Below are 115,343 nucleotides of genomic sequence, written 5' to 3'. Positions count from 1 at the left end.
TGGTGCGCTCGCGCGGCGTGGGCGTCACCATGCGTCCGCGCGAAATTGACGGGCCGTTGCGCAACGCCGGAAACATCACCGGCATGAAGTTGCGCGAACTGGCCGGGTGGGTCAAGTCGTGGAACTGGAACGAGGCAGCGATGGGCCTGGCTGCCATCAACTCCGCGCTGAATGCGCCGGAGACGGCGCGCGCCAACTGCGGCAACCGCCTGCACATGGACGAGAAGCAGGACGTCTTCAGCACGCTGATGGAGAAGTTCCGTGGCAAAAAAGTCGCCGTCGTCGGTCACTTCCTGAACATGGAGCGCTTGAAGGGCGTCTGCGATCTCACGATTCTCGAACGCATGCCGCAGGAGGGCGATACGCCTGATCCCGCGTGTGAATACATTCTCGGCGAGCAGGATGTGGTGGTGATGACCGCGACCACGCTGATCAACAAAACCATGCCGCGTCTGCTGCAACTCTCGCATAACGCCGAGGTCGTGGTGGCCGGGCCGAGCACGCCGCTGCATCCGCTGATGTTCGCGCACGGTGTCTCCGTGCTGGGCGGGCTGATTGTGGAGGATGTGGCCGGCGTGTGGCGCGCGGTTGGCGAGGGTGGACGCGGCGAGCTGTTTACGCGCGGCGGACGCATGGTCAAGGTTTATCGCGAAGACTCGCTCTTCAAGCAGGACTGACGCCATGGCTGTGGAAGTTTCGACAGTTCGGGCGGGCAGGGTGCAGCGGCGCGGCGCGCGCAACGCATGGTTGCTGGGGGGCATCACGTTGGCGCTCGCGCTCGTGGTAGTGGCCTCGCTTGTGCTGGGCCGCTACCCGCTGCCGCTGACCGCGTGGTGGCAGGTGCTGGTGTCTCCGGAGCAGAACGAGGCGGCCAGCATTGTACTGCTTCAGGTAAGGCTGCCGAGGGTGATTGCCGCCGTGCTGATCGGCGGGGCGCTGTCGGTCTCCGGAGCCTCGTTTCAAGGGCTGTTCCGTAATCCCATGGCTTCGCCGGACATGCTCGGTGCCTATGCAGGCGCGGGCTTTGCCGCGTCGTTGGCCATCCTGCACGGCTGGGGCATTGTCGGCATACAGGCCGCGGGGTTCGTCGGTGGCGTGGCTGCCGTGATGCTGGCGTGGTCGGTTTCGAGCGGGTTGGCGCGCTTTGGCGCCGACGCCGGGCTAACGCTGATTCTTGTCGGCATTATCGTGCGCGAGGGCGGCATGGCGCTCATACGCCTCATCGAGTACGTGGCCGACCCGCGCGGCAAGCTGGCAGCCATCACCTTCTGGCTCGTTGGAGGGCTGGCGGCCATCAACCCGCGCGACGTGCAATACGCTGGCGGGCCGCTGCTGGTGGGCACGGCCGTGCTGCTGCTGTTGCGCTGGCGTCTCAACGTGCTCAGCTTCGGCGACGAGGAAGCGCGCGCCATGGGCGTGAATCCACATTGCACGCGCGCCGCTGTCATCATCGCTGCCTCCATGGTCAGCGCTTCAGTGGTGGCCATCGCGGGCATGGTGATGTGGGTGGGGCTGGTGATTCCGCATCTGGCGCGCATGGTGGTGGGTGCCGACCACAAGTGGCTGCTGCCTGCCTCGTTCGTCATCGGCGCGCTCTACCTGTTGCTGGTGGACGACTGCGCGCGAGGCCTGTTCGCCGTCGAGGTGCCGCTCGGCATCCTGACCTCGGTCATCGGCGTGCCGTTCTTTCTCTACCTGCTCATCCAGACGAAGATGGGGCGTGCTGCATGAAGCTTGCGCTTGAGCACGTCTCCTCCGGATACCGCGACAAGCGCATTGTTGAGGACGTTTCGCTGACCGTTGAAGCCGGTGAGTTGCTCTGTCTGCTCGGCGCGAACGGCTCCGGCAAAACCACGCTGTTCAAGACGATTCTCGGTTTCCTGCCGCCGATGTCGGGACAGATCCTGCTCGATGGCGTTGACCTGCGGCGATGGTCGCGGCGCGAATTGGCACGCGCGATTGGCTACGTGCCGCAGGCACACAACCCGCCGTTTGCCTTTCGTGTGCGCGACGTGGTGCTGATGGCGCGCACCGCACACGTCGGGCGTTTTGCCTCACCCGGTCGCCGAGACATGGCCATCGCCGAGGCCGCGCTCGACCGGCTGAACATCCTCCGCATGGCCGATGAGTTGTATACGGAGATCAGCGGCGGAGAGCGCCAGCTTGTGCTGATTGCGCGCGCGCTGGCGCAGGAGGCCAAGCTGCTCGTGCTCGACGAGCCGACCTCCAACCTCGACTTCGGCAACCAGGTGCGCGTGCTGCGATACATCAAGGAACTGGCCGATTCAGGACTCGGCCTGCTGATGACCACGCATTTTCCGGACAACGCCTTTCTCTATGCTTCGCGCGTGGCTCTGATGAAGAAGGGGCGCATCGTGGCTCTTGATCGTCCCGAACTGGCGCTGACCGAGCAGCATCTTTGTGATGCCTATTCAACGCCGCTGCGCATTGTGGAACCCGAACCCGACCTGCGGCTGGTGGTGCCGTGCATCCATTGAGGACCCTTATGAAACGCACTTCTACGAAATACATCTGCTGGTTCACTCTGCTGCTCTGCCTGTTGAGTCTGGCGGGCTGCAATCGCCACAACGCGGGCAAGCTGCGCGACGATCAGCGCGAGTTTGTCGATATGGCCGGACGCCGCGTGGTGGTGCCGAAGAAGATCACGCGCGTGCTCGGCATGAGTCCCGTTGGCACCATCGTTGTCTACACGCTGGCGCCGGAAAAACTTGCGGGCTGGAATTACAAGGCTGATCCCGGTGAGTGGTCGCTGGTGCCGGAGCCATACCGCAGCCTGCCGGTGCTCGGTGGGTGGTATGGCAAGAACAACTCCGGCAACCTGGAGGAGATTGCCAAGGCCAAGCCGGACATACTGCTCTCAATGGGCGACCCGATGGGCACCTCGATGGCCGACCGTGTCTCGCAGCAGACGCATATTCCCGTGGTGGTGCTGAACAGCGATCTGAAGTCGCTGGCCGAGTCCTACCTCAAGGCCGGGGAACTGCTCGGCGAGCCGGAGCGCGCCAAGCTGTTGGCCGAGGAGTGCCGAAAGGCCACCAGTGAGGTCGAGGAGAAGATCAAGAGCATTCCTCAGGAGAAGCGCCGCCGGGTCTACTACGCCGAAGGTCCCACGGGGCTTGAGACTGAGCCGGGCGACTCCATGCACGCCGAGGCGCTCATCTTTGCCGGGGCATACAACGTGGCTGCCGTGCCCAACAAGCAGGGCTACGGGCACACGCCGGTCTCGTTTGAGCAGGTGATGCGCTGGAATCCGGAGTTCATCATTACCGGCTACGACCACACCTCATCACCCGGTGAGTTCTACAAGGGCGTGTGGAAGGATCGCGGCTGGCAGCAGATCAAGGCTGTTAAGGCGCACAACGTCTATGAGGTGCCGCAGTATCCGTTCTGCTGGATCGACCGTCCGCCCTCGGTCAACCGCATCATCGGCATCAAGTGGCTGGCCAACCTCTTCTATCCGGAGCTGTTCCACTACAACATTCGCGAGGAGGCGCGGCACTTCTACGCCACCTTCTATCACGTGCAGCTTACCGACCAGCAATTGGACCAGTTACTGGCCGCGTCCGTTCCCAGCACCAAGGCCGCAAAGTAGTCTGGCATCCGCCCGAGGAGATTTTGAATGAAGAAGCAGCTTTGCATCGTGTTGTTCATACTGCTGGCCGCCGTCACGCTGTTCGCGCAGGCTCCGGCCTTCACCGTAACCGGCATCGACGGCAAGTCGGCGACCTTCACCGCAGCTGACCTGAAGCAGTTGCCGCGCCAAACCTTTACGGCGGTCGATCACAAAACGAAGGCGGAGCAGCATTACGAGGGCGTGCTCCTGACCGATCTGCTGGCCAAGGTGAGGGTTCCGGCCGACAAGGCTCCGCACGGCGCCGAATACCGGCAATACCTGGAGGTGAGCGCTCCTGATGGTTACCGCGTCATCCTTTCGATGGGCGAAATGCTGTCATCGCCGCACCGGAAACCGGTGCTGATTGTCGACACTGTCGACAGCAAGCCGCTCGATGCCAAGAACGGGCCGCTGAAGCTGGTGATTCCCGATGATGGCGGCCAAGGGCGCTGGGTGCGCGGTGCCGTCAAGGCGAGGATTGTCCCCATTCCTTACTAAAAGGAACAAATCGTATTCGCTTAAACGAGAAAAATGACACTTTCAAGTGTCGTCACTTTTGCCTTGTTTGAGTATAATCCGTCTTGTTTGATTAACGGCTTTTGCGGAAGGTGTGCGGAGGCAGCCGCGTGCCTTCAATCCTTGCTTTCCTTCGTTGGGTGGGAGGGTACCACATGGAAGTTCGCAACAATCTTTCCGAGTTGCGCACCAAGCGCGGCATTTCGGCGGCGCAGCTGGCGAACATGATCGGGGTCAGCCGGCAGACGGTCTATGCCATTGAGGCGGGAAGCTATATCCCGAATACCACGGTCAGCCTGAAGATGGCTCGGGTCCTCGATGTGACGGTGGAAGATATTTTCTCGATGGTGGAAGAACCGCAGGTGGCCGAGACGGTGGTGGAAGCCACACTGATTCATGCCGGTGAAAAGCCGCAGCCCGGCCAACCTCTGCGGCTTTGCCAGGTAGGTACGCGCACTTCGGCGTTTCTACCGGAGGCCGGTGTGCTGGGCATCTCGGTCTCCGATGGCGAATTGGTTTCGGTCAGCAATGGCAAAGGCAAGGCATTCGATGAGTGCCGTGTCCGTGTCGCCGATGAGAACTGGAAGAACCCGAACCGGCTGCTGGTGGCCGGGTGCGACCCCAGTGTTTCGGTCATTGCCCATGACCTGCGCCGCTTGGATTTCGACCTGCTTGTGACCTACCAGAACAGCTCGGCTGCGCTGGAATTACTGCGGGAAGGGTTGGTTCACATGGCCGGCACGCACCTTGTCGACAGGAAGACCGGCGAATTCAACCTGTCGCGTATTCGCGAGATGTTCGGGCGCAACGCTGTGTCCGTCATCTGTTATGCCACCTGGGAAGAGGGCATTACGATCGCCAAGGGCAACCCGAAGGGCATCAAGAGCGTTGCCGACCTGGCCAAGCCTGGCGTCACCATTGCCAACCGCGAGGTTGGCGCCGCCTGCCGCAACCTGCTGGAGTCTCTGCTGCATCAGGAGAACATTGAGACCAGCCAGGTCAACGGATATGAAACCGTCGTCTTCGGTCACCTGCCGGCGGCGCGCATGGTCTTCAACAAGCAGGTGGATGCCTGCATCACCACCCGCGCGGCGGCCCGCGTGCTCGGCCTGGATTTTGTGCCACTGGCCAAGCGGCCTTACCACCTGGTCATCCGCCGCAAGCATCTGACGCTTCCCGCCGTGGAGGCGCTCATCGACCTGCTCGGGCGCTCCTCGTTCCGTCGCGAAGTGGAAGCCACCACCGGCTACGACATGCGCTCGGCGGGTGAGGTGCTTTCCTAGCCACGGAGTGCTCCGCTCCGTGTAAAGTGCAGTTTCCGGCCGCGTTCCCCCTCGGGTGACGCGGCCGTTCCCTTCCTCGTTCCTCCGCCCTCGTCTCCTCAACTCTTCGGCGGAGAGTATCTGGCGGAACTGACGAATTCGACTTCGACATTTGACGCCAGACTGTCACCCTGTCGACAGCTCTGACATATTTGGTGCAGTCCGCGTCGCTCCTTCCCGTGTAAACCATTGAAATTTCGTAGAAATCTACATGCCTTTGGAATGGCCTCTCCCGTGCAATACATAAGCGCGAGTCGCAAAGTGCCAGAGATTGATGCTCTGTGGCTCGATCAGTAAGCGGTCAATCCATGGTGGTTTTGTGGGTTCCGTCTCTGACCGGTGTCTCCTAACGGCGCGTATCGCTCAGGGAAACACCGGCGGTGATCGACTCCTGAATCAGGAGAGCGGTCCCAGGGTCGCGCGGGAAACTGCGCTTCCTCCCGAACTTGGAAAGGAGACAAGATGAGTTCTTCCGGTGTTTTCTCGCAAAGCAAGCTGGTGCCATTCCCGGTTGTCCCGGTGTTGACCTCCCCGCGGGCGACCAAGATCCGCTCCCTGCGGGTTTCGGTCACGGACCGCTGCAACTTCCGCTGCCGTTACTGCATGCCTGCGTGCGGCGTCAAATGGATGTCGCACGCCGAACAGTTGCCGCTGGAGCAGCTGTTTGAGCAGGTGCAGTGGGTGGCCGAGCGCACCGCCATCGAGCGGGTGCGGTTGACCGGTGGCGAGCCGCTGGTCCGCAAGGGAATCCACCACCTGATTACCCGGCTCTCCTCGCTGCCTCACCTGCGTGAGATTTCGCTGACTACCAATGGCGCGCTGCTTGCCGATGAAGCCTGGGCGTTGAAAGCTGCCGGGTTGACGCGTGTCAACATCTCGCTTGATTCACTAAACCCGCAGCGTTTTGCCGAGTTGACGCGTGGCGGACGTCTGAATCGCACGCTGGCCGGCATTACGGCGGCGCTGCATGCCGGGCTGAAGCCCGTGAAGCTCAACGCTGTGTTGCAGCGCTCCACCTGGCAGGAGGACGTGCCGCAGTTGCTCGACTTCGCCGCCGACCTCGGCGTGGAGCTTCGTTTTATTGAGTTGATGCGCACCGGCACCGAGCGGGAATGGTGTGCGTCCGAGGTGGTGACGGTTGACACCGTGCAGGCCTGGCTGAGTGAGCGTGCGGGAATCCACGCGGCGACCACGCGCACAGGCTCCCCGGCGGTGAGCACCACCGTGCAGTGGGGCGGCCGCAACGTCACCGTGGGCTGGATCTCGCCGCGCTCGCATCCGTTCTGCGCGAGCTGCGAGCGCCTGCGCATGGATGCCCGCGGACGCCTGCACCGTTGCCTGATGGATGATGCCACGCTGGACCTCCCGGCTCTGCAAGCCGCCGGCGACCAGCACGCAACCGAAGCATTTCTTGAGTACCTGGCTGGAAAGCATGCTCCCAATGGGATGGAGATGGAGTATGCAATGAGCCAGATCGGAGGGTAGGATGTCATGCTTGCACGGGGCATGGACCATCCTCTCCTGCAGGACCGGGGGTGCCAGATGACGCATGACTTTGGCACTCCCGTCCTTGCGCTTTGCGGTTTTTCGGGATCCGGCAAAACGACGGTGCTGGAAGCGGCCGTTGCGCAACTGGTCGCCCGGGGACTCTCCGTGGCGGTCGTCAAGCATGACGCGCACGGCTTTGTTGTCGATCAGGAAGGCAAGGACTCCGACCGTTTCTTCCGCGCCGGGGCCACAGTGGCGTTGCGCGGGCCGGGCGAGCAGTTCATGCGCCGCCATGCCGGAACGCAACTCTCCCTGCAGGTAACGATTTCTCAGTTGGCTGCCGACCACGATCTCATTCTGGTGGAGGGCCACAAACACACCCCGCTGCCGAAGCTCTGGATGCAGAGCGCTGAGCACAAACCGGTCCCGGAGGGGGTGACAGGTGTGCTCGCCTCTCTGCCTTGGGACAGCGACCGGCTCTCGGCGCTGCTGAGCTACCTGGAGAACTGGCTGCCGTTGCAGTGGCGTAAGCGCACGCTGCATCGCGGTTTGCTGATCGGCGGCGCCAGCTCGCGCATGGGCTTCCCCAAGCAGATGCTGCGGCTGAACGGCCACACGCTGGGAGAATCTGTGGCGGACGCGCTGCGCACCGGGACTGGTGAGGCGTGTGTGGCACTGCTGGGGCGCGGCGAAGTGCCCGATTCACTGAAATCTCTGCCGATGTTTGCCGATGTACCGGGCTTCAGCGGTCCGCTGGCCGGGCTGATGGCGGCACATCGCTGGGCGCCGGAGGCAGCCTGGATCGTCTCCGCCTGCGATCATCCATACCTGAGCACCCGCGAGATCAACTGGCTGGAGCGTCAGCGCAAGCCGGGACGTTGGGCCATCATTCCGCGTCAGCGCGACGGCCATCCCTGCCCGACCTTGGCGCTGTATGAGCCGCAGGCGCTGCACTTCCTCTCGCGCATGGCGTTGACCTACGACTGGGAGGAGGTGCGGCTATCGAGCCTGCTCGACCACCCGCGCACCGCCGTTGTCACCCCGCCGGAGAGCATGAAAGGCTGGACCAGCGTGGACACGCCGGAGCAACTCTATGCCGCCAGTTGCCAGCAGTTGGAGGCGGCCGTGGGGGGGCAGGCGGCGCTGCCGGTGGATTTGAACCGGCACGCTCCGTGTTCCATCTCTGGTTCCGTTCTGGTTCCACGTGCAAACGATTGCTTCGAGAATCGCGAAACTGGCAGTAAGCTGATTGAGATTGGATTGAGGCGGCAAAGATGATCGAAATCTTTGAGCCATCGGCGCAGACCATCTGCTTCCGGGTGACGGGAGAGATGAAGGGGCAGCAGGTTCAGGACCTGTACGCTGCATGGGTCAAGGCGTCCTCAGAACGACTGGGAAAGACCTGCATCGTCGACCTCTCCTCTGTCACCTTCTTCGACCATGACACCTGCATTTCCGTGATGCGGCGTCTGATCCGCGACGGGACACGATTGAAGGTTCCCAATGAAGCGGTGCCGTGCCTGATCTCCGTGATGTGCGAGGAGCAGGAACGCGCGGCGAAGCTGGGAGTCGGCAACTTCTGTTCCTCCATCTTCACGGGCGACATCCGCCGCTGCGGCAGCTTCTAACTGCCTGCGGCGAAGTTCTGGCTGCAGTCCGGCAGCCCCACGTTGTACCCCCGCAACGCTGCCGGAAAGCCTCGTCCCTGTCTCCTGCCCCTGTGCTCTGTCCATAACCGGCGAATTGTGAGCGGAAGATCCCTGCCTCATTCGCGTGAGCTGCCCTGCAAAAGAGCAGGGCGGGTGTTTGGCACCCGCCCGAATCAGCATTGCCAGCTCCGCAGGCGGAGGCTACTGCCTGTGGAGTGAGAAGATCTTGTCTTCAAAGGTGTAGGTGACCTCCCCGCGGAAGAAGAAGCTCGAATCCTGATGCGCGTAGAACTTGCCGGGGTCGAAACGTTCGTAGAGAATGTGACCCCGCCAGTTCTTGTTGACCACAACATCCATGCGCGTCTGGAAGTTTTCACCACGATGAGTGCCGGAGCCGAAGACCTTCGGGTTGAAAGCGGCAATGGAGTGGAAGGCTTCCATGTCATAGAAGGTGGCGCGCAGGGTGACGGGCTTCACGGGGCTCCAACCGGCTTCCACCTGGAAGATGCGGTTGTTGGTCATGTAGGCCACGCCCTTTTCGTTCACCTGGCTGTAGACGTACAGCTCGCTGTACTTGGGCCAGCGGCTGAACAGCGGATCAAAGCCCGCGCCGGCCGTCAGCGAGTCCGAGCCTGAGAGCAGGTAGAGGCCGCCCATCACGTAGGGCTTGCCCTTGGTCTGCGTGAACTGCTTCTTCAAGTAGCCGTAGCCACCGGCAGCGGTGAAGGTGGTTGCCGCCCGCGACTGTGCGGGGTTGGCGTGCTGTGCACCCCACTGGATGGCGGCCTCGCCCACTGCGGTATAGCCCTGGCCAAAGCGCTGCGCCACGCGTCCGCCAACGGTGTTGATGTGGCGGTCGGGCTGGAACTGCGCGTTGGTGGCGGCACGGTAGTCTTTCACTTCCTTCTTTAAAAAGTAGTAGGCGTCCACGTCTCGGTTCTTGTTGTTGTGGTCGGTGTAATACACACCCAGTGCCTGCTCATCCCATTCATTCAGATACTGTGGCTGGGTGTGGATCAAGGGCAGGAAGCGGTCCGTGCGCGGGTCGAGAATGCCGACCAGCTCAAGCTTGGACTTCTTGTATTTGTAGGCCACGTCGAGCATGTTGTAGTAGGTCAGGCGCGAACCGTCGCCGCTGCTGCCGTCCATGAACAGGAACCCTTCGCCACGCATGAATTCCTGGCGGCCAAAGCTCACGGTAAGCCCGGGGATGAAGGTCTTGTTCAGCTCAAGGTAAAGGTTGTCGATGGCGACCTCGTGCATGTTGAGGCGCACGTTGGGATAAATGCGTTTATTGAATTCGTTGGTGAGGCGGATGTAGAGGCGGGCCTCATTGCCCGGCGTGGCCAGCCCGGCCCACATTCGGGTGCGCACGCGGAGCTGCTTGCGCTGGTCGTCGGTCAGGTTGCTGTAGTCGAAATTGTTGTTCCAGTTTTCGCTGCGCACACGCTCGTCAAAGCCGTAGGTGAACAGGGGAGACTCCGCCTTGGCCGTTGGGGCGGCGGCTTGTGTGGAGACCGTCGCCGGTGCAGCAGGAGAAGCGGCCGTCTGCGCCGCAAGGGAAGCGGTCAGCAGGGCCATCAATGGTAGAGATAGAAAAGCACGTCGCTTGAACATCGAACCTCCGCTTACAGAAGTCGAAACAGTGGAATAAGTAGCCAATCAAGTGAGACAAGTTGCGTCCGCGAGCCTGCCGTTGACTGCCAGGCGGATTCCTCCGCCGGCATCACGCCATGCTTCCGGCCCCAAGCTAGCCGGTTTGATCACAGACGCCACGGGCCAGAAGGCACGCGTGCTGCCAACTGTCGACAGAGATGTACCTTTGGGAAGTGCTTGAAAAGTCGAACGGAAGGAAAGAGACTGCTGCCGCAGGTTACGGAATGCCGACGCGCTGACGACTGGCCGACAGCCGTGTCGGGATTTGAGATAGATTGATCATTGAGAATGGAGGACCGTGAGTGTGGGATGAAAAATAGTCGGTTTGTGCGAATGCAGACAGGGCGACAGTTTCTGACATTCGGCCGTCACACACTGTCGTGCTTGGTTGTCGAACGGCAGACGACGTGCTAAATAAGGGAATGGAATGACGACTGTCACTATTAGCTCGGAAGCCGTCCCCTCGGGTCAGCTTGAAACCCTCCTGAAAGTCTCCCGCGCCATTGCCGGGCATCAGGAGTTTGGCTCGCTGATCGACGTACTCTCCGGGGTGTTGCACGAAGTCGTCAAATTCGATTATCTCGTTCTGCTGCTGTACGATGCGGATATCGATGAGGGCATCGTCTATTATCCGGGGAGTTGCGAAGAACCCTTCTCGCGCACCGGGGAGTTCACCTTCCGCGACGGGCCGGGCTTCTGGGCCTGGACGCACCAGCAGCCGATTCTGCAGAGCGTGGCGGAGATTGAGAAGAACTTCCCGAAGGTTGCACCCAAGCGTCATCGCCAGCGCGTGCAGACCTCCATCTCCCTGCCGCTGACGACGGCTCGACGCCGCGTGGGCGCGCTCGAGTTCCTGAGCAGCGAACCGAACGCCTATACGCCGCATGACCTTCGCTTTATTCAACTGGTGGCCGGACAGGTCGCCACCGCCATCGACAACTCGCTGGTCTACGCCCGGGTGCGCAACTCCGAGGAGAACCTGGCGCGCGAGCGCGATCACCTGCGCACGCTGCTGGAGGTCACCAACTCAGCCGTCTCCAGCCTGGAGACCGACGCGCTGATCGATCAGGTTTCCGCGCAGATTGAGCGCGTGCTGGGCGCGGAGTTCTGCGGTCTGGTGCTCTATGACGTGGCCGATGAGCAACTGCGCTGGGAGGTCGTCCATTTTCCGCGCGGCAAGGGGCTTATCAAGCCGGGGCGCATCGCGTCGCTGGCAGGGCCGATCATTGCCGAAACGCTCAAGACGCGCCGCTCCGCCGTGCTTTCGCAGAAGGACATGCAGAAGCTGGAGGCGGAGTCCGAGCTGCAATGCCTGCTGTTGAAGGAGGGCATCCACGCCTTCTGCGCGCTGCCGCTCGTGGTGCGCAACACCACCATTGGCGTGCTTGCCGTGGGCAGCCTGCTGGAGGACGCGTTCCTCGATGAAGAAGTAAGACTGCTGGAGCAGATTGCCGGGCAGGTCTCCATGTCGGTGGGCAACACCGTGGCCTTCCGTCAGATCAAGCAGCTCAAAGACAAGCTGGTCTCCGAGAAGACCTACCTCGAAGAAGAGATCAAGTCGCATTACAACTTTGAGGAGATTGTGGGCCAGAGCCCGAAGCTGCGCGAGGTGCTGGAGCAGATCTCTCTGGTGGCGGACAGCGATTCGTCCGTGCTCATTCTTGGCGAGACCGGCACGGGCAAGGAGTTGATTGCGCGCGCCATCCACAACATGAGCTCGCGCCACAGCCGCTCGCTCGTCAAGGTGAACTGCGCCGCCATTCCCACGGGCCTGCTGGAGAGCGATTTGTTCGGCCACGAGAAGGGCGCGTTCACCGGCGCCATCTCGCAGAAGATCGGCCGCTTTGAACTGGCGCACCAGGGCACGCTGTTCCTCGACGAAATTGGAGACATTCCGCTCGACCTGCAATCGAAGTTGCTGCGCGCCTTGCAGGAGCACGAGTTCGAGCGGTTGGGCGGCACGCGCGTCATCCACGTGGACGCACGCCTGATTGCGGCCACCAACCGCAACCTGGAGCAGATGATTGCCGAGAGGCAGTTCCGCAGCGACCTCTACTACCGCCTGAACGTCTTCCCCATCTTTGTTCCGCCACTGCGCGAGCGCCGCGAAGACATTCCGATGCTGGTGCACCACTTTGTGCAGAAGTACGCGAAGAAGATGAAGCGCGAGATACAGAGCGTGCCCGAAGAGGCCATGCAGTCGCTGATGCAGATGCCGTGGCCGGGCAACATTCGAGAGCTTGAAAACGTGGTGGAGCGCGCCGTCATCATCAGCCGCGGCAGCGTGCTGCAGCTACCATCGGACATTCCGCGGCGCACGACCGAAGCTGTGCCGGTCGTGGCGAGCGTTGTGGCGGCTCCCAAGCCTGCCGTGCCGGAAGCCCCGGTGGATGCAACCGAGTTGCAGTCCTCCAACCTGGAGGAGATGGAGCGCCACCACATTCTGCGCATCCTGCGCGAAACCGGCGGCGTGGTTGCCGGGCCGAAGGGCGCGGCGGCGCGGTTGGGCGTCAAGCGCACCACGCTGCTCTCAAAAATGCAGCGGCTCGGCATCGACCGAAAATCCATCAAGCAGTAAACGGCCTGCCCTCGCGGCAGGCTTTTTGTTTTCTCCTTTCTTCTCTCAATTTCTTTCTGCCGTGCATGTGCTTCCTCGGCGCGCGCGTGTGCCGCTGTCCGCAGAGCGTCAGCCGCGTGCGCGCCACAACGTCGACAGCTCGGAGGCGCCTGTCGCCATTTCGGCACTGACCGCCGGCCGACGTACCGCACGTGCCCACACCGCAAGCGTCATCCGTGGAAAAGCGGTGAAAGCCCGCAGAAACAGCGGCCTTTTCGTATTGCATGCCATCGTGCGCGAACTGGCATCTCACCTGCAATAGCTTGGAACGGAGATGAAAGAGCGAGAGCTCCGGGGACGGTTCGTCAGCCCCGGCTCACCGCAGGAGACGTATATGGACGACGTGACGATGGATCCACAGATGCACATGCCGCAGGTTGCCGAGCAGGACGAGTACATTCCTGCGCTGGTTCCTGCGCCGGGAGAAGCGGCGGAAGCCGCTCCGGCTGAAGCCGAGCCGGAACTGACGAACGAAGAAAAAGCCGTCAAGATCGTGGACCTCATGAACAACTCATCCGGCCAGCGGCTGGCGCTGCATCGCGTGCTTGCGTTCTGCGTCACCCAGCGCTCTGCCGAAGAGGCCGATGCCGACCTGAACAAGTTCCTTGAAGGCGGCGTCTCGGTGTACTCGCCGGTGACGATGCGTTTGTGGCTGGAGCGCGCGGGAGGTCTGGAGCACGTCAGGATTGGGGAGGGCGAGCAGGCCGTGGACGGCTGGCACACCACCCCGGCCGGCGAATTGGCGCTGGCTGAAGTCGATCTTTCCAAAGAGCTGTTGCAGTTGCTCGATGAATCACCCGAACACCGTCAGACGTACCTCAAGATCCTGAATTTCTGTACCACTCCGAAGGACAGAAAGGTGATTGAGGAGATGCTGGAGGGCGATCCGTCGATCGATCCACCGAAAACCTATCCGTTGACCTTCCTGGGAGCTCTGGAAAGTGCGGGAGCACTGCGCTGGGTGGGTCAGTGGTCAACCACTGAATTAGGCAAAACGGTTCTGTAGTCATACGTAAAAACGGCGGAAGCTTGGCCGCCAGAGTTTGAACTCTAGGAGCGAACTCATATGAACATCAACTTAACGCGGCGCAGCTTCCTGACGGCCACGGCCGTTGCCGGAGCTACCGCAGCGCTATGCTCGAAGTCCGAGGCCCTGAATCCGGCCCTGGTTCCGAGCCCCGTCCCGCAGAATGCCGGCAAGGTCGAGCGCATCCGCTCGTCGTGCCGCGGCTGCGGCAAGATGGAGTGCGGCGTCTGGGTCACGGTGAAGGACGGGCGCGCCATCAAGATTGAAGGCGACGAGAGCTGCCACACCAGCGAAGGCAACTGCTGCACCAAGAGCATGGCCTCGCTCCAAGCCTGCTACCACCCCGAGCGCCTGAAGTACCCGATGAAGCGCACCCGCGCCAAGGGCGATTTCCCCGGCTGGGTCCGTATCTCGTGGGACGAAGCTCTGCACACGGCCTGCACCAAGTTCAACGAATTCAAGCACAAGTACGGTGGTGAGTCGATCTTCACCATCGGCGGCACCAGCCGCATCTGGTCCATGGCGCCCTACGGCTGCGCCCGCAACCTGTTCGATTCTCCGAACACCCACATGGCGTGGCAGATCTGCAAAGGCCCGCGCCGTTTCGCCACGGCCTTCACAGCCTTCCACAGCGCCAACTGGGTTGCCCTGGTCGACGGTCCCAAGGTCTACGTGCAGTGGGGCTCGGCCACGGAAATCTCCAACTATGACGACAGCGGCCGCGTGACCGTGGACCGCTGCTTCAAGGCCAAGAAGCACATCGTGGTTTCTCCGCGCATGCAGAACCTCGACGTCAACGAGGCCCTGTGGCTGCCCTTGCGCTGCGGCACGGACGCGGCCATGGCCCTGGCCTGGATGGACGTCATCGTGAAGAACAAGTTGTATGACGATGAGTTCTGCCGCGAGTGGACCAACGGCCCGTTCCTCTATTGCCAGGACATTCAGCCGACCGGCTGGGAGTGGCACGCACCGAAGGCCAAGATCATGTCCGGTGAAGTCTCCACCGGCGGCGGCGAAGTCGAACTGCGCACGCGCCTGCTGAAGGAAAGCGACATCAAGCGCGGCGGCGACGTGAAGAAGTTCATGGTCTTCGACGAGAAGTCCAAGTCCCTGAAGTGGTTCAACGCGGAAACGACCAAGTGGGAGCACAACCCGCCGGCGATCAAGCCCGCGCTGTTTGGCGTCTTCCCGGTCACGCTGGCCAACGGCAAGAAGGTCATGGTCAAGACCGTCTTCCAGATGATGGCCGAGCGCGCCGCAGCGTTCGCGCCGGAGAAGTCCGAGAAGATTACGGGCGTTCCTGCGGCGAGGGTCACCGAAGCGGCGAAGATCTACGCGTCGAAGCCCGGCAATGGCGGCATCCCGTTCATGCTCGGTATCGAACAGTCGGCGAACTCGACCTCGAACGTCCGCGCGCTGATCCTGCTGGCTTCCATCACCGGCAACCTCGACCGGCCGGGCGGACACCGTGGCCCGACCGTGGTGCCGATCCGCACCGTCTACACCGCGCACGGCGCACCGCCACTCAGCCGCGCGCAGCAGAAGAAGATCATCGGCGTACAGAAGTTCCCGCTGCTGGCCTGGTGGAACGGCTGGTCCGACGCCACCGCGCTGTGGGATGCCGTGTTGAGCGGCAAGCCGTATCCGCTAAAGGGCTGCTTCATCCAGTCCGGACAGCTCACTAACCAGACCAACACCAACAAGGGCCGCGATGCCATGCGCCACGTCGAGTTCACGCTCGACCTGAACCTGTGGTTCACGCCCACCAATCAGTACGCCGACATCGTGGTGCCGGTGAAGCATTGGCTGGAAGTGGAGTGCCCGCGCATGTCGCAGGGCGCGCACTACGGCATGGGAGCGCACACCGCCCCGGTCAAGGCCGGCTTCGAGCGTCGCGATGACCAGGAAATCGTCCTCGAGATGTTCAAGCGCATGGGAGTTCCCTTCGGTGAGCCGGACAACCCGTGGCCGACCTACCAGCAGCAGCTGGATTGGACGGTCGCCCCGACCGGCATGAGCTGGAAGCAGTTCAAGGAGAAGTTCGAGAAGGACGGCTGGTACAACGTCAAGAACCTGATGCCGTACGAGCGCTACAAGCTCGGCAAGCTGCGTCTGGACGGACAGCAGGGCTTCCCGACTCCGACCGGCAAGGTCGAAATCTGGTCGACGGTCATCGAGTCGGTGCATCCGGGCCACGGCTGGGAACTGCCGACGTTTACCGAGCCGGGCAACAGTCCGGTGGCCAATCCGAAGCTCTACAAAGACTATCCGCTCATCATGACTTCGGGCCGCCGTATTCCGGTCTACTTCCACTCCGAGCACCGTCAACTGCCGTGGTGCCGCGAACTGTGGCCGGTTCCGAAGTGCGAAATTCACCCTGACATCGCCAAGATGTACGGCCTCAAGCAGGGTGACTGGATCTGGATTCAATCTCCGTGGGGCCGCGTGCGGCAGACGGTCGACATCTATGCCGGCATTCGCCCCGATCACATCAACTGCGAGCACCAGTGGTGGTATCCGGAACTTGGCAACGAGCACGAGAAGCAGTTCACCGACAAGGGCTCGCTGCTGGGCGACCTGAACCAGCTCATTGATCCCTACTGCCAGGACCCGATGAACGGATCGACTTGTCTGCGCGGCACCCCCGTGAAGATCTACAAGGCGGTCGAAGGCGCGCCGGAGGGAATCATCAAGTCCCACGACGACAAGCGGCTGAAGCAGTGGTTGCCAGTTCATGAAGGAAGGGGATAACAATGCAGCTAGGAATTGTCACGGATCTGAACCGCTGCGTCGGTTGTCTGGCGTGCACGGTGGCCTGCAAGATGGAAAACAACGTGGCCATCGGCTCGTACTACCTCAAGGTGCTTCGTATTGGGCCGAACCCGAAGTATGCCGGCGCGAAGCCACCCGACGTTGAAATGTACTTCATGCCACTTGGCTGCCAGCACTGCAAGAACCCGTCGTGCGTGAAGGTCTGCCCGACCGGCGCCTCGCAGAAGAAGGCCGACGGCACCGTGCAGATCGACAAGTCGAAGTGCATCGGCTGCAAGCTGTGCATCAAGGCCTGTCCGTACAGCGTCCGTTACCTGAACCCCGACACCCATGTGGTGGAGAAGTGCACGCTGTGCGAGCAGTTGACGCAGCAGGGCAAGCAGCCCATGTGCGTCTCCGGTTGCACCGGCCGCGCCCGCTTCTTCGGCGACCTGGATGATCCCAACAGCCTGCCGAACAAGAAGCTGCGTGAGGCTGGCGTTGCCACCAACCATCAGTTGCCGGACTCGGGTACCCACCCGTCGTTCAAGTACATCCTGCGGAAGGCTGCCTGGCGCGGTGGCGTCAAGGCTGACTTCCAGGTGAAGGGATAGCGAAGAGGCCTCCATGGAACTCTCGTGGGCGACATTCTTCGCTTTGTTGACCTGCCTCGCCGCGGTGCAGTTGGCCGCGGCGGGAGCGGTGTGTGCCATCGGGAAGTGGTCCAAGCTGCACTTCCCGGTGGCTGCCGCCGCCTTCGTTTCCATGGTGCTGGGGTTGCTCTCCGGCGCCATCTATCTCGGACACCCGGAGCGCATCTTCGGAGCCTTTGCCAATCCGAACTCCGTGCTGTCGCGCGAACTGATTGTCGTTTTCGTCAGCACCGTCTTCATGGGTATTTATGCATACAGGCTGCACCGTCAGGCAGAGGCTTTGCGGGTACTCTCCGTGGTGGCGATTGTGATTGCGGTCGTGCTCATGGTCTACACCTGGCAACTGATTCGCATGTGGACCTCCGACGACGCCAGCTTGCTTTACCAGGTCCCGCAGCAGCTCGCAATTGGGCTGCAGGCGGGGCCTTTCTGATTCTTTCTTAACCGCGTGAGGGCGCCAGCCCTCTCCGCGTCCCACTTGCTGGGAGAGGAGTTGCCGTGAATACCACCGAGGCTTCGCTGGACCTTTCTGAACTGATGCTCAGCCGTATTGGCACTTATAGTCTGCTCTCCCGGCTCTTCCGCCTGGAAGTCGATCCGTCGCTGCTCGATGACCTGAAGACCACCGAGTTCACCGCCGAGATCGACGACGCGGATGTGGCCGAGGGCTACGCGCTCTGGCAGAAGTTCCAGCAAAATATTTCCGACACCACCCTCGTCGATCTTGCCGTCGACTACGTGCGCGCCTTCATTGGAACCGGACAGACTTCCAGCGGCGCGGCGTATCCGTACGAGTCCGTCTACACCAGCCCGCAGCGCCTGCTGATGCAGGAGGCGCGCGACCAGGTGCTCGCCTTCTATCGTTCGGAGGGCATTGGCAAGGCTCCTGACTTTACCGACCCTGAAGATCATCTCGCGCTCGAACTTTCCTTCATGGTCATCCTCAACCGCAAAGCACTCGAGCACTTCGAGGCTGGTCGCGCCAAGGAGGGGATTGAGTACCTGCGGAAGCAGCAGAAGTTTCTGCACGAGCACCTCATCAATTGGGTGCCCACGTTCTGCAATGACATTCCCCGCTTCGCCAAGGAAGACCTCTACCTCGGTCTCGCCAAAGTGACGCGCGGCTTTCTCAATATTGACCAGCACGTGGTGGCCGAGTTGATTGAGGACCTGGAGCAGCAAGCCGCGTAATCACTGCACAATGCAAAGCGAACGAGACTGACGGGCCGGGCCGCTATGGGCACCGGCCCTGTTCTTTGAAGCGAAGGCGTTGTCGAGAGGCACGCAGGCACAGCGTGTACGACGGACGCGCCAGATGCGTCAGGCTGTTGTTCCAGCCGCTACCACCTCTATTTCCCCGCGGCTCTTGCGCGGCATGATTCATGCGCTTCTGGTGCGCCGGTGGGGCGGCCTGCAAGATCAAGAAGAGGTTCTCAGTTCCGCGGCGGAAACAAAAACGCCCGGCTCGCGACGGGAGCGAACCGGGCAAGGTTGAGCCGTCTTACCATTACGACTCAGTCGTTTCCGCCTCAACCTGCGGCTCGGCGTGGGGCTTGTGCTCCCACTTGATGAGTTTCAGGTCGAGCACGAAGATCGAATAGAGCACGGGCACCAGAATCAGCGTGACGAACGTGGCGATGGTAAGTCCGCCGATCTGCGCATAGCAGAGCGGCTCCCACAGCGGCCCGCCGTGCGCCGCCAGCGGCACCAGGCCGAAGACGGTGGCGCAGACGGTAATCATCACCGGGCGCAGACGGATGATTCCGGCGTCGAGCAGCGCCTCGCGCAATGGTTCGCCGCGCTCGTGCGCCTCCTCAATGAAATCGAACAAGACGATGACGTGGCTGACAATGACGCCGATGAGGCTGGCAATGCCAAGGAAGGCCATGAAGCCGAACGGCTGGTTCATGAGAGAGAGCGCCGCGAAGGCTCCGGTCATGCCATAAGGAATGGCCCCGAATACAAGAAGCGGCTTGACCGCGCTGTTGAACTGGATGCAGAGCGCGAAATAGATCAGCACCACAGAAATGCACATCACCACGGCGAGGTTCTTGAAGCCCTTGACCTGCTCTTCGTACTCGCCGCCGTACTCCATGGTGTAGCCCGGCGGAAGCTGTTTGGCAAAGGTATCGATACGCTCCTTCACCGGCGTCAGTACTTCGGAGGGCAGCACGCCCGGCTCGGGGAAGGCCGAGACGGTGATGGTGCGGAATTGGTTGCGCCGCCAGATGCGCGGTGTGGCCATCGCGGGTTCCACGTGCGCCACCTGCCGTAGCGGCACGCGCTGGTCGCTGGTCAGCGAGTAGACGTACATATTCTCCAGATCGTCGAGCCGCGCGCGGTCTTCCATGCGTGCCCGCAGCGTGATCGGAATCTGCTTGTCGGCCTCGCGCAGCGTGGAGACCTGTATGCCGCTCATGCCCGTGGTGGAAGACAGCGCCACGTCCAGGTTGGTGACGCCCGCGATGTTGGCGCGGTCGGCGTCGACCGTGAGGCGTGCGCTCAGTGCAGGTTCGCCCCAGTCATCGCGTACGCGAGTGGCATTCGGCGCCGAGCGCAGAATCGACTGCATCTGCGCGGAAAGCTGGCGAAGTACATCCACATCCGGCCCGGAGAGGCGCACGGAAACCGGGATGCCGACGGGCTTGCCGGTTTCAAGCTGGCGAACGTCAACGCGCGCGCCCGGCACCTCGCGGCTCAACGCCGTCTGCCACGCGCCAACCAGTTGGTTGGTGTAATGCTTGTTCGTGACTTCCACCACGATCTGCGCGTAGTTGAGCTGTTGCAGCTCCGGCTCCACACTGAACCAGAAGCGCGGTCCGCCGCCGCCGACAAACGTCGTCAGGCTCTTGAGCATCTTCGGCTCGTGATGCTCGGCGGCGTAGCGTTCGGTCTCCTTGCGGATGGCCTGCTCGGCCTGCATGGCGGCCTTTTCCGTGGCGCCCAGCGGCGCCTCCGGCGGCAGCCACACCTCCACGTAGGAGAGGTACGACAGATCCTTGGGGAAGAACTGCGGCTTCAGCGTGCGCAGCAGTGCGCCGCCCGCCACCAGTACGAGAAGTGACAGAGCAAAAACGCGCCAGCGATGATGCAGCGCGAAGTCTCCCACGCGATAGTAGAGTCCGGTGAAGCCGTGGTTGCGCCGCTCGGCAATCGGCACCTCGAGTGTCTTCGGCGCCTTGATCAGGTAGAAGGCGATCAGCGGAATAAATGTAAACGAGACGATTAGCGCCGCCACCAGTGTCGCGGTCATCACAATCGGCAGCGTGTAAAGGAAGCGCCCGGTGTCGCCCTCAAGCGCGAGGAACGGCAGGTAGGCAACCACGTTGGTGATGGTGGCGAAGATGATGGCTTTGGCCAGCCGCGTGGGGCCGAGCCAGGAGGCAGTCTCGCGCGGAGAGCCAGCGCTCATCTCGCGCTTGATGGCGTCGCCGGCGACCACTGGCATATCCACCAGCAGGCCGAGCGAGATGATCAATGTCGCCAGAGAGACCTGCTGAATGTCCACGCCGATGACGTGCGCCGCGCCGAAGGCCATGGCGAGCGAGAGCGGAATCGAAGCCGCCATCAGTGCCGCCGCGCGCCAGTCCCAGAAGCCGATGAGCGAGACGACTACGACGAGCACCACGGCCTCGTACAGGCTCTGCATCAGTAGCGAAACCAGCTCATTCACCTGTCGCGGCTGGTCGGAGGTGCGTGCCAGAATCAGGTCTGCCGGAAGCTGACGTTTTGTCTGCTCAATGGCGGCGTCCACAGCCTTGCTGAAGTGGCCGATCTGTTCGCCCGAACGCATCTGTATGGCGAGCGTGATGGCGCGGTTGCGGTGCCAGTTGCCCTGTGCGTCCTCGGAGGTGAGGAAGTTTACGTAACGCGCCGGGCTCTGGTAGCCGCGCTCCACCTGCGCCACATCGCGCAGGTAGACCGGCGTGCCGCTGGTCGAGCTGCCGATGAGCACGTTGCCGATTTCGCGCTCGCTCTTGAACTCCGTGCCCGCGTCGATCAGCACGTTGCGCTGCTTGGTCTCCAGCACGCCGCCTGGCATGGTGACGTTGCGCGCGCCCAGCACGCTGGCCACTTGCGTGGGTTGCATGTGGAAGGCCGCGAGGCGGTCCGCCGAATATTCGAGGAAGACGTTCTCCGGCAGCACGCCGGAGCGCTGCACCTTGGCAACTTCCGGCACGCGTTGCAGCGTGCGCTGCAGCAGGTCGGTAAAGTCGTCGAGCTGGCGATAGGTGTAGCGGTCGCCGGCCAGCGCGCTCAGCTTCGCCAGCGTCTGCTGCGGGTCGCGCACGATGATCGGGCCCCACGCGTCGGGGTGGATCTCATAGCTGCGCAGGTTTTCTTCCAGAAACTTTTCACCGTAAGCGCGCAATTGCTCGTCGGTCGCGCCGGTCGCAAAGTCCACGCCGGAGCAACTGGCCACGCTGAACGGCCTCGGGTCCACGCCGAGCTTGTCGCTTACCATCTGGCGTGCGAGCATCGCAAACGGACGCTCCACGTTCACCGCCGGCAACGTGGAGGGATAGCAGTAAAAGACCGATACGCGGTTGTCCGTTGTGCTGCCGCGAACAGTTGCGATCTGTTGCTGCACGCCGCGCGCGCGCAGCGCCAGCTCTGTCTGCGGAACCTCAGGGCTGGCCACCGTCAGCATCAACGTTGCGGTGTCGCCAAAGTCGCTGATCCACTGAATTGGCCCGGCTCCTTGCGGCAGGTCGTGAATCTGGTCGAGCCGCTGGCCAATGTCCTGGAACTGCTCCTTGGTGTTGTTGATCGAGTCCTGCAGGTGCACCTTGACGATGGAGACGCTGTCGATGGAGTTCGACTCGATCTTCTCCACCGTGGAGTTGCCCGCCACCGCCTGCTCAACTTTGCGGGTGACGAGTTGCTCCACCTTGTCTGCCGGAATTCCCGGCCAGGTGCAGACGGCGATGGCTGTGCGCACCGGAATCTCCGGGTCCTTGCGCTTCGGCATCTGCAGATAGCCGAAGACGCCCCAGGCCATCACGGCGATCAGCGCCACCCACGCCAGTTGGCGGTTGTGAGTGAAGTAGCGTGCGGGATTGCGTCCGGTGTAGACCATGGCTACCGCAGTACCTCCACGGCCTGGCCATCCTTCAACAGGTTCGCGCCGGAACTGATCACGGTTTCGCCCGCCGAGACTCCTTTGACGATCTCAATCTTTCCGCCCTGCACCGCGCCGACTTCCACCAGCGTCAGCCGGGCGACTGTACCGTTCGTGCCCGCCACCGGCTTGAAGACCGCATAGCCTCCGTTGGCCTGCGTAATCGCAGCCAGCGGCACCAGCGGAAGCGCCGCCGTCGGTTTTTGCGAGCCGAGTTGCACGAGGGCAATCATGCCTACGCGGAGCTGATGGCCGCGGTTCGGAATCGTCACTTCCACGTCGAAGTTGCGCGTCTTCTGGTCGGCTGCAGCGGCGATGCGGCTGATCTTGCCCTGGAAGCTACGGCCCGGCATGGCCTCGCTCGTCAGCGTGACCGGCATGCCCAGCTTCAGCGTCGCAACCGTGATGTCCGGCACGCCGAAAGTGAGCTTCACCACGTCGGTGGAGGCCACCACGTACACCGGCACGCCCGGTCCGACGAATGAACCGGTCTCGGCCATCTTCTTGATGACGAAGCCGGAGAGCGGTGCGCGCAGCGTGGTGTCATGCAGGGCGATTGCAGCTTCGCTCTTCTTGGCTTTGGCTCCGCGCAACTGCGCCTGCGTGGCGTCATACTGCGCGTGCGCGGCGTCGTAGTCGGGCTTGGTCAGGCTGTTTTTCTCCCACAGGCGGTTGGCGCGGTCCACATCGAGCCGGGCCTTTTCGGCGGCGGCCGAGGCGGTGTCCTCCTGCGAAGCCGCCTGCTTCACCTTGTCTTCGTACTCGCTGCTGCGCAGGCGCGCCAGCACGGTTCCCTTGGAGACGAAATCGCCTTCATCGAACTCCGCGCCGCTGGCCGAGCGGCCCAGCGCGCTGATGTAGCCCGGAATGTTGAACGCCGTCACCACTTGCGTATCCGGCATCACCACGGAGGAGAAGCGCAGCGCGTCGTCGTTGTGTTGCGCCAATTCCGCCTTCTCCGTCTGCACACCCTGCGGAGGCTGCACCATCGGCTTGCTGGTGTGGCACGCGCTCAACCCAAGCGCCATCGTTACGCACAAAATCGTCTTTCGCATCGTCTTACTCGTCTCCCATGGCTTTGCGCAGCTCGGCCAGTGCGCTCCAGTAACCGGAGAGCGCCTGCTGGTACTGGTACTGGGCGTCGGCGTTCTGCGCCTCGGCCTGCAGCACGTCCTTCAACAGCGCCGCATGTTCCTGAAATTGATTGGAGGTGACGCGCAGTTTTTCCGCAGCCGCTTCACGCTCGCCGCGCGCTGCCTTCAGTAGCAGGCTCGCCTCCTGCCATTTGCGGAAGCGCATGCCGACCTCGACGGCAATCAGCGACTCGGTCTCGCCGAGACCGTTGCGCGCCTGTTCCACGGTTTTTGCCTTTTCGCTTACCTTGTCATGGCGGCGTCCCCAGTCGAACGGCTCCCACGTCAGCAGGAAGCCGGCGGCTGCGATATTGGTCGGTACCACTTCCACGTTGTTGATGCCGAGGTAATGCAGGGAAACGCTGAGGTCGGGAATGTACTCGGCCTTGGCAATTTTGCGGTCGGTCTCCGCCAGTTGTACCTTCAACTTCGCCTCGCGAACCTCCGGACGGGCGTCGAGCGCGCGCTGCCGTGCGGCCTCCAGCGTCAGGTCGCTCTCATCCAGTTCCGGCATGGCATCCACGCGGAAGCCCGTGGTGATCTCGCGCCCCAGGAGCTGGTTCAGGTGCTCGTGCTGCGTGGCCAAGCCATTCTCAGCCACCTTTTCCTGATATTGCTGACGGGCCAGGCGGGCTTCCACCTGCAACACGTCACCGTGCAACACAGTGTGCTGCGCCTCATTCTCATGGGCGAAACGAGTCGCTTCTTCCAGGGTCTTCACCGCGTCGCGCGCGGCTTCCAGCGCCGACTGCGTGGCCACCGTCTCGTAATACGCGGTGCGCACCTGCGCCGCTACCTTCTGCTTCTGCTCGCGCACCTGCTCCTGCGTCAACTGCTTGTTCAACTGCTCGGCGCGGATGCCAAGATGAATTTTGTATTGCTGAGAGAGCGGCTGGTCGATACCGGCCAGCGCGTAGGTGGACCACTGCTGCGGCGTGTGCACCTTGGCGGTGGTACTCGGAATGGGGCCAAGGCCGGGATAGGTGCCGAAGACGCCGGCAGGGAAGGTGAAGTCGAAGGAGTGCAGCAACTCGCCGCTCATGGCGCCCACCTGAAACTGAGGCAGACGGCGGCTGCGCATGGTGTCCAGCCGGAAGCCGGCCTTGTCCACTTCGAGCAGAGAGTTCTTGACCAGGCGGTTGTGCACCAGCGCTTCGTGTACCGCGTCATCCACGGTCAGCAGCGGTGCTGCTTCCGCCGTGGCCGAAGCCTGGGATGCATTTTGCGCCACGGCCAGTACCGAGCAGGCTGCCAGCACTCCGGCAACCGTGGCGCGCAGAAAATTTCCAACGAATCTGTTCATTCCGTACGTGCTTCCTGACAAAGCTTTTAAGTCAGCGAAATTGTAGTCGCCGAAACGGGGTTGCGCGAGCCTCTTGGCGCACGCCGCGGCGCGCATTTGCTTCATCGGAACCCCCTGCCCGGGCCGGACCTCGAATATTGATACTTTACTTCTGGGCCAGAGCGGCTTCTGCGTCCACCTGCTGCACCCACCGTACCACCCGGCAATACGCGTTGGAGACGCGGTCGCGCGGAACGTCGAGCAGGCGCGCACAGGCCGCCGTCGGGTTCTGGTGGATGCCGCGCAGCACCAGAACGGCGCGCGCCATGGCATCCAGCTCCGCATGAACCACGGCCAGCGGCACCTGGCGCAGCATCTCAATCTGCTGCGGGGTCAGCGGATCATGGTAGCTGTGCTGGCAGGGTTCAGAAACGTAGTGGGTGGAGGAACTGGTAATGGTGTCGTGGGCTTCCTGAATGGCAGCGCGGGCGGTTGCCTCACGCGCCCAGCGTACAAGCCAGTCGCGGAAGACGGAATTAGCCTCGTCCGCCAGCTCACTGGCGTTGACCACCGCCCGTTGAGCCGATTCGTCGGAGGCGGTGATGAGCAGCGCAATCCAGTGCAACTGGTTGTACCACTGTTGAAAGACGGCGTGCTTGTCGTCACTGGAAGCCACGGCCGGCCGGTGGGTAGTCTGTTCCTGTTCGCTCGTCCTGTGGAGCCACCGCATCGAATGTTGGTCCGATCCTGAACTTGCCTTACACTCCGCAAACGCCGCGCCGGCCGGGGGATTGCATTTGTTTTCAGCTACGGTCGCGACGTTTACGGAGCTGAGGAGCGCGAATTCGCAAGCCAACGCACCCGGCTCCTCAAACCTCATTGCTTCCTGGGCAGGCGCGGCATTCACTGCTTGCCGGTGAATACCGCGCCCAGGGGGGAAAGTGCGTTCGGCGTCTGAAGGGCAGGTTCATCGCCAAAAAGGGCGGCGCGCACTCTCCATTGACCTCCCAGCTTGCCGCCCAACCTTGTTCAATCCGTGCAGCGCAATCCAGGGAGTTCAACCCGTACAACTCAACTCATGATCGATCCGGTGGCTTGGGGCGTCGCCAAGCACTGCGGCAGCTTCAGCCGCGAGCACAGCGCCAGGGCGTAAAACCCGTTGGCGCGGAAGCGCGCGCCGCGATCACTCAACCACATCAGCGTCGCTTCTCCTGCCGAATCCACATACGTCAGCTCCGACAGGTCCACCTCAAGGCTCCAGCCTTCGCGCAACATTCGCAGACAGCTCCGGGCATCCTCCACGTACTCTGATACCAGCCTTCCGTGAACCCTCATCTGCAGCGTTGTGCCTTTTTGCGAACATTCAATCCGCAGCATGGCGGCTCAGCCTCTCGATCTAACGCATGAGAGAAGAGCACGCCGCGTGCCAAATAAAAATCTATGCAACTTGTTGATTCTATGCAGTGCCCAATTTTGGGCATCAGTCATATGCCCATAAATGGGCATATTTAAAACGCAGGAACGCTTATTTGGCGCCCTAATATGGGCAGGAAGGCGGAGCCGCAAAAGCTACTGAAGCATCTCGCGGGTGATGCCCAACTTACGCATTTTGTTTTGCAGGGTGGTGCGTTTGAGCGCCAAGCGCTCGGCGGCGCCTCCGGGGCCGGCAACGCGGCCACCGGCAGCGCGGAGTGCCTCCACAATTGCCTGCCGTTCGGCCTCGGCGAAGGTGGAGCCGGATGCAGTGGCAGGTGCCGCAGCAGTTGGAGAGTTTAGTGGCGTAGATGGACGTGGCGGCGGCTGCGGTTGCGCCGCACGCGAGCAGAATACGGGGCCAGGCTCAGCCACCATGACGGGGCGGCGTCTTTGCTCTGTCCTGGACGGTTCGGGAGTGGAAGCTGCCACCATGACGCCGAGTTTGAGTTCCTGCAACGGCACGTGCAGCTCGGAGCCCTGCGTCAGGATCACGCAGCGCTCAATAAAGTTTTCGAGTTCGCGCACGTTGCCTGGCCAGGGGGCCTCGATCAGGGCCTGCATGTCGTCCCGGGCAATGGTCTGCACGTTCTTCTGCATGCGCCGCGCCAGCCGCGAGACAAAATACTGCACCAGCATCGGAATGTCCTCGCGGCGCTCGCGCAGCGGAGGAATCTCGATGGGGAAGACGTTGAGGCGGTAGAACAGGTCCTCGCGGAACTGGTTGGCCTGGATCATCGCCGACAAGTCACGGTGCGTGGCCGCAATCAGCCGCACATCGACGTGGATGGTGTTGGAGCTGCCGAGCCGCTCAAACTCCTGTTCCTGTAGCGCGCGCAACAGCTTCGGTTGCAATTCGAGTGAGATATCGCCGATTTCGTCGAGGAACAGCGTGCCGCGGTCGGCGATTTCAAAGCGTCCGCGCTTCTGCATGAGCGCGCCGGTGAAAGCGCCTTTTTCGTGTCCAAACAGTTCGCTTTCCACCAGGCCGGAAGGAATGGCGGCGCAGTTCAGGCGGACGAAGGTGCGGTCCTTGCGCGGGCTCAGGTTGTGGATGGCGCGCGCGATCAACTCTTTGCCGGTGCCGGTTTCGCCGTGCAGCAAGACAGTGGAGCTGGTTGGCGCAACGATGGCGACGCGCTCCAGCACCTGTCGCAGTGCCGCGCTTTTGCCCACAATGTCGCCGAAGTTGTATTCCGACTGGATTTCCGACTCGAGGTAAAGCCGTTCCTGCTCCACGCGCTCGTGCGAGGCGCTGAGTTGTCCGTAGGCGAGCGCGTTGTCAATGGCGAGTGAAACCTGCGTGGCCACCTGTGAGAGCAGGTCGAGGTCGTTCGGAGAAAAGTAGTTTGCACGGCGGCTGCCCAGCGAGAAGATGCCGAGCGGGCCGTTGGAGGTTGACAGCGGCACCACGGCCAGCGTTTCAATGCCTTCCTGCGCAAGCCTCCACTGCACCGCTGGGGGAAGTTCCTTCATGTCCTCCCGCGAGAGCACTTCCATGCGCCGCGCGCGGAGGTCCTCAATGTCCGTCGAGGTCAACTCCGATGAGGGGATGTTGAGCAGGTCGCCCTTGCTGTCAGGAAAGTCCATGGCCGCGCATTCCATGATGCGGCGTTCTTTGTTGAGCAGCCAAAGGCCCACGAAGTCATTGGCAAAGTATCGGCGCAGGCTGACGCTGGCAGCGCTGAACAGATCGTTGATCTGGAGGTGCTGCACCAGGTGGTTGTTGATCTCCAGAAGCAGGCGAAGGCGGTCGCGTTCTTCCGCAAGCTGCTGCTGATAGTGGCTGAGGGCATCGCTCGCCAGCGCTCCCTCCAGCGCGACAGCCACGTGCGAGGACACGGAGACCATCAACTCCATATCTTCAGGGGAGAGCTTGAAGACCTTGGAACTGCCGCCGGTGAGCGCACCGAGCTGACCGCGTGGCGTGAACAGCGGAAAAATGTATCCGCTGCGCAGCCCGCTTTTGACAATGCGCGAGGAGAGCACAGGGTAGCGGTCGCACTCGGCATCGATATCGGGGATATACACCGGGCGCTGCTCGGCAATGGCCCGTCCCACGGAGGTGCCTTCGATGGGAGATTCGATGCCAAGCGGCAGCGCGGGGACTTTGTCTTCCCGTTCCAGCGCAGCCACGCGCACGTTCTTGCCGTCTTCGGTGAGCAGCAGCAGGCTGAGTGCTTCGAACGGAAGCACGTCAAAGAGAAAGGTACGCAAGCTCTCCAGCAGCGTTTGCAGGCCGGTCTGGCTGGCAATGGCGTTGGCCACGCCAAGCAGCGCGCGATATCGGCCGATTTGCTGTTTGCGATCCGGTTCCGGGCCCGCCATGACCACTAAGCTAGCACTCCGGGCAGCGGCCTGTCAGGCAAAAGGGGAGAGAGGACCTAGTTTCAAGTTTCAGGCTTCAAGTTTCGGGCAGGAGTTTGAGGCCCACGCGCGGGCAGAAAAACGCCCGCCTTCGCTGGGGGGCAAAGACGGGCATAGTGGTTGCTAAGGGAACTCTAGCGGCCAGCCATGGCCAGGGTTCGGGGGAACAGAATGTTGTTCTCAAGGTGGATGTGCCGGTGCAGGTCGGCTTCAAAGGCCGCCAGTCCTTCGAACAGGGCGCGCGTGCTCATGCAGGCGTCAGCCGGAACGGCGTAGCCGCCGGTGAGCGCGTGCAGCTGGCGCAGGGCCTCTCCGGCGCTGTCGTGCTCATGCACCATCATGTTGATGGGGTTGGCCACTGACGGGAAGCAAGCCGAAGGCGGTGCCGCCTCGTGCTGCAGGGAGGACTCCTCCAACCGTTCAATGTAGGGGAACAGCACCTGCTCTTCCTTCAACAGGTGGATGTGCAACTCCTCGGCCAACTGGCGGAAGATGTCCAGCACGTCGCCGTATTCCGCATGGCGCTCTCCGTGCTTGGCGGCAACCTTTTCCGCCAGCGCCAGCAGGCGCGGAGACTCGCTGCGCACGAAGATGTGATGGGTGTGCATGATGTGTGCCACCAGGTCGGTGAGCGGTGCGGTCTGCCAGTCCGTACTGAGTGCGGTGCGCGCCGTCTGCAAGGCGGACGCATGGCGAATGCGCTCCAGCACCTGTTCGGGCGCAAGGCCTCGACGGCGGCAGGCCTCGTCAAACGGCAACTGCCCGCCGCAGCAGTAGTCAATGCCCAGCGCTTCCAGCACGGCGGGCGCTGCGGTGGTCTTCAATGCCACCTCCCGAACGGTTCTCTCTGCCTGTGTGTTCATGTCGCCTCCTCACTATGCTGCGATTGTGCGGCAGCCTTGCGAGGCGGGCGATGACCAAAGTCACGCGGAGTAGTTGAAAGAATCCTTTTTCTTGGCCGTGCGGGAGGGAGGCACATTCCCCGCCTCTACCGTGCAGGCGGAGGCGGGGAACGCATGTAAAAGAGTTACTTCACCAGCACTTGCAGCGAGACCGTCACAGCCGCTCCGCTGGAGGGTGTGGCCGTCACGTTGGCATAGAAGGTGCCGGTCTTGGTCGTCGTGACAGGCGTGGAGGTGGTGGAGCCGGAACCGCCGCCGCAGGAGGCGCAGGCCAGCATTAGCAGCGCAAGCACGGAAAAGATCATTACGCGGCGTCTGCGGCACGGCGCAAGCAGTAGTGCGCCAAAGGCAAGCCCTGCGAGTGAGGCAAGGCCGAAGCGTGCGTGCCGTGCGGAGGCGCAGGTGGTTCCGTTGGCTGAAGCTGGTGGGCGTAGCGCCGAGGTAGTCCTGGTGCTGGTGACGGTGACGGTCGCGCTCTGCGTGGCGCTGTCCGTAAAGGTGAGGCTGGTGGGCGCGACGGCGCAGGAGACGCCACTGACCAAGTTGCCCGAGCCATCCACCACCGTGCAGCCGAAGCTGACCGTCGGCGTGCCGCTCACGGGCGTGACCGCGAGCGCTACCGTGCCGCTCGCGCCGGCGCTAACGGTCAGGCCGGTGGCGGCCGGTGTGAGACTGACGGCAGGCGTTGTTGTGGGCGTCCACACCAGCGTCATCAGCGCCCCAGCCTTGATGGTGGTGGTGGCGAACTGGTTGTCGAACTTCACATTGAAGCTGAGATCCGCCGACGCGCTGTTGGCGACGTAGACGACGATGGAACCGTCGGGGTTGCGGAAGGCCACATCGTAAAGACCGGCGCTGGTGTTCTGCGTGGAGTCAATGCGGTAGGCGCCCGGCTGCACGAACTTGCTGGCGTGCCCGAGCACGTAGTAGTCGAGTTCGGGCGTGACCGTGGATGCGCCGCCGGAGCCGGTCTTGTCCCAGGTGACCTTGACCACGCCGCGGCAGTTGGAGCAGCCGTGCTGGCCGTCACTGGTGGTGGCATAGGGGCCGCGGTCCTGGTCCTGCGCCATGCTCCACAGCACGTAGGCTCGCGCCCAGTTGCGCATGGACTGAATCAGCTCGGTGCCTTCGGTGATGAGGACGTTGCCGCTCTGCCAGTCACCGCCGCTGGCTTCGGTCACCCAGGCGGAGAGCTGCGGCGCCTTGTCATGAATGGTGGTCATCGCCGAAGGGTCTCCGGCGTAGTGGTGCCAGGCCACGCCGGCGGAGTTGGCCAGCGTCGAAGCGTCGGCAATCTCCGCGGCGGAGTAGCTGGTGTTGTCCCAGTTGTGGTCCCACAGCATGACCTTGGTGGAGAGTCCGGCGTTCTTGAAGGCCGGAGCAACGTAGCCGTTCAGCAGGCTCATCTGCTCGCTTGGCTGCATCATCAGGCCGGTGTATCCGCTGGGGCAGTAGAGCGGCTCATTCTGCAGGCTGACGTAGTCGACGGGCACGCCATCGTCGGAGTACGCCTGCACGAACTTGACGAAGTAATTCGCCAGCGGCTGGTAGGCGGAGGAATTCAGCGTGGAGTTTGAGCCGTTGACCGAGCAGACGAGCGAGCCGGTGGACTTCATCCAGCCCGGCGGGCTCCACGGCGTGGCCATGATCTTCAGCTTGGGATTGATGCTCAGCGCCTGCTGCAGGACGGGCAGAATGTAGGCCTCATCGTGCGCAATGGAGAAGTTCGCCAGCGACGCGTCGGTCTGGCCGGTGGGCATGTCGTCGTAGGAATAGAAATTCAGCGAGAGGTCGCTGGCACCCATGGGCTGACGGAGGAAGCCGAGCGCGATGCCGTTGCTGCGGTCAAACAACTGCTGCATGAGCTGGGCGCGCTGCGCTGTGGTCAGCTTGTTGTAGACCAGCCAGGCCGCTGAATCAGTAAACGACGCGCCAAAGCCCTCCACCTGCTGGTAGGTCTTTGCCTCGGTAAGCGTGATGGTTTGCGAGCCGGTGCCCGTGCTGGCGAATGAGACCGAAGATTGCGGCGTGAGCGCCTGCGAGAGGCTCGAAGTCGTCTGGTAAACGGAGACGGTCTGCGCCGAAGCCGGGGCGGCCCAAGCGCACAGAATGAGAGATAAGAAGATTGAGAATGCCGAGGGGGTGCGCATAGCGGCACCTTTGTACACCATCTAAACCGTTTTAGATAAGGAAAAATACGACGGCCGGGCAGGATGGCTGCGGACGCGCGAGGCAATTTCTCTCTGGCGCGTAAGCACAACAAAATGCGATATTTGTCATGATTACCCGTTATGACACCGGACACTCTGGCTTGTGATGGAAATCACCGCCAAAGCAAGGGCTATGGCTCTTAATAGATAAAGCATTATCGATTATTTTCTGTGGAATTCTTGCGGGATGCAGTGGGGCAGTCCGCAGTTGGGAACCGATCCGGGGCCGAACGTATTGGGGTATTGAGATTCAAGAAGAAGAGAGGCGGATGAACTGATGACCACGCTGATTCCAGAACCGACATTGCGGCGGCTGCCGAAGTATTACCACTTTCTGGTGGAGCTGCGCGAGCAGGGCGTAGGTTCGGTTTCCTGCACGCGAATCGGGGAGTCGCTGGGATTGCTGCCGGTGCAGGTTCGCAAGGACCTGCAATACACCGGCATTGTCGGACGTCCAAAGGTCGGTTACGAGTTGCAGGAGCTGCTGGAGACCATTGAGCACTTCCTTGGCTGGGACAACGTGAACGAGGCGTTCCTGGTGGGGGCGGGGCACCTTGGCTCGGCGCTGCTTGGCTACCAGAAGTTCGAGCAGTTTGGCATGACCATCGTGGCGGCATTCGACGCGGATCCATCGAAGGTCGGCACGCAGATTCATGAGAAGCATGTTTTACCGCTAGAGAAGCTTCCCTCGCTGGCCCAGCGGATGGGCATCCATATCGGCATTATTACCACCCCGGCCGAGTACGCGCAGTCGGTGGCCGAAATGCTGGTTGCAGGCGGCGTGCGCGCCATCTGGAACTTTGCACCGGTCACGCTGAAGGTGCCGGCGGGAATCATTGTGCAGAACGAAGACCTGTATAACTCGCTGGCGGCACTGAGCTGCAAGCTGAGAACCCAGCAATTATCAAGGCGGATTCATGGGAACCATAGCGACGAGCGCCCAGAAGTTCGAGAGAGTGTGTGCGATCCTGGCGGAGAACCAGAGGAAGCCTGCACGGTTGGTCCCGATCCTGCAGGCCATACAAGATGAGTACCGGTATCTGCCAGAAGAAGTTCTAACCTTTGTAGCGACCTCGTTGGGCGTCCCCCCGGCGCGGGTCTTTGGCGTGGCCACGTTCTACGCGCACTTTGCGCTGGAGCCGAAAGGCAAGTACGTGGTGCGCCTGTGCGATGGCACGGCCTGCCACGTCAAGCAATCCCAACCCATTCTGGAAGCCGTGCGCACCCGCCTCGGCGTGACCGAACAACGCAAAACAACCATGGACCAGATGTTCACGGTGGAGACCGTGGCGTGCCTTGGCGCGTGCGGACTGGCACCGGTGGTGGTCATCAACGAGGATGTGCACGGGCAGATGACGCCGGAGGCGGCGGTGGCGCTGATCGATGAGATCACGCAGAAGGAGGCGCAATGACCGTACAATTTGCGCCCCAGGCCAGCAAGCAGCGGCGCGTGATCATCTGCGCCGGAACCGGCTGCATGGCCAACGGCTCGCTGAAGGTCTACCACGAGTTTGACGAGCGCATGAAGGCCGCCGGGCTGAACGTGACGCTCGAGCTACGCACCGAGGAGCACGACGACGAAATCCGCGTGAGCAAGAGCGGGTGCCAGGGCTTCTGCCAGATGGGGCCGCTGGTGACCGTGATGCCCGAGGACATCCTCTACTGCAAGGTGAAGCCCGCCGATGTGGAGGAGATTGTTACGCGTACCCTGATCGGCGGCGAGGCCGTCGACCGCCTGCTCTATATCGACCCGGCGACGAAAAAGCACTGCATCGGGCCGCAGAACAATCCGTTCTACCTGCAACAGCAGCGCTTTGTGCTGCGCGAGTGCGGCTTTATCGATCCGGAAGACATCCACGAGTACATGCTGCACGGGGGCTACCAGGCGGCGCGCAAGGCGTGCGTGGCGATGTTGCCGGAGGAAGTCTGCAAGACGGTGTTGGACAGCGGCCTGCGCGGCCGCGGCGGCGGCGGCTTTCCCACGGGACGCAAGTGGGAGGCGGCGCGCGTGCAGCCCGGGCCGAAGAAGTACGTCATCTGCAACGGCGATGAGGGCGACCCTGGGGCGTTTATGAACCGCAGCGTGATGGAAGGCAATCCGCACTCGGTTGTCGAGGGGCTGATGATTGCCGCGCGCGCCATCGGAGCCGATGAGATGTACGTCTACGTGCGTGCCGAGTATCCGCTGGCGGTGAAGCGCATGCGCAAGGCGGTGGCCGACGCCGAGCACGAAGGCATTCTCGGCGACAACGTCTTTGGCAGCGGCTTGAAGATGCGCTGCGAGGTGATGGAAGGCGCAGGCGCATTCGTCTGCGGCGAAGAGACTTCGATGATCGCCTCCATCGAGGGCAAGCGGGGCATGCCCATGCCGAAGCCTCCGTTCCCGGCGCAGAAGGGGCTGTGGGGCAAGCCGACGGTGATCAACAACGTTGAGACGCTGGCGCACGTGGTGCGCATCCTCAACGAAGGGCCGGAGGTCTTCCGCTCCATCGGCACCAAGACTTCGCCGGGCACCAAGACCTTTGCGTTGACTGGGCACGTGGCCAACACCGGGCTGGTGGAGGTGCCGTTCGGCACCACGCTCGCCGAGGTCGTGCTCAAAGTCGGCGGCGGCGTTACGAACGACAAGGGCAAGATCGACAAGGCTGGCTTCAAGGCCGTGCAGATCGGCGGGCCTTCGGGCGGATGCCTGACGCAGCAGCATCTGGACCTGCCGCTCGATTACGACTCGCTGAAGTCGGTGGGCGCCATGGTCGGCTCGGGTGGGCTGGTGGTGATGAACCAGCGCACCTGCATGGTCAGCGTGGCGCGCTTCTTCATGGAATTCACGCAGCGCGAAAGCTGCGGCAAGTGCGTGCTGTGCCGCGAGGGCACGCGGCAGTTGCTGGCACTGCTCGACGATGTGATTGAAGGCCGCGCCGACGAGAACACGCTGGTGCTGCTGGAATCGCTGGGCAAGGCCGTGCAGACCGGCTCGCTGTGCGGGCTGGGAAAGACGGCGCCGAATCCGGTGCTCTCGACGATGCGCTACTTCCGCGAGGAGTACGAGGACCACGTCCTGCGCAAAGTGTGCAAGACGGGGCGCTGCAAGGCGCTGCTTCGCCCGGAGATCAACCAGGAAAAGTGCAAGGGCTGCGGGCTGTGCATCAAGGACTGCCCGGTCGGAGCCATTACGGGGGAGAAGAAGCAGGCGCACCACATCAACCCCGAGTTGTGCATCAAGTGCGGTACATGCGCGCAGGTGTGCAACCTGGCGGCCGTGGAGGGGGTGTAAATGAAACCGAACGTGCAACCCCTGCTGACGATTGATGGGCGCGACGTCGCAATCGAGGGCGAGCGCAACCTGCTGGAGCTGATTCGCAAGGCCGACATCGACCTGCCGACCTTCTGCTATCACTCCGAATTGAGCATCTACGGCGCGTGCCGGCTGTGCCTGGTGGACGTGGAAGGCCGCGGCATCATGGCCGCCTGCTCCACGCCGCCGGAAGCGGGCATGAAGCTGCGCACGCAGACTGAGCAGATTCGCGAGATCCGCAAGATCAGCGTGGAACTGCTGCTGGCGAACCACGACCAGAGCTGTCCGACGTGCGCGCGTAGCGCCAACTGCCAGTTGCAGAATCTGGCGCGGCAGTTGGGCATCGAGAAGGTGCGCTTCAAGCCGGTGCAGAAGCGGAAGCCGATCGACGTCAGCTCGCCGTCGCTGGTGCGTGACCCGAACAAGTGCGTGCTTTGTGGTGACTGTGTGCGCATGTGCTCGGAGATACAGGGCATCGGCGCCATTGACTTTGCCTACCGCGGACACGAGGTGGCAGTACTGCCCGCGATGGGCAAGGACCTCGCCGACGTTTCCTGCGTGAATTGCGGGCAGTGCGCCACGGTGTGCCCGACGGGCGCGTTGACCGTCAAGAGCGAGATGGAACTGGTATGGAAGGCCATTGCCGATAAGGACAAGACGGTGGTGGCGCAGATCGCTCCGGCGGTGCGCGTGGGACTGGGCGAAGCCATGGGGCTGAAGCCGGGTGAGATCGTGACCGGGCAGCTTGTGGCGGCGCTGCGGCGGCTCGGCTTCGACCAGGTCTATGACACGTCGTTTGCCGCCGACCTGACGGTGACGGAAGAGGCGACGGAGTTCCTGCAGCGCAAGGCCGCGGGCCAACACCTGCCGCAGTTCACCTCGTGCTGCCCGGGCTGGGTCAAATACGCCGAGCAGTTCTTCCCGGAGATTCTGCCGAACCTTTCGACCTGCAAAAGCCCGCAGCAGATGTTCGGCGCGTTGCTGAAGGAAGTTCTGCCGGAGCAGTTGAAGACCACGCGCGAGAACGTCGTGGTGGTTTCCATCATGCCGTGCACGGCCAAGAAGTTTGAGGCGCGGCGCGAGGAATTCCGGCAGGACGGCGTGCAGGAAGTGGACTACGTGCTGACGACGCAGGAGCTGGCGCGCATGATTCAATCGCGCGGTGTGCGCTTCGACCGTCTGGAGCCGGAGTCGTTCGACATGCCGTTCGGTTTCTACACGGGCGCGGGCGTCATTTTTGGAGCCAGCGGCGGCGTCACCGAAGCGGTGCTGCGCTTTGCCGCTGAAAAAGTCACGGGCGAAAAACTGCGCAACGTGGACTTCCACGCTGTGCGTGGCGAGAGTGGCTTGCGCGAGGCGACGGTGCCGGTGGGCGGTGCGGAGTTGAAGCTGGCCGTGGTGCATGGGCTGCGCAATGCGCGCGTGGTGGCCGAGCAGGTTCGCGACGGCAAGTCGAACTATGACCTGATTGAGGTGATGGCCTGCCCGGGCGGTTGTGTGGGCGGCGCGGGGCAGCCGGTGAGCACGAGCCGCGAGGTTCGCGCGCGCCGCAGCCAGGGCCTGTACAAGGCCGACCGCGAGGCTCCGCTGCACAAATCGCAGGAGAACCCCTACATTGCGGAGACCTATGCGCGGTGCCTGGGCGAGGTGGGCGGCGAGAAGGCGCACCATCTGCTGCACACGCACTACGTCAACCGGCGACGCATGGACGAGGAGCCGTTCCCGATTCTGCAGGCGCCGGAAGGCAAGCTGAAGGTGGGCGTCTGCGTGGGGACAAACTGTTACGTGAAAGGCTCGCAACAGATTCTGCAACGTCTGTTGCAGCATGTGGAAGAGCACTCGCTCTCGCATCTGGTGGATATCCGCGCGATGTTCTGCACGGAGAATTGTGAGCACGGCCCGACGGTGACGATTGGCGAGACGCGCATGACGCACTGCACCGCCGAGCAGGCGTTGGCGGCGGTGGAAGAGCAGTTGCAGCCGGCGACGGCCGACTGAGGAGCACGACGTTGAAGCAGTGGACGGAAAAGGCCGATTGGTTGAATGAGCAGGCGATCTGGAGCTGTCTGGAGCGCAAGGACGCCGTGGAACCGGCGCGCGTTCGAGCAATTCTCGAGAAGGCAAAGGCGCTCGCCGGGCTTACGTTCGAGGACGTGGCGGAACTGATCGCCGTCACGGACCCGGAACTGCGCGAGGAGATGTTTGCCACGGCTCGTGCGGTGAAGGAGGAGATCTACGGCTCGCGGCTGGTGATGTTCGCGCCGCTGTATATCACCAACCGCTGCGTGAACGAGTGCGAATACTGCGCCTTCCGCGCGGCGAACAAGGAAGTAACGCGCCGCACGCTCACGCAGCAGGAGATTGCCGCCGAGATCAAGGTGCTGGTGGAGCAGGGGCACAAGCGCGTGCTGCTGGTGGCGGGCGAGTGCTACCCGGATGGCAAGGGGCTCGACTACGTTGAAGACGCGATTGGCACCATTTACGCCACGCGTAGCGGCAACGGAGAAGTGCGCCGCGTGAACATCAACATTGCGCCGCTTTCCATTGACGACTTCCGCCGCATGAAGGCCGCCGGGATCGGTACGTATCAGTGCTTCCAGGAGACGTACCACCGCGACACCTACGCCCGTGTCCACAAGAAAGGGCCGAAGCGTGACTTTGACTGGCGCGCCACAGTGATGGACCGCGCCATGATGGCCGGCATCGACGACGTGGGCGTGGGGCCGTTGTTCGGATTGTTCGACTGGCGCTTTGAACTGCTGGCGCTGTTGCAGCACATACACCACCTGGAGCAGCGCTTTGGCGTAGGTCCGCACACCATCAGCATGCCGAGGCTGGAGCCTGCGGTGGGCTCGGAGTTCGCGGGGCATCCGCCGTATGCGGTGAGCGACGAGGACTTCCTGAAGCTGGTGGCGATTTTGCGGCTGACGGTGCCGTACACGGGCATGATCATGTCCACGCGCGAGTCTCCGGCGATGCGGCACAAGTGCTTCCAGATCGGCATTTCGCAGACCTCGGCGGGCAGCCGCACCGACCCCGGCGGCTACGAGCAGTCTCAGGGGGATTTTCAGACGGCGCAGTTCGCGGTGGGCGATACCCGCACGCTCGACGCGGTGGTGCGCGAGATTGCGGAGATGGGCTTTACGCCCTCGTTCTGCACGGCGTGCTATCGCAAGGGGCGCACGGGCGCCGACTTCATGGACCTGGCCAAGCCGGGCGCCATCAAGTACCACTGCGAGCCGAACGCGCTTTCAACCTTTACGGAGTATTTGCAGGATTATGCCTGCCCGCAGACAAAGCGGGAGGGCGAGCAGCACATCGTGCGTCAGATTGAGGCCATGGACGCGCGGCAGAAACGGATCGCCACACCCATGATCGAGCGGGTGCGGGCGGGAGAAAGGGACGTTTTCCTATGAGCGAGCAGACACGCGGAGCGAGCAAGGGATTTCGTGTTCACATCGGCATCTTCGGGCGCAGGAACGTGGGCAAGTCGAGTTTGCTGAACGCCATCACGCGGCAGCAGGTCTCGATTGTGAGCGACGTGGCCGGCACCACCACGGACCCGGTGGAGAAGCCGATGGAGTTGCAGCCGATCGGGCCGGTGCTGTTTGTGGATACGGCAGGCATTGACGACCTGGGTGCGCTCGGCGGACTGCGCGTGAAGAAGACGCAGCAGATTCTCTCGCGCACGGATATCGGCGTCATCGTCAGCGACGGAAAGTGGACGCAGTTTGAAGACAGCCTTGTTGAGGAGCTGCGCGCGCGCGGCATTCCGCCGGTGGTGGTCTTCAATAAGCGCGACGTGGCGCAGGCCGACGAGTGCGCCATGCTCGAGCTGGTGGAGAACGGCGTCTCCGTGGTGACCACGATAGCCACGGCGGGCGAAGGCATCACCGAGCTGCGGCAGGCGCTGGTGGCGGTGGCTCCGCGCGAGGCCGTGGAAGACCCTGTGATTTTGCGCGACCTGGTGGGCGCGGGCGAGACCTGCCTGCTGGTGATGCCGATCGACCGCGAGGCGCCGAAGGGCCGCATCAAGATGCTGCAGGTGCAGTGCCTGCGCGACCTTCTGGACGGCGACGCCATTGGCGTGGCGGTGAAAGAGACGCAGCTGAAGCAGGCGATTGAGAGCCAGCGCACGGCTCCAAAGCTGGTGGTGACCGACGCGGCAGTGTGGAAGCAGGTGGAAGCGACAACGCCGCCGGAGATTCCGCTGACGAGCTTCTCGGTGCTGTTCTCGCGGCTGCGGGGCGACCTGTGCGAGCAGGCGGCGGGCGCGGCGGCGCTGCGCGGTCTCAAGCCGGGCGACGAAGTGCTGATCGCCGAAAGCTGCACGCACCATCCGGTGGAGGACGATATCGGGCGGGTGAAGATTCCGCGCTGGTTGAACGAGTTTGTGGGCGGCCCGGTGCGAATCACCACCGTGCAGGGACCGGATTTCCCCGAAGACGTGAGCCGCTACAAGCTGGTGGTGCACTGCGGCGGCTGCATGATGAATCGCCGCCAGATGCTGAGCCGCATTGCGCGCTGCAAGGCGCAGGGCGTGCCCATCACCAATTACGGCGTGCTGATTGCGGCCGTGAACGGCAGCCTGCGCCGCGCGCTGGAGCCGTTCCCCCAGGCGCGCGAGGCGTACGAGAAGAAGTTGGAGCAGTTGCATGAAGCCGTTCACGCATGACGAACTGGTGACGTGGCTGCGGGAGCGCGATGAAGCGCGCCTGCAGCCGCTGTTCGCCCGCGCCGACGCGGTGCGCAAGGCGCACGTAGGCGAGGGCGTGCACCTGCGCGGACTCATCGAAATCAGCAGCCATTGCGGCCGGCTGTGCGGCTACTGCGGCCTGCGCGCGCTGCGGCACATTGCTCGCTACCGCATGACGCGTGATGAAATTCTGTACTGCGCGCACAAGGCGATGAAGCTCGGCTTCGGAACCGTGGTGCTGCAGTCGGGCGAAGACTTTGAACTGAAGGCCGAGTGGATAGCCGAATTGGTGCAGACCATCAAGCGCGAGACCCGGCTGGCCGTCACGCTGAGCCTGGGCGAGCGATTGAATGACGAACTGCAACTGTGGCGAGAGGCTGGAGCCGACCGCTATCTGCTGCGCTTTGAAACCAGCGATCCGGAGCTCTACAAGCGCATACATCCCTCGCTGCCGCGCCGCGTGAGTGACCGCGTGGCGCAGTTGCGAGCCATGCGCGCGATGGGCTACGAGATCGGCAGCGGCGTGATGGTGGGCATTCCAGGGCAGACCTACGACATCCTTGCGCGCGACATGGAACTGTTCCGCGAGCTGGATCTCGATATGGTCGGCATTGGGCCGTTTCTCGCGCATCCGGAGACGCCACTGGGCGCGCCAGACGTGCCAAACGCCGGGGACGAGCAGACCGAGAGCAGCGAGCAGATGGTGCTGAAGATGGTGGCGCTGACGCGGCTGATGTGTCCGGAGGCGAACCTGCCGAGCACAACAGCGTTGGCGACGGTGAACCCGTTACAGGGTCGCGAACACGGCCTGCAAAGCGGGGCCAACGTCATCATGCCGAACCTGACGCCGCAGCCCTATCGGCAGATGTACGAGATTTATCCGGGCAAGGCGTGCGTGGATGAGGATGTGGAGCAGTGCGCGCGGTGCGTGCGCGCGCGCATACAAAGCGTGGGCCGCGAGGTTGCGGACGGCCCGGGCGGACGGCAGCGAGGTGTGTTGACCGCATGAAAGGGCAGCAATGAGCAGCGCGATGCAGATTACGATTTGCCTTGGCAGCAGTTGTTTTGCGCGCGGCAACGGCGACAACCTGCGCGCCATCCAGGAGTATGTTAGGAAGAACGGCCTGAACGCGGAGGTGCGGATGAGCGGCGTGCTGTGCCGCGAAAAATGCACCGTGGGGCCGAGCATTGTGATTGACGGCGTGGAGCACACACAGGTGCAGCCGGGCGCCGCCGTCGCGCTGCTGGAAGTTGCGTTGAAGGAGAAACAGCCGGCATGACGAAGTCAGTCGCGCCCATTTACACGGAGAAGAGCGAGTGCCAGGACTGCTACAAGTGCCTGCGCGAGTGTCCCGTGAAGGCCATCAAGGTGCAGGGCGGCTGCGCTATGGTGATGCCGGAGTATTGCATCTACTGCGGCCATTGCGTGCAGGTGTGCCCCAGCGGCGCCAAGCGCGTGCGCAATGACGTGGCAGCCGCGCGCCAGTTGCTGGCGGAAAAGAAGAAGGTGCTGTGCTCGCTGGCTCCGTCGTTCGTCAGCGAGTTTCCCGATATCAAACCGCAGCAGATGATTGCCGCGCTGCGGCGGCTGGGCTTCTGGGGCGTGAGTGAAACCGCGCTCGGAGCACAGCAGGTTTCATTGCACGTGCGGCTGGAGATGGAGAAGGAGCACAAGCAGGTGTTCTTCTCCTCGGCCTGCCCCACGGTCGTCGACTTCGTGCACAAGTATTACCCGGAGCAGACGGAGAAGGTCATCGCACTGTTTTCGCCGGTGCTGGCGCATTGCAAAATGCTGCGCAAGGAGTACGGCGACGAGATCGGCATCCTCTTCGTGGGGCCGTGCATCGCCAAGAAGGGCGAGTCAGACCGGCATCCGGAACTGCTGGACGTGGTGCTGACCTTTGAAGAACTGGGCCAGTGGCTGCAGGAAGAGCAGATCAATCCGGCGGAGCTGATGCCGGACGTGCATGCCCACTTTGTTCCGGAAGAAGCCCGCGAAGGCGCGCTGTATCCGATTGAGGGCGGCATGTCGGCGGCGGTGCAGGCCAACTCGCCGACCGATGCGCGCTTCATGTCCTTCAGCGGATTGACGAGCATCCGGCGTGCGCTCAGCGAAGTCAGTGAGTGGAGTCCGGAGCAGGGCATCTTTGTCGAGATGCTGGCGTGCCACGGCGGCTGCATCAACGGGCCCAAGGCGCACCGCAACAGCGGCACCGTGCGCAAGCGCTACGAGATCATCCGCTACGCCAAGCCGCCGGTCTTCGGCGAGGACAGCCAGGTGGTTTCCATCGGGAACGACCAGGGGCGGGCGACACCGGTGCGTCCGCAATTCAGCGAAGCTGAGATCCGCGAAGCCCTGCGGCTGGTGGGCAAGCGCACGCTGGCCGACGAGAAAAACTGCGGCGGATGCGGCTACGACCGCTGCCGCGAGTTTGCGCGCGCGCTGCTGGAGCACAAGGCCGAGCGCACCATGTGCGCCACCTACATGCGCCAACTGGCGCAGAAGAAGGCCAACGCGCTGATGATGAAAATGCCGTCGGCGGCCGTGATGGTGAACGAGCAGATGCGCATTCTGGAGTGCAACCAGAAGTTCCGCGCGATGTTCGCCACCGAACTGGACCAGGCGCGCGCCAGCGAAATTGCTGAGGACGTACTGCTGGCTGACATTGTTCCGTTCTACGGCCTGTTCCAGCGCGTGCTGGAAACGGGCGAGGACCTGATCGACCGCGACGTGCGCTTCCGCGACACTATTCTGCACTTCAGCATCTTTGTGATTGAGCCGAACGCGGTGGTGGGCGCCATTCTGCAGGACATCACGCAGTCGACGATGCAGAAGGAGCAGATCATCGCGCGTGCCGAGCAGGTCATTCAGAAGAATCTGAAGACAGTGCAGCAGATCGCGTTTCTGCTGGGCGAAAACGCGGCCGAATCGGAGACGACGCTGAACTCGATCGTCGAGTCATTCTCATTGCAGGAGCCGGAGGACGATGTCCGGAAGTGAGAGGGGCTTTATCGAGGTTGGCACCTGCATGGTGGCCAAGCACGGTCAGAACATTGCGGGCGACATCTTCCTGACGCAGAAATTGACGCATGAAGACCGCACGCTCTGCGTGCTCAGCGACGGGCTGGGCTCGGGCGTGAAGGCCAACGTGCTGGCCACGCTGACGGCCACGATGGCGCTGCGCTACACCTCGTCCGGCTGCATGGACCTGATGCGCGCGGCCGAGACCATCATGGACACGCTGCCGATCTGCTCAGTGCGCAAGATCAGCTATTCAACATTCACAATCGTCGATATTGATACGCGCGGGAAAACCAGCATCATCGAACACGGCAACCCGGCGTTCGTGATGCTGCGCCCGAAGGGCGAGGTGCAGATCGAGTGTTCCACGCACCGTCCGCAGCGCTGGCAGGACCGCGTGGTGACACATTCGGTATTCCGCGCCGCGCTGGGCGACCGCATCGTGTTTTTCAGTGATGGCGTGAGCCAGGCCGGCACCGGCGAGGCGGCCACGCCGCTCGGCTGGGGGCGCGACAGCGTGGAGGAGTTCGCGCAGGAGTGCGTGAAGCGCCGTCCCAAGGCCAGTGCCAGCGATCTGGCGAAGGAGATTGTGGACCACGCGCTGCAGATGGATCGCGGCTGGGCCAAGGACGACATCAGTTGCGTGGTCATCTACTTCCGCACGCCGCGCAAGATGCTGGTGGTGACCGGGCCGCCATTCGCGCGTGAAAGCGACATGGAGCTGGCACAGATGGTGATGCGCTTTGACGGGCGCAAGGCCATCTGCGGCGGAACAACGGCGAGCATCGTGGGCCGGCTGCTGGACGTGGATGTGGAGATGGAACTGAACCAGCCCATCGACCCGCAAATTCCTCCGGCGGCGAAGATGAGCGGCGTGGACCTGGTGACGGAAGGCACGCTCACGCTCGGGGAAGTCGCGCGCATTCTGGAGTCGGAGACACCACTGGACAAGGTGCGCCCCAACGCCGCGCGGCGGCTGGTCTACATGCTGATGGACAGCGACGTGGTCGAGTTTCTGGTGGGCACGCGCATCAATCAGGCGCATCAGGACCCGAATATTCCGGTGGAATTGGAACTGCGGCGCAACATCGTCAAGCGCATTGCCGACCAGCTGGAGCGGCGCTACTTCAAGCAGACGCACATCCGTTACCTGTAAGTTTCAAGTGCAAAGTTTCGAGTTCCCAGCGGTGAGAGCTGCGTCGAAATCTGGTGCAGTCGCACGCGTCTGCGATTTCCGTTTGGCCGTCGAGCGGGCGGCGTGCGAGACTGAGGAGCGAAGGAGAGGCAATGAGACGATGGTTGCCGCTGGCGCTGCTGGCGCTGAGTGCGATGGCGATGGCGCAGGTCCCGAAGGATTCCCTGCAGATGATTGTGGTGACGAGCGCGAACTGGGACGCGCAGAACGGCAGTGCGCAGCGCTATGAACGCCAGAAGCCGGGCGGCAAGTGGAAGCCCATGGGCGTGAGTTTTTCGGTTTCGCTGGGCAAGAGCGGCTTGGGCTGGGGACGCGGCCTGCATGACGCCACGGGGCTGGCTGGGCCGGAGAAGAAGGAAGGCGACGGCAAGGCCCCGGCGGGAGTTTTCTACCTGACCACCACCTTCGGCTACGCCGCGCAGCAGCAGACAAGCATGCCGTACGTGCAGGCCACAACGCAGCTCGAGTGCGTGGACGACCCGAAGAGCATGCACTACAACCAGCTTGTGTGGGCTCCGGAGACGCAGAAGGACTGGACGAGTTCGGAGATCATGCGCCGCGATGACGACCTCTACCGCAACGGCGTATTTGTGGCGCACAACACTTCGCCGGTGCAGCCGGGCGCGGGGTCGTGCATCTTCCTGCATCTCTGGAAGAAGATGGGCGAGCCGACGATTGGCTGCACGGCAATGGATGCGCTCGATCTCGACGTGATCATCAGCTGGCTGAACCCGGACAAGCGGCCCGTGCTGGTGCAGATGCCGTCGAGCACCTACTACCTTCAGGCGAAGAAGTGGGAGCTGCCGAAGAAGTAGGCGTCGGAAGATTGCAGTAAGCTTCTCGGTCCCTCAACTTGGGCTGCGACGCGCGCAACTAACGCGCGCGGAAAGACTCTCGCAGCCCGCGTCGAGGGACGTTCCTTTTTTGCGGGAGAATTCTGTTCGCCGGGCTGAAGCCCGGTGCTACCCGGTTCGGCTCGAGGTACGAGCTGAACTGCACGAATGCCTGGAAGCGGTTGCATAAATTTCGACCTGACTTTCGCGAAGCTTTCCCCAGGGGCTAAAGCCGTGCCCTTTCAAGTCTGATTTATGAAACCGTCCCTAAAGTTCTGCTGGGAGGATTGCGCTTTGCGTTAGTGCGAGGACTTCGGCGCGAAAGGCCATTCGCGCCGGATGGCGGAGCGCACAAGGTAGAGCGCGATGCCCGCGAGCGCGAACAGCAGCCCGCGTTCCAGCAGCGCGGCCTTGTCGAACAGCACCAGCACAAAGCCCGCCACGGTAATGATGACCGGCAGCGGGTAGAGCCACATGCGGAACGGGCGCGGCTGCTCCGGGTGCAGTTGCCGCCACACCACGGCGCCGATGGCTTGCACAAGAAAGAGCATGAGAATGCGCAGGACAACCAGGGCCTTCACCAGGTCGCCGATCTGGAAGATGCAGCAGAGGCACGCCACACCGCCAAGGAACAGCACCGAGTAGCGCGGGAAGCCGCCTGTTGGGTGCACGCGCTCGAAAATGGAGAAGAAGTTGCCGTCGCGCGCGGCGGCAAACGGAATGCGCGAGTACCCGGCCAGCAGGGCGAAGACCGAGGCAAAGGCCGTCCACATGATGAGCGCCGCAATGAGCTTGCCGGCCCACGGGCCGTAGACGAGTGCGGCGGCGTCCGGGAAGATGTGGTTGGCCTGCGTGTGCTGCGCGGCGGCGTGGAACGCCTCGTGCGGGATGAGGCCTACCATGCTGACGTTCATGGCGATATAAAGCGTGCCCACGGCGGTGATGGAGATGAGCAGCGTGCGCGGAATGGTGCGCGCCGGATCGACCACCTCTTCGCCGAGGAAGCAGATGTTGTAGTAGCCCCAGTAGTCGTAAAGCGCGATGAGCAGTCCGGCCGAAAGTCCGGAGACGAAGCCGTGCGCGGGCCGCGCCCATCCTGCGGGGAAGGCCTGTGCGGCGTTGAAGTGCGTGGCGCCCATCCAGATGGCGAACAGCAGCGTGCCAATGGCGCCGACCCACATGGTTTTGGAGATGCGCGCGATGCCGGAGATGCGCCGGTAGATGAGGAACGTGGCCAGCGCCGCAATGGCCATGGCCATCAGCGTGGCGCCGGAGATCTCAATACGCAGCGCGCTCTGCCCGAGCAGGTTGAAGCTGAGGTCGTGCGAGTAGAAAACGTGGTTCAGCCCCGGCCACAGGAAGACCGCGTTTCCGGCGAAGCCGACGCAGCCGGTGGCGGCCGAGATAGGCGCGCTGAAGATCAGCTGGAAGACAAAGAGAAACGAGAGCAGGCGTCCCCAGCGCTCCGGGCCGTAGATGGTTTTGACGTACTCGTAGGTGCCGCCGGCGCGCGGCATGGCCGCCCCGAGTTCGGCCCAGATGAGGCCGTCGGCGAAGGCCATGAAGGCCCCTGCCAGCCAACCGAAGACGGCCTGCGAGCCGCCCATGGCGGCCACCATGTTGGGCAGCGTGGTGAATGGTCCGGTGCCCACCATGTCCACCATGGTGATGGCGACGGCGGGGAACAGCGTGAGTCCGCGGACCAGTTGCGGATGCGCGGAGGCCGGCTTCTCGACAACTTGGCCCATGGGCTGAGGGTAGAGAGGAACGCGCGCGAGGTCAAGGCGGGTATGATGGGGAAGTTTCGAGTTTCCGGTTTCAAGTTTCGAGCAATGGCGCGTCCGAGGTGAGGATCATGCAGAAATTGTGGCGTGGAATGCTGGTGGTGATGTGCTTGACCCTGCTGTGCGCGGGCGCGTGGGCGCAGAGCGCGTCGCAGGAGGCAAAAGCTCCGGAGGCGAAGCCCCGTGTGCTGATCGTGGTGGCGCATCCGGACGATGAGAGCTGCTTTGCCGCCACCGTCTACCAGATCACGCACAACCTCGGCGGCACGGTGGAGCAGATGGTCATCACCAACGGAGAGGGCGGCTACCGCTACTCGCTGCTGGCGGAGCCGTATTACGGCGTCAAGCTGACGGACGAAGCCACCGGTCGCGCCGCGCTGCCGGAGATCCGCAAGCGCGAGTTGCTGGCCGCGGGAAAGATCATGGGAGTCTCGCAGCACTACTTCCTCGACGAGCCGGACAAGCGCTACACGCAGGATGTGGATGAGGTGCTCAAAGACCACTGGCACCCGGGCGTGGCGCTGGCGGCCGTGGAGCGTCGGCTGGCCGAGGGGCACTATGACTTTGTCTTCGGGCTGTTTCCAACACCGGACACGCACGGTGCGCACAAGGCGGCAACGCTGACCGCGCTGGATGCGGTTGGCCGGATGCAGGGTGCGCACCCGGTCGTGCTTGGTTGCCAGGACAGCGCGAGCAAGGACACCAAGCCGCTCGACTGGACCGGCTACAAGAGCGCGGCGCACCCGTTCACGGTCGGTACCGCGCACTACACGGTGGACCGCACGCAGAAGTTCGGCTTCCGGCAGGGGCTCGACTACACCATCATCGTCAACTGGGTGGTGGCCGAGCACAAATCGCAGGGAGCCTTCCAGATGGGCGTGGGCCACTACGACCGCGAGGACTTTACCGTGCTGAACCCGGCAGCGGACGGCGAGGCGCGTGCTGGCGGGCTGTTCAAGGCACTGGCGGAGAAGACGCTCAAGTAGTTTTCAGCAAGCCGCGCAAAGATTCCAAGGGGCACTCGGACAGGAGTGCCCCTTTCGTGTTATGTCCCGTTTTTCGCTGAAACAGTTCGTTCACATTCCCGAAACATCCTGCTATGCTTTACACAACTTTAGGAAACCCCTCTTCCCGAAATTAAGACACAGACACCGAAGGAGCTCGGCCATGAGAAGCCGCTCGTTGGGATTTTTGTTTTTCCTTCTGTTCACCGTTTGCTGTTGTCTTTCGGCGCAGACGTTCCGAGGCAGCATCCAAGGCACAGTGACCGATCCGACCGGGGCGGCCGTCAGCGGCGCGCAGGTCAAGGTCTTCAGCCCGGCCACGGGCTTGTCGCGTACGGTCACCACCAATGATCAGGGCGACTACGTGGCCAGCGAACTGCCGCTGGGCAATTACAGCGTCAGCGTCACCAAGCCGGGTTTCCGTACCACCACACTGACCAACATTCCGGTGAGCGTAGGCTCGCCGCAGCGCGCCGACGCCAAACTTTCCACCGGCCAGGTGCAGGAAAAGGTTGAGGTCAGCGCAGAGATTCCGCTGGTGGAGACCACCAGCAACACCATGGGCGGCACCATTGAAGCCGCCGAAGCCGCGCAACTGCCGGTCAACGGCCGCGACTTCACCAAGCTGCTGGAACTGGTTCCCGGCTCGTGCAGCGACCCGAACGGCTCGACCGAGTCGGCTGGCAGCTATGGCCTGTTCAGCGTGAACGGCAACCGCGGCCGCTCGAACAACTACCTGCTGGACGGCACTGATATGAACGACGGCTACCGCAACCTGCCGTCGATCAACCAGGCTGGCGTCTGGGGCTGCCCTTCGACGATTTTGCCGATTGACGCGCTGGCCGAGTTGCCGGTGACGGCGAGCCCGGAGGCCGAGTTCGGCCGCAGCTCGGGCGCCACGGTCAACCTGGTCACCAAGTCGGGCACCAACCAGATCCACGGCAGCTTCTTCGAGTACTTCCGCAATGATGCGCTGGGTGCGCGCAACGCGTTCAACAGTTCCAGCCAGTCCAAAAATTCGTTCCACAACCATCAGTTCGGCGGCTCCGCCGGCGGCCCGTTCGTCAAGGACAAGTCGTTCTGGTTCGTGGCCTATGAAGGCCAGCGCGAAGATGGCGGCCTGCCGCAGCTGGGCAAGGCGCCCACGCAGGCGGACATCAACGCCTACGAAGGCACCATCAACCCGGTCGTCCAGAAGCTGCTGGCCATGAAGCCGTGGGGCTCGCTGCCAACCGATGGACTGGGCAACGTGACCTACACCACGCCGTTCAGCAACCGCATTGACAGCCTGATCTTCAAGATGGATCAGCACCTGCACCTGTTCAGCGACAGCGACCTGCTGACCGGACGCTATTATTTCGGCAACAGCGACCAGAGCTTCCCGCTGGGCATGCTCTACACGGGCGGTAGCGCGCCGGGCTATAACACTTCCACGCCGACGCACGTCAACATTGTTTCGCTCTCCTACACCACGGTTCCCAAGTCGAACTGGGTGGTGGAGATCCGTGGCGGCTACAACCGCTTTCTGCAGGACTTCTACCCGCAGGACATCAAGTTCAACCCGACCTCGATTGGCCTGAACACACTGCCGCCGGAGTACATGGCGACGCGCGATTACGGTCTGCCGACGATCACCATCTCGGGCGGCTACAGCCCGATTGGCGCCACCGGCAGCGACTCGCGTGGCCGTGTGGACACCAATTACCAGCTGTTCGGCAACGTCAGCTACACCTCGGGCAAGCACAACATCAAGTTCGGCTATGAATTCCGCCGCACGGCCATCAACAGCTTTATCGACTCCGGCCACCGCGGCGCGTTGCACTTTGCGTCGCTCGACGACTTCCTGGCAGGTAACATCGCCAGCGGCTCGTCGGCCTCCGGCTACGGCACGCGCTATACCTATCAGAACTCCGATGGCATGTACCTGCAGGATTCCTACCGCCTGAGTTCGCGCACGACGTTGAACTTCGGTCTGCGCTGGGATTACTTCGGCGTGGTGGGTGAGCGCAACCATGGGTTCAGCCTGTTCAACACCGCAAACGGCGACGTGCTGACGAACGTGCACAAGCTGTATCCGCGCGACTTCCGCGATGTGGCTCCGCGTTTCAGCATCGTCAATGACGTGATGGGCAACGGCAAGCTGGTGCTGCGCGCCGGCGCCGGCGTCTTCTACGATGGCCCGTCGCAGGACTTCTTCGTGGGCAACCAGCCCTGGAACACGCTTCCGGCGCAGGCCGGCCCAGCCTTCAACAACATCGCCTACGGCAGCCTGCTGCCCACCGGCTATGACTCCAAGGAGAATCCGTATTACATCCTGGGATCCTCGCAGCAGGTCTTTGACCCGAACAGCTACGCGGTGACCAGCCTGTTTACGGTCTCACAGAAGCTGAAAACGCCGCGCTACGTCTCCTACAACTTCAACATTGAGTCGCAGTTGACCAAGACGATGGCGGCGCAGATCGGCTACGTCGGTTCGCAGGGCCGCCACCTGTTCCGCTTCCGCGACCTGAACCAGGCGGACACGAACGGCAACTTCCCGTATCCAGACTGGTATTACATCAACCAGATCGAGACGCAGGCTTCGTCGAGCTACAACTCGCTGCAGGCCTCGTTGAAGATGCGCAACTGGCACGGCTTCAGCTCCACGCTGAACTACACCTGGGCGCACTCGATTGACGACGCCAGCGACGGCTTGGACTTTGTGCCGAACGCCGCGCAGCCGGACGACAGCTACAACGCCTGGAAGGAGCGCGCCAGTTCGAACTTCGACGTGCGCCACCGCATCCAGTGGTACTTCAACTACTCGCTGCCGAAGTTTGAGACGGCGAAGTGGCTGACCAACGGATGGGCCTTCAACGGCATGTTCAACTTCGCTACCGGCCAGCCTTACACGGTGCATTATCTGTATGAGGCCGATTACAACGGCAGCGGCGAGTGGTTTGGCCGTCCGGACATCAACTTCGCGACCGTCAAACAGGGCACCAGTGGAACCAACCTGCTGAACCTGGCGTCAATCACCGCGCCGTGCACGTGGGACACCACGCTGAACGATGGCAACGGTGGATGCGTGGCGGGCACGCAGCACTTCGGCAATGAGCCGCGCAACGCCTTCCGCTCCACCAACTACACGAACATGGACTTCTCGGTGAGCAAGACCCAGCACCTGACCGAACGGGTGACGATGGAGTTGCGCGCCGACATCTTCAACATCTTCAATCACTCGAACTTCACCAATCCGCTTCTGCCGGGCTTCGGCATCGACGTGTTCTCCACCAACCACTTTGTGGCGAATGCGGGCTCGACAACTCAGGGCAAGATCTACGCGGGCGATCCGTCGCAGTCGGTCAACTACCTGCAGACGACGGCCACGCCGGACGTGGGCAGCGGCAACCCGTTCCTGGGTGGCGGCGGTCCGCGCGGCGCCCAGTTGGCGGTGCGGTTCTCGTTCTAAACAGCAAGCCCTGCATCCGTGGCCATCGCGGCCGTGGATGCGGGGCAACTCTTCAGCATGCGAAAGGCCGCCGAAATGGCGGCCTTTCTGTTTTGGTTGAATGCGTGTGCTGCTACTCGGGCTTCTCCATCGCCTCGCGCTTTTCCCACGGTTTGGGGCGGCGGTTCTCCTGCAGAATCTTCTTGCGCAGGCGCAGCGACTTCGGCGTGATCTCCACCAGTTCGTCGTCGGAGATGAACTCGATGCACTGCTCGAGCGTCAGCTCGCGGCAGGGCGTCAGGCGGATGGCCTCGTCGGCGGTGGAGGAGCGCATGTTGGTCAGCTTCTTTTCGCGCACGGCGTTCACGTCAATGTCGTTGTCGCGGTTGTGCTCGCCAATGATCATGCCTTCGTAAAGCTCGGTGCCGGCGTTGACGAATAACTGTCCGCGGTCCTGCAGACCGTTGAGAGCATAGGTCGTGGTGGTGCCCGCGCGGTCGGCGATGATGGCGCCGGTGAGGCGGTGGGCAATGGCACCCTGCCACGGAATGTAGCCGTCGAACAGCGAGTTCATGACGATGGTGCCGCGGGTTTCGGTCAGCAGTTCGCTGCGCAGGCCGATGAGGCCGCGGCTGGGCACGCGGAACTCCATGCGCACGCGGCCATAGCCGTGGTTGTGCATCTTCTGCATTTCAGCCTTGCGCGTGCCGAGCTTCTCCATCACCACGCCAACAAACTCTTCGGGGATGTCGACGGAGAGCACTTCGACCGGCTCCATGAGCACGCCGTCCACTTCCTTGGTAACGATCTCCGGCATGCCGACGGCAAGCTCAAAGCCTTCGCGGCGCATCATCTCCAGCAGGATCGAAAGCTGCAGTTCGCCACGTCCGGAGACGCGGAACGAATCCGTGCTGTCGGTCTCCTCCACCTTGATGGAGACGTTGGTCAGCAGTTCCTTGTCGAGGCGGTCGCGCAGGTTGCGCGAGGTCACAAACTGGCCTTCACGTCCGGAGAACGGCGAGTTGTTGACCGTGAACTGCATGGCAATGGTCGGCTCGTCGATGCTGATGCGCGGCAGCGGCGCGGGCGCTTCGTAGCTGGTGATGGTGTCGCCGATGGTGATGCCCTCGACGCCTGCGACGGCAATGATGTCGCCCATCTCGGTCTGCTCAATGTCGGTGCGGTTCAGGCCGCTGAAGCTGAACAGCTTGGTGATGCGCACCTTGTCGATGTTGCCGTGGGCCTTGGCGATGCCAACCTCTTCGCCGGTGCGCAGCGTGCCGTTGAAGACGCGCGCAATGGCCAGGCGGCCGAGGTAGTCGCTGTAATCAAGGTTGGCCACCAGCACCTGCAGCGGCGCGTCGGCGTCACCGGAGGGCGCGGGGATGGTCTTGATGATGGCGTCGAACAGCGGCTGAAGGTTCTCGCCCGGCGTGGCCAGATCGGTTGTGGCGGTTCCGGAGCGGGCGTTGGTGTAGAGCACGGGGAAGTCGAGCTGCTCTTCGCTGGCGTCGAGGTCGATGAACAGGTCGTAAACCTCGTTCAGCACTTCCTGACAGCGGGCGTCGGCACGGTCAATCTTGTTGATGACGACGATGGGCGGCAGTTTCGCTTCCAGCGCCTTGCTGAGCACGTAGCGCGTCTGCGGCAGAGGGCCTTCGCTGGAGTCGACCAGAAGCATGACGCCGTCGACCATCTTGAGCGCGCGCTCCACTTCTCCGCCGAAGTCGCTGTGGCCCGGCGTATCCACGATGTTGATCTTCGTGTCGTGATAGAAGACGGCGGTGTTCTTGGCCAGGATGGTGATGCCTCGCTCACGCTCCAGATCGTTGGAATCCATGACGCGCTCGACCAGTTCCTGGTTGGCGCGGAAGACTCCGCTCTGACGAAGCATGGCGTCAACCAGCGTGGTCTTACCGTGGTCGACGTGCGCGATGATGGCGATATTGCGAAGCTCTTTGCTCAAAACTCTCTCATCCTTGCTATTTTGCGAATTGGCCTACGTGAGGGCGTACTACTAGTTTGACACAAACTGCGCGAAAAAAGTGGCCGCCCCGGCCATCGGCCACCTTCCTGCGCGGCAAAATCCGCGAGTATCCAAGCGAAAAGCGCGCTAAATGGCGCTCAGCAGGCGTCATTTGGGCACATCGCGCAGGTCTTAAGACCCGGCAATTGAGCGGCGCGCATCGCATCCGCAGGCTGGCGGATGCAGTCGCGCACTTGCGCTACAGACTTCTGGAGGCTCCCCGGGCGCATGGAAGCCAGCGGGAGAGACGAGCCAGCGAAGATCGTCCCCACTGATTTGCCTTAACCCGATAAAATTCAATGTTGTGCCCGGAGAGCGGGCGGAAGCACAGCTTAACGAAAGTTGATGCTCGCCCCTGTCTGCTTGGGCTGGCAGGGTTTAAGATAAATTGCACCTTTCGCGGCGTCCCGGGGAAGCCTCCGTGCGCCGTGCCGTGCAGATTGAATGAGTGACAGAGTGATCATGGGAAAAACAGGCGCATCTTTCTCGAACCTGCTTTGGCGGCGTGCAGCCCTAATTCTGCTGGTTGGCGCGCTGCTGGCGATGGCAGGTTGCGGCAGCAGCACCAGCCACACTAACTCCGGCACGCTTTCGCTCTCGGTTTCCTCGATGAGCTTCAGCTTCACCAAGGGACTGACGAACATCACGACAGTGGACCCGCAGACGGTGACGGTGACCGATTCAACCGGCAACACCGACGTCTCGGTCACTTCGGATTCGAGCTGGCTGAGCGTGCTGCCGAGCAATGGCGTCACTCCGGTCACTCTGACGGTCACGGCGCTGCCCAACGGGCTTGCCGCCAAGACCTATACCGGCTGGATTACGGTGCAGTCGAGCAAGAGTGTGGCCTACCTCAAGGTCACGCTGGTAGTGAACAAGACGCCGGACGAGCCGGTGATGCAGCTTCAGCCCACCAGCCTGAGCTTTACGGCGACCGCCGGCGGCAGCAGCCCGGAGAGCCAGGTGGTCACGGTCAAGAACCTCAATTCCACTTCGACGCCCTCGGAGATGACGTACAGCGTCACCAGTGATTCTTCCTGGCTGACGACCTCGCCCACCTCCGGCACCGCCACGCAGGCGGTCTTCGTGCAGCCGGCAACCGGGTCGCTCTCGGCCGGAACCTACACCGGCACGCTCACCTTCACGGCCCCGGACGCTACTTCGGGTTCGAAGACACAGACCGTTGCGGTGACCGTCACGGTGAAGGGCGCCATGCCCACCGTGGAGTCCCATGCCGATCTGCGGCGCAACATCATTTATCAGCTGGTGACGGATCGCTTCTATGACGGCGACGCCACCAATAACAATCCGTCCATCAGCCCCAATATGTATGACGCCAGTCAGTCGAACTGGCAGTACTACTGGGGAGGCGACCTGGCGGGTATTCAGGCCAAGCTTACCTACCTGAAAACGCTGGGCGTCGGCGCCATCTGGGTCTCGCCGCCGGTGGACAACGTGGATCTGGTGACCACCTACAGCAGCGTTCCCTATGCGCCGTACCACGGCTACTGGGCGCGTGACTTCAAGCTGATTGACGATCACTTTGGCGACAGTGCCAAGAGTTGGACGGCTTTTGATGGGTTGATCTCGGCGGCGCATGCGGCCAACATCAAGGTCATTGTTGACTTCGCCGCCAACCACAGCAATCCGCGCGACGCCGGTGAGTATGGCGCGCTTTATGACGCGGGCACCAAGCTGACCGACTACAACAGCGACAGCGGCACCTACTATCACCACACGTCGAACATCACCGACTACTCCGACCGCTATCAGCTTCAGTACTACACGCTGAGCAGCCTGGCGGACTTCAACCAGGAGAGCGCGCCGGTCGACACCTACCTGAAGGATTCGGTGAAGCTGTTCATGCAGCACGGCGTCGACGGCTTCCGCTTTGATGCCGTGAAGCACGCCAACTGGGGCTGGCAGTACACGCTGGCCAACACTGCCAGCACGGCCGCCACCAGCACGCCGCCGTTCCTGTTCGGCGAGTGGGTGGAGGGCATCGGCGATTCGCTGTACAGCGATTCGGTGAAGTTTGCCAATAATTCCGGCATTGCCCTGCTCGACTACCCGCTCTACTACGACACTGCGACGGCCTTCGCCTCCAGCGGAAGCTTCAACACGGTCGACAGCGACATTACCACCGAGTATTCGAGCTTCAGCTACCCGAACGACTTGGTGACGTTCGTTGGCAACCATGACAACGCGCGTCTGCTTTCCAAGGGTGCGACGGCGGCGCAGTTGAACGAGGCTCTGGCTTTTGTGCTGACCGCCCGCGGCATCCCGGTCGTCTACTATGGCGACGAGCAGGCGCTGCACAATGACACCAGCGGCGGCGGCGATCCGTACACGCGCGTGCTGATGTCGAGCTTTGACACCACCACCACGGGCGCGAAGATTGTGCGCTACCTGGCGGCGCTGCGCAGCACCAACCTGGCGCTGCCTTACGGCACCATGCAGCAGCGCTGGAAGAACAGCGACGTGTACATCTACGAGCGCGCCTTCAATGGCAGCGTGGTTTTGGTGGCCATCAACAAGAGCACCACAACCGCGCAGGCACTGAGCGGCCCGTGGTCGACTTCGCTTCCGGCCGGCACCTACACGGACTTCCTCGGCGGACTGATGAGCGGCGTCTCGTTGACCGTCAACAGCGACAACACGGTGAGCAACAACGCCGTGACGCTGCCGGCAAACAGCGTGAGCGTCTGGAGCTACTCGGCCAGCGTGAGCGGCGCGCAGGCTGGCGCACTCACTCCGAACCAGGGACAACCGGGCATTATCGCCGCCGTCTACGGCAAGGGTTTTGGCACCACGACCGGCACGGTCACGGTGGGCGGCAGCTCGGCGACCATCGTCTCCTGGGCTGACGACGCGGTGGTCTTCAACGTGCCGGGTGTCTCGGCAGGTGCGCAGCCGGTGGTGGTCACGCCGTCGGGCGGCACGGCTGTCACGGCGCCCAACAGCTTCCGCGTGCTGAACGCGGCGCAGATTCCGGTGACCTTCACCGTAACCGGCGCCAACCCGGCCAGCGGCGAATCCATCTACATGACCGGCGATGTGGTCGAACTGGGCTCGAATTCGACTTCGACCTCCACAGCCATTGGCCCGCTGCTCGTTCCGCCGAGCGGGACTGACTACTTCATCACCACGCCGGTCCCGGCAGGCAAGACGATCACCTACCACTTCTTCAAGGTGGCCAGCGGCACGGTGACCTCCACGGAGAGCACGACGCACAGCTACACCGTGCCTAGCTCCAGCGTGGGAGCCACCAGCGTGGCTTGGGCCAACTAGGTAGCGAACAAGCAGGACAACGAGGCCGCCCCGCGTGGGCGGCCTTCTTATTTGCAGCAGACCGGCCGCAGGCGTGAGCACTCGCGAGTCGCACGACCCGATTCCTAGGGGCGGCGCGCGCTGCGATTACGCAACCCTCCACGCAGTAGCGGCGAGAATGTCGATTCGCGGTCGCAACTGGTTATGGGCTTTGGAAGCGAAAAGGGAAGCGGTGTTATTCGGCGGATTCGGCGCGGCGTTCGGTGAACGAGCGCGCGGCCATGGCCACCAGCGGCCGCAGCAGAGCATAGGCGGCGAAGAAAGCCGGCACGGCGAAGATGCACCATCCGGCGACGGCGTGCAGCGCGGCGGCCCACAGCGTGTGTGCGGCGTTCGCGTAGCCGGAGTGCACCACGGCGGTGATCTGCGCCACCGAAAGCGGCTGCGGCGCGGCGCCGGTCAATTTCTCTCCGATTCGCACAAACGGCAGCAGCAGGGCAAGCTGCACCGGGTAGACTGCGTAATTCGCCAACTGCATGGCTGGAAGGTTGAGGCGCAGGGCAATGGCCAGAATGGTGCAGATGGTGGTCGTCGTCCCCAGCAGAGGAAACGTGCCCATGACGGCGCCGAGCGCGAGGCTCAGCGCGATCTGACCGGGCGTGACGCCCTGCGTCAGCAGGTCAAGCACGGGTTGGAAGAGCTTGCGGAGACGTTGCTTCATGCTCGATGCCGGACTGCGCCGTGGCGCAGGGGCTGTCTTCATTGAACGGGCGGAACGGCGTGCGAGTCAAGCGGCGTGACTTCTGTTGAAGTTAAAACTCTGTGTATCAGGCAGATCCAGTGATGTTGCACCGGCAGCCTGGAAACGAACATCCAAGATTTGTATAGATGCGCGTAATGCGCCTTGGAGGAATGGGATGCGAAGAACAATGTGGTTGGTTATGAGCCTGTGCGCCATGCTGGCGGTGGCGATGTGGGCTGCCTCCCGCCCCGAGGTGGGGCAGGCGGCGCCGGAGTTTACGCTGAACTCGCAGGACGGCTCGCCTGTGAGCCTGAAGGATTACCGCGGCAAGTGGGTGGTGCTGTACTTCTACCCCAAGGACATGACGAGCGGCTGCACGCTGGAGGCTCACAACTTTGAGCGCGACCTGGCAAAGTATCAGCAGCGCAACGCCGTCATCCTCGGCGTCAGCGTGGACAGCGTGGAGTCTCACAAGCAGTTCTGCGTCAAGGAGAGTCTCAGCTTCAAGCTGCTCTCCGACGGCGACAAGAGCGTGACGAAGCTCTATGGCACGCTGCGTAACCTGGGAGTGATGCAGTTCGCCTCGCGCGAAACCTACCTGATCGACCCGCAGGGCAGGATTGCAAAGGTATTTACCGACGTGAAGCCGTCGGCGCACAGCGACGAGGTGCTTGCCGCCATCGACGCGGCGAAGAAGTAAGTAGCAAGAGCAGTTTCAGGTTTCAAGTTTCGAGTAGTAACAACGAAGGCCCCGCGCAGGATGAACACTGTGCGGGGCCTTTGCGCTTGGGCCGAGTGTTATAGGCTCTGCGTGTTCTCGCCGGAAGCGGGCGAGGAGTAGTGATACAGCTCGCTGCTCCGGTTCAATTCGTCCGAGGCGCGTCGGAGGAGTGAAGATGGGTCGTCTTCCGGCAGCACCATGCTGACCGCGGCGCGGAGCGTGGCGCTCAACTCGCGTCCCTCGTGCTCAATCCTGGCGTGGCCTGCGTGCTGCAGCAGACGCTGGCAGGCTGAGCGCGCCTGTGGCAGGTTGCAGTGCGGCAGCAGCACAAGAAACTGATCGTCCATCCAGCGGCCGAGAAAGTCGGAGTTACGCGCGCCGGCCAGCAGGCCCTTGCTGAGAGCGAGAAAGAGACGGTGGCGCGCAGCGTCGCCACCCTGTCCGGCGGCAGCCTCCAGCCCGTCAGGCTCCAGCAGAATGATGGAGAAATACTCCGCGTGCAGGGCCCAGCGCTCAAAGCTCTCGCGAATCTGCGCAGCGGAGGCCATGACGGAAGGCAGCAGCGTGTGTTCGTCCACCCATTCGCGCGGCTGCGGAGTCCGAGCCCGCGGATCGGTGGCGGCGACGGGGCGGGGCGTCATGTCGCAAAACTGGTATAGCGTGGCGACGGCGACTCCTTCAATCACAATGGGCACCAGCTTGATGCGAACAGGAACGGCGCGGCCGTCGCGGTGGCGTATGCAGGTGACCATCTCGCGGTGATGCACCTCTCCTGCTCGCGGTGGCGTGGATTCCTCCGGCCGTGGGGGGCGGAGCGGTGCGGATTGCACGGCGGATAGCACGCCCTCGGGGCAGGGCTGGTCGAGCACGCTTGCCTGCGCGTATCCGGTAATTTGCCCGGCGGCACGGTTCCAATAGCGCACCTGCTGCTCGCGGTCGAGCACGCAGACAGCGTCGGGCAGCGACTCGAGGATGGTGGCAGGTTCGAATCCGAGCAGAGCGTTGGAATCATTCATCGAAGGTCTCCCGCGCCGGCGGGCGCGCACACAGTGTCCGGCTGGCGGCGGCGCAGGCCGGCTTTGGCCGTGAGAACGCGGCCTACATCAGAAGAAATCGGCAATTGGAGCGTGCGGCTTAAGTGAATTTGTCAGCAAGCCTGACGAAGCGGGTGTGTCCAACCGGACGCCGGGGATTCGGCCAGTGGAATGAATGCCCGCCGGAGAGCGAGGCAACAGGCGTAGCCCCAACGTGTTTCAGAGTGTGGTCAAATTCTGAGAGATTTCTAAGATTGAGCGGACGTCGCGAGTGCCGAGGGCCGTACAATGCAAAGCGGAGAGCCTCCGTATGAGTTCCGAAACGAAAGTCCGCGTTGCCTACCAGGGCGCACCCGGTGCGTTCAGCGAAGCCGCCGTGCACAAGCTGCTTGGTTCCGAGGCGGTGGCGGTGCCATGTGCCACCTTTGAAGCCATGTTCGCCGCCATCGACGAAGGCGCGGCGGAGTTCATCCTCTCCCCGCTGGAGAACACGCTGGCCGGTCCCGTGCTGCGCTGCTATGACCTGCTGCACGAAAGCTCTCTGCACATGAACGCCGAGGTGGCAATGCGTATATCGCACTGCCTGATTGCCTGCCCGGCGGCGCGACTGCAGGACATTCGCCGTGTGGAGTCGCACCCGGTGGCGCTGGCGCAGTGCGAAAAGTTCTTTGCCGAGCGTCCGGAGATTGAGCGCGTTGTGGCCAGCGATACCGCCGACAGCGTGCGTCGCGTGCTTGAAAGCGGCGACACCAGCCGCGCGGCCATTGCCGGAGCACAGGCCGCCACCCGCTATGGCGGACAGATTCTGCTCAGCGAGATTGAGGACGATCCGGGCAACTTTACCCGCTTCGGCCTGCTCTCGCGCCAGGCGGAGCCTCCCACGGACGCCGACATGACCATGCTGGCCATCACCATTCCCAATCAGGCCGGCTCGCTCTTTCACGCGCTGGAGCCATTTGCCAGGCACGGCGTCGATCTGGCCTCGCTGGTCAGCCGCCCGCTGAAGGGCACACCGTGGAATTACCGCTTCTTCCTCGACCTGTGGGCGCCGATGGGCGATCCGCGTCTTTCTCAGGCGCTGGAAGACCTGAAGCCGCGCACGGTTGACATACGCATCTTCGGCTCCTACCGCTCGGACAAGGACGCAGCCACCAAGGCGGAGCGCTAGGATGTTCGAGCGCATCACCATTATTGGCACCGGGCTGATCGGCGGCTCGCTTGGGCTGGCGCTGCACGCAGCAGGGTTCCGGGGCCGCATCACCGGCTGCGACACCCCAAAGGTGCTGGAGCAGGCCAAGGCCCGCGGTGCCATCGACGCAGCGGCCCCTGCGCTGCCTACCGCCGTCGGCGAGGCGCAGCTGATTGTGCTGGCCGTGCCGGTGGAGGTTGCAGTGCGTCTGCTGCCGGAAGTGGCGTCCGTCGCTCCCAAGGATTCGCTCATCACCGACGTGGGCAGCACCAAGCGCAAGCTGGTGGCAGCCGCACGAGAAGTTTTTGATTCCAACGCCGCACAGCGCGTTCTGCCGGGCCACCCCATGACCGGCCGCGAACGTGGCGGCATCGAGAATGCCGAGGCCACGCTCTTTCAGGCCGAGAGCTGGCTGCTGACGCCGCTGCCCGGAGCAGGCCCGGAGCGTTTCGCCGCGCTCTCCGCGCTGATTGAGAGCCTCGGCGCCGTGGTCAGTGAGATTCCGGCCGACGTGCATGACCGCGCGCTGGCCTACACCTCTCACCTGCCGCAGCTTGTCTCCTACGCTCTGGTGGAGGCCGCTCGCGAAGCGCTGCCGCCGGAGGTAGATCCGGTCAAGGTCAGCGGGCCGGGCTGGCGCGATATGACGCGGCTGGCGCACAGTCCGGAAGACCTCTGGCGCGGCATTCTCGCCAGCAACTCTGAGAACGTGGACGACGCCATGCGTGCCTTGGAAATTGCACTGGAGCGCGTGCGCGAGCGTTTGCGCCAGAAGTAGCCGGCGTCCTATTCAGGACGCACCGTGTCGGATATACTCCTGCCGATATGACTACAGCCTGTTTTTGCACGCAGTGCGGCCGCCCCATCGACTCCAACTCCCGTTTCTGCCAGCTGTGCGGCGCACCACAGGCAAGCACGCAGGCGGCAGAAACGTCTTCCGCGCCATATGCATCTCCCGCCACATTTCCGCCGCCATACTCTGCGGCCGGCACCGGCGAGCGGCGCAGCCGGCTCGCGTACATTCTGCTAGGCATCTTTTTGGGCGCTCTGGGCATCCATAACTTCTATGCGGGCTACACCGGCAAGGCCGTGACGCAGTTGCTTATCACGGTGCTGTCGATCGGAATTTTGAGCATTGTTTCCTTTATCTGGGCAATCGTGGACATTGTGACGGTCCGGGCCGACGCGCATGGGGTTCCGTTCGCGGACTGAGCCGGGCCGGAAAGTAACGGTACGGCACGACTTGTAAATATTTCTTGAAAATTAAGTAAGTGTTTACTGACAAACCTGCGTCAACCACGGTAGAATGGGTTTACATCGCGGCGGGGCCTCCCCGCACGCGCTATTGAGGCGGCTCCGACCGCCCGGAGTGGTAAGGGTGTTCAAACACAATTTCTGCAAAATTTCTCAATCGACGCCGCTGCGCCTGACGGCGCTGCTCGCTCTGGCGCTGGTCCCGATGACCATGGCGCAGTCGGGCGGTATGTCGGTGCAGGACCTGTCGGCGGCGCAGAACCCGCTGCTGGGTTCGGTGCCGCAGGGCGCGGTCACGACCGAACCTGTCCGGCTGACCATGATGGACGCGCTCGACCGCGGGCTGAAGTACAACCTTGGCGGCATTCTGGCGGAGCAAAGCATGAGCGGCGCGGCTGCGCAGCGCGTGCGCGCGCTCAGTGCTTTGCTGCCGCAAGTCAATGGCTCGCTCTCCGACGTGAGCCAGCAGCTCAGCGTGGTAGCTTTTGGCTTCCCGATCACGCCGGGTGAAAAGTACATCTACGGCCCGTTCAACGTAACGGACATGCGTGCCACCGTGCAGTCGAACCTGCTGAATATGAGCGCGCTGAACAACTACCGCGCCGCCAAGAGCAGCGAGCAGGCCGTCAAGTTCAGCTATCGCAACACGCGCGACCTCGTTGTGCTGGCCGTTGGCTACCAGTATCTGCTGGCGCTCTCGGACGCTTCGCGCGTGGAGTCGGCGCAGGCGCAGGTGGCAACCTCGCAGGCGCTCTATGACCAGGCCGTGGACCTGCACAAGGCAGGCATGGTGCCGAACATTGACGTGCTGCGCGCCCAGGTGGAGCTGCAAACCGAGCAGCAGCGCCTGCTGGTGGTGCAGAACGACTACGACAAGCAGTTGCTTTCTCTCACCCGCGTGCTGGGCATTCCGGCGGCTCAGAAGATCGAGCTGACGGACAAGATGCCAGCGCCTTCGCCGGTCACCGGCGGCGTGGATGAGAACGTGAAGCAGGCGCTCACAAGCCGCAACGATTACAAGCAGGTGCAAGCCTCGGTAACCGCGGCGGAAGACCTGCTGCGTGCCGCGCGCGCCGAACGTCTGCCGACCATCGGCTTCCAGGGTGACTTCGGCAGCATCGGTCAGCGTCTGTGGCAGAACCACATGACCTACAGCGCGGGCGTGGCGGTGAAGGTGCCGATCTTCGAGGGCGGGCGGATCAGCGGTGACGTGGCTGCGGCCGATACCGACGTGAAGAAGGCCCGGGCGCAGGCCGACGATCTGCGCGGGCGCATCGAATATGAAGTTCGCACGGCCTCGCTCGACGTGGAGGCCGCCACCAAGCAGTTGACCGTCGCCACCAGCAACCTGGATCTGGCTCGGCAGCAGGTGGAGCAGTCACGCGACCGCTTTGCGGCCGGCGTGACCAACAACGTGGAAGTGGTTCAGGCGCAGGAAGCCCGGGCCGCAGCGGAGGAGAGCTACATCAACAGCCTCTTCCTGCACAACTTTTCCAAGCTATCGCTGGCGCGCGCCATCGGGATTGCCGAAGATGCGACGCGGAAATTCCTAGGAGGTAAGTAAGTGGCGGAACCAACCAACAACGAGCAGGCGCCCGAGAAGAAGTCGTCCTCTCTCAGCGGACGCCCCGGGCTGCGCGTCGCTCTGGTTATTTTTCTGATTGTGGCTGCGGCCGCCGGCCTGTTCATCTGGCGCTATTTCAGCGTGCGCGAGTCGACCGACGACGCGCAGGTGGACGGACACATCACGCCGATCAGCTCGCGCGTGAGCGGCACCGTGGTGAAGTTGAATTTTGAAGACAACCAGTACGTTCAGGCCGGCCAGGTGCTGGTGCAGCTTGATCCGAAGGATTACGAAATTGCGGTGCAGCGCGCGCAGGCCGAGTTGAGCGATGCAATGGCCGCTGCCGCTGCCGCCGAAACCAACGTGCCCATTACGCACATCAGCACCGCGGGCCAGTTGGAGACGGCACAGGCCAACCTGAAGGCCGCGCAGAAGGACGTGGATGCCGCGCATGCGCGGCAGCGTGAGGCCGAGGCCAACTACGTGAAGGTCTCCAAGGACCTGGAGCGGTTGAAGACGCTGGTGGCGCGCGATGAAGTGTCGCGCCAGCAGTATGACGCCGCCATTGCGGCCGACGCCGCTGCCAAGGCCGCCGTGGATACCATGCACGCGCAGGTCGCTTCCAGCGAAAGCCGCGTGGCGCAGGCACACGCCGCCGTCACCGTGGCGCAGACCGCGCCGCAGCAGGTGGCCGTGACCAAGCAGCGCTACAGCTCGGCGCAGGCCCTGGTGCAGATGCGCCAGGCCGCGCTCCAGCAGGCGGAGCTGAACCTGCAGTACACCACGGTTCGCGCCGCTGTCAGCGGCATCGTCAGCAAGCGCTCGGCGGAAGTGGGACAGGTGGTCGCCGCCGGCCAGCCGCTGGCCGCGCTCGTCGACCTCGACAATATCTACATCACGGCCAACTTCAAGGAGACGCAGTTGAAGAACATGAAGCCGGGCCAGAGCGTGACCGTGAAGGTGGATGCCTACGGCCGCGAGCTGAACGGCCATGTTGACAGCTTTGGCGGCGCCACCGGCGCGCGCTTCAGCCTGCTGCCTCCGGAGAACGCCACCGGCAACTACGTAAAGGTTGTGCAGCGCGTCCCAGTGAAGATCGCTCTGGAAAAGGGCGAAGACAGCGAGCACAAGCTGCGCCCCGGCATGAGCGTGGTTCCCACCGTCATTACCAAGTAACCTGAGTGCGGTCCGGGTGGGGCCGGACCGCGCTGTTGAGATTTCATGGCCAGTATCGCAGTCACACCAGAGTCAGTTCGCAGTCACGAAACGGTCAATCCGTGGATCGTGGCCATCGCCGTCATGCTGGGCACCTTTATGGAGGTGCTGGACACGACGGTGGTCAACGTTGCGCTGCCGCACATTGCAGGCAGCCTCAGCTCCACGGAAGACGAGGCCACGTGGGTGCTAACCAGCTATCTGGTCTCCAACGCCATCATCCTGCCCATGACGGGCTGGCTGGCGAATTATTTCGGACGCAAGCGCATCCTGCTGATGTCGGTTGCGGGCTTTACGCTGTCGTCACTGGCATGCGGCCTGGCGCCGTCGCTGCCGGTGCTTATCTTCTTCCGCATTGTGCAGGGAGCCACTGGCGGCGGTCTTCAGCCGCTCTCCCAGGCCATCATGATGGAGGCCTTCCCGCCGGAGAAGCGCGGCAAGGCTATGGCATTCTGGGCGCTTGGCATCGTTGTGGCGCCGATGCTCGGACCGGTGCTCGGTGGCTGGCTCACCGATTCATATTCGTGGCGCTGGGTCTTCTACATCAACCTGCCCATTGGCATCATGGCCGTCATTCTGGCGCAGATGTTCGTCTTTGATCCGCCCTACATCAAGCGTGTGGCGAGCAAGGTGGACTACATCGGGATGAGCTTCCTCGTGCTCGGCATGGGCGCCCTGCAGGTGTTCCTCGACAAGGGCCAGCAGGACGACTGGTTCGCCAGCGATTTCATCCGTCTGATGTGCACGTTTGCCGTGCTCGGCCTGATTGCCTTTGTGGTGCGGGAATTAATGACCGAGCATCCCATCGTGGATCTGCGCGCACTCAAGGACCGCAGCTACGCCACCGGCGTCTTCATGATGACCGTGATCGGCTTTGCGCTCTACGGCAGCACGATGCTGCTGCCGCTGTGGCTGCAGACGCTGATGGGCTATCCGGCGTTGCAGTCGGGAATGGCGCTGCTGCCGCGCGGCATGGGATCGTTCCTGTTCATGCCGATGGTCGGCATCATGGTCGGCCGCTTCGATCCGCGCAAGCTGCTGGCCAGCGGCCTCATCATCGTCGGATCCAGCTTCTTCATGTTCGGAGTGCTGAACCTGCAGGCTGGCTACTGGGACATCTTCTGGGCGCAGATTCTGCAGGGCGCCGCCATGGGACTGCTGTTTGTGCCGCTCTCCACGGTGACCATGAACAACATCGCCAAGGAGAAGATGGGCAACGCCAGCAGCATCTTCAACCTGATGAGGAACGTGGGCGGCAGCATCGGCATCGCCACGGTTTCCACCATTTATGCGCGCACCACGCAGGCAAACACCAACGTGCTTGGCGCGCATGTGAATCCGTACAACACGTTCTCCATTAGTACGGTGCAGGGGATCTATTCGGCGATGCAGGCGGCTGGGAGCGACGCGGTTTCGGCCCTGCAGAAGAGCTATGGCGTGGTCTTCATGATGGTGCAGCAGCAGGCTGCCATGCTGGCTTTCATCAAGACGTTTCGCTTCCTCGGCATTCTGTTTCTGGCCATGTTGCCGCTTCTGCTGATCATGAAGAAGCCCGCGCACATGGACGGCGACAAGGATGACAACACGCCCGCCATGCACTAGGGTGTCGCCAGTGGGCCTTGTTTGGAGGCCGCCCGACGGCTGGATCAGAAGTCTGGCTTCTACCATGATTGGTATGGGCTAATACGAAACCTCCGGAAAGTTGTAGATATTTCCGGAGGTTATTTTGTAAGTAATTGAAAACATGATGTTATTTTTCTTCGCAGAGTGGTATGCGGCGTGCTCTTAGAAGGGTACCGTTTACCCTGCGTCTCTGTTATGGAGTACGTCTTCAGGAGGCAGAGAAACGCGCGATGCTTGCTTGGACAAGCACAGACGCGTTTCCTGCCTTTTTTGTATTTCTGGAGCAAGTCCAGATCTGAGGCAGCGGCTCGTCCAATTCCCGCCAAATTCCTGCGCCCTGACTATGCAGAACACCCTGCTTCAGGTGTGTCTTCCTGCCTGCCAATCTCACCTGTAAATGACAAAGCCCCGCTTCGAGTGACCGAAGCAGGGCACGAACTGAACCTTCTGGTTGGTTGCCACCAGCCACAGGTGGCGTAGACGCATCACGACGGCAATGCGTGCGGGATAAAGAAGCGATCTTCAGGGCCTAGGAATTCTTCTTGCTTCCAGTTGACTTGCGCGCGGCCGCCCAACGCTTCTTGGCCGCCTCGGAAATACGGCGACGGCCCTCCGCGGACAGAACCCGTTTGGTTGTTGTCTGCGCGTTGGTCTTTTTGGCGAGTGCTTCCATCGCGCTGATGGCCTGGTCGATGCGTGAGCGCTCGGCGCGCAGGTCAGAAAGAATCTTCGAAATATCCATGTCAGCTCCGTCGACAGCAAGGGGGAATTTACAACTGGTTACTGCCGCATTGCCCGGAGACAGTGTAAAACATCGGTTTCTGGTTTGTCTCGCCGGAAGTATCTTTCTGCTGCGGGTATCTCCCTGGTTATGATTCCACTCAAGAATCACGTTCCGATTCCGGACTGAGTGCCGGGGAGAAGATTCAGGGGCAGTTATTCGTAGCGTAGCGCTTCGGCTGGCAGCACGCGCGCGGCGGAAACCGATGGATAGATTGTGGCGATGAAGGAGATTGCCAGTGACACCACGCTAACCAGCAAGCCGTCGATAAGGCGCGGCGCGAACGGCACATAGTCGATCGCATAGACTTCGGCCGAGAGCGTAATCCAGTGGTAGTGACCGGCGGCGATGGAGATGGCATAGCCCAGCACCAAGCCGATGGCGGTTCCTATGACTCCGATCAACAGACCCTGGAAGATGAAGATGCGGCGCACCTGCGCGCGGCGAGCACCCATGGAGACCAGCACGGCGATGTCCTTGGTCTTTTCCATCACCATCATGATGAGCGAGATGAGGATGTTGAGTGCTGCAACGAAGACAATGAGTCCGATGGTGATGAACGTAACAACGCGCTCCAGCCGCAGGGCGCGGAACAGGGCGCGGTTCTGCTCCATCCAGTTGGTGGTCTGGTAGCCGTGTCCGGCGCGCTGCTCAATGGCGTTGCCAATGGAGGCCGCTTTGTATATGTCATCCACCTTGAACTCAAGCACGCTGGCCACGTCGCCAAGGGCGAAGAGCCGCTGTGAGTCGGCCAGTGAGATGATCGCCCAGGATGAGTCGTAGTCGTAGAAGCCCGACTGAAAGATTCCGGCGACCTTGAAGCGGACATACTTCGGAACCAGTCCAAAGGGAGTCAGCTCGCCCTGTGGGCTGGTAACGAGCACTACGGTTCCGACCGTGGCACCGAGGTCGGTGGCCATGTCCTTGCCAAGAATGATGGGCGGCAGGGTGGTCAGGTTCCGTTGTGCATCCGCGAACTCTGACTTATCATCGGCGGTCTTCGTTGTCTCGCTTGAGGCCGAGTTGAGCAGGCTGGAGCACTCGGCAGAGGTCGTGCCATTGCCGGAGACAGCCGCTGCTTCGCAGGCGTGACGCTGCTCGCTAAGCTTCTGCGCATCCCGCAATGTCTGCGTGGCCGAAGCCGGAGCAACCGAGTTCAGCATGTCGCTGACCCGCAATTCGTGTTCGGGTACCACGCCCTTGAGCACCGCACCCTTGGCACGCGCGCCGCGCGAGATAAGCACCTGCTCGTAGATGGCTGGGGCTGAGGCGATAACGTGCGGCGTCTGATCCAGTTGCTTTTGAAGCTGCGGCCAGTTCTCAATGCCGTCGTTCTCCACCCTCATCAGGTTTACGTGCGAGGTGGAGCCGAGCAGCCGCTGCTGCAGGTCCTGGCGGAAGCCGTTGTTGATGGCCAAGGCGATGATGAGCGAGGCCACACCGGCGGCCACTCCGATGATGGAGATGATCGTAATGATGCCGATGAAAGCCTGGCGGCGCTTGGCGCGCAGATAGCGTGCGGCTACAAACAGCTCGAACTTCATCGGCGGGCCTCGCGGCGGTAGCTCATGTTTCAATTATAGAAGCAGGCTGTGTGACAGGGCCAAATGGCGGCACAGAGAGCACGGATTGCATCTCTAGAATCTCGGAAAGATTGCCGGGACGCGGCGGGCGTAGTCATCCCAGGCGGTGCCGAAGCGGGCACGCAGTTCGCGCTCTTCCAGCGGCACCATCACGGCGCCGGTCGCCACGGCGAACGCGAGCAGGGCAAGGCAGGCGAGGCTGCCGGAGCCGAGCGTCCAGCCGAGCATGGTGCACAGGTGCCCAAGGTAGACCGGGTGCCGCAGGTGCGCGTGGATGCCGGTGGTGATGAGTGCGTCGGGCCGCGGCTGGCGGTCAAGCTCCTGTGCGCCGGTGATGCGCTTGAGACTGAGCGAGCGCGCGCCGCTCGAGTACATGAAGAGCGAAACGCACCAGAAGGGCAGCGCCAGCAGCCACGTCCACGGATGGTCGTAGAGAAGAACATTCCGCAGCGGGGCGCTCAGCCACCAGGCCGCGCACCACAGGGCAAGCCACACGGGGCCGATGACGGCGATGGCGCGCAGTTGCCCGTGGCGCCGCCACCAGGCGGCAAGCGGATGCACGAGCATCCAGAAGGCCGGGATGGTGGCATAGATGCCGCACACCATCCCGGCGAAGAGGCGGAACAACTCCGACGCGCGCATGCTCATTTCGCGGGCCGCAGTACCAGCCGCGCGGTCACCAGGTTGTCATAGCGGTCCCAGGCGCGGACCACGATCACATGTTCCTCGCCGAGCCTAGCTGCGGTTGGCGTGTCCGTCATCGACTTTGAGTCGGGGGCAGACGGCGCGGCAGTGCGCTGCGGCAGCGTAGCAATCAAGTCGTAACTCTCGGTGCGCGAGTCGCTGAGCCCGCCAACGGGCGCGGCGAACCGCCACTCTCCTCCGTCGATGCTGAATTCCGCGCGCCGGATGGTGCTGAAGGCGTCGGTGGCGCGGAAGCGTATGTGGAGCGCATTACCCTCAAGGCTGGCGGCCAGCCCGTCAATGACGGGCGGAGTGTTATCGATCTCGAAGCGGGCGCTCTCACGCGAACCGGTCAGGGCTTCGGCGGGCGTGTGCGCGGGCGCATCGGAGGCAACGACCAGAATCGTGTAGCCGCCGTCGGGCAGCAGTGCGCTCTCAAAGCTGTAGTAGCGGTCGGCGAGGCCGCTCTTCAACGGCTGCCAGCGTGTTTCGCCATCAGCGCGGTAGTAGACCGAGTAGGTCAGCGGCTCCTCGTTCTCGTCATGGGCGTTCCAGCGCACGGTCACATAGTCGCGGTCGCGTTGCGCGTTGGGCGCCATGGCCTCCGTGCGCGCGGAGGCCTGCGAAGAGAGATCTGTGGTGAGGCGTGGCGCGGGCTGCACACGTATGCCCACCTGCACGGACACCTCGTCCACCTCCGGCGCAATGTTGCGCGGCAGGTAGCTGATGGCCACACGCTCCACTTCCGGCGCGACGCTGCCGGAGCGCAGCACTACGCGCCATTGCAGAAACCGGGCGGCGGGAGCATCGACCGGCTGGTCTTTCGCCAACTCAACCTTGCGCCACGGACTCCAGTTGCGGTCGGGGTTGTCAACGTTGCCGCTGCGCACAAGCAACTCCACGTTGCCGCGCGAGCGAAGCTCGGCGCGCCCGAATCGCGAGAAGATGTGCGCGTCGAAGACGTCGGAATCGAAGGTGCCTTCGCGCTGTCCGGCATCCTCAATGGTGAGCAGCTTGCCGAGGTTGCTGGTGGCGGCGTAGAGCGCGCCGTTCGGTGCCTTGGCAAAACCGATCAACTGGTTGGCCGTGGCCCTGGCCAGCGAGGTATAGCGGTTGTCCGTGCCAATGATGAATATCTTGCCCTTGTTGCCGGTGCCGGCCAGCAGGCGTCCGGCGCGATCAAAGGCCAATGTGTAAACCAGGTCTTCGCGCGAGGTCCACAGCCGACGCGGAGAGCCATCAGCGTCAATGCGGTAGACCTCCGAACCCATGGCGCCGAGGCCCGGTATGGGAACGACCATGGTGGGTGTTGCAGCCGGAGTGGCAGCGGGCTGGCCCGTCGCAGAGCCGCCTGCCGCGGGCGTTGGCATGGCGACCGTCATTGTCACGGGAGCGGCGACGCGTTCGCGTTTGTCTCCGGCGGCCGCGGCGTAAATGTTGTTAGCCTCGTCGATGGCGAGCGCGGTGATCTCCTTCTTGGCCGCGCTGTAGAGGACGAAGCCTTCGCCCTTGGGCGAGATGCGGTAGATCAGGCCGCTGCCGTCAGAGCCCGCAATGAGGTTGCCAAGGCGATCGAAGGCAATGGCGCGGATGTGCGCCTCGTCGCTGGTGAAGAACAACTCGCCGTGGCCATCGGGCGCGACGCGGAAGATCTGCCCACGGTCTCCGGTGGCGACGTAAAGTTGCCCACGCGAATCGAGCGCCAGCGCCCAGATGTATTTTGTCTTTGGCTCAAAGAAGACGCTGGCCGCGTAGTTCGAATCCAGTTCCACGCGCGGAGCACCAGAGAGCGAAGCATCCGCGGCCTTCGCGTCAGTCGCTGCCGGGGCAGGCTTGGCGCTCGCTCCACCTTCCTTGCGGCGGATGACGTAGACCTTGCCATCGGGCGAGGTCGCCACGTAGAGGGTGCCGTCCGGCGCAACGGCCAGCGCCTGCACCTGCAATTCCGCCGGCGCCAGCAGCGTGCTCACTTTGCCTGCGGGCGTCACGCGGTAGACGCGCGAGGGAGCGCCTCCGGCGGCGTACAGGTTGCCAGCGGCATCACTGCCCACGGCCCACAGATAGGTGGAGGGCAGGGTGGCCAGCGGCTTGAATTCGGGTGCCAGTTCAATGGCGCCGTCGCTGCGCAGGGCCACGCCCTTGGCGGTGCCTTTCTCAAATTCTTCGAAGCGCGACTGCTCCCAGGTGCGCGTGGTCTGGGCGAAGGCGGATGCGGCAAGTAGCAGGACTACGGCCAGTCGTTTCATCGTTGAAGAAGGGTAGCAGAAAAGCGGGCGGATGAAGCGAATTGGTGATGGTTCGCGCGCACCGATCTCAGAGCGGGAAGAAGAGGCCGTTCGGCAAACAGTGAGGGCGCGCCGCAACGCGCCCCGCCGAACACTTCATCCCTCGAAACTTGAAACCCGGAAACTCGAAACTGTGCTCTTACTCCACCTGCCGCTTGGCGGTGTAGCCCTCGCGAGCGACCACGTGGTACTTCAGCTCTTTGTTCTTCTGGTCCTTGATGATGAGCGGCTTGTCGGTGCCGGGCGCCACCACTTCCACCTTCAGCTTGCGGAAGGTGCCGTCGAGCTTGGAGTTGGTGGGATGGTAGCTGAGCGTGTACTGGTTGCGCACGGAGTCGCTGATTTCGCGGAAGTCGCTCGGTAACTCGCCCTGGAAGCGCGGTTGGAAGAAGCGTCCGCCGGTCATGCGGGCGTAGGTCTGCATCTGGTTGTCGGCCTGCAGAAAGTCCATGTTCGCCAGCGTGGCGCCAAAGCTCTGGTTCATGCCGAGGTAGTTGCGGTAGAGGAAGCCGGTGCTGATGGGGAAGATGGTGACGTTGGGCGTGTCCTTGATCTTCTTCAGCACCTTGTCATAGGTGATGCGGCTGAAGGTGTCGATGCCGCTGGCAACGAGGATGATCTCCTTGCGGCCCTCGATGCGGTCGAGCCGGTCCAGCGTGTCATAGAGCGCGTCGAAGACGTTGGCCTCGCGGAAGCCAGGCACGCGGAGCATGTTCAGCGCGCCGTAGATCGCCTTCTTGTCGTTGGTGAAGTCAACCAGGATGGTGGACTTCATGTCGAACTCGACCACCGCCACGTAATCGTTGGGGCGGAGCTGGTCGGCGAAGGCATAGGCCGCGTTCAACGCGTCCTGCATGAAGCGGTAGTTTGACGCTCCAAACTCAATGAGCAGCACGGCGGTGAACGGCGCCTGCGTGACGCTGAAGTTCGTGACCTTCTGCTCCACGCCGTCTTCCAGCACGCGGAAGTGTTCCTTCTTCAAGCCGGGGATCGGCATGCCGTCGCGGGTGAGCACCATGGTGTCCACGTTCACCAGCGGCACGTTCACGCTGATGGTGTAATCCGGCATGCCTTCGATCTTGGGCGGAGCCGGGGGCGGCAGCGGCGCCTTGGTCTCCTCATCCTTCTTCTTGGGGATGGCGTAAGGGCCGAGGTCGCCGGTGGGGCCGCTGTCGGCTTCCGGCGTGGGCTGCTTGGCCGGCTGCTGCTGCGTGGTCTCCTGCGCGAACGCGGCTGTGCCAAGCACAAGCGCAAGGAGCGCCAGGGCGAAAGGACCACGAAGAAAACGACAGAACCGAAGACGGAAGTCGAAGCAATCATTCGCAGGCATAAGCACCCCCCGAGGCCGAAGTCTTTGCTAGTATAGATGTACCGACCGGCCCCCAATCAGCAAATCCTGTTCCGGAAGCGTGCCGCCCTCGAAAACCAGCGACGGCCCCGGCTTACCGCATCCGGAAACGAACGTCCTATTTACTACAGACGTCCAAGAAAGAAAGACGCAACCATCAGCCTTGGAGCATCCAAAAGGCACGCTATGAACAAAGTGTTTTCATCGGGAATCCTGCACACCCTTACTGTTTTTGTCCTGCTGGCCGGCGCGGCCTCGGCACAGAACTCGACGCCGCCTGCCGCGCAGCAGGCCCGGCCCGCCCTGAGCGTGCCGATCATGCCGCTTGCGGAAGTGAAGGCCGGCATGAAGGGCGAGGCGCTGACGGTCTTCAGTGGCGTTGCGCCGGAAAAGATGGGCGTGGAGGTGCTGGGAGTGCTCCACAACATGTCCGGCCCTAAGGGTGACGTCATCCTGGTGCGTCTGCACGGCGAGAAGCCGGAGTACACGGGCGTGGTGGCCGGAATGAGCGGCAGCCCCGTCTACATTGACGGACGGCTGGTGGGCGCGCTGGCCTACCGCATTGGAGAGTTTTCGCGCGAACCCATTGGCGGCGTCACGCCGATTGAGTCCATGCTGGAGATCAACGAGCTGGATAAGTCGATTGAGGCAGAGGCGGCCGCGGCCACGCGTGCACCCTCCACCCCGGCGCGCACCAGCGGCGCGGGCATGCCCGCCGACGCCAACTCCCAGCTTGCCACCTACCTGAAGCCGATTGAGACGCCGATGGTCTTCGCCGGATTCAGCGAAGAGACGGTTCGCCGCTTCGCCCCGCAGATGGCCACGGCCGGCATTGTGCCCGTCATGGGTGCCGGGTCAAGTTCCAACGAGAAGCAGCCGGAGCCGATTGTGCCCGGCTCCAGTGTGGGGCTGGTGCTGGTGCGCGGAGACATGGACATTTCCGCCACCTGCACGGTCACCTACACTGATGCCGACCACCTGCTGGCCTGCGGGCACCCGGTGCTGAACTTCGGCGCCGTCGAGGTGCCGATGACGAAGTCGCGCGTGCTGGCCACGCTGCCTTCCCCGGCCAACGCATTCAAGATCGCCGCTACCACCGAGCCGATCGGGGCCTTTGTGCAGGACCGCCACACCGGCATTCTCGGGCACTTCGGCACGCAGCCGGAGATGATTCCGGTGACGCTGAACTTCAGCGGGCTGGAGAAGCCCAAGAGCATCCACTTTGAGGTGCTGAACAACCCGCGCATGACGCCGGTGATGATGATGGCCTCGATCTATAACTCGATCCAGGGCATGAACGAGTATGGCGAGGACACGTCGTTCCGCGTCTCGGGCGACATCGCCGTGCGCGGCTTTTCACCGCTGGCGATGAACAACATGTACGCCCCGGCCGACGGCAACACGCCCACGGCGGCGGCCATTGCCATGGCCATTGGCGAGCGATTTTCGCGCATCTATGACAATCCTTACGAACGTCCGCGCATTGACGGCGTGGTGCTGAACATCGACCTGGTGCGCGAGCGCCGGTCGGCCCGTCTGGAGACCGCGCGAACCGACCTGACCGAGGTTCGCCCGGGAGATGAGATCACCGTGGAGGCCGTGCTGCGGCCCTATCGCGGCGAGCGCATGGTGCGGCAGGTGGCGGTGCGGATACCGCCCTCCACGCCGCGCGGTACGCTGCGCATCCTGGTCAGTGATGGCGAAACTCTGGACCGCGTGCGCCGCGTGGGACCGTTGGCGGCCCGCAAGTTCGACTTGAACTCGACCATCTCTCTGCTGAACAAGGAGCACTCCAACCACCGGCTTTACGTGAGCCTGCTGGAGAGCAATCCGCAGGCCATGGTGGAGGACAAGGTGATGCCCGCCTTGCCGCTGAGCGTGATGAACGTGATGGACAACATGCGCGGCACGCAGGAGATGGTGGTCAGCGCCGAGAGCGCCGTGAGCGAAGCCTCGACGCCGCTGGACTGCGTGGTGAGCGGCTCGCAGATCATCACCGTTACCGTGAAGTAGGCGGCGTTCGCCGCAGAATAGGGAAGGTCGTGCCAATGGGCGCGGCCTTTTTCTTTGTACGCGGAACCGGCGGGCAGCGCAGAAAACTTGACGCTCGGCTCCCGTGGACATTAGCTTTCTTGAAACGACTCTCACCGTTTCTCCGAGGTGAACTTTGCAGCAGAGACTCCAACGGCTGGCGCAGCTGGCCGTCGTCGCATTTCTATTCCTGTCGGTGGCCGTGGCGCAGAGCGCGCCGGAGCCGCCGAAGAGCGAGATTGCCGAGCACTACAACAAGGCGGAGTACCGCATTCCCATGCGCGACGGCGTCAAGCTCTACACCGCTGTTTACACGCCCAAGCAGCAGGCGGGGCCGCTGCCATTCCTGATGAACCGCACGCCGTATAGCTCGGGGCCCTACGGGGCGGAGAAGTTTCCGCAGCACCTGGCAACGCGCGAACTCGAACAGGCTGGCTATATCTTCGTGGTGCAGGACGTGCGCGGACGCTTCCAGTCCGAAGGCAAGTTCATTGAGGAGACGCCCTACAAGGCCAGCAAGCAGCCGGGCGACATTGACGAGACCACCGACATGCATGACACGGTCGAGTGGCTGCTGAAGAACGTGCCGAACAATAACGGGCGCGTCGGCATCTGGGGCATCAGTTACCCGGGCTTCTACACCGCGGCGAGCATCATCGATTCGCATCCGGCCATCAAGGCGGCTTCGCCGCAGGCGCCGATGGCGAACCTCTACATGAGCGATGACGCCTATCACGGCGGTGCCTTCATGCTCTCGGGCAACTTCGGCTTCTACGCCTTCTTTCGCCCGCAGAAGAACCCGACGGACAAGTGGATTCCTGGGGATTTCAATTTCGATACGCACAACGGCTATGACTTCTATCTGCGGAATGAGCCGCTGTCGCGCCTTTCGCGCGTGAAGAATCCGCTGTGGGATGACAACATCATCCACTGGACCTACGACGACTACTGGAAGTCGCGCGACCTGGTGCCGCGCATGAAGAACGTGCACTGCGCGGTGCTGAACGTCGGCGGCCTGTTTGATGCCGAGGACCTGCAAGGCCCCTTGGCCATCTACCGCGCCGTGGAAACCCTGAACCCCGGCACAGTGAACACCCTTGTGGAAGGCCCGTGGGTGCACGGCGGCTGGGCGCATTACGACGGACACAAGCTTGGCAACGTCGACTTTGGCTCCAATACCGGCGAGTACTTCCGCAAGAACATCCTGTTCCCATTCTTTGAGCACTACCTGAAGGACGCGCCCGACGCGAAACTGCCGGAGGCGTACATGTTCGAGACCGGCAGCAACGAATGGCGCAAGTACGACGCCTGGCCTCCGAAGCAGGCGGAGAAGAAGACGCTCTACCTGCGGGAAGACAACGGCGTGACCTTCGCCGCGCCAGCCAAGGACGCGGGTTTCAGCGAGTATGTAAGCGATCCGGCACACCCGGTGCCGTACGTCGGCTACACGGTTGGTGTGGACGTTCCGCAGGAATACATGGCGAGCGACCAGCGCTTTGCCACCACGCGCGGAGATGTGCTGGTCTTCCAATCCGAGGTGCTGAAGGAGGACGTGACGCTGGCCGGGCCGGTGACGCCGCGGCTGTTCGTCTCCAGCACGGGCACCGACAGCGACTTTGTGGTGAAGCTCATCGACGTCTATCCGGACGAGGAACAGGAGCGGCAGCGCCGCCGCCGTGGCGCCAATGACGTTGCCGTGCCGGAGACGATGATGGAGGGCTTTCAGCAGCTTGTGCGCGGCGAGCCGTTCCGCGCCAAGTTCCGCCACAGTTTTGAGAAGCCGGAGCCGCTTACGCCGGGCAAGGTGGAGGAAGTGAAGTTCACCATGCCGGACGTGAACCACACGTTCAAAAAGGGCCACCGCATCATGGTGCAGGTGCAGAGTTCGTGGTTCCCGCTGGTGGACCTGAACCCGCAGACCTTCACGGACATTCCGAAGGCACAGCCCTCGGACTTTGTGAAAGCCACCGAGCGTATCTATCACGACGCCGGGCATCCTTCGGGCGTCGAGGTGCTGGTGTTGCCGAAGCCGTAGCAACGATATTGCGCGCAAACGCTCCGCTGCGGCGGAGCGTTTGTTGTTGCGGGGGCGTCTGGCGGGGCGCAAGCGGGCAGCAAAGTGCGTGCCGGTGAAAGTGCGCTTGGCGCGAGTGGCGCGCGCGAATATAGTGTTCGCAATAAGCGGAGGGAATTTTCGTACCCATGAAGACAGGACTGAAGGTGTCACTGGCGGCGGTGGGCGTGCTGCTGGCGGCGACCGTGGCAGGAATCTATCTGACTTCAAGCAACGCGCCGGTGGTGCACTGGACGCGCAAGGGCGCCAAGCCACAGGTCAAGCGCAGAATTGTGCCGCAAGCCGAGTGGCGAACGGCCAAGACGCTGGCCGCTTCCACGCTGACGCGGCAGGAAGACGAGATTGCGCAGGAGGCCGTGCGGCTGGCCGATCACCAGGTGGACGTGGCCTTTACCTGCGCGCTGCTGCAGGAGGATGTGCAGCCCGCGGCCGTAGGCCCGGAGGTGAAGGCCGCCGAAAAGCGGATCAAGGACCTGGAAGCCCTGGTGAAGCAGGACGAGGCCGACTCCGCGAGCAAGCAGGCTCTGGCAGACAAGAAGCCCGACGACGAGGACCTGCAGAGTGACGCCGAGATGGCGGACGCGATGCTCTCGCTGCATCAGGATGAGCTGGCCAGCGCGCATCAGGACCTGCTCGACGCCGGCGGCGACATCGCCACGCGCATCAAGAACGAGCGCGCCTGGCACGAGAAGACCGACAAGGCGCTCGATACAACCACACCGCGCATGATGCCCCTGGCCTTCCAGACGGAGCACCACCTGGGCAAGCAGGCGCAGCAGTGGTGGAGCCTGTTGCAGCGTCAACGCCAGGTGCAGGCGGCCAAGGAAAAGGCCTACGACACGGCGAAGACGCTGAAGGCTCCGCAGTTCGACCCGAACGCCAACGGGCAGGACGCGAACGATAAGTGGGCGCGTGCGGAGAAGGTTCGCAAGGAAGCCGCCTATCGCCGGATCGAGACCGCCTACGAGCAGCGCCGTCAGGATGAGGTGCAACTGGCGCAGACTTACGAGCAGTGGGAGCAGTCGCTGGCCACCTCGCGCAAGAGCGTGCTGCATGCGGGCTTGATGAATGTGGTGGTCATTCTGCTGCTTGCGGTTGCGGTGTTGGCCACGGAAGTCGTTCTCTCGCGCCTGACGCACCACAACACCAAGCTCGACCGCCGACGCCTGGGCAGCCTGCGCATGGCCGCGCGCGTGGCCGTGCAGGGCGTGGCGCTGCTGCTCATTCTGCTCATTCTCTTCGGCCCGCCGCAGCAAATCTCCACCATCATTGCGCTGGCCACCGCCGGCCTAACGGTTGTGATGAAGGACTTCATCCTCGCCTTCTTCGGCTGGTTCGTGCTGATGGGGCGCAACGGCATTCGCGTGGGCGACTGGGTGGAGATCAACGGCATTGGCGGCGAAGTGGTCGAAATTGGCATACTGCGCACCATGCTGCTGGAGACCGGCAACTGGAGCGACTCAAGCCACCCCACCGGGCGCAAAGTTGCGTTCGTCAACAGCTTCGCCATCGAAGGACATTACTTCAACTTCACTACCAGCGGCCAGTGGCTGTGGGATGAGTTGCAGGTGGTGTTGCCGGTGGGCATTGACACTCTGCCGCTGGTGGACGAGGTGCGCCAGTTGGTGACCGAGGAAACGAAGACCGAGGCCGCACAGGCCGAAGCCGAGTGGAACCGCGTGACGCACCACCTGGGCGTGCAACCGCTTTCGGCAGCTCCGGCGCTGGACGTGCGGCCCGGCGGTGGCGGTGTGCAGGTTTCGGTGCGCTACATTGTCAACGCGGCTTCGCGCTTTGACGTGCGCTCACGGCTTTACCACCAGATTGTGGAACGGCTGCACCAGAATGCGAAGTAAACTCGCGCGGGTTTCAATCGCGCGAATTTCAATCAATGCAGGGAGGCATGGCCCCGCGCGCAGCGGGGCTATTGCTTTCTGAGGCTGATGCCCAGCCCCTGGCACTTCTTGTAGAGATGGCTGCGCTCCAGCCCGAGCGCGCGCGCGGTGTTGGTGATGTGGTGGTTCTGACGTGAAAGCTCGGCAAGGATGGTGGTGCGCTCAAATTCGGCAACGCGTTCGGCGAGCGGGCCGGAGAGGCTCATCTCTTCCTGCTTGAGCGCCAACGCTGGGTTTTCAATCTGAGGCGCAGAAGCTTCAGCAGTCTGCATGCGCGCTTCGGCCAGTGATGGCAGCGCGAGGCGCACATCGGCCTCCGTGACCTGGTTGTTCACTGCCAGCAGCAGAAGCCGCTCCACTACGTTGCGCAGTTCGCGCACGTTGCCCGGCCAGGGGTATTGCCGCAGCAGCGCAATGCTCTCCGCCGAGAACGAGGCGGGCTTCCAGTTGTTCTGCGCGCACACCTGCGCAGCAAAGTGCTCCACCAGCAGCGGAATGTCCTCGGTGCGCTCGCGCAGCGGCGGCAGCAGCAGAGGAAAGACGTAGACGCGGTGGAAGAGGTCCTGCCGGAAGCTGCCTTCGCGCACCTGTTCCTCCAGGTTGCGGTGCGTGGCCACAACCACGCGCACGTCCACCGTGATGGGCCGGTCGCCGCCGATGCGCTCGACCTCGCCCTCTTCCAGCACACGCAGGAGCTTGGCCTGCATCGCCAGCGGCATGTCGCCAATTTCATCGAGAAACAGCGTGCCCCGGTGCGCCTGCTCGAACTTGCCAATGTGGCGCGCGGCGGCGCCGGTGAATGAGCCTTTCTCGTGCCCGAATAGTTCGCTTTCAATCAGCTCGGCGGGCACGGCGGCGCAGTTGAGCGTGATGAACGGCCCGGCGTGCCGCGGACTCTTTTCGTGCAGTGTGCGCGCGGCCAGCTCCTTGCCCGTGCCGGTCTCGCCCTGTATGCAGACGCGCACTTCGCTGGCGGCCACGCGCTCAATCTGCGCCATTACCTGCGCCATGCGCGCGCCGCCAAAGACGATCTGATACTTGCCGACTTTCTGCCGCAGCTCGCGGTTTTCGGTCTCCAATTGCTTGAGCGTGAGCGCGTGCTCCACGGTCAGCAGCAGGCGGTCGGTGGAGATTGGTTTTTCAAGAAAATCGAGGGCGCCAAGCCGGGTGGCGCGCACCGCCATTTCAACGTGCGCCTGCCCGCTCATCATCACCACAGGCGCGGCCACGCCGGCGTTCTTCAGGTCTTCAAGCAGCAGCAACCCGTCACGGCCCGGCATCACCACGTCGCTCAGGATGAGGTCGAATGGCTTCGAACGCGCAAGCTCCAGGGCGCGTGCTGAGTTGTCGCTCACGGTGGCCTCGTGCCCGGCGAGCCGGAAGGCGCGCGCCAGCGAGGCGAGGGTGTTGGGTTCGTCGTCGACGATAAGGATTTCGGCCTTGGCGCGTGTGCTCAAGCGTTGGCTCCGCCGCGCGTTTCAGCCTGCTGGCGCGGCAACCGAATGATAAACGTTGTGCCCTTTCCGGGCGTGCTTTCCACGCTGATGGTGCCGTGGTGGTCACTGACGACCGATTGTGCAATGGCCAGCCCCAACCCGGTGCCGTGCTGTTTGCTGGTGTAGTAGGGCGTGAACAGCCTCGCCTTCTCTTCGGGCGTCAGGCCCGTACCGGTGTCGCTGACGCGGATTTCTACTACATCCTGGTCCACGCGCGTGGAGAGCGTGAGGCGGCCGCCTTCGGGCATGGCGTCCAAGGCGTTTAACGTCAGGTTGGAGAGTACGCGGTGCAGCAACTCGGGGTCGGCCATCAGCTCCGGCCGCGAGGGATCGGATTCCACTGTAATGGTGACCGGGTTGGCCAGCTCCGAGGCCTGCGGGCGGTGCAGTTGCGCGCAACGCTCCACCAGTTGGTTGATGTTGGTGCGCTGCAGTTGCGGCTGCGGCATCTTGGAGAAGTCACTGAAGCGGCCAATGATGGCCTTCAGGTGCATGATCTCGTCGAGCAGCGTGCGCGCGCATTCCTCAAAGACTTCATTGAACTGCTCGGGCGGAAGGTCGCGGGCGCGGAGCAGATTTTCGACCGTGATCTGCAGCGGGAACAGCGGGTTCTTTAGCTCGTGCGCGAGCCGCCGGGCGAGTTCACGCCAAGCCGCTACGCGCTCGGCCTGCAACAGGCGCTCGCGTTGCTCCAGCAACTCGCGGGTCATCTGGTTGAAGGATTCGGCCAATTGCCCAAGTTCGTCATGCGAATCCGGTATCAGCTTCACGTCAAGATTGCCGGTGGCCACTTCGCGCGAGGCCGCCGCAAGCTGCTCGATCGGCCGGCTGAAAATGCCCGCCACCCACAGGCTGGCAAGGATGGCCAACACAATGCCAACGCCGGTGACGATATAGGCGATGGCGCGGATGTGCTGGAGCAGTTCCAGCATCGGCCTCCGCGAGGCACCCACCATCAGCACGGCGCTGGTTGCGTTGGCTTGGTCCTTCAGCGGCACGGCCACAACGTCGGCATGGTCATTGCGCTCGCTTGAGATGCGCACCATGCCGTGCACCTCATTGCCTCCGGCGAGCGCCGCCGGCAGCACCGCGCGGAAGTTGGCAATCGGCACCGGCGTCGAACTGATCAGGTTGTGCGGGTCAAGCGTGTATTGTCCGGAGGCATAGAACCAGACGTACATGCCGTCGGGCAGTGCCAGCGCGTGCAGGAAGTCGGCATCCAGCTTGCGTCCGCCCACCATGTAGAGCGGCGCGTCACCAGCCAGAATGGGGCGCTGGCAGATGAGGCCGAGCTGCGAGCCGCCGGAGGTCTCCACGTTCTCCAAGAAGGGGCCATTCAGCGCGGAGAGCCGACGGTGATAGCCGAAGCGCGCGGGCATCTGCGCCGATGAAAGGATGGTGCCGTCGGCGGTGACGACCTCCAAGAAGTCGAGCTGGTATTCCTGCGCGAGCGCGGCTGCGTCGGAAGCGTAGAGCGTGTTGTCACCACCGTGCGACACCTCGTAGGCGATGCGCTGCATGTGGTCACTGTGTCCGAGCCGTTCCAGCGTGGCGGAAACCGCGTTGCCCTGCCGCTGAAACTCCAGCCGCACCTGAGATTCAAGTGCCGAAGAGCGCGCCTGCTCAATCTCTTCCAGCGCCTGGCGCGTGCGCAGGGAGATGACCCAGGTCACGGCGGCCATCATGACCACCAGCAGCACGGCAAGGGTCAACAGCAGTTTCTGGCGGAGATTCATCGGCGGTCCTCGATCCAGGCGTCGGCCAGTTCGGGCTCGCCAAGGGCATTCAGTTTCAGGTCATGCAGCCGCTCGGAGACGGCGAAGGCGCGTGGCGTCTGCAGCAGTGGCACCAACGCAGCGGAACCCAGTAAATCGCGCTCAGCGTGGTAAAGCTGCTCGGAGTTCTCCACCGTAGCCACGCGTTGCTGCGCAGCGAGCGAGGCCAGTTCCGCCAGCGCGACCGGGGCATTCGTGGAAGGCAACGCGATGCGCGCCAGTACCATGTCGGCGTTGGCGCCGGACACAAACTGCGCGTTCAAACCCTGCTCGCGCGCGTTGAGCGCAATGCGTTCGGCCGCCAACTGCAACGTAGAGTCCGGCGTGCCGCAACCGATAGTCAGGCGCGGCCGGTTCGGAAGCTGCGCGGCCAGCTCATGCGCCCGGGCGGCGTTCGGTGCCGTGGGGAACAGCGTGGCGTATCCCGTCAGCCAGTTCGGCAACGCGGCGGCGGTTACTTCGCCCTGCTTCTGAAAGACGAAACTCAGGATGGTTGCGCGGTCAACCGTCGCGGCCAGGGCCAATCTCAGGCGCGCGTCCGAGGCGTGTGCGGAGTTGGCCACCAGCGCGATCAACTCACTGTTCGGCCCGCTCATAATGTGCAGCCGCTCCTGCTGTGCCCGGCGCAGTTGCTCAGCGGGAACCTCGACAAGTTCGGCGCGCCCTGCCGCGGCGTCAAGCCACTGGTCGCGCACCGGACGGGCGAGAGCAATCTCCACGGCGTCAAGAAATGGCCGGCCCTGCCATGCATTGGCAAAGGCCTCCAGACGCACGCTGCTCGCATTCTGGCTGGCAACACGGAACGGCCCGGTGCCGAGAGCCACTCCGCCGCCACCGTCGCGGAAAAGGGCATAGCGGGGCAGCGCCAGTTCGGCGGGCAGGTTCGGCATCGGCTGGGCGGCTTCGATGATGACCTGACCATTGGCCGCGCGCACGGTTCGCTGCTCGCAGCCGGGGCAGCGCACGGAGCCGAGCAGGCGCGCGGCATCCTCGGCGGTCAGCGTTGCACCGTCATGCCAGCGCACGCCCGCACGCAGGGTGAACACCCATCGCCGCGCGTTGTTCTGGGCTTCCCATCGCGTGGCCAGCATTGGCCGTGCGTCGCCGCGTGCATCAACGGTGGTCAGCGTCTCAAACACAAGCGGGCGAAGATAGGCTGCCTCGCGCCAATCGGCGGCGCGCAGTTCCACCCTCACGGTGCCGCCATAGTGGGGGCGGGTGCGGGCCGTGGCCGTCACGGGGAGCAGCAGAATGAGGCTAGCGGCAAGCCAGCGAAATGCTGAACGCATCGTAGCCTCCTGTTGGTCTCTGCACCACGACCGTTGCGCCCGCCGCCGATGGCCACAGCGCCGTAACCGTGCCTTCAAACTTCAAGGGGCGGCTGCTGGCAACGGCCTCGCGGCCCTTGATGTGGAATGCCTGCAACGTGTCTTCCCCGGAATCGGCTCCACTGAGCGCTGCCACCAGTTCGGGTGTGCCGTTGCAGCTTCCAGCCATCGCCACATCAGAGCCCCAGGTGTGCGCGGCGCCGGTGAGCGCGTGAACGCCCGTCGAATCCGCCAGAATGGTGCGCCCATCTGTGAGTGTGAAAATTGCGGCGGAATTGGTCAATTCGGCAAAGGTGTAGAAGCTGGCGAGCGGATGTCCCACGCCGGGCGTGAGCACACCGGTAAAGAAATTTGCCGAGGAGTTGAAGAACGCGTGCTGCGTGCCGATAGGCCAGGGATCGTCACTGGGTTCGCAGGTAACCGCGCCACCCGCCAGAGGAATTGTGCAGTGCAGTCCGGGCAGGAACGCGCTGATCTGCGCGGCGTCGACGGCGAGCCGTCCGCGTGGGTCGCGGGGCATCGGCAGCATGCTGGTGATGGATTGCGTCTGGGCCATTTGCCACTGTGTGTCCTGCTGGCGGTAGATAAGCAGAGCGTGCGGCGTCAGCGCCACAAGCGTCTGCGGCCCGGCCGCCTGCAAATCAAGCAGCGGCTCCGCGCTGCTGATCAGCGGCGTGCTGCGCAGTGCGGGCAGTTGCACATCGGAGGACGCGGGCTGAGCTTCCAGCGGAACATCAACCAGCACGAGCTGCGGCTCGGCCGAGGACGTGGCGTGGTTGATGACTTCGCCGACCCACAGCCATCCGCGTGCATTCTGGTTGATGGTGAGACGCAGCGTGAAGGCCGCGTCATGCGCGCGCACGGTCAGGCCTGTGGCACGCAGTTGCGCTTCCACGGCGTTGCGTACCGGGCGGAACTCGGAGGAAGGGAAGGCCGCTCCGTGCAGTTCCAGCGCAACCGATGCCGGGCCAGTCACGGCGGCAACCTTGCGTGCCACCTCCGTCGCCGGGCCATCCCAGGGCGCGGCCATGCACTGCGTCAGCAGGAGCGCGAGCAGCGCGACGATGGGGCCGATGCGTTTCATCCCTTGGCGCAAAATTATAGAGACTGCAAAGCTCCCCGCGACTGAACTTTTCGAGAATTTCGCGCACGTTGGTACCCGGCACCACCATGAGGAGACTTCCGTGATGCGGAAGCGACGAACGCTGCGGGCGCCGGCTTTTGACAACCTCGCCCCCCGGCGTCGACAATGTTGCTTTGCCGCCAGTGCCGGGGCACATTCGGGAGGACCCATGGTTACCAGTGGTGAATTGATCCGCATGATGAACTACGCTGACGACATCGCTGCCACGCTTCGCCGTATCGTGGCTGGCTCGGCCCGCATCTCTCCGGAAGAACGCAAGCGCCTGGCCGAATACATGCGCAACTGCGATCCCAGCTACACCAAATTCGTCGAGCAACTGGAACGGGAAGCGTAATGGCCCTGGTTCAGTCCGTGGCGGTCATCAGCGCCGGGCTCATGGGCCGGAGCATCGCACATGCGTGCGCGCTGGCCGGGTTCCGCACCACGTTGCGTGACATTCTGCCTTCCACGCTGCGCCGCGCCGAGGGTGAAATCCGCTCGCAACTGGATCACGCCGTGGCTACGGGCGAGCTGAGCTCGGTGGACGCACATGAGGCCATCTCGCGCATCTCCTACGCCACTTCGCTGGAGAACGCCGCGCGCGAAGCCAACGTGGTGATCGAGGCGGTGCCCGAGGAGTTCGACAGCAAAGAAGAAATCTTTCGCCTGCTCGACCGCATCTGCCGCCCCAGCGTCTATCTGGTTACCAACAGTATGGAAAGCACGGTGACAGACATCAGCCGCGTTACCAGCCGCGCGCCGTACATTGTCGGCATGCGGTTCCGCATGCCTGTGGTGGCCATGAAGCAGATCGAGGTGGTCCGCGGCCACCAGACTGGCGATGACGCCTTTGCCGTCGCCCTGGAACTGGCCGCAGGAATGAAGATACCCGCCACGGTCATCCACGAGACCGCCCCCGCCAGCTTCTAGCTGCTCAAAATCGCTGTTGCCAAGACTGTCCCACGGGTAAAACGCGCCAGAAGATTGGCGCGTTCTGCTATTTGCAAGGCGCGCCAATCCGAGTACAACCAAGAAAGAACGCGGCCGGGCCTCCGGCGTTGGGTGCGCCTTTCTGTCCGCCGCAAGCATCGAATCTTTCTAGCGCAAGATTCCTGAAGGAGAACTCCGTGATCAAGACAAAAGGTTATGCCACACAGGCGGCCACTTCGCCGCTGGCGCCGTATTCGTTCGAGCGCCGCGACCCCGGTCCGACCGACGTGCAGATCGACATTCTCTACTGCGGCGTTTGCCACTCGGACATTCACACGGCCCGCAGCGAGTGGGGTCCGACCATGTATCCGTGCGTCCCCGGCCATGAGATTGTCGGCCGCGTCGCCAAGGTCGGTTCCAAGGTCAGCAAGTTCAAGGAAGGCGACCTGGCCGGCGTCGGCTGCATGGTGGATAGCTGCCGCGTCTGCGATAGCTGCAAGGCCGGATTTGAGCAGTACTGCGACCACCACGACATCACTTTCACCTACAACTCCAAGGACAAGCACCTGGGCGGACCGACCTTCGGCGGTTATTCCGACCACGTCGTCGTCGACCAGGACTTCGTGCTGAAGGTTCCGGGCAACCTGGACCTGAAGGGCGTGGCTCCGCTGCTGTGCGCCGGCATCACCACCTACTCGCCGCTGCGCCACTGGAAGGTCGGCCCCGGCAAGAAGGTCGGCATTGTCGGACTGGGCGGCCTCGGCCACATGGGCGTGAAGCTGGCGCATGCCATGGGCGCGCATGTGGCCCTGCTGACTACCACGGCCAGCAAGGCTGCTGACGGCAAGCGCCTCGGCGCCGATGAGGTCATCCTCTCCAAGGACGCGGACCAGATGACCAAGGCCGCCGAGAGCTTCGACTTCCTGCTCGACTGCGTGAGCGCGCCGCACGACATCAACGCCTACTTCAATTTGCTGAAGCGTGAAGGAACGCTGGTGCAGGTTGGCGTTCCGCCGCAGCCGCTGCCGGTCGGCGTCTTCAACCTGGTGGCCAAGCGCCGCAACTTCGCCGGTTCGCTCATCGGCGGCATTCCGGAGACACAGGAGATGCTCGATTTCTGCGGCCAGCACAACATCACCGCCGACATTGAACTGATTCCGGCCAGCAAGATCAACGAAGCTTACGAGCGCATGATCAAGAGCGATGTGAAGTACCGCTTCGTGATTGACATCGCCACGCTCTAGATTCTGGAGCAGGTGGCTGTCACAGGTGTGACAGTGTGGTTTTTCAGCCTCGGGCGTGGCGCCCGGGGCTGATGTTTTTCGCAACAAATCCTGCTGAATGAATGAACGGAAAAGGCTTTCACGCATTCCGCCGGAGAAGCGATTTCCACGGATGTGCAAAAGTTTATCGAATGCCTTCCCGAGATCGTTCAGGATGCGCACAGGCTTTCCGCCGAACGGCTGATTTCCTTCGCCAAGCCGGGGAAAAAGAGTCTATCGTTATATCAGGAAAGCTGTATCGTGACGGCGTGGAGCGGGTGGCTCCGGCCGCGCCGCGCGGATTGGGGAAAACTGCACCGGAGGAGAACAGCGCAGCATCCAATGAACAAAGAAATCGTCATCCGGGCCGATAATCTCAGTAAGGTTTTTCGCTCCGGAAATTCAGACTTAGTGCTCTTTGAAAACCTGTCCTTCCAAGTTCACAAGGGAGAGATGCTGGCGATTGTTGGCCAGTCAGGTGCAGGCAAGAGTACGCTGCTGCATCTGCTGGGCACGCTGGACCGGCCGACACATGGCACGGTGCAGTTTGGCGATCGCAACGTCTCAGCCCTGGGCGAGGATGCCGCGGCGGAGTTCCGCAATCGCGAGCTGGGGTTTGTCTGGCAGTTTCATTACCTGCTGCCGGAGTTTACGGCCCGCGAGAATGTGGCCATGCCGCTGCTGGTTCGCGGCGTGGGCCGCAAGCAGGCGGAGGAGAAAGCCTCCCACTGGCTGGCTGAAGTCGGGCTGGCCGAGCGCGGGCATCATCGCGCGGGCGAGCTTTCCGGCGGCGAGCAGCAGAGGGTGTCACTGGCGCGGGCGCTGGTCACGGACCCAAAGGTCCTGATGGCCGACGAACCGACCGGCGACCTGGATGCGCGAACCTCCGAGGCAGTCTTCGAGTTGATTGCGAAGCTGCACGCCGGTTACGGGCTGACCTCGCTGATTGTGACGCACAACCTGGGCTTTGCCCGCCGCTGCCAGCGTGTGCTGGCCCTCAAGGGCGGACGCGCTCAGGATGTTTCGCCGGAGACACTGCCGGCGGGCGAGGAAGCGCCGCCAGGGTTCTACGACTAGCGGCCGGCCAAAGTTTTTGGGCCACACGCACGACACAAAGCCGCGCGCCGGGTTGGAAGGAGAAAGGGTTTGAGGGTTTTGCGGATGCTGCTTTCTGCACGGCATCCGTTGCGCGGTCCGGCGCTCTTTGGCCGGGCCGGGAAGTGAAGCAGGCAGGAAACAGCTTCTGCTGCCGGCTGGGAAGAACGGCGGCCCCGAAGCGGGAGAAACACAGAATGTTTGAACGGTACACCGAGAAAGCCAGACGCGTGATTTTCTTTGCGCGCTATGAAGCCAGTCAGTTCGGCTCGCCTTACATCGAGACCGAGCACTTGCTACTGGGCCTGCTGCGTGAGGACAAAGCGCTGACCAATCGCTTCCTTCGCCAGCACTCGTCGGTGGACTCCATTCGCAAGCAGATCGAGGCTCACACCGCGGTCCGCGAGAAAGTCTCCACCAGCGTGGACCTGCCGTTGAGCAACGAGAGCAAGCGTGTGCTGGCCTATGCCGCCGAGGAGGCCGAGCGCCTCTCGCACAAGCACATTGGCACCGAGCATCTGCTGCTCGGGCTGCTGCGTGAAGAGAAGTGTTTCGCTGCCGAAATTCTGCAGGAGCGCGGGCTGCGGTTGGCCAATGTCCGCGAGGAACTGGCGCGCACCGCGCAGGAAAAGACCCAGGCACAGCCGCAGCGGCAGAGCCGCGGCGAGTCTTCCATGCTCGCGGAGTTCTCCCGCGACCTGACCCAGGCCGCGATGGAGCACCAGCTTGATCCGCTGGTGGGCCGCGATGCAGAGGTCGACCGCACCATTCAGATCCTGTGCCGCCGCACCAAGAACAATCCGGTGCTCATCGGCGAGCCCGGCGTCGGCAAGACGGCGATTGTCGAGGGCCTGGCGCAGCGCATCTCCGACGGCGAAGTTCCGCCGTTCCTGGCGGACAAGCGCGTGCTTGCCCTGGACTTGTCGCTGATCGTGGCCGGCACCAAGTATCGCGGACAGTTTGAAGAGCGCCTGAAGACCATCATGAAGGAGCTGATGGAGTCGCAGAATTCCATCATCTTCATCGACGAGCTGCATACGCTGGTTGGCGCCGGCTCGGCGGAAGGCTCGCTCGACGCGGCCAACATTCTGAAGCCTGCGCTCTCGCGCGGTGAGATTCAGTGCATCGGCGCAACCACGCCGGGTGAATACCGCAAGTCGATCGAGAAGGACCGCTCGCTGGAGCGCCGCTTCCAGGCCGTCAAGGTTCCGCCGCCGAATGAGGCCGACGCAACCAAGATCCTGATGGGTATCAAGGAGCGTTACGAGAAATTCCATGCGGTCAGCTACACGGATGACTCCATCGAGTTTGCCGTGTCGCATTCGAACCGCTACATTCCGGACCGCTACCTGCCTGACAAGGCCATCGACCTCATCGACGAAGCGGGCGCGCGCGTGAAGCTGCGCCAGACCGCCCAGCCGGAAGAGATCATGGAAGTGCAGAAGCGCATCAAGTTCATCGTGAACCGCATGGAGAACTCCATCGCCAATCACGAGTTCGAGAAGGCGCGCTTCTACAGCGACGAGGAGCGCAAGGAGCGCGAGAACCTGCGGCTGCTGCGCGAGAAGTACCAGATTGACGATACGGCCACCGGCATCGTCAAGCGCGAGGACATTGAAGAAGTGGTTTCGCGCTGGACGGGCATTCCGGTTGCCAGCATCAAGGAAGAAGAGTCGCAGAAGCTGCTGCGCATTGAAGAAGAACTGCACAAGCGCGTCATCTCGCAGGAGAAGGCGATCAGCGCGCTGGCCCGCGCCATCCGCCGCTCGCGCGCCGGGTTGAAGAGCCCGAACCGGCCCATCGGCTCGTTCCTGTTCCTCGGCCCGACCGGTGTCGGAAAAACGGAGGTGGCCCGCACGCTGGCGCAGTTCATGTTCGGCAGCGACAAGTCGCTGGTCCGCTTCGACATGTCGGAGTACATGGAAAAGCATTCGGTCAGCAAGCTGATCGGCTCGCCTCCGGGATATGTGGGTTACGAAGAGGGCGGCCAGTTGACCGAGCGCGTGAAGCGCGCGCCATATTCGGTGGTGCTGCTCGACGAAGTCGAGAAGGCGCATCCGGACGTCTTCAACCTGCTGTTGCAGGTGTTTGAAGACGGCCAGCTCACCGACGGGTTGGGCAATACGGTCGACTTCAAGAACACGATCATCATCATGACTTCCAACATCGGCGCGCGTCACCTGATGAAGCGCACCGGGCTGGGCTTCCAGTCGGAGAAGGAAGAAGTGGTGAGCGAGAAGGTCGAGGATCTGGTGAAGCAGGAGGTCAAGAAGACCTTCAATCCCGAGTTCCTCAACCGTCTCGACGAGGTTGTGCTCTTCCAGGCGCTGACGGAGCAGGATCTGATCCAGATCGTGGAGTTGATGGTGACGCAGCTGAACCAGAACCTGGCGCAGCGCGCGCTGACCATCACGGTCACCGAGGATGCACGCAAGTGGATTCTCGAGAAGACGGTGACCGACCGCTCCTACGGTGCGCGTCCTTTGCGCCGCGCCCTGCAGAAGTACGTGGAAGACCCGCTGTCGGAGGCGCTCATTCAGGGTGCCATCAAGAGCCGGCCTGCGTTCATCGAGGTCTACCTCGAGAACAACCAGCTCTACTACCGCGAGGTAGGCGAAGAGAGCAAGGACAGCGCGGCGCTGCTGATCAACTAACCAGCACGCAGCACAGAACACACGAAGCCCGGCCGCAATGCCGGGCTTCTTCTTTTGCGCGAACACCTGCGCGCAATACCTCGCAACCGGAAATCTGCATCAAACACTGCATTTTTCCTGCACCGTTTGCACGTGTGCCACATCCATATATGTGTATGGAACTAACGGTATACAGCGCACCCTGGTGTGGAGATTGTCGCGAGGCAAAGCGGTTCCTCGAGAAGCACGGCATCCCCTACACGGAAGTGAATATCGAGACGACACCCGGCGCGGCCGACGAAGTGGTTCGCAACACGGGCAAGCGTGCAATTCCGCAGTTCGTCGTCGATGGCAAGTGGGTGCAGCCATACCGACCCGGCAAGGGATTCCTCTATGACGAGATGAGCGAGCTGCTGGGCGTGAAGAGCGGTTCCTAAAAGGTTTCGGCGCCTGTACAGAGCATGAGCTGTGCGAGCCGGGTACGCGGCAAGATGCCGCTCCGGCTGCGGCGCAAAAGGTTTCGGCGCTAACCCGCGCCCTTTGAGCGGCCCCGGCATGTGAAGAACCTGTCCGGCCGCGGTCGACTCAAAGTCAAGTTTCGTAACAAACGCTAAGAGAAGTTCAAGAACGACCTCCTGATTCAGGCCAGCCCGACGCTGGCCTTCTTTTTTTGTAGGAGCATGCGTGCGGACGGACCCCGGAGACAGACGTTTCGCAATACGGCCCCGGCACGCTAACATGGAAGCATGCACTTGAACTGGTTAGAGGTCATGGGTGTTCTGACTGGCGCGGCCTGCGTCTACCTGGGCGCGCGTCAGAACATCTGGAACTGGCCGATTGGAATCGCCAACAACATCCTGTTCCTCATCGTGTTCTGGCACTCCAAGCTCTATGCGGACGCCGGCCTGCAGATTTTCTATCTCTCCGTTTCGGCCTATGGCTGGTGGGCATGGCTCTATGCCGGCAAGAACCACACGAGCCTGGTGGTGACCAACGCCAGCACGCAGGTGAAGGCCGTGCTCGTTCCCGTAACGCTGACCTCTGCGGCTGTCCTGTATTTTGTGCTGCATCGCTTCACCGACAGCAATGTGCCGCTGGGCGATGCCGTGACCACCGCGCTCAGCCTGACTGCCCAGTTCATGATGAGCCGCAAGATGCTGGAGAACTGGCTGGTATGGATCTTTGTCGACGTGCTCTACATCGGCCTTTACTGCTACAAGCACCTTTATCCGACGGCGATTCTTTACGCCGTGTTCATTGTGATGTGCGCCGCGGGTTACCGCGTGTGGCAGCGCTCCATGAAGGAAAAGGAAGAAGACTCGCTCGCTGAGACGGCCACCGCATGATCCAGGACATCAAGCGCATCTGCCTTGTCGGCGCCGAATCCACCGGCAAGACCACGCTCGCACAGCAGCTCGCCGAGCACTACCACACACTGTGGGTGCCCGAGTATGGCCGTGATTACACCAAGGATAAAGTCGCCGAGGTCGGAGATATGGCGGCCATTGAGTGGACCACGCAGGACTTCATCACCATCTGCGAACAGCAGATTGTGATGGAGGATTCCGCCGCGCTGGAGGCCAACCGCCTCCTCATCTGCGATACCGACCCGCTGGCCACCAGCATCTGGCACGAACGCTACATGAACTTCCAGTCGGAGGAAGTGTGGGCCTTTGCGCGCGACCGCCAGTACGATCTCTACCTGCTGACCGAGACCGATATTCCGTTTACGCAGGACGGCCAGCGCGACGGCGAACACGTGCGCGAGTGGATGAACAAGCGCTTCCGCCAGGTGCTGAACGAGCGCGGCCTGCCGTGGACGACTGTTCGCGGTCTTGGCGAACTGCGGCTGAAAAACGCCATCGCCGCCATTGACGCAAACTTCGCCGAGGTGCTCCAGAAGGAAGCCTGCGGCTAGTCTGAGGCTGACGAGAAAAGAACAGCGCGGGACGGTGCGAACGGCATCGTCCCGCGCTTTGTTTGTGCGGGCCTATTGACCGGTGGTGAGCTGCTTGCGCGCCTTGATCTCGCCCAATAGCTTCTCGATCTTGTCCTCGCGCTCAAGGGCGGCAAAGCGGCGGTCAACATCCTCGCCAGCCAGTTCTGCCTTGGCCTCGCCGATGGCGGCCTGCCTCTGCACCTCGTGCTGCAGGCGGTCAAAGGCCGACTGCGGATCGCTGCCCGTGGTGTTCAGCCGCGCGTCGGCGGCACGTTCCACGGCCTTCGAGCGTCGGTGCTGCGTCACCAGCATGTCGCTCTTGGCGCGGGCCTCGGCAATTTTCTTCTCCAGGTCGCGCAGGGCGCCCTTCAGCAATTCCACCTGCGTCTTCTGGTCTTCGAGCTGTTCCACAAAGTTCTTCTGCATCTGTTCATAGCTCATGGCGCGGTCCAGCGCCGTGCGTGCCAGATCGTCCTGGCTTTTCTCCACGGCCAGCTCGGCCATGTGGAGCCATTCGGCGTGCTTGGCTTCGTTCTCGACCCGCTTTTTCTCCAGCAGGTGCAGGTCCGCAATGGCGATGGCCACCTGCGTCTTCACCTGCATGAACTGGTTCTGCATGTCGAGCAGCACCTGCTTCACCATCTTTTCCGGGTTCTCGGACTTGTCGATCAGGTCGTTCAGGTTCGCCCGGATCAGCGTTGCGACTCGTTCCAACAGTGCCATTGCCTTGCTCCTTTTCTTGCGCGAATTCGAAGTTGGAGTACCCGGTGCGTAACCGCCCTCTGGGTACACCCTCTGCGAACTCGGGCTACCGTGCCCGGCGGCGCAGGCTGTCCAGCAGCACGCCGAGCGAGACGCCGCAGGTCACCAGCAGCATCAGGGAGAGCAGCAGCCCGCCGTGCGCGCTGCTTGCGTTCAGGGCCGCTCCCACCGCACTGACGGCGGCGGTCATGGCTGCGTAACTGCTCTTCGTGTTCATGGTTCTCGTTTCTCTCTTCGGGTGTTGCCTGCCGCCGGCCGGAGAGGCCTCTTGCGGGCCTCTTCCGGCGGTGGCTCAATCCCGTGCGCTTCAAGCCCGCACGGGGCCTCGCATAACTTCAGCGCCTGAGCTGGCGGCCCGCAACCGCGCTGCAGGTTTGCAACGCAGTTGCGGGGAAGTGTGTGTTACTTGGCGTCGCCATCCTTGGGCGAAGGCTTGGCCGCCTTGTCGCCAATCTGGCGAACGTGGCCGAGCAACTCGTCCATCTTCATGCCGCTCAGGGTCTCGAACAGCGCGGGCACCTGCGCGGCAATCTGCGTGATGTCGCCGGTGATCTTGTTCAGACCAGCCGCACGGCCGTCGCCGGTGGAGACGATGGTGATCTTGTCCACCTTCTCCAGCGGGCTGCTGAGGGCGCGCACAACCTCCGGCAGACCGGTGATCAGCTTGTCGACCACTGCGGCCTGGTTGTACTCCTGGTAAGCCTCGGCCTTCACATTCATCGCCTTTGCCTCGGCCTCACCCTTCTTAAAGATGATCTCCGCCTCGGCTTCACCCTGCTGGCGAATGCTGGAGGCGCGGCCTTCGGCTTCGGCAATCTGGCGCTGCTTTTCAGCGGCCGCCAGAGTCTCAATGCGCTGACGCTCGATCTCGGCCTCTTTGAGCACGGTGGCGATCAACTCCTTCTCGCGGCGCAGAATTTCAGCTTCCTGCACCTTCACCTGCTGCTCCTTCTCGGCCTGCTGCACCTTCACGGCCTCCACCACCACCTGCTGCTGCATCACGTTGGTCTGGATCTCGTAAGCCTTGTCCGCCTGCGCCTGCTGTTTCTTGATCAGCTCGGCGTACTCGGCCTTCTTGACCTCGAGGTCTCGCTGCGCTTCAGCCTGCTTGGCCTGCGAGGCGGTTTCCGCCGCCACGCGCTCCTGGTCGGCCTGTGCCTTGGCCACGGCGGCTTCCCGCTGCGCCACAGCGCGCTTCATGGCCGTATCGCGTTCGGCTTCGGCGGTGGCCACGTCGGCGTCACGCTTGATGCGCGCGATGTCCGGCCGGCCCATGTTGCTGATGTACTCGTTCTGGTCGCGAACTTCCTTGATGGTGAACGAGATCACTTCCAGGCCCATCTTGCTCATGTCGTCGGCGCAGGTGGAGCGCATGCGGTCACCCACCATCTCCGGCTGCTTCACAATCTCCTCAACCGTCAACTGGCCGATGATGCCGCGCAGGTGGCCTTCCATCACCAGCCGGATCAATCCTTCGCGCTGTGGCGGAGTCTTGGTCAGGAACTGCTCGCTCGCAGTCAGGATGCTTTCGCGGTCGCTCTTGACCTTGATCTGCGCCACGGCCTCCACGGTCACGGCCACACCCTGCTTGGTGTAGAGGTCCTGCTGCGGCGCCACGTCGAACGACATCAGTTCGAGCGAGAGTTCGCGCGCCTGCTCAATCACAGGAACCACCAGCGTGCCTCCGCCGGTGATGACCTTGATGCCGCGCATGCCGTAGACCACCAGCGCCTCGTTCGGCGCAACCTTGCGGTACAAGCCCACGACCGCAGCGCCGATAAAGAAAATGACAAGGACAATCAGTCCGCCAACCACAAACGGTGTCGAAACAAGTTCCGACATCTCTTCCTCTCCCGGAGGCGCGGAATGTCCGCCGCCTCACTGTGCCCACCCGTTACTCAGGAGCTTCGCCGCCTTTCGTATGGCTGGCGTCTCCCCGGGCCCCGGCTTGCTGTTACTGCGTTGTTGCCACGCCGCGTAAGTTCCGCGGCAGGGAATTCAAACTGCGAAACTCACTTGATGAAGTAGCCCGCCACGCGGAACCGCCCATCGGCGTCACGCGTGAGCACCACGGTTTCCATCGCGTGCGATTTGGCGGCGAACGTGGTCTCAAAGGCCACGATCACGTATTCGCCATCGGGCGCTCCGGGCAGCTCCGTCTTGTACTCGGCAGCCTTCTGCGTCCGCGCATTCGCCGCGCCGAGCGGCGTGCGAACCTGCGTCAGCATCTGCTGCCATTGCGCCTTGGTCACCTTCGCCTGAAACTGCGCGGGCGAAGTCTGCTCCCAGCTCTGGCCGTAATCACCGGCATCAACCGCTTTCAACCAACTCGCGGCCTCGGCTTCCGCCTTTGCCTTGGCTTCGGCAGGCGTGGCCTGCTGTGCCGACACGGCCAATACCATCGTCATCAACATCACCATCGAAATCGCAAAATTGCGCATCATCGTCTTTCTCTCTCTCTCCCGCCTTTGTAAAAGGCAGGCTGCTGCTAATTTGCTCTACAGATGTTCCCTGTCTGCCAGGCCATCGCTGCCTTCCAGCTCGTCCCAGGTGCGGACATAGGCCAGACCCTTCTCGTAACGTGTCACAACAACTTCCGTCCCCTTATGGATGGCGCTGCCCGTGTCACTGCGTGCGCCACACACCCGCCGCGTGCCTGCCTGCGAGTAAATCAGCTCTCCGGTGCCGCCCTCGCGGATGCCGTTGGAGACCCTGCCCAGCACGCCCACCATCTCGAACTCCTCGTCGGTCAGCGGATGCTCGTTGGCGACCATCACCTTGTTCACCAACCCGAAGATGAGCGCCGCGCCCGCCATGCCCGCGCCAATTGCCAGTAGCAGCGAGAGCACGGCCACCACGTGCGAATAGCGCGTGAGCAGGAAGCCCGAGCCACCGAACCAGGCGAGAAACGCTGCGATCGTAAACAGATTGATCATCGGCATCCCCACCGGCGCCGGCCCCATGCCAATGCCCTCGGCATCCGCCGCCGGCACATGCGCTCCGTGCGGAACATGGATGTGCGCGTGCGGCACGTGCGGATGCGGAACATGGACGTGCGGCACATGCACGTGTCCGGGGAAGTGCAGGTGAAACGGCAAATGCAGATTGAAGCCGCCCATCAGCACGCTCAACGCGCTCAGCAGAAAGCCCACTACAAAGCACGTCAAATAAAGATCAGAGACCGTCATTGTCTTTCTCCACCGCCTCCGGCATCTGCTCCGGACGCAGCACCTCCATCAACCGTTCGGCCAGCTTCGGCGTCTCAAGAATCGAAGCCAGCAGCATCAGACAGCCGCGCGAATCGTCATGCTTGGCCAGGGTCAGCAGCGCGTGGCGCAACTGCGGATCGCGCCGGTAGCGCTCGGCGCCGCTCACCAGCCACAGATCCAGCGAATCCTCCTGCGCGCGCAGGTCGCTGACCAGCTCCGTGTGGTAGCCCTCCGGGTCGTCCACCAAATAGCCCGGATGCACCTTGAAGAAGCGTGCCAGCAGCAGGCGGGAGGAGTTGGTCAGGTGCGGACGCGCGCCACTCTCAATTTGCGACAGGTAGCTCTGACTCAGGCTCTGGCCCATCTCGGACTTCAGCGCCCGCGTCATCTCCTGTTGCGTCATCTCGCGCCCCAGCCCGCGCAGCGTGCCTTCCATCACGCGCAGGTAGCGCAGTTTCTCTCCCAGCGTCATTCGGGTCCGTTCCTCTCAGTTTCTGCGTAAGACTTGCGGCCGCGCCAAGGGGGTTGGTTTGAGCGACGGGCCGATTTGCGGGAGCGGGTGGTTGCCTGTCTCATCGCAAATTGCAATAACAATATCGCAATTTGTAATGGCGTCAAGCGAAATCGAATGGCACTGAGGTGGAGTATTCACGTTTGTGTCGCTCGAGAACGTCTCTCTCCGAACACAGCGTGTCAGCCATGACACGTTGCTGCCGCGCACGCCGAAAGCTAACACCTTTGTTATCAATGCGACGCCATTTGGCTGCCGCCCTGCACTCTCTCTGTGTGCAGCAGGAAACGAACCGGGAGGCAGAGCGATGACGCAGGCTGAAGCAGTCCGCAGGATGGAAGCAAAGGTGAAGGCTGTGGTGGGAGTGTTGGCGCTGTATGTGGCGCAGGCAAGTGCGCAGCAGGAGCTGGCGGCACACGTCGCGGCGCCTATTGAGGCTTCTCCCGTGTCGACCGTGGTGCGCCAGGTGATCGTCTCCATTCCGGACCGCAAGCTGGCGGTGCTCGAAAACGGCGTGGTGAAGAAGGTCTACCCGGTAGCGGTGGGCAAGCCTTCAACGCCGAGTCCGGTGGGCGCGTTCAAGGTGGTTACGCGCGTCACCAACCCGACCTACTACCACCCCGGCAAAGTTGTTCCGACGGGTGCGGCGAATCCGCTGGGCACGCGCTGGATCGGCCTCAGCGAGCGAGGCTTCGGCATCCACGGCACCAATGTTCCGCGCTCCATCGGCAAGGCGGCTTCGCACGGTTGCGTGCGCATGGCCAAGGCCGACGTGGAAGAGCTGTTTGAAATCGTGCGGCCCGGTGACGAGGTGCTCATCGTGGCCGAGCGTGATGAACGCACGTCGCGGCTGTTTGGCGCCGCTGCCGCCGGAACGCTGATGGCCTCGGCAACACCAACTGCGAATTCCGGCGGACAGCAGTAAGCGCGCGATGAGCGCGCCCCACGCGAGTCTGGAAGTCAACGAAGAATGCCACCGTTGCCAGCCGGCGAAGGAAGCAGGGAAGGAAAACACCATGAACGCCACACTGATTGCACTGACGCTGACCGCAGGATTGATTCTCTCGTTTTCCGTCGCGGTACTGATGGAAGAGTTGATCTTCGGCGGAATCACCCGTCTGTTCTTTGTGCCGAAAGCCGTTGCCAGCAACGCTGCAGACCGCAAGTAACGCAATTTACGCAGGCACTCCAAGGGGACTGGCCATGCTCTCGTTCGATCATCTGCTCTGTTTTTCTTCTGGCTCGCTGTTTCTGCTTTCGGCCTGCGTGGCAACCGAAGACATTACGCGCAGCCTGCGGGCCAGTCGCACGGAAGGCCACACGGTTCCGTTGCGTCTGCGCACCAGCGTGGCGCTGGCCCTAGTGGCGTGGCTGCCGCTGTTGCTGGCCTGCGGGCTGGTGATGCGGTAGCCCTGCATTTTGCGCGGGAAGGCCTCGCCTGGGTCGCGAGTGATTCCGCTTTGCTCAAGCCGATGGAGGCCGCACGCGGCGCGGTCGCCATGCTAGTCTGGAAGGTACCGTTGCAGTCACCCAAGCTGTGGAAGGAACCCCAGGCCGCATGCTGAATGAACGCCGCACCGGAATCCTGCTGCATCCCACCTCGCTGCCCTCGCCGGGCGGCATTGGAGACCTCGGTCCCGCCGCACACGAATTCATAGACTTTCTGGCAGACGCCAAGCAGGGCCTGTGGCAGATTCTTCCGCTGGCTCCGGCCGGCATCGGCAACTCGCCCTATTCGTCCACTTCGGCGTTTGCAGGCAACGTGCTGATGGTGAGCCTGGAGCGGCTGGCCGCGCACGGCATGATCTCCAAGGAGAAGGTCGCGGCGCTGCCGAACCCGGCAGGGCGTGTGGACTTTGAGGCTGTGGCGGCGGCCAAGATGCCGCTGCTCGAGGAGGCCGCGCGTTCGTTCCTCGATAATGCCTGGGGTGAGCATCGCGATCGTTTCGACCGCTTTTGCGCAGAAAATTCCTGGTGGCTGGAAGATTTTGTGCTCTTCGACGCGCTGCGCCGCCGCTACAACGGGCAGAGCTGGAATCAGTGGCCAAAGGCGTTGGCGCATCGTGAGCCGGAGGCGCTGGCAGCCGCGCGCCGCGAATTTGCGGTGGAGCTGGCCGTCGGGCGCTTCCTGCAATTTGCCTTCTTTGAGCAGTGGCGCGCCGTGCACGAGCACTGCCGCCGCAAGGGCGTGCGCATCATCGGCGATGTGGCCATCTTTGTCAGCTATGACTCCGCCGATGTATGGACGCATCCCGACCTCTTCTATCTCGACGCCGAGCGCGAGCCGGTGGCCGTGGCCGGGGTGCCGCCGGACGCCTTCAGCGAGACCGGCCAGCGCTGGGGAAACCCGCTCTACCGCTGGGACACCCTGCGCGACCACGGCTACGATTGGTGGATTCGCCGCGTGCGCTGGGCGCTGACCACCTGCGACATTCTGCGGCTCGACCACTTCCGCGGCTTCCAGCAGTACTGGGAGATTCCCGCCAGTGAACCCACGGCTGTGCGCGGACGCTGGGTGGATGGGCCGAAGGACGATCTCTTCCACGTGCTGCGCAGCACGCTTGGCGAGCTGCCATTCATTGCCGAGGACCTCGGCGTCATCACGCCGGATGTTTCCGCGCTGCGCGAGCGGCTGGCGGTGCCCGGAATGCGCGTACTGCAATTTGCCTTTGGCGATCCGGGCGCGCACATCTATTTGCCGCACCGCTACGAGCCCAACACCGTGGTCTACACCGGCACGCATGACAATGACACGACCGTGGGCTGGTGGAGCACCTGCACGGGCTATGAGCGCCAAGCGGTGCTCAGCTATTTTGGCGAGCCCAACGAGGGCATCCACTGGGCAATGATCCGCGCAGCGGTGAACTCCGTGGCGAATCTGGCGGTCATCCCCGCGCAGGATGTGCTGGGACTCGACAGCGAGGGACGCATGAACACTCCGAGCCTTCCGGGCGGGAATTGGGGCTGGCGTCTGGAGCCGGGAGCGCTGAACGCGGCGTTGGCGCAGAAGCTGGCGGCACTGGCCGAGGTCAGTGACCGGGTGCCGCAGGGCGTTGATCCGCAACCATATCGCGAATCGCCGGACGAGTTCGCCGCCTGACCGCGCGCGAAGCGCAACAGGCCGCGCCTGATATCCTGAGCGCATGCAAAGCGTGGACGAAAAGCCGCTGCGGGTGATGATTTCGGCGGGCGAGGCCTCGGGCGAGATGTACGGGGCCGAGCTGGCGCACCAGTTGCGCGCCCTCTCGCCGCGCCCGGTTGAGCTGTTCGGCATGGGCGGCGAAATGATGCGCAGCGTCGGCTGCGAGCTGCTGATTGATGCGCAGGAGGTCGCCCACGTCGGCCTGTTCGAGGTCGTGCGCCACCTGCCGGGGCTTTACCGGCGCTTCCATCAACTGGTGGCCGAGCTGGAGCGGCGCAAGCCCGACGTCGCCGTGCTCATCGATTTTCCTGAGTGGAACCTGAAGCTGGCCAAGGAGCTCTACCGAATCGGCGTGCCGGTCGTCTATTACGTTAGTCCGCAGATGTGGGCGTGGCGGCGTGGCCGGGTGAAGCTGGTGGAGCGTTACGTCCGCAAGATGCTGGTCATATTTCCGTTTGAGCGCGAGTTTTACGCCGGGCACGGGGTGGACGCCGAATTTGTCGGGCATCCTCTGGGGCGTTTGCAACCTCCGCCGGGCACGCGCGAGGAGTTTGCCGCGCGCTACGGACTGGATGCATCCAAAACCTGGCTGACCTTGATGCCGGGCAGCCGTCGCGGAGAGATTGAGCGCCACCTGGAGACCATGCTGGAGGCGGCGGCTCTGATGAACCGCGAAGGCGCGTATGAGTTTTTGCTGCCGGTGGCCTCCACGCTGCTGAACACCGAACTGGGGCTGCTGCTGGGCGGCCCGGGATGGCTCCAGCGGCGGGGGCTGCGGGTGCGGATGGTGCACGACGCGCGCGCGGCGTTGAAGCATTCGCGAGCGGCGGTGGTCGCCAGCGGCACGGCCACGGTGGAGACTGCGGTGGCGGGTGTGCCATTTGTGATGGTCTACCGGCTGAGCGGGCTGACCTACAGTCTGGGGCGGCACCTGGTGAAGCTGCCGTTCTACGGCATGGTGAACCTGATTGCCGGGCGGCAGGTGGTTCCGGAGTTGATTCAGCAGGGCTTTACGGCGGAGAATGTGGCGCATGAGTTGCGGCCGCTGATCGCCGAAGGCGAAGCCCGGGAAAAGATGCTGAGCGGGCTGCAAGAGGTTCGCAACAAGCTGCGCGGAACCGGCGAGGAGTTGCCTTCTGCGCGGGCGGCGCGCGCGGTGCTTGAGGTGGCTGCGCAAGGGTGAAGCGCAAGGTTTCTTTCTGTTTCCACATCCGGCAGGTTTGCGGTAGGGTTCGGCGGGCGCCACGCAGGCGCCGCTTTTGCAGGGAGTGGCAGGAGCAAGGTCCCAATGCATTTTGAAGATTGCAGGCGTATGGCTTTGAAGCTGACACGTTGGACGGCGTTTGCCGTTGCCATGCTGGCGATGTTCGCCACGGCGGTGCAGGCGGCCGAGCGGCCGCGCATCCGTGTGACCGACTACGTGATTGACGCGCAGGTGGTGCCGCTGACGCACAAACTGGTGGCGCGTGCCCGCGTCAAGTTCACCGCGCTCGACGACATCAGCATCGCCACCTTTGAGCTGCACAACGCGCTGCGCCCCACGCGCGTCGCCACCGTGGACGGCAAGCCGCTGACGGTTGACCGCGTGCCGCAGGACGGCACCATACGCATTCCGCTGCCGCAGGGGCTGAGCAAGGGCCAGGAGATGACGCTCGACATCAGCTATGAAGGCTCGCTGCAGAGCGTTGACGACTCGCCTGTGCCGGGGTTGAAGCTGGCCTACATCGGCGACCCGGCGGGCTACCTGCTCTACGCGGGGCGCTGGTTCCCGCTGAATAATTACGGTATCGACCGCTTCACCGCCGAGATTCATCTCACCGTGCCGCAGGGCTATGTCGCCATCGGCAGCGGCTATGAGAAGCCGGGCGCGGGCGGCATGTTGGGCAGCGCCGCGCTGACCCCAGCGGTCTCCGAAGCGCAAGCGGAAAAGGAAGGCGCGCCAAGGCTGAAGCATCGCGCTGCTCCGGCGAAGAAGGCAGCTAAGCCTGTTGCCACCTCCGAGAAGGAGCTGGCGCCGATGGGCGGGCCGGGCACCTATACCTACAACTTCAAGTGGACGATGCCGAGTTTCCCCGGCAGCATCTTTGTGGGTAAGTACACGGACACGAAGGTGAGCGAGGGCGGCCTGACGGTGCACGTCTACACGCTGCCCGACCGCGAGGGCTGGGCGCAGGATCTGGCCGATACGGCGGTCAAGGAGTTCAGCTACTTCACCACCATCTATGGTCCCACGCTGTCATCGCGGGTCAACGTGGTGCAGCTTCCGGAGGACACCGTTCCCTCGGCATGGGCTCCGGAGATTGCCGCACTGGCTGGCCGTGCCATTGCCAACAAGCAGAATTACCGGCTGCTGGCGAACACCTTGGCACACCAGTGGTTCGGCGTGAACGTCAGCCCGACCTCGCGCAACAGCTGGTGGATTCAGGATGGCGGCGCGCGTTACAGTGAGGCCCGCTACATTGAGTTTGCCTCCGGCCGCGCCGGGCTGGAAGAGGCAGTGAAGGACATGTCGGTGGGCGCGCTCGCCTATGAGAGCGTGCCGATGTCGCAGGCCGGCTCGCTCGACCTGTTCGACCCGGTCTTCCAGTCGCTGGTGACCGACAAGGGCGGCATCGTGATGCACATGCTGCGCTGGTCGCTGGGCGACATGAAGTATGACCAGATGTGGCGCGAGTTCTTCAAGCAGTTTCACGGACGCGCCGCAGGCATGAGCGACCTGCAGAAGACGGCCGAGGCCGCGCAGGGCGAGTCCATGACCTGGTTCTTCTCGCAGTGGCTGGATTCGACCGGCGCGCCGGAGTTCAAGAACAAGTACACGGTCTTCCGCACCGCCAAAGGTTTCCGCATCGTTGGACACATCCAGCAGGACCTCGACCTGTTCCGCATGCCGGTGCAGTTGAAGATCGACACCGACGGCAAGAGCGAATTGAAGACCATCGATGTGGCCGGCACCGATTCGCCTTACCAGATTGAGACCTTCGGCAAGCCGCGCAAGATCAGCATCGACCCGAACAACTGGGTGCTGAAGAACTCCGGCGAGCTGCGGCTGCGCACGGCCATCATGCGCGGACAGCAACTGGTGCAGCAGGGAAGCCTGTCGGAGGCCCTGCGCGAGTTCCAGAAGGCGCTCGACTCGAACAAGAACAGTTCGCTGGCGCACTACCGCATTGCGGAGGTCTTCTACCAGCAGCGCAACTACCAGGCGGCGGCCAACTCCTACCGCGATTCGCTCAACGGCGACGGAGAGCCGCGCTGGACCGAGGTCTGGAGCCACATACAGCTTGGCAAGATCTTTGATGTGACCGGCCAGCGCGAGCGCGCGTTGAACGAATACCGCATGGCGCTGCAGACAAACGACAACACGCAGGGTGCGCTCGACGAGGCGCGGCGCTATCTGCAGGCGCCGTTCCAGCGGCCCACGGCAGCGAACAACGACTGAGCAAGAGCAGACACAAGGTAGACAGCAGGCCGGAGGCGACTCCGGCCTGTCGCATTCTGCGCCGAGGCTCCAGAGGGCGGCAGTCAGGAGGATTTCCCGGTTGCGGCGCTGGAATTTAATCGTCGGCTTTCCACTGGAAAGTGTTTCCCTTGCGTTGACAATGGAGCCGCTGGTTAGGCAGAATGAAGGAGTCGGTTTTGGGCGCTTAACTCAGCGGTAGAGTGCCATCTTCACACGGTGGAAGTCATAGGTTCGAATCCTATAGCGCCCACCATTCCATCCCCTGCGAATGGTCAAACCGAAACTGGCTGCGACAGATTGAAGACCCTTGGTGTGGAATTTGGCTCAAGCTGTCGGCCGGGAAACTGTGCGCGGAAGCCGGCGGAGCGGGAAATCCTCCGCACCGTGGTGCCGCGCGGAAGCATCCTAATGAGCGGGCACAGCAGCTGTGCCGCGGAGATTCGTTCAGCAATAACGTTCGCTTGCCTCCCATCGGCTGGCAGTATTGGGGAACTTCAGGGCCACGCACGTGGCCGTCGGGCTTGCAAGCGGGGCAAACAAGGCTAAATCAACAACGCGCAAGGGATTGACTTGGAAGCAGCCGGAGATCGAATCCGGCGGTAACTGCTTGGTTCAGCCGGTCTCAGCGTTGCTGGAAATCCGAAGAGTCGCGCCGACGTCAGGCGTCGCGCAGCGTGCGCGGAATTCGCACCGATTGATTACGAGAACACAAAACCTATGAACAGTGGACCGAACCAGCCCTCCACCGGCAACGCCGGAGGCAAGGGCCGCAGGCGGCGTCATGGACGCCGTGCGCCGGGCGCTCAGGGCCAGCAACAGGGTCAGCAACAGCACAACGGCCAGCAGCAGCGGCAGGGACAACAGCGCCGCAAGCGCCAGCAGACGCAGGGCAAGCGCCCGCATCGCCCCGCGGTGAATCAGAAGACGCCGGACGCGGAAATCTACAGCGCCCCCATGGATCACAGCTACCGTCAGCAGGCTGGCAACGGCCGTGGCACCGGACGCTTCCAGTCCCCCGACATGGAGGCCGTGCCGGCCGAGGCGGTCAGCACGCGCCCCATCTACGCCTTCGTGGACGACCTGTTCTTCCTGGCCAAAATTCAGGAGACGGCGCGCAAGCTCAACATCAAGGTCAACTTCGTCAAGAATGACAAGGATGTGCTCGACGGCATCGTCAACAGCGAGGAGAAGCCGGCGCTCATCATCTTTGACCTGAACAACGTGAGCGCCAAGCCGCTGACCATCATTCCCAAGCTCAAAGCAAAGCTCAAGAAGCAGACCAGCATCATCGGCTTCCTCAGCCACCTGCAGGGTGACCTGAAGATGAAGGCGCAGGAAGCCGGCTGCGACATGGTGGTACCGCGCTCGGCATTCTCGCAGAACCTGCCGCAGTTGCTGCGCCGCCACGCCACCGAGAGCGTGAGCGAAGAAGAGTAGTTCGCAGCGCTGACGAGAAATAAAAAGCCGCCGGAACTCCGGCGGCTTTTTGCCTTCCTGATGAAGATTGCAGACTAGCCTGGAGGCCAGGTCATGTCGCGTCCGCCGAGCAGGTGCAGGTGGATGTGGAAGACGCTCTGGCCTGATCGCGGGCCCACGTTGATCACCGTGCGGTAACCGTCCTCGATGCCGCGCTCGCGGCCGATCTTGGCGGCCGTCAGCTGCATGTAGCCGATCAGTTCGGCATCGTCGGCGGTGGCTTCCTTCAGTCCCGCCAAGTGCTGCTTGGGAATGATGAGCACGTGCGTGGGCGCTTTGGGATCGATGTCCTCAAAGGCGTAGACGCGGTCGTCCTCGTAGACTTTGCGCGACGGGATTTGCCCCGCGATGATCTTGCAGAAAAGGCAGTCGGACATGGTGTGCCTCGCTGAGTATTCCCCGACAGTGTAAACCATGCGGGTACCACCTGATTGACCCGCTCGGCCGCAGTTCGCATAATCAAAGTGCTCGGCGAGATTTGCGATTCTTACGGATGCTCCAAGGGACCCCAACCAAAGCGGCCAACGCCCGCGCTGCGCGCTGCCTGCGGCCCGCGCTGTTTGTTGCCTGCTCGCTGCTGGCCATGGCGCTGGCAAGCGGCTGCGGACACAAGAAGCAGACGGCCAAGGTGCCGCCCGCGCCCTCCATTCCTTCCACCAGTTCCAGCAGCAGGCCACAGACGAGCGATGCCCGGCCCATTACGCCGGAGCACAAGGTTGATCCGCACGCCAAGGCCATTTGGAGCCAGACGGGTTTTGCGAGCTGGTATGGCCCGCCGTACCACAACCGGCGAGGCGCCAATGGCGAAGTCTTTGACCAGTACGCACTGACTGCCGCGCACCGCACGCTACCGATGAACTCCACCGTGCGCGTGGTGAACCTGAAGACCAAGAGTGAAGTGGTGGTGCGCATCACCGATCGCGGGCCGTTCGTCGATGACCGCATCATCGACCTTTCGATGGCCGCGGCCAAGGCCGTCGACGTCTGGCGCCCCGGTACGGCGCAGGTTCGCGTGGACGTGCTGGAAGCGCCCCTGCCCATCGACACCGGCGGACGCTGGTGCGTGCAGGTCGGAGCCTTCAAGAGGGAAGGCGACGCGCTCAAGCTGAAGGACAAACTCACGCGCCGCTACAAGACGGCCAAGGTGCTCGAGTTCGCCGGACCTACCGGCTACTGGGTGCGCCTGCGCGTGCTTGAGGACGACAAGCACCGCGCCATTGAAGCCTCCGAACACATGTCGGTCGATGAGGGCGGCATCTACCTCGTCCGCCTCGACTAGGCAGCGGAGACAATTCCTTTAAGAAGGGCGCGGCTTCGGCTGCGCCCTTTGTGTTTCAGTCTGCCTCGGCTTCGGCGGCGGCAACCGGAAGCGGCGCGTCATTCCTGGCGTGCGCCGTTGCGAAGGTTTGCACGAACTGCCGCATGGTCGAGATGTAGAGCGCCGGAGCTACCAGCATGGCGTCGTTGTGTCCGCAGCGCTCAATCCATAGGTGCTGCTTCGGTTCGTTTGCAAGCGCGTAGATGCGCTGGCCGTGCCAGAAGGGAATGATGCCGTCGCGGCGTCCGTGAACCACCAGCACCGGGCAGCGCACGCTGCGGATGGCGCGGCCGTTGTTGAATTTGTCCCACGGAAGAATCGGCACCTGCGTGACGACACGGAAGGCCGAAACAAAGGGTGCATCGGCGATGAGGCCCGCGACCGGGCGCACCGAAGCCAGGTGTATGGCGGCTGCCGCGCCCAGCGAGTGTCCGTGCGAGATCACGCGGTCGGCGGGCACGCCGAGCGTCGTGGTTAGGAAGTGGTAAGCGCTCTCCACGTCACGGTAAAGCCCTGCCTCGCTCGGGTGGCCATTGCTTTCGCCATAGCCTTCGTAGTCGTAGGCAAAAACGGCAAAGCCCGCGTTGCGATACTGCTCCAGCATCTCCAGGTCGTCGCCAATGTCCTCGCCGTTGCCGTGGCTGTAGAGCAGCGTGTAGCGCGCAGCCGGATTGGGCAGGTAGATGGCCGCGATCTTTGTGCCCTCGGCGTCGATGCGGAAAGTCTGAATGCCCCGCTGCTGAAAATCCGCGAGTCGGTAACTCGCGCGGTGAGGCTGAAAGATCATGTGGTCCGAGAACAGCGCCACCAACATCAGCAGGCAATAGATTCCAACCACCGTGAGCATGGTCACCGCCAGCAGTCTCCTGAGCAGGTTCATAGACGTTCTACGCCGCACAATCCGGCGCGGTTCAATCTGATTCACGCACTCGCGTATTACATCATCTCCAGCAGCGTTCGCACGGTCGTCCAGTTGCGCGCGGTGCTCACCACGCCGAACTTGGCGTCATAGCGCAAGCGGCCCAGCTTGCTTTCCGCCACGCCGTTCGGCAGGTAAAGATATATCTCGCGCCCCGTGACCAAATACTCATCTGGCGCGTGGTCCAGCGCGGCCAGTGTCTGCGCCGCCGCTGACGGCAATGAGCTTTCAAGAAACGCGACGTGCAGCCACTTCGTCTCAATGCCGCGCGCCAGAAACGGATTTTCCTCGACCACGCGCTGCATCTGGCTTCGCGAGCGCAACAGCACAGCGGGGCGAAAGCCGAATCGGTTCTCGATTGCGTCAGCCAATCGCGAGGGCATTGTCTGTGCCGTCGCGGCGGAAGACTCAAAGACCGCGTTGCCGCTCTGGATGTAGGTGCGCACGTTTTGCCCGCCAAGCTCTTCGCAGAGGCGTGCGAGGTCCTTCATCGGCAGTTTGTGTTTGCCGGTAACGTTCACGCCGCGCGGCAGCAACACGTATTTCATGCGCCCCAGCATAACGGCTCCCGGCTTGCTTCGCATCAAAAAGAAAGCCTCCGTGGGGGAGGCTGTTGCACAGTGACGCCGAACTCCATTCCTTCTACTCGGTCTTATGAACAGTGTCCTTGTCGGATTCGTGTAGTACCTGCCATCCAGGTTTGAGTTGGAGAGTCCAGCCGGGACCTTGGATTTCACCTTCTCCATATGTGGCTGCGCGCGCAACGCGCAACGTCATGGTTCCCCAGTCCAGCAACGCCCCCTTGTTCACGGTCAGGGTTCCCCATTGGTCGCTCAGTTTCAGGCTGCCATAGACGAGGCGCTTCTCGTCGAGCGTGAACATATCCCCAGGATTGAAGGAGTATTGTGGCGACTTGAGCGGCAGCACCAGAACCGGTGTGTCCAGAAAGTTCCGCCGTGCCTCCGCGATGCGTTCGGCCATGCGTTCCGCCTGCTTTTGCTCTTCAAGAAATACATCGTCACCGTCGTAGGTGCTCTTGGCGACGTCTCTCGCTGTTGCATCACGCAAGCGGATCAAACGTGTTCCATATGCGGCGGAGAGCAATGCGGCCAGGTCCGTGTTGCTTTGCAGGTGTGTCCGCCACTTTGGGCGCGCATCATCCAGAAGCAGGCCGTAGAGCGGTCCTGAAGCGTAGGCGAAACTGCGCGCATAGCCGGAGGGCTGGTTGTCAAACCGCTTCACGTTGAAAGCGGCCAACACCATTGCTTCTCCGCGGCTGACCGACGCGGCACGAATCCCCGTATATTCTGCCAATCCTTCGTTCATCAGCAGTGCGTTCTCGGCGCGGGCTGCAGCGTCGCTTCCTGCGCCAGCGGCGCGCAAGCGCTGCCCGCGAAAGAGCATTGCATCGGCGACCGCACTCCTCCGCTCGCTTCCCTCCGTTTCCAGCGCACGCAGCAACGCGCGCCACTCCAAGCGCATCCAGGCGCGTCCTTCCGCCGTGTCCAAGTGGGGAGAGACGGAGTCGGCCTGTGGCAGCTTCAGCTCGCTTTGCAGGCGATGGAAGCACTCATGCGCGAGTAATTGCGCCCGTGCCTGCCGTGCTTTTGGCAGCGGCCAAATTACCATCGTCCACTTCACGCCGCTCCAGTCCACCGCGGTATTCGCAACGGGTGTTTCCTTCGGCAGAATGCCGCGCCAGATGTTGCCATCGGCTTTCAATTTGCCTTCCGCATCCGGTTGATTGGCAACAATCTCATGAGTGCCAGGCTCTACAAACAGGATGGGGCCATAAAGTCGCTTGCCCCACAGTGCGCCATGCTCAAGGGCGGAGATGCTCTCGATTTCGTGAAAATAGCGTGTGGCCTGCGCGTGATCGATCGCACGTTCCTGTGCAGATGCTGGAATGAGAACAGCAAGAAGGAAAAATGGAAGGAATTGAATTGTCCTCATGACTGGTTGGACGGATGAATCCCCTCTTTCGTTTCCCAAAAAGAAAGCCTCCGAAGACCGGAGGCTTGTGTAGTTGCATCAGGAGATTGTGATTGGTGCTGCGGGTGCTGGGTGCCCCAGGTTCGCGCCGGTGATTGGCGCTAACCTGGGACGCCATGAACTAGTCGCCCGCGATTGTCTCTTCTTCCTTCTTCGCCGCAGCGATGCCGTTGACGGGAACGAATCCACCGGCTGCCGGCTTCTCGCCCAGAATGTGCTGGCGGTAGAGGGCGGCCATGCGTGCGTCTTCGGCGGCGCGCTTCGGGTCCTGTTCGGCCAGCTTGGCGTTGCGGGCGCGAATTTTCTCCTCGCGCGCGTTGCGGGCAATGCCCAGCTCGTCGAGCGTGTGGTTGCGGTCGGCGTGCACGTGCTCTTCGTTCAGCATCAGGTGGTGTTCCTTGCTGTTGAGCGGCACCTGCTTGCCACCGGCGAAGATCTCGTGGCGGCCGTGCTCCTCGTACCACTTGGTGAGCGTGGCCGTCATGTGCATCTTCTCGATAATGTTGCGCCAGCCCACGCCGGTGTTGTACGCGCAGAAGCTGATTTCGCCTTCCTGCGTGGCGTAGGGGATGATGCACTGTTCGGTGCGGCGGAAGTCGTAGTTGAACAGATCCTGGAACCACATGCCGGCGATGAACAGGAAGTTCCAGCGGTCGGCGCGGCGGCGCTTTACGTCGTCAATGGTGCGGCCTGGCTTGGAACTGCCGTAACGCTTGTCCGCGCTCTTGGTGGCGCCGAAGGTCTTGTCGAACTTCTTCAGCAGATCGCTGAAGCGGAAGTGCGTCGGCGACTGGAACGGATCGTAGTTGCGCGCCAGCGCCAGCGACATGCCCAGCAGCGACATGAAGTGGCTGCCGCCCGCGTCCGTGACCTTGGCCACGTCCTTGGCAATGCGGTCGCCGTTCAGGAACTTGGTGACCGGCACGGCTTCCTTGGTTTCCTTGTCGATCATCAGCGCCATGCCCACGCCGCAGTTCGGGTGGCAGCCGCAGTTGAGCGAGCCCCAGTCCTGGTTCGGACCCTTCACATGGTCGGCCCAGTCGCTGAAGGTGCCCATGAACGAGATGGGGAACCAGTCGCGCGCGGGCTCGCCCAGCCCGGTCTGCGCTTTCACGTCATGCGCCAGATGGCTGAGCGTGTAGCGCTGCGCGTGGCGGCGCTCATCGGTGATCTCCTCATCGCGGCCGGTGAACGAAACCGGCTGGAAGCTGAGGAACGAAATCTTCTTCGGGTTATCCAGCGCGAACTGCACCACGCGGCCCACCTGCTCGTTGTTTACGCCGTTGACGATGGTGATGACCGGCACAATGTCGACACCCGCGTTGTGCAGGTTCTCAATCGCGCGCAGCTTCACGTCAAACAGGTTGCCCACGGCGCGGTGCGAGTTGGCCGCGTTGCCGATGCCGTCAAACTGGAGGTAGGCGTAGCGAAGACCCGCCTCGGCGGCCTTCTTTGCGAACTCGGGGCTCTTGGCGAACTCAATGCCGTTGGTGGCCGCCTGCACGGAGTTGAAGCCGACCTTGCGCGCGTAGGCCACAGCGTCCAGGAAGTAAGGCGACAGCGTGGGCTCGCCGCCGGAGAACTGCACGCTCATCTGGCGGCGCGGCTTGATGGTGATGGCGTCGTCGAGCAGCTTCTTGATCTCGTCCCAGCCCAGTTCGTGGACAAAGCCGACCTGGTTGGCGTCCATGAAGCAGGGGTCGCACATCATGTTGCAGCGGTTGGTCAGGTCAATGGTCAACACCGAGCCGCGGCCGTGCTTGACGGTGGAGCTGCCGTGATGGTGCAGGCGCTCGTCATTGTGCGCGCGGATGTCGCGGCCGGGGAAGGTCTCTTCCAGATGGCGGAAAAACGCGGTGTCGATCGCCATCACGTCCTCGAAGTGGCCGTGCTTGGGGCAGTCCTTCACCATCAGGATCTGGCCGTCGCGCTCGATGATCTTGGCCTTGATCTCGCCGATTTTTTCATTCATCAGGATCTCGTACGGCACCTTGCCGTCGAGAATCTGCTGGCGGATCTCCGGCACGCACTTGGGGCAGAGCGAATCGGTTTCGCGCGGCCAGCCCAGCGGCGGCTTCGTCTTCTGGTAGCTCTTCAGCAGAGGCTTGTCGCTCCACTTCGGCGTGAACGACTCCTTCTGGTTGACGCTGACAAGCTTGTCGTAAACGACCCAGGCGGCTTTCGCGCCGTAGGTGAACGCCTTCTCCACATATTTGATGGGCTTATGCATGAACCGCTTCTCTCCTGGTGCGATAGTTTGCGGGTGGTCTGGCGAAGATACCGATGCGCCTGTGCGCACGCCCCACCCCTTTTGGAACGTAGTCTTCTGCATGGTCAGGGTACGGTGCCCGGTGCCCGGTCACCAATGCAGAAGGCGCGAACGGAGTAATTCACACAGTGATTGGTTGAATCTCACATTCGGTGGTGATGGGCGTCACAGGCTAAAGTGCTGAATCCGAAGCCGAAAGCCCGTCACCGGCGTCGAGAGCGGCTTCCACAGAAGCAGGGAACCGGCGGGGGCGCGGCTGCGTATCCTCATCAGCGCCGGTGGTTCCAGAGCGCATCCGTGGAAGGAGAACGACCATGTACTGTACGCGTTGCGGTAAACCGATGGCTCCCGAGGCAACCTTCTGTCAGGCGTGCGGCACGCCCGTGGCCGGCTACGCGCCCGGTGATTCGCGCCGCCTGATGCGCTCGCGCACCGACCGCAAGATCGCAGGCGTCTGCGCCGGAGTGGCGCATCACTTCGACCTCGACCCGACGCTGGTTCGCGTGCTGTGGCTGCTCTGCCTCTTCTGCGCCGGAACCGGGCTGCTCGCCTACATCATCCTCTGGATCGCGATTCCCGAGGAGCCGGTGATGCTGCCGCCGGGCGCGCCAACGTATCCGATGCCGGGGCACTAAACATCCGGATCAAGCTTCTTCCTGAGAAAAGAAGGCCCCATCCGCGACCATCTCTCTGGTCTTCGGATGGGGCGTTTTTCGTTCGCGGCGTGAAGCATGTGTTCGCGCCGCTGGGAGTTGTGCAGGCTACAGCGCTTCGTCGAAGGTATAGCTCTGCGCCATGGCGTTCAGCTCGTCGGTCAGTCTGCTGATCTGTACCTGCAGGTCGGCGATCTCCTTGTTGAGCGTGGCCAGCCGGTCTTCCTGCTGGTTCAGGCTGCCAACGTAGCGCTGTAGCAGCGCCTTCTCTTCCGACGAGCCCTTCAAGACTTTCATGTTCTCGCGCAGGCGGGCCTGCTCGGTGTTGATGCGGCTGACCTCCTGCTGCCGTGTATAGACCTGCTGCTGCACGGAGGCGATTTCATTCTTCTTGGCCAGCAGCTTCTGCAATGCGTCCAGCACGGCCTGGTTCACGTTGCGCTCGCGCAGCACCAGCTTCACCTGGTCGTCGTTCAGGTTGTTCAGGTAGAAGACGCTGTCGAGCGGGTTGGCTTCGTCGACCGTCAGCTTTTCCGTGGCTCCTGCGGCAACCGTCAGCTTGAAGCGGTGGAAGCTCGAGGTGCTCTCCTCGGGCTTCGGCGTCTTGTCGCTGATCTTCCAGCCGCTGCGTGCCGGGTGTTCCAGCACGACGTTGCGCGCGCTGGTGTCCGAGTTGTGCACGGTGTAAGTGGTTTGCGAGCGCTGCTCGCGCACAATGTGCAGCAGGCCGCGGGCCATGCGGATGCGGGTGGCGGGTTGCACGTCGCCGGTGCGCTCGGTCTTGATGCGGACGGCGGTGTCGGCCGCATAGCTGAGCAGGCGGCGCTCATTGGGCTTCAACTCCTGGAAGATGCCTTCGCCCGCGAATTCATTGCTTTCGATGATGTTGAACGTGCCGCCGTCAAGCGTGAGGCCGCTGGTGTTGTTCAGCCACAGCGCGCGCAGCGGAAACTTCTCGCCAGCATTCCACAGCGTCACTTTTTCGGCGTCGATCTTCGACTGCACAATCGGCACCAGCGCCGACTGGTTCTTCAGCACCGTGATCGGCTGCCGCAGGTTGTAGGCGAACAGGTCGCCGGAGGTCTCGCCCGAGGCTTCCGCGATCGTTGCGGTCGCGCTTTCGTAGGCCGTGTCGACCTCGTTCTCCGCAGGAGCGCTCAACTCGACGTTGCTGCCGGAGTCCAGCTTGTCGTACATCTCCGAGCGCGCCGCGACCTTTGCCATGGCCCTCGGAATGGGAGGCGGAGCAGCCCCAACCACGCCGGCACCGGATGACGTCGCGGTGGCGAGCGCATTCTGGGTCTCCATTGTGCCCTCGTGCGTCTGCGGCGTGAGCATCGCGGTTTTGGGCAGTTCCACGGTGGGGCGGCGCAGGTAGATGGGCTGCGAAATGTTCTGGATGAATGACTGTGGTGACCCGGCAACGAGCGAGAGTTGCACGTTCTTCCAGTCCTCGCCCACCGTGTTGTCGATGATGGCCCAGCCCTGCAGCAGCGGCTTCTTCGCCTCGTCGCGCGGCAGCACAATGCGGTAGGTCGACTTCCACACCGGCACCTCGCTGATGTAGCTGACCTGCACTTCGCGCTCGCCCGTGCCGGTGGATGTGATCGTCATCTGCCGCAGGTCCTTGGCGCGCGCCGAGCCGATGAGCGCGAGATACCGCCCCAGTTCCTGGTTCAAATCGCCATCCAGCACGCGGACGCTGGTCGCGGCGCCAAGCTCAAAGCTGCGCAGTTCGCCGCCGTCGCTGGCCACGGAGACCAGCGTCGCCGTGTATTCGGTATCCGTGCGCGGGTCCTTGCGCGTGGCGGTCTCCACAGAAAGCAGACGGCCCGTAAAGGTGCCTGCACCGCTCTTGACCTCGACGCGCGCGCCGCGCAGCGCCTGCAGCGTTTCCTGCTGCGTGGTCTGCTCGCTCAGCGGCAGGCGCAGGGTGCTCAGCCGCTGGCTGAGCGGGGCAATCGAGTTGTAGCGCACGCCGGTGATCTGCCCGCCGCCAAGGTCGACCACGGTCAGCGACTTCAGCACGTCGTTCAACTGCGCGGTTGTGAAGCGTATGTTCAACTCCTGCGAGCCGCGCACAAATCCGTTGTGCTCAAAGTAGCCGACGCCGTTTTTGTAGAGCACCACGCGGTGCACGGGCAGCTCGGCGGCCTCAACCGGGCGAGCGGCATCCGCGCGGGCTTCCGCTTTGGCCGGTGCGGGCTTCGCTTTCGCGGCGGGCGCGGCGGCGGGTTGGGCAAACAGGGATGTGGCGGCGAACAACAGGGCTACGGCGGCAATGTGCCTGCGCATGATGGGCTCCATGGTTTGGTGCTGCTCCGTCCGGTTGACAGTGTAGACCCCGGACACGCGTGCAAGGTTCCGAATTCCGAATGAATTCTGCCTGCATGGGGAGAACGGGCGGCGGAGAGAAACTTGCGGGGAAAAGAACGAGGAAAATTCAGTTTCGAGTTTCCAGTCACAAGTTTCGAACATCGAGACGAGCCTCGGCTGGCCCTACGGAGCATGCGCCAGGGCACAGCGCAATGAAAAAGCCTGCCGGAGGATTACTCCGACAGGCTCAAGATGTTCTCACTTTGAGTGGTTCTTGAAACTCGAAACCTGAAACTCAGTTTTCAACCCGGCTATTGCTGGGGCTGATCCATGGCCAGGCCGAGGTTGTTGTAGCCCTTCAGCATGTTCAGCTCGTTGGGCGAGAACTGTTCGCGCATGCGCGGCGAGTTCAACAGGTCCTGCCGCGCTTGCGGCGGCATGCCGCGCAACTGGCGCAGCGTCCGCGTTACCTGCTGGCGACGGTCCGGTTGCATGCCACGGAACTGCTGGTTCAGGCTCTGCGCCTGCTGGCGCTGCTCCGGCGTCAATCGTTCCATCTTCTCCATGCGGTTCAGCACGCGTTCGCGCTGGCGCTCCGGCAGGGAATTGAAATTGTCGAGCCGCTGGCGCAACTGCTGCTGGCGCTGCGGCGGAAGCTGGCGGAAGTTCGGGTCCTGCTCCAGCCTCTTCTGCTGCTCGTTGGAGGGCAGGTTGCCGGAATTGCGCAGCCAGTCGCCGGCGCGTCCCGGGCGGTGCACCTGTGCGCCATTCCCTTGTCCTGAATTGCCCCGCGGCGCGGTGTCCTGTGGTGTCGCGTACTGCGGTGCACGCTGCGCGGGAGCATTGCTCTGAGGCGGACGGTGCACATTGTTATTCTGCGGTGCGGCGTACTGTGCCGGGCTTTCCTGACGCATCGACTGTCGTCCGTAGCCCTGCCCACGAGATTCCTGCCAACGCGGAGATTCCGAGCGCCCGCGTTGCATCTCCATTTGTCCACGCTGCTCGCGGTAGGACGGACCGCGCATCTCCCGTGCTTGCGAATCTCTTGCCTGAGACCCGCGCGATTGCGGCTCACGCGATTGCGACTCACGGGACTGCGATGCACGCGAATTCTGCGAGTGCGATTCCTGGGCACGCGGCGACGATTCCTGCCGCTCGTGTCCGCGGCCTTGGGCGGAAGCCAGTGCGGTACTCAGCGCCAGCGCCGTCAGAATCGAAATGGTGAACTTGCCTCGCACGGTCGTCTCTCTTTGCTACTGCTCAATCTGCCAGTGTATCTGCTCCCGCCGTTCCCCTGGTTATCTAATTCGCGGTGGGTGCGTCGTCGTCATCCAGGCCGTCGACCGCATCCAGCG

The 115,343-nt window shown here is 62.8% G+C and carries 92 protein-coding genes, 1 tRNA gene and 1 riboswitch (2 of these 94 only partly in view); of the genes, 57 read left to right on the top strand and 36 right to left on the bottom strand.

The genetic code is table 11. The features are described from left to right. The 9 genes from AC6IZO_RS09115 to AC6IZO_RS09075 all read left to right on the top strand — a co-directional run. Positions 1–677: the 3' portion of a Rossmann-like domain-containing protein gene (locus AC6IZO_RS09115; RefSeq protein ID WP_497804478.1), read on the top strand. Its footprint begins 85 nt before the window's first position; the window shows 677 of its 762 coding nt (coding positions 86–762); its start codon lies beyond the left edge, outside the window; its stop codon occupies positions 675–677. A 4-nt stretch (positions 678–681) separates the two neighbouring features. Continuing rightward, the gene (locus tag AC6IZO_RS09110) at positions 682–1,731 is read left to right on the top strand and encodes a FecCD family ABC transporter permease (RefSeq protein WP_497804477.1); all 1,050 of its coding nucleotides are present in this window, start codon (positions 682–684) and stop codon (positions 1,729–1,731) included. Beyond that, on the top strand, positions 1,728–2,498 hold the full coding sequence (locus tag AC6IZO_RS09105) for an ABC transporter ATP-binding protein (protein ID WP_497804476.1): 771 nt from the start codon (positions 1,728–1,730) through the stop codon (positions 2,496–2,498). Before AC6IZO_RS09110 ends, AC6IZO_RS09105 begins: the two co-directional genes overlap by 4 nt. Positions 2,499–2,506: 8 nt before the next feature. Further along, a complete protein-coding gene (locus AC6IZO_RS09100; RefSeq protein WP_497804475.1) occupies positions 2,507–3,613 on the top strand; it encodes an ABC transporter substrate-binding protein in 1,107 nt (368 codons plus the stop codon). 27 nt (positions 3,614–3,640) lie between these two features. After that, positions 3,641–4,132, top strand: a complete 492-nt coding sequence (locus tag AC6IZO_RS09095; RefSeq protein ID WP_497804474.1) for a molybdopterin-dependent oxidoreductase — start codon at positions 3,641–3,643, stop codon at positions 4,130–4,132. A 173-nt stretch (positions 4,133–4,305) separates the two neighbouring features. After that, positions 4,306–5,433, top strand: coding sequence for an XRE family transcriptional regulator (locus AC6IZO_RS09090; RefSeq protein WP_497804473.1), 1,128 nt, complete (start codon positions 4,306–4,308; stop codon positions 5,431–5,433). Positions 5,434–5,790: 357 nt separating this feature from the next. After that, positions 5,791–5,945: riboswitch (molybdenum cofactor riboswitch) on the top strand. Beyond that, on the top strand, positions 5,935–6,957 hold the full coding sequence (gene moaA / locus AC6IZO_RS09085) for a GTP 3',8-cyclase MoaA (RefSeq protein WP_497804472.1): 1,023 nt from the start codon (positions 5,935–5,937) through the stop codon (positions 6,955–6,957). It overlaps the preceding riboswitch by 11 nt. A gap of 6 nt (positions 6,958–6,963) precedes the next feature. Next, positions 6,964–8,238, top strand: coding sequence for a molybdopterin-guanine dinucleotide biosynthesis protein B (gene mobB, locus AC6IZO_RS09080; RefSeq protein WP_497804471.1), 1,275 nt, complete (start codon positions 6,964–6,966; stop codon positions 8,236–8,238). Further along, positions 8,235–8,588, top strand: a complete 354-nt coding sequence (locus AC6IZO_RS09075; RefSeq protein ID WP_497804470.1) for a hypothetical protein — start codon at positions 8,235–8,237, stop codon at positions 8,586–8,588. The genes mobB and AC6IZO_RS09075 overlap by 4 nt, the downstream gene beginning before the upstream one ends. 222 nt (positions 8,589–8,810) lie before the next feature. On the opposite strand, the gene AC6IZO_RS09070 is transcribed toward AC6IZO_RS09075, so the two are convergent. Continuing rightward, positions 8,811–10,226, bottom strand: coding sequence for an alginate export family protein (locus AC6IZO_RS09070; protein WP_497804469.1), 1,416 nt, complete (start codon positions 10,224–10,226; stop codon positions 8,811–8,813). Positions 10,227–10,692: 466 nt separating this feature from the next. Here AC6IZO_RS09070 and AC6IZO_RS09065 point away from each other — a divergent pair, with 466 nt between their 5' ends. From AC6IZO_RS09065 to AC6IZO_RS09040, 6 genes are all read left to right on the top strand, one after another. Further along, complete coding sequence (locus AC6IZO_RS09065; RefSeq protein WP_497804468.1) at positions 10,693–12,843, top strand: sigma 54-interacting transcriptional regulator; 2,151 nt, start codon at positions 10,693–10,695, stop codon at positions 12,841–12,843. A gap of 406 nt (positions 12,844–13,249) precedes the next feature. Next, entirely contained in the window at positions 13,250–13,888 is a 639-nt protein-coding gene (locus tag AC6IZO_RS09060; RefSeq protein WP_497804467.1) for a hypothetical protein, read from the top strand. Between the two features lie 60 nt (positions 13,889–13,948). After that, positions 13,949–16,660: a molybdopterin-containing oxidoreductase family protein gene (locus AC6IZO_RS09055; protein ID WP_497804466.1), complete on the top strand. Its 2,712-nt coding sequence runs from the start codon at positions 13,949–13,951 to the stop codon at positions 16,658–16,660. Positions 16,661–16,662: 2 nt separating this feature from the next. After that, positions 16,663–17,274, top strand: coding sequence for a 4Fe-4S dicluster domain-containing protein (locus tag AC6IZO_RS09050; RefSeq protein ID WP_497804465.1), 612 nt, complete (start codon positions 16,663–16,665; stop codon positions 17,272–17,274). A gap of 13 nt (positions 17,275–17,287) precedes the next feature. After that, the gene (locus tag AC6IZO_RS09045; protein ID WP_497804464.1) at positions 17,288–17,746 is read left to right on the top strand and encodes a hypothetical protein; all 459 of its coding nucleotides are present in this window, start codon (positions 17,288–17,290) and stop codon (positions 17,744–17,746) included. A gap of 65 nt (positions 17,747–17,811) precedes the next feature. Beyond that, entirely contained in the window at positions 17,812–18,504 is a 693-nt protein-coding gene (locus AC6IZO_RS09040) for a TorD/DmsD family molecular chaperone (RefSeq protein WP_497804463.1), read from the top strand. 316 nt (positions 18,505–18,820) lie between these two features. Here the strand turns inward: AC6IZO_RS09040 and AC6IZO_RS09035 are convergent, their stop codons facing one another. From AC6IZO_RS09035 to AC6IZO_RS09000, 8 genes are all read right to left on the bottom strand, one after another. Continuing rightward, positions 18,821–22,393 carry an efflux RND transporter permease subunit gene (locus AC6IZO_RS09035; protein ID WP_497804462.1) on the bottom strand — a complete coding sequence of 1,191 codons (3,573 nt, stop codon included), beginning with the start codon at positions 22,391–22,393 and terminating at the stop codon, positions 18,821–18,823. Between the two features lie 2 nt (positions 22,394–22,395). Next, entirely contained in the window at positions 22,396–23,490 is a 1,095-nt protein-coding gene (locus AC6IZO_RS09030) for an efflux RND transporter periplasmic adaptor subunit (RefSeq protein WP_497804461.1), read from the bottom strand. Between the two features lie 4 nt (positions 23,491–23,494). After that, a complete protein-coding gene (locus AC6IZO_RS09025) occupies positions 23,495–24,871 on the bottom strand; it encodes a TolC family protein (RefSeq protein WP_497804460.1) in 1,377 nt (458 codons plus the stop codon). 145 nt (positions 24,872–25,016) lie between these two features. Beyond that, positions 25,017–25,526 (bottom strand): hypothetical protein, encoded by a 510-nt coding sequence (locus AC6IZO_RS09020; RefSeq protein WP_497804459.1) that lies wholly within the window; start codon positions 25,524–25,526, stop codon positions 25,017–25,019. 395 nt (positions 25,527–25,921) lie between these two features. Continuing rightward, the gene (locus AC6IZO_RS09015; protein WP_497804458.1) at positions 25,922–26,125 is read right to left on the bottom strand and encodes a hypothetical protein; all 204 of its coding nucleotides are present in this window, start codon (positions 26,123–26,125) and stop codon (positions 25,922–25,924) included. Positions 26,126–26,419: 294 nt separating this feature from the next. Then, positions 26,420–28,651 carry a sigma-54-dependent Fis family transcriptional regulator gene (locus AC6IZO_RS09010; RefSeq protein ID WP_497804457.1) on the bottom strand — a complete coding sequence of 744 codons (2,232 nt, stop codon included), beginning with the start codon at positions 28,649–28,651 and terminating at the stop codon, positions 26,420–26,422. A 173-nt stretch (positions 28,652–28,824) separates the two neighbouring features. Continuing rightward, entirely contained in the window at positions 28,825–29,553 is a 729-nt protein-coding gene (gene ric / locus AC6IZO_RS09005) for an iron-sulfur cluster repair di-iron protein (protein ID WP_497804456.1), read from the bottom strand. Positions 29,554–29,717: 164 nt separating this feature from the next. After that, positions 29,718–31,742 carry a glycoside hydrolase family 30 protein gene (locus AC6IZO_RS09000; protein WP_497804455.1) on the bottom strand — a complete coding sequence of 675 codons (2,025 nt, stop codon included), beginning with the start codon at positions 31,740–31,742 and terminating at the stop codon, positions 29,718–29,720. A gap of 337 nt (positions 31,743–32,079) precedes the next feature. Here AC6IZO_RS09000 and AC6IZO_RS08995 point away from each other — a divergent pair, with 337 nt between their 5' ends. The 11 genes from AC6IZO_RS08995 to AC6IZO_RS08945 all read left to right on the top strand — a co-directional run bounded on the left by AC6IZO_RS08995 (position 32,080) and on the right by AC6IZO_RS08945 (position 44,825). Beyond that, on the top strand, positions 32,080–32,832 hold the full coding sequence (locus AC6IZO_RS08995) for a redox-sensing transcriptional repressor Rex (protein WP_497804454.1): 753 nt from the start codon (positions 32,080–32,082) through the stop codon (positions 32,830–32,832). Beyond that, positions 32,720–33,214: an NADH-quinone oxidoreductase subunit NuoE family protein gene (locus tag AC6IZO_RS08990; protein ID WP_497804453.1), complete on the top strand. Its 495-nt coding sequence runs from the start codon at positions 32,720–32,722 to the stop codon at positions 33,212–33,214. Before AC6IZO_RS08995 ends, AC6IZO_RS08990 begins: the two co-directional genes overlap by 113 nt. Continuing rightward, positions 33,211–35,076 (top strand): NADH-ubiquinone oxidoreductase-F iron-sulfur binding region domain-containing protein, encoded by a 1,866-nt coding sequence (locus AC6IZO_RS08985; protein WP_497804452.1) that lies wholly within the window; start codon positions 33,211–33,213, stop codon positions 35,074–35,076. The genes AC6IZO_RS08990 and AC6IZO_RS08985 overlap by 4 nt, the downstream gene beginning before the upstream one ends. Continuing rightward, positions 35,077–37,095, top strand: coding sequence for an NADH-dependent [FeFe] hydrogenase, group A6 (locus AC6IZO_RS08980; protein WP_497804451.1), 2,019 nt, complete (start codon positions 35,077–35,079; stop codon positions 37,093–37,095). It begins immediately after the preceding gene. A gap of 11 nt (positions 37,096–37,106) precedes the next feature. Then, positions 37,107–38,513, top strand: a complete 1,407-nt coding sequence (gene hydG / locus AC6IZO_RS08975) for a [FeFe] hydrogenase H-cluster radical SAM maturase HydG (protein WP_497804450.1) — start codon at positions 37,107–37,109, stop codon at positions 38,511–38,513. After that, positions 38,510–39,772 carry a [FeFe] hydrogenase H-cluster maturation GTPase HydF gene (gene hydF / locus AC6IZO_RS08970; RefSeq protein WP_497804449.1) on the top strand — a complete coding sequence of 421 codons (1,263 nt, stop codon included), beginning with the start codon at positions 38,510–38,512 and terminating at the stop codon, positions 39,770–39,772. The genes hydG and hydF overlap by 4 nt, the downstream gene beginning before the upstream one ends. Continuing rightward, positions 39,753–40,802 (top strand): [FeFe] hydrogenase H-cluster radical SAM maturase HydE, encoded by a 1,050-nt coding sequence (hydE, locus tag AC6IZO_RS08965; protein ID WP_497804448.1) that lies wholly within the window; start codon positions 39,753–39,755, stop codon positions 40,800–40,802. Before hydF ends, hydE begins: the two co-directional genes overlap by 20 nt. A gap of 22 nt (positions 40,803–40,824) precedes the next feature. After that, positions 40,825–41,073, top strand: coding sequence for a (2Fe-2S) ferredoxin domain-containing protein (locus tag AC6IZO_RS08960; protein ID WP_497804447.1), 249 nt, complete (start codon positions 40,825–40,827; stop codon positions 41,071–41,073). Then, on the top strand, positions 41,070–42,794 hold the full coding sequence (locus AC6IZO_RS08955) for a [Fe-Fe] hydrogenase large subunit C-terminal domain-containing protein (protein WP_497804446.1): 1,725 nt from the start codon (positions 41,070–41,072) through the stop codon (positions 42,792–42,794). Before AC6IZO_RS08960 ends, AC6IZO_RS08955 begins: the two co-directional genes overlap by 4 nt. Beyond that, positions 42,781–43,971, top strand: coding sequence for a SpoIIE family protein phosphatase (locus AC6IZO_RS08950; RefSeq protein WP_497804445.1), 1,191 nt, complete (start codon positions 42,781–42,783; stop codon positions 43,969–43,971). The genes AC6IZO_RS08955 and AC6IZO_RS08950 overlap by 14 nt, the downstream gene beginning before the upstream one ends. 131 nt (positions 43,972–44,102) lie before the next feature. Beyond that, positions 44,103–44,825: a L,D-transpeptidase family protein gene (locus AC6IZO_RS08945; RefSeq protein WP_497804444.1), complete on the top strand. Its 723-nt coding sequence runs from the start codon at positions 44,103–44,105 to the stop codon at positions 44,823–44,825. Between the two features lie 317 nt (positions 44,826–45,142). Here AC6IZO_RS08945 and AC6IZO_RS08940 read toward each other — a convergent pair whose 3' ends face one another. Beyond that, positions 45,143–46,591 (bottom strand): APC family permease, encoded by a 1,449-nt coding sequence (locus AC6IZO_RS08940; RefSeq protein ID WP_497804443.1) that lies wholly within the window; start codon positions 46,589–46,591, stop codon positions 45,143–45,145. A 107-nt stretch (positions 46,592–46,698) separates the two neighbouring features. On the opposite strand from AC6IZO_RS08940, the gene AC6IZO_RS08935 reads away from it, so the two are divergent. Further along, on the top strand, positions 46,699–47,613 hold the full coding sequence (locus tag AC6IZO_RS08935) for a PIG-L family deacetylase (protein ID WP_497804442.1): 915 nt from the start codon (positions 46,699–46,701) through the stop codon (positions 47,611–47,613). 61 nt (positions 47,614–47,674) lie between these two features. Continuing rightward, positions 47,675–51,082, top strand: coding sequence for a TonB-dependent receptor (locus tag AC6IZO_RS08930; protein ID WP_497804441.1), 3,408 nt, complete (start codon positions 47,675–47,677; stop codon positions 51,080–51,082). A gap of 112 nt (positions 51,083–51,194) precedes the next feature. Here the strand turns inward: AC6IZO_RS08930 and typA are convergent, their stop codons facing one another. Then, positions 51,195–53,027 (bottom strand): translational GTPase TypA, encoded by a 1,833-nt coding sequence (gene typA / locus AC6IZO_RS08925; protein WP_497804440.1) that lies wholly within the window; start codon positions 53,025–53,027, stop codon positions 51,195–51,197. 504 nt (positions 53,028–53,531) lie between these two features. On the opposite strand from typA, the gene AC6IZO_RS08920 reads away from it, so the two are divergent. Further along, positions 53,532–56,378 carry an alpha-amylase family glycosyl hydrolase gene (locus AC6IZO_RS08920; RefSeq protein WP_497804439.1) on the top strand — a complete coding sequence of 949 codons (2,847 nt, stop codon included), beginning with the start codon at positions 53,532–53,534 and terminating at the stop codon, positions 56,376–56,378. Positions 56,379–56,592: 214 nt separating this feature from the next. On the opposite strand, the gene AC6IZO_RS08915 is transcribed toward AC6IZO_RS08920, so the two are convergent. Next, on the bottom strand, positions 56,593–57,078 hold the full coding sequence (locus AC6IZO_RS08915; protein WP_497804438.1) for a DUF2062 domain-containing protein: 486 nt from the start codon (positions 57,076–57,078) through the stop codon (positions 56,593–56,595). A gap of 196 nt (positions 57,079–57,274) precedes the next feature. Here AC6IZO_RS08915 and AC6IZO_RS08910 point away from each other — a divergent pair, with 196 nt between their 5' ends. Continuing rightward, positions 57,275–57,799 (top strand): peroxiredoxin, encoded by a 525-nt coding sequence (locus AC6IZO_RS08910; RefSeq protein ID WP_497804436.1) that lies wholly within the window; start codon positions 57,275–57,277, stop codon positions 57,797–57,799. Positions 57,800–57,897: 98 nt separating this feature from the next. Here AC6IZO_RS08910 and AC6IZO_RS08905 read toward each other — a convergent pair whose 3' ends face one another. Further along, complete coding sequence (locus AC6IZO_RS08905) at positions 57,898–58,836, bottom strand: GGDEF domain-containing protein (RefSeq protein WP_497804435.1); 939 nt, start codon at positions 58,834–58,836, stop codon at positions 57,898–57,900. Between the two features lie 328 nt (positions 58,837–59,164). Here AC6IZO_RS08905 and AC6IZO_RS08900 point away from each other — a divergent pair, with 328 nt between their 5' ends. The 6 genes from AC6IZO_RS08900 (at position 59,165) to AC6IZO_RS08875 (ending at position 65,678) form a co-directional block, all read left to right on the top strand. Beyond that, a complete protein-coding gene (locus AC6IZO_RS08900; RefSeq protein WP_497804434.1) occupies positions 59,165–60,022 on the top strand; it encodes a prephenate dehydratase in 858 nt (285 codons plus the stop codon). 1 nt (position 60,023) lies between these two features. Next, positions 60,024–60,821: a prephenate dehydrogenase gene (locus AC6IZO_RS08895; RefSeq protein ID WP_497804433.1), complete on the top strand. Its 798-nt coding sequence runs from the start codon at positions 60,024–60,026 to the stop codon at positions 60,819–60,821. A gap of 47 nt (positions 60,822–60,868) precedes the next feature. After that, positions 60,869–61,255 carry an NINE protein gene (locus AC6IZO_RS08890; RefSeq protein WP_497804432.1) on the top strand — a complete coding sequence of 129 codons (387 nt, stop codon included), beginning with the start codon at positions 60,869–60,871 and terminating at the stop codon, positions 61,253–61,255. 166 nt (positions 61,256–61,421) lie between these two features. Further along, positions 61,422–62,861 carry a TolC family protein gene (locus tag AC6IZO_RS08885; RefSeq protein ID WP_497804431.1) on the top strand — a complete coding sequence of 480 codons (1,440 nt, stop codon included), beginning with the start codon at positions 61,422–61,424 and terminating at the stop codon, positions 62,859–62,861. After that, positions 62,862–64,037 carry an HlyD family secretion protein gene (locus tag AC6IZO_RS08880; protein ID WP_497804430.1) on the top strand — a complete coding sequence of 392 codons (1,176 nt, stop codon included), beginning with the start codon at positions 62,862–62,864 and terminating at the stop codon, positions 64,035–64,037. It begins immediately after the preceding gene. A 45-nt stretch (positions 64,038–64,082) separates the two neighbouring features. Then, positions 64,083–65,678, top strand: a complete 1,596-nt coding sequence (locus tag AC6IZO_RS08875) for a DHA2 family efflux MFS transporter permease subunit (protein WP_497804429.1) — start codon at positions 64,083–64,085, stop codon at positions 65,676–65,678. 550 nt (positions 65,679–66,228) lie between these two features. Here the strand turns inward: AC6IZO_RS08875 and AC6IZO_RS08870 are convergent. From AC6IZO_RS08870 to AC6IZO_RS08850, 5 genes are all read right to left on the bottom strand, one after another. Next, positions 66,229–66,591: a hypothetical protein gene (locus AC6IZO_RS08870; RefSeq protein ID WP_497804428.1), complete on the bottom strand. Its 363-nt coding sequence runs from the start codon at positions 66,589–66,591 to the stop codon at positions 66,229–66,231. 44 nt (positions 66,592–66,635) lie between these two features. Further along, positions 66,636–68,024 (bottom strand): FtsX-like permease family protein, encoded by a 1,389-nt coding sequence (locus tag AC6IZO_RS08865; RefSeq protein WP_497804427.1) that lies wholly within the window; start codon positions 68,022–68,024, stop codon positions 66,636–66,638. 93 nt (positions 68,025–68,117) lie between these two features. Further along, positions 68,118–68,705, bottom strand: coding sequence for a methyltransferase family protein (locus AC6IZO_RS08860; protein WP_497804426.1), 588 nt, complete (start codon positions 68,703–68,705; stop codon positions 68,118–68,120). 2 nt (positions 68,706–68,707) lie between these two features. Next, the gene (locus tag AC6IZO_RS08855) at positions 68,708–70,993 is read right to left on the bottom strand and encodes a hypothetical protein (protein WP_497804425.1); all 2,286 of its coding nucleotides are present in this window, start codon (positions 70,991–70,993) and stop codon (positions 68,708–68,710) included. 178 nt (positions 70,994–71,171) lie between these two features. After that, positions 71,172–72,278, bottom strand: coding sequence for a VWA domain-containing protein (locus tag AC6IZO_RS08850; RefSeq protein WP_497804424.1), 1,107 nt, complete (start codon positions 72,276–72,278; stop codon positions 71,172–71,174). Positions 72,279–72,566: 288 nt separating this feature from the next. Between AC6IZO_RS08850 and AC6IZO_RS08845 the strand changes: the two genes are divergently transcribed. The 3 genes from AC6IZO_RS08845 to AC6IZO_RS08835 all read left to right on the top strand — a co-directional run bounded on the left by AC6IZO_RS08845 (position 72,567) and on the right by AC6IZO_RS08835 (position 78,341). Further along, positions 72,567–74,393, top strand: a complete 1,827-nt coding sequence (locus AC6IZO_RS08845) for a SpoIVB peptidase S55 domain-containing protein (protein ID WP_497804423.1) — start codon at positions 72,567–72,569, stop codon at positions 74,391–74,393. Between the two features lie 154 nt (positions 74,394–74,547). After that, positions 74,548–76,446 (top strand): CocE/NonD family hydrolase, encoded by a 1,899-nt coding sequence (locus AC6IZO_RS08840; RefSeq protein WP_497804422.1) that lies wholly within the window; start codon positions 74,548–74,550, stop codon positions 76,444–76,446. Positions 76,447–76,613: 167 nt separating this feature from the next. Then, on the top strand, positions 76,614–78,341 hold the full coding sequence (locus tag AC6IZO_RS08835; RefSeq protein WP_497804421.1) for a mechanosensitive ion channel family protein: 1,728 nt from the start codon (positions 76,614–76,616) through the stop codon (positions 78,339–78,341). A 68-nt stretch (positions 78,342–78,409) separates the two neighbouring features. Here AC6IZO_RS08835 and AC6IZO_RS08830 read toward each other — a convergent pair whose 3' ends face one another. From AC6IZO_RS08830 to AC6IZO_RS08815, 4 genes are read right to left on the bottom strand one after another with little or no spacing between them, the layout of a single operon-like run. Then, positions 78,410–79,837, bottom strand: coding sequence for a sigma-54-dependent transcriptional regulator (locus tag AC6IZO_RS08830; RefSeq protein ID WP_497804420.1), 1,428 nt, complete (start codon positions 79,835–79,837; stop codon positions 78,410–78,412). Next, complete coding sequence (locus AC6IZO_RS08825; RefSeq protein ID WP_497804419.1) at positions 79,834–81,612, bottom strand: ATP-binding protein; 1,779 nt, start codon at positions 81,610–81,612, stop codon at positions 79,834–79,836. Before AC6IZO_RS08825 ends, AC6IZO_RS08830 begins: the two co-directional genes overlap by 4 nt. Continuing rightward, a complete protein-coding gene (locus AC6IZO_RS08820; protein WP_497804418.1) occupies positions 81,609–82,940 on the bottom strand; it encodes an ABC transporter substrate-binding protein in 1,332 nt (443 codons plus the stop codon). The genes AC6IZO_RS08825 and AC6IZO_RS08820 overlap by 4 nt, the downstream gene beginning before the upstream one ends. Beyond that, on the bottom strand, positions 82,909–84,063 hold the full coding sequence (locus tag AC6IZO_RS08815) for a hypothetical protein (protein WP_497804417.1): 1,155 nt from the start codon (positions 84,061–84,063) through the stop codon (positions 82,909–82,911). The genes AC6IZO_RS08820 and AC6IZO_RS08815 overlap by 32 nt, the downstream gene beginning before the upstream one ends. Before the next feature lie 208 nt (positions 84,064–84,271). On the opposite strand from AC6IZO_RS08815, the gene AC6IZO_RS08810 reads away from it, so the two are divergent. From AC6IZO_RS08810 to AC6IZO_RS08775, 8 genes are all read left to right on the top strand, one after another. Beyond that, the gene (locus AC6IZO_RS08810) at positions 84,272–84,457 is read left to right on the top strand and encodes a hypothetical protein (protein ID WP_497804416.1); all 186 of its coding nucleotides are present in this window, start codon (positions 84,272–84,274) and stop codon (positions 84,455–84,457) included. Next, positions 84,457–85,032 carry a 3-hydroxyacyl-CoA dehydrogenase family protein gene (locus AC6IZO_RS08805; RefSeq protein WP_497804415.1) on the top strand — a complete coding sequence of 192 codons (576 nt, stop codon included), beginning with the start codon at positions 84,457–84,459 and terminating at the stop codon, positions 85,030–85,032. The genes AC6IZO_RS08810 and AC6IZO_RS08805 overlap by 1 nt, the downstream gene beginning before the upstream one ends. A 197-nt stretch (positions 85,033–85,229) precedes the next feature. Then, positions 85,230–86,276: an NAD(P)-dependent alcohol dehydrogenase gene (locus tag AC6IZO_RS08800; protein ID WP_497804413.1), complete on the top strand. Its 1,047-nt coding sequence runs from the start codon at positions 85,230–85,232 to the stop codon at positions 86,274–86,276. 360 nt (positions 86,277–86,636) lie between these two features. After that, positions 86,637–87,371: an ABC transporter ATP-binding protein gene (locus tag AC6IZO_RS08795; RefSeq protein WP_497804412.1), complete on the top strand. Its 735-nt coding sequence runs from the start codon at positions 86,637–86,639 to the stop codon at positions 87,369–87,371. A 215-nt stretch (positions 87,372–87,586) separates the two neighbouring features. Beyond that, complete coding sequence (locus AC6IZO_RS08790) at positions 87,587–90,043, top strand: ATP-dependent Clp protease ATP-binding subunit (RefSeq protein WP_497804411.1); 2,457 nt, start codon at positions 87,587–87,589, stop codon at positions 90,041–90,043. A 155-nt stretch (positions 90,044–90,198) separates the two neighbouring features. Then, positions 90,199–90,459, top strand: a complete 261-nt coding sequence (locus AC6IZO_RS08785; RefSeq protein WP_497804410.1) for a glutaredoxin family protein — start codon at positions 90,199–90,201, stop codon at positions 90,457–90,459. Between the two features lie 315 nt (positions 90,460–90,774). Further along, on the top strand, positions 90,775–91,368 hold the full coding sequence (pnuC, locus tag AC6IZO_RS08780; RefSeq protein WP_497804409.1) for a nicotinamide riboside transporter PnuC: 594 nt from the start codon (positions 90,775–90,777) through the stop codon (positions 91,366–91,368). Further along, the gene (locus AC6IZO_RS08775; protein WP_497804408.1) at positions 91,365–91,940 is read left to right on the top strand and encodes an AAA family ATPase; all 576 of its coding nucleotides are present in this window, start codon (positions 91,365–91,367) and stop codon (positions 91,938–91,940) included. The genes pnuC and AC6IZO_RS08775 overlap by 4 nt, the downstream gene beginning before the upstream one ends. Before the next feature lie 72 nt (positions 91,941–92,012). On the opposite strand, the gene AC6IZO_RS08770 is transcribed toward AC6IZO_RS08775, so the two are convergent. The 6 genes from AC6IZO_RS08770 to AC6IZO_RS08745 form a co-directional block, all read right to left on the bottom strand. Beyond that, the gene (locus tag AC6IZO_RS08770) at positions 92,013–92,684 is read right to left on the bottom strand and encodes a PspA/IM30 family protein (RefSeq protein WP_497804407.1); all 672 of its coding nucleotides are present in this window, start codon (positions 92,682–92,684) and stop codon (positions 92,013–92,015) included. An 85-nt stretch (positions 92,685–92,769) separates the two neighbouring features. After that, a complete protein-coding gene (locus AC6IZO_RS08765) occupies positions 92,770–92,940 on the bottom strand; it encodes a hypothetical protein (protein WP_497804406.1) in 171 nt (56 codons plus the stop codon). Between the two features lie 185 nt (positions 92,941–93,125). Beyond that, positions 93,126–94,565, bottom strand: coding sequence for a flotillin family protein (locus AC6IZO_RS08760; RefSeq protein ID WP_497804405.1), 1,440 nt, complete (start codon positions 94,563–94,565; stop codon positions 93,126–93,128). Positions 94,566–94,735: 170 nt separating this feature from the next. Beyond that, a complete protein-coding gene (locus AC6IZO_RS08755; protein WP_497804404.1) occupies positions 94,736–95,167 on the bottom strand; it encodes a DUF4019 domain-containing protein in 432 nt (143 codons plus the stop codon). A gap of 54 nt (positions 95,168–95,221) precedes the next feature. Next, a complete protein-coding gene (locus tag AC6IZO_RS08750; RefSeq protein ID WP_497804403.1) occupies positions 95,222–95,911 on the bottom strand; it encodes an NfeD family membrane protein in 690 nt (229 codons plus the stop codon). Next, positions 95,898–96,404 carry a helix-turn-helix domain-containing protein gene (locus AC6IZO_RS08745; RefSeq protein ID WP_497804402.1) on the bottom strand — a complete coding sequence of 169 codons (507 nt, stop codon included), beginning with the start codon at positions 96,402–96,404 and terminating at the stop codon, positions 95,898–95,900. Before AC6IZO_RS08745 ends, AC6IZO_RS08750 begins: the two co-directional genes overlap by 14 nt. 346 nt (positions 96,405–96,750) lie before the next feature. On the opposite strand from AC6IZO_RS08745, the gene AC6IZO_RS08740 reads away from it, so the two are divergent. The 8 genes from AC6IZO_RS08740 to AC6IZO_RS08705 all read left to right on the top strand — a co-directional run bounded on the left by AC6IZO_RS08740 (position 96,751) and on the right by AC6IZO_RS08705 (position 104,482). Further along, positions 96,751–97,368, top strand: coding sequence for a L,D-transpeptidase (locus AC6IZO_RS08740; RefSeq protein ID WP_497804401.1), 618 nt, complete (start codon positions 96,751–96,753; stop codon positions 97,366–97,368). Between the two features lie 91 nt (positions 97,369–97,459). After that, the gene (locus AC6IZO_RS08735; RefSeq protein WP_497804400.1) at positions 97,460–97,612 is read left to right on the top strand and encodes a hypothetical protein; all 153 of its coding nucleotides are present in this window, start codon (positions 97,460–97,462) and stop codon (positions 97,610–97,612) included. A gap of 34 nt (positions 97,613–97,646) precedes the next feature. Then, positions 97,647–97,853, top strand: a complete 207-nt coding sequence (locus AC6IZO_RS08730) for a hypothetical protein (RefSeq protein WP_497804399.1) — start codon at positions 97,647–97,649, stop codon at positions 97,851–97,853. A gap of 148 nt (positions 97,854–98,001) precedes the next feature. After that, positions 98,002–99,543, top strand: a complete 1,542-nt coding sequence (gene malQ, locus AC6IZO_RS08725) for a 4-alpha-glucanotransferase (protein ID WP_497804398.1) — start codon at positions 98,002–98,004, stop codon at positions 99,541–99,543. Positions 99,544–99,586: 43 nt separating this feature from the next. Further along, a complete protein-coding gene (gene lpxB / locus AC6IZO_RS08720; RefSeq protein WP_497804397.1) occupies positions 99,587–100,768 on the top strand; it encodes a lipid-A-disaccharide synthase in 1,182 nt (393 codons plus the stop codon). A gap of 129 nt (positions 100,769–100,897) precedes the next feature. Beyond that, positions 100,898–103,024, top strand: coding sequence for a M1 family aminopeptidase (locus AC6IZO_RS08715; RefSeq protein WP_497804396.1), 2,127 nt, complete (start codon positions 100,898–100,900; stop codon positions 103,022–103,024). Between the two features lie 199 nt (positions 103,025–103,223). Next, positions 103,224–103,298: transfer RNA gene (locus AC6IZO_RS08710), tRNA-Val, on the top strand. 464 nt (positions 103,299–103,762) lie between these two features. Next, positions 103,763–104,482: a hypothetical protein gene (locus AC6IZO_RS08705; RefSeq protein WP_497804394.1), complete on the top strand. Its 720-nt coding sequence runs from the start codon at positions 103,763–103,765 to the stop codon at positions 104,480–104,482. 74 nt (positions 104,483–104,556) lie between these two features. Here the strand turns inward: AC6IZO_RS08705 and AC6IZO_RS08700 are convergent, their stop codons facing one another. Next, on the bottom strand, positions 104,557–104,898 hold the full coding sequence (locus AC6IZO_RS08700; protein WP_497804393.1) for a histidine triad nucleotide-binding protein: 342 nt from the start codon (positions 104,896–104,898) through the stop codon (positions 104,557–104,559). A gap of 116 nt (positions 104,899–105,014) precedes the next feature. Between AC6IZO_RS08700 and AC6IZO_RS08695 the strand changes: the two genes are divergently transcribed. After that, a complete protein-coding gene (locus AC6IZO_RS08695; protein ID WP_497804392.1) occupies positions 105,015–105,800 on the top strand; it encodes a septal ring lytic transglycosylase RlpA family protein in 786 nt (261 codons plus the stop codon). 55 nt (positions 105,801–105,855) lie between these two features. Here AC6IZO_RS08695 and AC6IZO_RS08690 read toward each other — a convergent pair whose 3' ends face one another. From AC6IZO_RS08690 to AC6IZO_RS08675, 4 genes are all read right to left on the bottom strand, one after another. Then, positions 105,856–106,719 (bottom strand): alpha/beta hydrolase, encoded by an 864-nt coding sequence (locus AC6IZO_RS08690; RefSeq protein ID WP_497804391.1) that lies wholly within the window; start codon positions 106,717–106,719, stop codon positions 105,856–105,858. A 56-nt stretch (positions 106,720–106,775) separates the two neighbouring features. Next, positions 106,776–107,318 carry a DUF1697 domain-containing protein gene (locus AC6IZO_RS08685; protein ID WP_497804390.1) on the bottom strand — a complete coding sequence of 181 codons (543 nt, stop codon included), beginning with the start codon at positions 107,316–107,318 and terminating at the stop codon, positions 106,776–106,778. 82 nt (positions 107,319–107,400) lie between these two features. Then, positions 107,401–108,711: a hypothetical protein gene (locus AC6IZO_RS08680; protein ID WP_497804389.1), complete on the bottom strand. Its 1,311-nt coding sequence runs from the start codon at positions 108,709–108,711 to the stop codon at positions 107,401–107,403. A 160-nt stretch (positions 108,712–108,871) separates the two neighbouring features. Then, entirely contained in the window at positions 108,872–110,980 is a 2,109-nt protein-coding gene (locus AC6IZO_RS08675; protein ID WP_497804388.1) for a radical SAM protein, read from the bottom strand. Between the two features lie 353 nt (positions 110,981–111,333). On the opposite strand from AC6IZO_RS08675, the gene AC6IZO_RS08670 reads away from it, so the two are divergent. Continuing rightward, the gene (locus tag AC6IZO_RS08670) at positions 111,334–111,654 is read left to right on the top strand and encodes a PspC domain-containing protein (RefSeq protein ID WP_497804387.1); all 321 of its coding nucleotides are present in this window, start codon (positions 111,334–111,336) and stop codon (positions 111,652–111,654) included. A 126-nt stretch (positions 111,655–111,780) separates the two neighbouring features. On the opposite strand, the gene AC6IZO_RS08665 is transcribed toward AC6IZO_RS08670, so the two are convergent. The 3 genes from AC6IZO_RS08665 to AC6IZO_RS08655 form a co-directional block, all read right to left on the bottom strand. Further along, the gene (locus AC6IZO_RS08665) at positions 111,781–113,967 is read right to left on the bottom strand and encodes a DUF4139 domain-containing protein (protein ID WP_497804386.1); all 2,187 of its coding nucleotides are present in this window, start codon (positions 113,965–113,967) and stop codon (positions 111,781–111,783) included. A 332-nt stretch (positions 113,968–114,299) separates the two neighbouring features. Continuing rightward, on the bottom strand, positions 114,300–114,977 hold the full coding sequence (locus AC6IZO_RS08660) for a DUF3106 domain-containing protein (protein WP_497804385.1): 678 nt from the start codon (positions 114,975–114,977) through the stop codon (positions 114,300–114,302). 313 nt (positions 114,978–115,290) lie between these two features. After that, positions 115,291–115,343, bottom strand: the 3' portion of a protein-coding gene (locus tag AC6IZO_RS08655; protein WP_497804384.1) for an anti-sigma factor. The gene runs 463 nt beyond the window's last position; 53 of the gene's 516 nt are visible here — the last part of the coding sequence; its start codon lies beyond the right edge, outside the window; it ends in the stop codon at positions 115,291–115,293.

It is taken from the genome of Oryzophilus luti (genome assembly GCF_059726245.1).
This window is presented reverse-complemented; position numbering and strand designations above follow the sequence as displayed.

Excerpts from the sequence above, each read along its gene's own strand:
- AC6IZO_RS09055 (WP_497804466.1), top strand. The coding sequence starts at position 13,949 with ATGAACATCAACTTAACGCGGCGCAGCTTCCTGACGGCCACGGCCGTT.
- AC6IZO_RS08700 (WP_497804393.1), bottom strand. The coding sequence starts at position 104,898 with ATGTCCGACTGCCTTTTCTGCAAGATCATCGCGGGGCAAATCCCGTCG.
- AC6IZO_RS08915 (WP_497804438.1), bottom strand. The coding sequence starts at position 57,078 with ATGAAGCAACGTCTCCGCAAGCTCTTCCAACCCGTGCTTGACCTGCTG.
- AC6IZO_RS09010 (WP_497804457.1), bottom strand. The coding sequence starts at position 28,651 with ATGGCGGGCCCGGAACCGGATCGCAAACAGCAAATCGGCCGATATCGC.
- AC6IZO_RS08960 (WP_497804447.1), top strand. The coding sequence starts at position 40,825 with ATGCAGATTACGATTTGCCTTGGCAGCAGTTGTTTTGCGCGCGGCAAC.
- AC6IZO_RS08680 (WP_497804389.1), bottom strand. The coding sequence starts at position 108,711 with ATGAGGACAATTCAATTCCTTCCATTTTTCCTTCTTGCTGTTCTCATT.
- AC6IZO_RS08940 (WP_497804443.1), bottom strand. The coding sequence starts at position 46,591 with ATGGGCCAAGTTGTCGAGAAGCCGGCCTCCGCGCATCCGCAACTGGTC.
- AC6IZO_RS09100 (WP_497804475.1), top strand. The coding sequence starts at position 2,507 with ATGAAACGCACTTCTACGAAATACATCTGCTGGTTCACTCTGCTGCTC.
- AC6IZO_RS08685 (WP_497804390.1), bottom strand. The coding sequence starts at position 107,318 with ATGCTGGGGCGCATGAAATACGTGTTGCTGCCGCGCGGCGTGAACGTT.
- AC6IZO_RS09035 (WP_497804462.1), bottom strand. The coding sequence starts at position 22,393 with ATGGTCTACACCGGACGCAATCCCGCACGCTACTTCACTCACAACCGC.
- AC6IZO_RS09095 (WP_497804474.1), top strand. The coding sequence starts at position 3,641 with ATGAAGAAGCAGCTTTGCATCGTGTTGTTCATACTGCTGGCCGCCGTC.
- AC6IZO_RS08980 (WP_497804451.1), top strand. The coding sequence starts at position 35,077 with ATGAAACCGAACGTGCAACCCCTGCTGACGATTGATGGGCGCGACGTC.
- AC6IZO_RS08775 (WP_497804408.1), top strand. The coding sequence starts at position 91,365 with ATGATCCAGGACATCAAGCGCATCTGCCTTGTCGGCGCCGAATCCACC.
- AC6IZO_RS08835 (WP_497804421.1), top strand. The coding sequence starts at position 76,614 with ATGAAGACAGGACTGAAGGTGTCACTGGCGGCGGTGGGCGTGCTGCTG.
- AC6IZO_RS08910 (WP_497804436.1), top strand. The coding sequence starts at position 57,275 with ATGCGAAGAACAATGTGGTTGGTTATGAGCCTGTGCGCCATGCTGGCG.
- AC6IZO_RS08930 (WP_497804441.1), top strand. The coding sequence starts at position 47,675 with ATGTCCCGTTTTTCGCTGAAACAGTTCGTTCACATTCCCGAAACATCC.
- AC6IZO_RS08785 (WP_497804410.1), top strand. The coding sequence starts at position 90,199 with ATGGAACTAACGGTATACAGCGCACCCTGGTGTGGAGATTGTCGCGAG.
- AC6IZO_RS08690 (WP_497804391.1), bottom strand. The coding sequence starts at position 106,719 with ATGAACCTGCTCAGGAGACTGCTGGCGGTGACCATGCTCACGGTGGTT.
- AC6IZO_RS08675 (WP_497804388.1), bottom strand. The coding sequence starts at position 110,980 with ATGCATAAGCCCATCAAATATGTGGAGAAGGCGTTCACCTACGGCGCG.
- AC6IZO_RS08990 (WP_497804453.1), top strand. The coding sequence starts at position 32,720 with ATGGGAACCATAGCGACGAGCGCCCAGAAGTTCGAGAGAGTGTGTGCG.
- AC6IZO_RS08760 (WP_497804405.1), bottom strand. The coding sequence starts at position 94,565 with ATGTCGGAACTTGTTTCGACACCGTTTGTGGTTGGCGGACTGATTGTC.
- AC6IZO_RS08875 (WP_497804429.1), top strand. The coding sequence starts at position 64,083 with ATGGCCAGTATCGCAGTCACACCAGAGTCAGTTCGCAGTCACGAAACG.
- AC6IZO_RS09025 (WP_497804460.1), bottom strand. The coding sequence starts at position 24,871 with ATGAACAGATTCGTTGGAAATTTTCTGCGCGCCACGGTTGCCGGAGTG.
- AC6IZO_RS09105 (WP_497804476.1), top strand. The coding sequence starts at position 1,728 with ATGAAGCTTGCGCTTGAGCACGTCTCCTCCGGATACCGCGACAAGCGC.
- AC6IZO_RS09030 (WP_497804461.1), bottom strand. The coding sequence starts at position 23,490 with ATGCGAAAGACGATTTTGTGCGTAACGATGGCGCTTGGGTTGAGCGCG.
- AC6IZO_RS08765 (WP_497804406.1), bottom strand. The coding sequence starts at position 92,940 with ATGAACACGAAGAGCAGTTACGCAGCCATGACCGCCGCCGTCAGTGCG.
- AC6IZO_RS09000 (WP_497804455.1), bottom strand. The coding sequence starts at position 31,742 with ATGCGCACCCCCTCGGCATTCTCAATCTTCTTATCTCTCATTCTGTGC.
- AC6IZO_RS08730 (WP_497804399.1), top strand. The coding sequence starts at position 97,647 with ATGCTCTCGTTCGATCATCTGCTCTGTTTTTCTTCTGGCTCGCTGTTT.
- AC6IZO_RS09050 (WP_497804465.1), top strand. The coding sequence starts at position 16,663 with ATGCAGCTAGGAATTGTCACGGATCTGAACCGCTGCGTCGGTTGTCTG.
- AC6IZO_RS08935 (WP_497804442.1), top strand. The coding sequence starts at position 46,699 with ATGCAGAAATTGTGGCGTGGAATGCTGGTGGTGATGTGCTTGACCCTG.
- AC6IZO_RS08815 (WP_497804417.1), bottom strand. The coding sequence starts at position 84,063 with ATGAAACGCATCGGCCCCATCGTCGCGCTGCTCGCGCTCCTGCTGACG.
- AC6IZO_RS08825 (WP_497804419.1), bottom strand. The coding sequence starts at position 81,612 with ATGAATCTCCGCCAGAAACTGCTGTTGACCCTTGCCGTGCTGCTGGTG.
- AC6IZO_RS08900 (WP_497804434.1), top strand. The coding sequence starts at position 59,165 with ATGAGTTCCGAAACGAAAGTCCGCGTTGCCTACCAGGGCGCACCCGGT.
- AC6IZO_RS09015 (WP_497804458.1), bottom strand. The coding sequence starts at position 26,125 with ATGTTGCGCGAAGGCTGGAGCCTTGAGGTGGACCTGTCGGAGCTGACG.
- hydF (WP_497804449.1), top strand. The coding sequence starts at position 38,510 with ATGAGCGAGCAGACACGCGGAGCGAGCAAGGGATTTCGTGTTCACATC.
- AC6IZO_RS08665 (WP_497804386.1), bottom strand. The coding sequence starts at position 113,967 with ATGCGCAGGCACATTGCCGCCGTAGCCCTGTTGTTCGCCGCCACATCC.
- mobB (WP_497804471.1), top strand. The coding sequence starts at position 6,964 with ATGCTTGCACGGGGCATGGACCATCCTCTCCTGCAGGACCGGGGGTGC.
- AC6IZO_RS08950 (WP_497804445.1), top strand. The coding sequence starts at position 42,781 with ATGTCCGGAAGTGAGAGGGGCTTTATCGAGGTTGGCACCTGCATGGTG.
- AC6IZO_RS08810 (WP_497804416.1), top strand. The coding sequence starts at position 84,272 with ATGGTTACCAGTGGTGAATTGATCCGCATGATGAACTACGCTGACGAC.
- AC6IZO_RS08750 (WP_497804403.1), bottom strand. The coding sequence starts at position 95,911 with ATGACGGTCTCTGATCTTTATTTGACGTGCTTTGTAGTGGGCTTTCTG.
- AC6IZO_RS08955 (WP_497804446.1), top strand. The coding sequence starts at position 41,070 with ATGACGAAGTCAGTCGCGCCCATTTACACGGAGAAGAGCGAGTGCCAG.
- AC6IZO_RS09090 (WP_497804473.1), top strand. The coding sequence starts at position 4,306 with ATGGAAGTTCGCAACAATCTTTCCGAGTTGCGCACCAAGCGCGGCATT.
- AC6IZO_RS08820 (WP_497804418.1), bottom strand. The coding sequence starts at position 82,940 with ATGCGTTCAGCATTTCGCTGGCTTGCCGCTAGCCTCATTCTGCTGCTC.
- AC6IZO_RS08770 (WP_497804407.1), bottom strand. The coding sequence starts at position 92,684 with ATGGCACTGTTGGAACGAGTCGCAACGCTGATCCGGGCGAACCTGAAC.
- AC6IZO_RS09065 (WP_497804468.1), top strand. The coding sequence starts at position 10,693 with ATGACGACTGTCACTATTAGCTCGGAAGCCGTCCCCTCGGGTCAGCTT.
- AC6IZO_RS08985 (WP_497804452.1), top strand. The coding sequence starts at position 33,211 with ATGACCGTACAATTTGCGCCCCAGGCCAGCAAGCAGCGGCGCGTGATC.
- AC6IZO_RS08795 (WP_497804412.1), top strand. The coding sequence starts at position 86,637 with ATGAACAAAGAAATCGTCATCCGGGCCGATAATCTCAGTAAGGTTTTT.
- AC6IZO_RS08845 (WP_497804423.1), top strand. The coding sequence starts at position 72,567 with ATGAACAAAGTGTTTTCATCGGGAATCCTGCACACCCTTACTGTTTTT.
- moaA (WP_497804472.1), top strand. The coding sequence starts at position 5,935 with ATGAGTTCTTCCGGTGTTTTCTCGCAAAGCAAGCTGGTGCCATTCCCG.
- AC6IZO_RS08740 (WP_497804401.1), top strand. The coding sequence starts at position 96,751 with ATGACGCAGGCTGAAGCAGTCCGCAGGATGGAAGCAAAGGTGAAGGCT.
- AC6IZO_RS09110 (WP_497804477.1), top strand. The coding sequence starts at position 682 with ATGGCTGTGGAAGTTTCGACAGTTCGGGCGGGCAGGGTGCAGCGGCGC.
- AC6IZO_RS09075 (WP_497804470.1), top strand. The coding sequence starts at position 8,235 with ATGATCGAAATCTTTGAGCCATCGGCGCAGACCATCTGCTTCCGGGTG.
- AC6IZO_RS08745 (WP_497804402.1), bottom strand. The coding sequence starts at position 96,404 with ATGACGCTGGGAGAGAAACTGCGCTACCTGCGCGTGATGGAAGGCACG.
- AC6IZO_RS08735 (WP_497804400.1), top strand. The coding sequence starts at position 97,460 with ATGAACGCCACACTGATTGCACTGACGCTGACCGCAGGATTGATTCTC.
- AC6IZO_RS08860 (WP_497804426.1), bottom strand. The coding sequence starts at position 68,705 with ATGCGCGCGTCGGAGTTGTTCCGCCTCTTCGCCGGGATGGTGTGCGGC.
- AC6IZO_RS08805 (WP_497804415.1), top strand. The coding sequence starts at position 84,457 with ATGGCCCTGGTTCAGTCCGTGGCGGTCATCAGCGCCGGGCTCATGGGC.
- ric (WP_497804456.1), bottom strand. The coding sequence starts at position 29,553 with ATGAACACACAGGCAGAGAGAACCGTTCGGGAGGTGGCATTGAAGACC.
- AC6IZO_RS08895 (WP_497804433.1), top strand. The coding sequence starts at position 60,024 with ATGTTCGAGCGCATCACCATTATTGGCACCGGGCTGATCGGCGGCTCG.
- AC6IZO_RS08905 (WP_497804435.1), bottom strand. The coding sequence starts at position 58,836 with ATGAATGATTCCAACGCTCTGCTCGGATTCGAACCTGCCACCATCCTC.
- AC6IZO_RS08755 (WP_497804404.1), bottom strand. The coding sequence starts at position 95,167 with ATGATGCGCAATTTTGCGATTTCGATGGTGATGTTGATGACGATGGTA.
- AC6IZO_RS09060 (WP_497804467.1), top strand. The coding sequence starts at position 13,250 with ATGCCGCAGGTTGCCGAGCAGGACGAGTACATTCCTGCGCTGGTTCCT.
- AC6IZO_RS08865 (WP_497804427.1), bottom strand. The coding sequence starts at position 68,024 with ATGAAGTTCGAGCTGTTTGTAGCCGCACGCTATCTGCGCGCCAAGCGC.
- AC6IZO_RS08705 (WP_497804394.1), top strand. The coding sequence starts at position 103,763 with ATGAACAGTGGACCGAACCAGCCCTCCACCGGCAACGCCGGAGGCAAG.
- AC6IZO_RS08855 (WP_497804425.1), bottom strand. The coding sequence starts at position 70,993 with ATGAAACGACTGGCCGTAGTCCTGCTACTTGCCGCATCCGCCTTCGCC.
- AC6IZO_RS08945 (WP_497804444.1), top strand. The coding sequence starts at position 44,103 with ATGAGACGATGGTTGCCGCTGGCGCTGCTGGCGCTGAGTGCGATGGCG.
- AC6IZO_RS09070 (WP_497804469.1), bottom strand. The coding sequence starts at position 10,226 with ATGTTCAAGCGACGTGCTTTTCTATCTCTACCATTGATGGCCCTGCTG.
- AC6IZO_RS08995 (WP_497804454.1), top strand. The coding sequence starts at position 32,080 with ATGACCACGCTGATTCCAGAACCGACATTGCGGCGGCTGCCGAAGTAT.
- lpxB (WP_497804397.1), top strand. The coding sequence starts at position 99,587 with ATGCAAAGCGTGGACGAAAAGCCGCTGCGGGTGATGATTTCGGCGGGC.
- AC6IZO_RS08920 (WP_497804439.1), top strand. The coding sequence starts at position 53,532 with ATGAGTGACAGAGTGATCATGGGAAAAACAGGCGCATCTTTCTCGAAC.
- hydE (WP_497804448.1), top strand. The coding sequence starts at position 39,753 with ATGAAGCCGTTCACGCATGACGAACTGGTGACGTGGCTGCGGGAGCGC.
- AC6IZO_RS08695 (WP_497804392.1), top strand. The coding sequence starts at position 105,015 with ATGCTCCAAGGGACCCCAACCAAAGCGGCCAACGCCCGCGCTGCGCGC.
- AC6IZO_RS08715 (WP_497804396.1), top strand. The coding sequence starts at position 100,898 with ATGGCTTTGAAGCTGACACGTTGGACGGCGTTTGCCGTTGCCATGCTG.
- AC6IZO_RS08790 (WP_497804411.1), top strand. The coding sequence starts at position 87,587 with ATGTTTGAACGGTACACCGAGAAAGCCAGACGCGTGATTTTCTTTGCG.
- AC6IZO_RS09045 (WP_497804464.1), top strand. The coding sequence starts at position 17,288 with ATGGAACTCTCGTGGGCGACATTCTTCGCTTTGTTGACCTGCCTCGCC.
- AC6IZO_RS08670 (WP_497804387.1), top strand. The coding sequence starts at position 111,334 with ATGTACTGTACGCGTTGCGGTAAACCGATGGCTCCCGAGGCAACCTTC.
- AC6IZO_RS08890 (WP_497804432.1), top strand. The coding sequence starts at position 60,869 with ATGACTACAGCCTGTTTTTGCACGCAGTGCGGCCGCCCCATCGACTCC.
- AC6IZO_RS08660 (WP_497804385.1), bottom strand. The coding sequence starts at position 114,977 with ATGGAGATGCAACGCGGGCGCTCGGAATCTCCGCGTTGGCAGGAATCT.
- malQ (WP_497804398.1), top strand. The coding sequence starts at position 98,002 with ATGCTGAATGAACGCCGCACCGGAATCCTGCTGCATCCCACCTCGCTG.